Annotated in this window: 108 protein-coding genes and 3 pseudogenes (2 of these 111 cut by a window edge); 36 read left to right on the top strand and 75 right to left on the bottom strand. The window is 57.6% G+C overall.

Features of this window, described 5'->3' with window-relative positions:
- A protein-coding gene (locus ICA16_RS00775; protein WP_210699687.1) for a DMT family transporter crosses the window boundary here: on the bottom strand, positions 1–485 show its 5' portion. 1 nt of this gene lie to the left of the window's left edge; 485 of the gene's 486 nt are visible here — the first part of the coding sequence; the start codon lies at positions 483–485; its stop codon straddles the left edge of the window (only 2 of its three bases are visible, at positions 1–2).
- Positions 486–597: 112 nt separating this feature from the next.
- Here ICA16_RS00775 and ICA16_RS00770 point away from each other — a divergent pair, with 112 nt between their 5' ends.
- A complete protein-coding gene (locus ICA16_RS00770; protein WP_210699686.1) occupies positions 598–1533 on the top strand; it encodes a LysR family transcriptional regulator in 936 nt (311 codons plus the stop codon).
- A gap of 114 nt (positions 1534–1647) precedes the next feature.
- On the opposite strand, the gene ICA16_RS28585 is transcribed toward ICA16_RS00770, so the two are convergent.
- Together ICA16_RS28585 and ICA16_RS00760 are read right to left on the bottom strand one after the other, a co-directional pair.
- Positions 1648–3330: a methyl-accepting chemotaxis protein gene (locus ICA16_RS28585; protein ID WP_210553135.1), complete on the bottom strand. Its 1683-nt coding sequence runs from the start codon at positions 3328–3330 to the stop codon at positions 1648–1650.
- A gap of 198 nt (positions 3331–3528) precedes the next feature.
- Positions 3529–4845 carry a Na+/H+ antiporter family protein gene (locus tag ICA16_RS00760; RefSeq protein ID WP_210699685.1) on the bottom strand — a complete coding sequence of 439 codons (1317 nt, stop codon included), beginning with the start codon at positions 4843–4845 and terminating at the stop codon, positions 3529–3531.
- A 424-nt stretch (positions 4846–5269) separates the two neighbouring features.
- Between ICA16_RS00760 and ICA16_RS28370 the strand changes: the two are divergent.
- Both ICA16_RS28370 and ICA16_RS28365 read left to right on the top strand, forming a co-directional pair.
- Positions 5270–6559 (top strand): annotated as a pseudogene (locus ICA16_RS28370) (methyl-accepting chemotaxis protein); the annotation flags it as partial.
- A 102-nt stretch (positions 6560–6661) separates the two neighbouring features.
- Positions 6662–7417, top strand: coding sequence for a methyl-accepting chemotaxis protein (locus tag ICA16_RS28365; protein WP_390896377.1), 756 nt, complete (start codon positions 6662–6664; stop codon positions 7415–7417).
- Between the two features lie 172 nt (positions 7418–7589).
- Here the strand turns inward: ICA16_RS28365 and ICA16_RS00750 are convergent, their stop codons facing one another.
- Genes ICA16_RS00750 through ICA16_RS00735 form a run of 4 tightly spaced genes read right to left on the bottom strand, consistent with a single transcriptional unit; the run spans position 7590 to position 10191 of the window.
- Complete coding sequence (locus tag ICA16_RS00750) at positions 7590–8903, bottom strand: sensor histidine kinase (protein ID WP_210699683.1); 1314 nt, start codon at positions 8901–8903, stop codon at positions 7590–7592.
- Positions 8900–9568, bottom strand: a complete 669-nt coding sequence (locus ICA16_RS00745) for a response regulator transcription factor (protein ID WP_210699682.1) — start codon at positions 9566–9568, stop codon at positions 8900–8902. The genes ICA16_RS00750 and ICA16_RS00745 overlap by 4 nt, the downstream gene beginning before the upstream one ends.
- 3 nt (positions 9569–9571) lie before the next feature.
- Positions 9572–9883 (bottom strand): PepSY domain-containing protein, encoded by a 312-nt coding sequence (locus ICA16_RS00740; RefSeq protein ID WP_150605323.1) that lies wholly within the window; start codon positions 9881–9883, stop codon positions 9572–9574.
- On the bottom strand, positions 9883–10191 hold the full coding sequence (locus ICA16_RS00735) for a PepSY domain-containing protein (RefSeq protein WP_150605324.1): 309 nt from the start codon (positions 10189–10191) through the stop codon (positions 9883–9885). Before ICA16_RS00735 ends, ICA16_RS00740 begins: the two co-directional genes overlap by 1 nt.
- A gap of 236 nt (positions 10192–10427) precedes the next feature.
- Here ICA16_RS00735 and ICA16_RS00730 point away from each other — a divergent pair, with 236 nt between their 5' ends.
- The 5 genes from ICA16_RS00730 to codA all read left to right on the top strand — a co-directional run bounded on the left by ICA16_RS00730 (position 10428) and on the right by codA (position 15731).
- Entirely contained in the window at positions 10428–11507 is a 1080-nt protein-coding gene (locus ICA16_RS00730) for a patatin-like phospholipase family protein (protein WP_210699681.1), read from the top strand.
- 85 nt (positions 11508–11592) lie between these two features.
- Positions 11593–11949, top strand: coding sequence for a 6-carboxytetrahydropterin synthase QueD (gene queD, locus ICA16_RS00725; RefSeq protein ID WP_007915588.1), 357 nt, complete (start codon positions 11593–11595; stop codon positions 11947–11949).
- A 199-nt stretch (positions 11950–12148) separates the two neighbouring features.
- Entirely contained in the window at positions 12149–12961 is an 813-nt protein-coding gene (locus ICA16_RS00720) for an alpha/beta fold hydrolase (RefSeq protein ID WP_210699680.1), read from the top strand.
- 236 nt (positions 12962–13197) lie between these two features.
- The gene (gene codB, locus ICA16_RS00715) at positions 13198–14469 is read left to right on the top strand and encodes a cytosine permease (protein WP_150605327.1); all 1272 of its coding nucleotides are present in this window, start codon (positions 13198–13200) and stop codon (positions 14467–14469) included.
- Positions 14470–14483: 14 nt separating this feature from the next.
- A complete protein-coding gene (gene codA, locus ICA16_RS00710; RefSeq protein ID WP_210553141.1) occupies positions 14484–15731 on the top strand; it encodes a cytosine deaminase in 1248 nt (415 codons plus the stop codon).
- Positions 15732–15887: 156 nt separating this feature from the next.
- On the opposite strand, the gene ICA16_RS00705 is transcribed toward codA, so the two are convergent.
- Positions 15888–16868, bottom strand: coding sequence for a diaminopimelate epimerase (locus ICA16_RS00705; RefSeq protein WP_210699679.1), 981 nt, complete (start codon positions 16866–16868; stop codon positions 15888–15890).
- Between the two features lie 295 nt (positions 16869–17163).
- Between ICA16_RS00705 and ICA16_RS00700 the strand changes: the two genes are divergently transcribed.
- Positions 17164–18315 (top strand): MFS transporter, encoded by a 1152-nt coding sequence (locus tag ICA16_RS00700; RefSeq protein ID WP_150605330.1) that lies wholly within the window; start codon positions 17164–17166, stop codon positions 18313–18315.
- A gap of 954 nt (positions 18316–19269) precedes the next feature.
- Here the strand turns inward: ICA16_RS00700 and ICA16_RS00695 are convergent.
- The 6 genes from ICA16_RS00695 to ICA16_RS00670 all read right to left on the bottom strand — a co-directional run bounded on the left by ICA16_RS00695 (position 19270) and on the right by ICA16_RS00670 (position 31042).
- Positions 19270–21696 carry a TonB-dependent siderophore receptor gene (locus ICA16_RS00695; RefSeq protein ID WP_210699678.1) on the bottom strand — a complete coding sequence of 809 codons (2427 nt, stop codon included), beginning with the start codon at positions 21694–21696 and terminating at the stop codon, positions 19270–19272.
- 98 nt (positions 21697–21794) lie between these two features.
- Positions 21795–22778 (bottom strand): FecR family protein, encoded by a 984-nt coding sequence (locus tag ICA16_RS00690; RefSeq protein ID WP_210699677.1) that lies wholly within the window; start codon positions 22776–22778, stop codon positions 21795–21797.
- A gap of 40 nt (positions 22779–22818) precedes the next feature.
- On the bottom strand, positions 22819–23310 hold the full coding sequence (locus ICA16_RS00685; protein WP_210699676.1) for a sigma-70 family RNA polymerase sigma factor: 492 nt from the start codon (positions 23308–23310) through the stop codon (positions 22819–22821).
- Positions 23311–23495: 185 nt separating this feature from the next.
- Entirely contained in the window at positions 23496–27965 is a 4470-nt protein-coding gene (locus tag ICA16_RS00680; RefSeq protein ID WP_210699675.1) for a hemagglutinin repeat-containing protein, read from the bottom strand.
- A gap of 107 nt (positions 27966–28072) precedes the next feature.
- Positions 28073–29800 carry a ShlB/FhaC/HecB family hemolysin secretion/activation protein gene (locus ICA16_RS00675; RefSeq protein ID WP_210699674.1) on the bottom strand — a complete coding sequence of 576 codons (1728 nt, stop codon included), beginning with the start codon at positions 29798–29800 and terminating at the stop codon, positions 28073–28075.
- Between the two features lie 108 nt (positions 29801–29908).
- On the bottom strand, positions 29909–31042 hold the full coding sequence (locus ICA16_RS00670; RefSeq protein ID WP_150617606.1) for an MFS transporter: 1134 nt from the start codon (positions 31040–31042) through the stop codon (positions 29909–29911).
- 98 nt (positions 31043–31140) lie between these two features.
- Here ICA16_RS00670 and ICA16_RS00665 point away from each other — a divergent pair, with 98 nt between their 5' ends.
- On the top strand, positions 31141–31905 hold the full coding sequence (locus ICA16_RS00665; protein ID WP_210699673.1) for an AraC family transcriptional regulator: 765 nt from the start codon (positions 31141–31143) through the stop codon (positions 31903–31905).
- Positions 31906–31951: 46 nt separating this feature from the next.
- Here the strand turns inward: ICA16_RS00665 and ICA16_RS00660 are convergent, their stop codons facing one another.
- On the bottom strand, positions 31952–32392 hold the full coding sequence (locus ICA16_RS00660; RefSeq protein WP_210699672.1) for a carboxymuconolactone decarboxylase family protein: 441 nt from the start codon (positions 32390–32392) through the stop codon (positions 31952–31954).
- A gap of 178 nt (positions 32393–32570) precedes the next feature.
- Here ICA16_RS00660 and ICA16_RS00655 point away from each other — a divergent pair, with 178 nt between their 5' ends.
- The gene (locus tag ICA16_RS00655) at positions 32571–32858 is read left to right on the top strand and encodes a hypothetical protein (RefSeq protein WP_150617603.1); all 288 of its coding nucleotides are present in this window, start codon (positions 32571–32573) and stop codon (positions 32856–32858) included.
- Positions 32859–33050: 192 nt separating this feature from the next.
- Here ICA16_RS00655 and ICA16_RS00650 read toward each other — a convergent pair whose 3' ends face one another.
- Positions 33051–34619, bottom strand: a complete 1569-nt coding sequence (locus ICA16_RS00650) for a sensor domain-containing diguanylate cyclase (protein WP_210699671.1) — start codon at positions 34617–34619, stop codon at positions 33051–33053.
- A 583-nt stretch (positions 34620–35202) separates the two neighbouring features.
- Entirely contained in the window at positions 35203–35868 is a 666-nt protein-coding gene (locus ICA16_RS00645; RefSeq protein WP_115147248.1) for a ribonuclease T2, read from the bottom strand.
- A gap of 164 nt (positions 35869–36032) precedes the next feature.
- On the opposite strand from ICA16_RS00645, the gene ICA16_RS00640 reads away from it, so the two are divergent.
- The 4 genes from ICA16_RS00640 (at position 36033) to ICA16_RS00625 (ending at position 38464) form a co-directional block, all read left to right on the top strand.
- Complete coding sequence (locus ICA16_RS00640; RefSeq protein ID WP_150617599.1) at positions 36033–36515, top strand: hypothetical protein; 483 nt, start codon at positions 36033–36035, stop codon at positions 36513–36515.
- 76 nt (positions 36516–36591) lie between these two features.
- Positions 36592–37377 carry a transporter substrate-binding domain-containing protein gene (locus ICA16_RS00635; protein WP_210699670.1) on the top strand — a complete coding sequence of 262 codons (786 nt, stop codon included), beginning with the start codon at positions 36592–36594 and terminating at the stop codon, positions 37375–37377.
- A 149-nt stretch (positions 37378–37526) separates the two neighbouring features.
- A complete protein-coding gene (pseH, locus tag ICA16_RS00630; protein ID WP_210699669.1) occupies positions 37527–38078 on the top strand; it encodes a UDP-4-amino-4,6-dideoxy-N-acetyl-beta-L-altrosamine N-acetyltransferase in 552 nt (183 codons plus the stop codon).
- A 17-nt stretch (positions 38079–38095) separates the two neighbouring features.
- Positions 38096–38464: a DUF7079 family protein gene (locus ICA16_RS00625; protein ID WP_210699668.1), complete on the top strand. Its 369-nt coding sequence runs from the start codon at positions 38096–38098 to the stop codon at positions 38462–38464.
- Positions 38465–38509: 45 nt separating this feature from the next.
- On the opposite strand, the gene ICA16_RS00620 is transcribed toward ICA16_RS00625, so the two are convergent.
- The gene (locus tag ICA16_RS00620; RefSeq protein WP_210699667.1) at positions 38510–38872 is read right to left on the bottom strand and encodes a DUF6124 family protein; all 363 of its coding nucleotides are present in this window, start codon (positions 38870–38872) and stop codon (positions 38510–38512) included.
- A 580-nt stretch (positions 38873–39452) separates the two neighbouring features.
- Between ICA16_RS00620 and ICA16_RS28560 the strand changes: the two genes are divergently transcribed.
- On the top strand, positions 39453–39803 hold the full coding sequence (locus tag ICA16_RS28560; RefSeq protein WP_228734135.1) for a DUF7079 family protein: 351 nt from the start codon (positions 39453–39455) through the stop codon (positions 39801–39803).
- 1156 nt (positions 39804–40959) lie between these two features.
- The gene (locus tag ICA16_RS00615) at positions 40960–41175 is read left to right on the top strand and encodes a hypothetical protein (protein ID WP_210699666.1); all 216 of its coding nucleotides are present in this window, start codon (positions 40960–40962) and stop codon (positions 41173–41175) included.
- Between the two features lie 462 nt (positions 41176–41637).
- Here ICA16_RS00615 and ICA16_RS00610 read toward each other — a convergent pair whose 3' ends face one another.
- From ICA16_RS00610 to ICA16_RS00600, 3 genes are read right to left on the bottom strand one after another with little or no spacing between them, the layout of a single operon-like run.
- On the bottom strand, positions 41638–42402 hold the full coding sequence (locus ICA16_RS00610; RefSeq protein WP_210699665.1) for a hypothetical protein: 765 nt from the start codon (positions 42400–42402) through the stop codon (positions 41638–41640).
- A 42-nt stretch (positions 42403–42444) separates the two neighbouring features.
- A complete protein-coding gene (locus ICA16_RS00605) occupies positions 42445–43272 on the bottom strand; it encodes a hypothetical protein (RefSeq protein WP_210699664.1) in 828 nt (275 codons plus the stop codon).
- Positions 43269–44975: a zinc ribbon domain-containing protein gene (locus tag ICA16_RS00600; protein WP_210699663.1), complete on the bottom strand. Its 1707-nt coding sequence runs from the start codon at positions 44973–44975 to the stop codon at positions 43269–43271. Before ICA16_RS00600 ends, ICA16_RS00605 begins: the two co-directional genes overlap by 4 nt.
- 70 nt (positions 44976–45045) lie before the next feature.
- Between ICA16_RS00600 and ICA16_RS28360 the strand changes: the two genes are divergently transcribed.
- The gene (locus tag ICA16_RS28360) at positions 45046–46188 is read left to right on the top strand and encodes an N-6 DNA methylase (RefSeq protein WP_210699662.1); all 1143 of its coding nucleotides are present in this window, start codon (positions 45046–45048) and stop codon (positions 46186–46188) included.
- A 72-nt stretch (positions 46189–46260) separates the two neighbouring features.
- Here ICA16_RS28360 and umuC read toward each other — a convergent pair whose 3' ends face one another.
- From umuC to ICA16_RS00425, 35 genes and pseudogenes are all read right to left on the bottom strand, one after another.
- Positions 46261–47538 carry a translesion error-prone DNA polymerase V subunit UmuC gene (gene umuC / locus ICA16_RS00590; RefSeq protein ID WP_210699661.1) on the bottom strand — a complete coding sequence of 426 codons (1278 nt, stop codon included), beginning with the start codon at positions 47536–47538 and terminating at the stop codon, positions 46261–46263.
- Positions 47531–47956 carry a LexA family protein gene (locus ICA16_RS00585; RefSeq protein WP_210699660.1) on the bottom strand — a complete coding sequence of 142 codons (426 nt, stop codon included), beginning with the start codon at positions 47954–47956 and terminating at the stop codon, positions 47531–47533. Before ICA16_RS00585 ends, umuC begins: the two co-directional genes overlap by 8 nt.
- Before the next feature lie 1394 nt (positions 47957–49350).
- Positions 49351–49890 (bottom strand): lysis system i-spanin subunit Rz, encoded by a 540-nt coding sequence (locus ICA16_RS00580; RefSeq protein WP_210699659.1) that lies wholly within the window; start codon positions 49888–49890, stop codon positions 49351–49353.
- Positions 49872–50435 carry a glycoside hydrolase family 19 protein gene (locus ICA16_RS00575; RefSeq protein WP_210699658.1) on the bottom strand — a complete coding sequence of 188 codons (564 nt, stop codon included), beginning with the start codon at positions 50433–50435 and terminating at the stop codon, positions 49872–49874. The genes ICA16_RS00580 and ICA16_RS00575 overlap by 19 nt, the downstream gene beginning before the upstream one ends.
- 49 nt (positions 50436–50484) lie before the next feature.
- Complete coding sequence (locus ICA16_RS00570) at positions 50485–51534, bottom strand: phage late control D family protein (protein WP_210699657.1); 1050 nt, start codon at positions 51532–51534, stop codon at positions 50485–50487.
- Between the two features lie 98 nt (positions 51535–51632).
- On the bottom strand, positions 51633–51839 hold the full coding sequence (locus ICA16_RS00565) for a tail protein X (protein ID WP_210699656.1): 207 nt from the start codon (positions 51837–51839) through the stop codon (positions 51633–51635).
- On the bottom strand, positions 51814–52659 hold the full coding sequence (locus ICA16_RS00560) for a phage tail protein (RefSeq protein WP_210699655.1): 846 nt from the start codon (positions 52657–52659) through the stop codon (positions 51814–51816). The genes ICA16_RS00565 and ICA16_RS00560 overlap by 26 nt, the downstream gene beginning before the upstream one ends.
- A 9-nt stretch (positions 52660–52668) precedes the next feature.
- Positions 52669–55488: a phage tail tape measure protein gene (locus tag ICA16_RS00555; RefSeq protein WP_210699654.1), complete on the bottom strand. Its 2820-nt coding sequence runs from the start codon at positions 55486–55488 to the stop codon at positions 52669–52671.
- A 150-nt stretch (positions 55489–55638) separates the two neighbouring features.
- Entirely contained in the window at positions 55639–55923 is a 285-nt protein-coding gene (locus ICA16_RS28135) for a phage tail assembly protein (RefSeq protein ID WP_228734134.1), read from the bottom strand.
- Positions 55924–55947: 24 nt separating this feature from the next.
- Positions 55948–56238 (bottom strand): annotated as a pseudogene (locus ICA16_RS28130) (phage tail assembly protein); the annotation flags it as partial.
- A gap of 13 nt (positions 56239–56251) precedes the next feature.
- On the bottom strand, positions 56252–56755 hold the full coding sequence (locus ICA16_RS00545; protein ID WP_210699652.1) for a phage major tail tube protein: 504 nt from the start codon (positions 56753–56755) through the stop codon (positions 56252–56254).
- 13 nt (positions 56756–56768) lie between these two features.
- Positions 56769–57935, bottom strand: coding sequence for a phage tail sheath subtilisin-like domain-containing protein (locus tag ICA16_RS00540; RefSeq protein ID WP_210699651.1), 1167 nt, complete (start codon positions 57933–57935; stop codon positions 56769–56771).
- 103 nt (positions 57936–58038) lie between these two features.
- Complete coding sequence (locus ICA16_RS00535) at positions 58039–58482, bottom strand: tail fiber assembly protein (protein WP_210699650.1); 444 nt, start codon at positions 58480–58482, stop codon at positions 58039–58041.
- A gap of 9 nt (positions 58483–58491) precedes the next feature.
- Entirely contained in the window at positions 58492–60453 is a 1962-nt protein-coding gene (locus ICA16_RS00530) for a phage tail protein (protein WP_210699649.1), read from the bottom strand.
- Positions 60454–61056 (bottom strand): phage tail protein I, encoded by a 603-nt coding sequence (locus ICA16_RS00525; protein ID WP_210699648.1) that lies wholly within the window; start codon positions 61054–61056, stop codon positions 60454–60456. It abuts the gene before it with no gap.
- A gap of 1 nt (position 61057) precedes the next feature.
- The gene (locus tag ICA16_RS00520; RefSeq protein WP_210699647.1) at positions 61058–61939 is read right to left on the bottom strand and encodes a baseplate assembly protein; all 882 of its coding nucleotides are present in this window, start codon (positions 61937–61939) and stop codon (positions 61058–61060) included.
- Entirely contained in the window at positions 61936–62262 is a 327-nt protein-coding gene (locus tag ICA16_RS00515; protein ID WP_210699646.1) for a GPW/gp25 family protein, read from the bottom strand. Before ICA16_RS00515 ends, ICA16_RS00520 begins: the two co-directional genes overlap by 4 nt.
- A 5-nt stretch (positions 62263–62267) precedes the next feature.
- Positions 62268–62516, bottom strand: coding sequence for a hypothetical protein (locus ICA16_RS00510; RefSeq protein WP_210699645.1), 249 nt, complete (start codon positions 62514–62516; stop codon positions 62268–62270).
- A gap of 55 nt (positions 62517–62571) precedes the next feature.
- On the bottom strand, positions 62572–63126 hold the full coding sequence (locus ICA16_RS00505; RefSeq protein WP_210700158.1) for a phage baseplate assembly protein V: 555 nt from the start codon (positions 63124–63126) through the stop codon (positions 62572–62574).
- 29 nt (positions 63127–63155) lie between these two features.
- Positions 63156–63671, bottom strand: coding sequence for a hypothetical protein (locus ICA16_RS00500; RefSeq protein ID WP_210699644.1), 516 nt, complete (start codon positions 63669–63671; stop codon positions 63156–63158).
- Positions 63664–64329, bottom strand: coding sequence for a hypothetical protein (locus ICA16_RS00495; RefSeq protein WP_187676668.1), 666 nt, complete (start codon positions 64327–64329; stop codon positions 63664–63666). The genes ICA16_RS00500 and ICA16_RS00495 overlap by 8 nt, the downstream gene beginning before the upstream one ends.
- On the bottom strand, positions 64326–64646 hold the full coding sequence (locus ICA16_RS00490) for a head-tail joining protein (RefSeq protein ID WP_210699643.1): 321 nt from the start codon (positions 64644–64646) through the stop codon (positions 64326–64328). The genes ICA16_RS00495 and ICA16_RS00490 overlap by 4 nt, the downstream gene beginning before the upstream one ends.
- Positions 64647–64648: 2 nt before the next feature.
- Positions 64649–65644 (bottom strand): major capsid protein, encoded by a 996-nt coding sequence (locus ICA16_RS00485; protein WP_210699642.1) that lies wholly within the window; start codon positions 65642–65644, stop codon positions 64649–64651.
- 64 nt (positions 65645–65708) lie between these two features.
- Entirely contained in the window at positions 65709–66053 is a 345-nt protein-coding gene (locus ICA16_RS00480) for a head decoration protein (RefSeq protein WP_210699641.1), read from the bottom strand.
- A complete protein-coding gene (locus ICA16_RS00475; RefSeq protein WP_210699640.1) occupies positions 66050–67204 on the bottom strand; it encodes a head maturation protease, ClpP-related in 1155 nt (384 codons plus the stop codon). The genes ICA16_RS00480 and ICA16_RS00475 overlap by 4 nt, the downstream gene beginning before the upstream one ends.
- Positions 67201–68679 carry a phage portal protein gene (locus tag ICA16_RS00470; RefSeq protein WP_210699639.1) on the bottom strand — a complete coding sequence of 493 codons (1479 nt, stop codon included), beginning with the start codon at positions 68677–68679 and terminating at the stop codon, positions 67201–67203. The genes ICA16_RS00475 and ICA16_RS00470 overlap by 4 nt, the downstream gene beginning before the upstream one ends.
- Positions 68679–68885, bottom strand: coding sequence for a phage head-tail joining protein (locus ICA16_RS00465; RefSeq protein ID WP_210699638.1), 207 nt, complete (start codon positions 68883–68885; stop codon positions 68679–68681). The genes ICA16_RS00470 and ICA16_RS00465 overlap by 1 nt, the downstream gene beginning before the upstream one ends.
- A gap of 1 nt (position 68886) precedes the next feature.
- On the bottom strand, positions 68887–70908 hold the full coding sequence (locus ICA16_RS00460; RefSeq protein ID WP_210699637.1) for a phage terminase large subunit family protein: 2022 nt from the start codon (positions 70906–70908) through the stop codon (positions 68887–68889).
- Between the two features lie 4 nt (positions 70909–70912).
- Positions 70913–71515, bottom strand: coding sequence for a terminase small subunit (locus ICA16_RS00455; protein ID WP_210699636.1), 603 nt, complete (start codon positions 71513–71515; stop codon positions 70913–70915).
- A gap of 145 nt (positions 71516–71660) precedes the next feature.
- The gene (locus tag ICA16_RS00450; RefSeq protein ID WP_210699635.1) at positions 71661–72005 is read right to left on the bottom strand and encodes a phage holin family protein; all 345 of its coding nucleotides are present in this window, start codon (positions 72003–72005) and stop codon (positions 71661–71663) included.
- 525 nt (positions 72006–72530) lie between these two features.
- Positions 72531–72890 (bottom strand): PA0613 family protein, encoded by a 360-nt coding sequence (locus ICA16_RS00445; RefSeq protein WP_210699634.1) that lies wholly within the window; start codon positions 72888–72890, stop codon positions 72531–72533.
- The gene (locus ICA16_RS00440; RefSeq protein WP_210699633.1) at positions 72883–75099 is read right to left on the bottom strand and encodes a VapE domain-containing protein; all 2217 of its coding nucleotides are present in this window, start codon (positions 75097–75099) and stop codon (positions 72883–72885) included. The genes ICA16_RS00445 and ICA16_RS00440 overlap by 8 nt, the downstream gene beginning before the upstream one ends.
- Positions 75089–75316, bottom strand: a complete 228-nt coding sequence (locus ICA16_RS00435; protein ID WP_210699632.1) for a TraR/DksA family transcriptional regulator — start codon at positions 75314–75316, stop codon at positions 75089–75091. The genes ICA16_RS00440 and ICA16_RS00435 overlap by 11 nt, the downstream gene beginning before the upstream one ends.
- A complete protein-coding gene (locus ICA16_RS00430) occupies positions 75309–75827 on the bottom strand; it encodes a phage regulatory CII family protein (RefSeq protein WP_210699631.1) in 519 nt (172 codons plus the stop codon). The genes ICA16_RS00435 and ICA16_RS00430 overlap by 8 nt, the downstream gene beginning before the upstream one ends.
- Positions 75828–76158: 331 nt before the next feature.
- Complete coding sequence (locus ICA16_RS00425) at positions 76159–76419, bottom strand: hypothetical protein (protein WP_210699630.1); 261 nt, start codon at positions 76417–76419, stop codon at positions 76159–76161.
- A gap of 79 nt (positions 76420–76498) precedes the next feature.
- On the opposite strand from ICA16_RS00425, the gene ICA16_RS00420 reads away from it, so the two are divergent.
- Positions 76499–77230 (top strand): LexA family protein, encoded by a 732-nt coding sequence (locus ICA16_RS00420; RefSeq protein WP_210699629.1) that lies wholly within the window; start codon positions 76499–76501, stop codon positions 77228–77230.
- Here the strand turns inward: ICA16_RS00420 and ICA16_RS00415 are convergent.
- A complete protein-coding gene (locus ICA16_RS00415; protein ID WP_210699628.1) occupies positions 77217–79082 on the bottom strand; it encodes a hypothetical protein in 1866 nt (621 codons plus the stop codon). The two genes, ICA16_RS00420 and ICA16_RS00415, sit on opposite strands and share 14 nt — an antisense overlap.
- A 370-nt stretch (positions 79083–79452) precedes the next feature.
- Here ICA16_RS00415 and ICA16_RS00410 point away from each other — a divergent pair, with 370 nt between their 5' ends.
- The 8 genes and pseudogenes from ICA16_RS00410 (at position 79453) to ICA16_RS00380 (ending at position 82694) form a co-directional block, all read left to right on the top strand.
- Positions 79453–80043, top strand: coding sequence for a hypothetical protein (locus ICA16_RS00410; RefSeq protein WP_210699627.1), 591 nt, complete (start codon positions 79453–79455; stop codon positions 80041–80043).
- A gap of 10 nt (positions 80044–80053) precedes the next feature.
- Positions 80054–80338: a phage antirepressor KilAC domain-containing protein gene (locus tag ICA16_RS00405; protein WP_210699626.1), complete on the top strand. Its 285-nt coding sequence runs from the start codon at positions 80054–80056 to the stop codon at positions 80336–80338.
- Between the two features lie 158 nt (positions 80339–80496).
- The gene (locus tag ICA16_RS00400) at positions 80497–80814 is read left to right on the top strand and encodes a pyocin activator PrtN family protein (RefSeq protein WP_163974170.1); all 318 of its coding nucleotides are present in this window, start codon (positions 80497–80499) and stop codon (positions 80812–80814) included.
- Positions 80815–80872: 58 nt separating this feature from the next.
- On the top strand, positions 80873–81304 hold the full coding sequence (locus ICA16_RS00395; protein ID WP_210699625.1) for a hypothetical protein: 432 nt from the start codon (positions 80873–80875) through the stop codon (positions 81302–81304).
- Entirely contained in the window at positions 81301–81660 is a 360-nt protein-coding gene (locus tag ICA16_RS00390; protein WP_228734115.1) for a hypothetical protein, read from the top strand. Before ICA16_RS00395 ends, ICA16_RS00390 begins: the two co-directional genes overlap by 4 nt.
- Positions 81657–82100, top strand: a pseudogene (locus ICA16_RS00385) (DNA cytosine methyltransferase); the annotation flags it as partial. The gene ICA16_RS00390 and the pseudogene ICA16_RS00385, both read left to right, overlap by 4 nt.
- An 82-nt stretch (positions 82101–82182) precedes the next feature.
- Entirely contained in the window at positions 82183–82428 is a 246-nt protein-coding gene (locus ICA16_RS28125; protein ID WP_228734147.1) for a hypothetical protein, read from the top strand.
- The gene (locus ICA16_RS00380) at positions 82425–82694 is read left to right on the top strand and encodes a pyocin activator PrtN family protein (protein ID WP_108225777.1); all 270 of its coding nucleotides are present in this window, start codon (positions 82425–82427) and stop codon (positions 82692–82694) included. The genes ICA16_RS28125 and ICA16_RS00380 overlap by 4 nt, the downstream gene beginning before the upstream one ends.
- Before the next feature lie 32 nt (positions 82695–82726).
- Here ICA16_RS00380 and ICA16_RS00375 read toward each other — a convergent pair whose 3' ends face one another.
- Positions 82727–84334 carry a P-loop ATPase, Sll1717 family gene (locus ICA16_RS00375; protein ID WP_210699623.1) on the bottom strand — a complete coding sequence of 536 codons (1608 nt, stop codon included), beginning with the start codon at positions 84332–84334 and terminating at the stop codon, positions 82727–82729.
- Positions 84331–85446, bottom strand: coding sequence for a site-specific integrase (locus ICA16_RS00370; protein ID WP_210699622.1), 1116 nt, complete (start codon positions 85444–85446; stop codon positions 84331–84333). Before ICA16_RS00370 ends, ICA16_RS00375 begins: the two co-directional genes overlap by 4 nt.
- A 102-nt stretch (positions 85447–85548) precedes the next feature.
- Between ICA16_RS00370 and dusA the strand changes: the two genes are divergently transcribed.
- The gene (dusA, locus tag ICA16_RS00365) at positions 85549–86568 is read left to right on the top strand and encodes a tRNA dihydrouridine(20/20a) synthase DusA (RefSeq protein WP_210699621.1); all 1020 of its coding nucleotides are present in this window, start codon (positions 85549–85551) and stop codon (positions 86566–86568) included.
- A 75-nt stretch (positions 86569–86643) separates the two neighbouring features.
- Complete coding sequence (locus ICA16_RS00360) at positions 86644–87024, top strand: DUF2388 domain-containing protein (RefSeq protein ID WP_191627711.1); 381 nt, start codon at positions 86644–86646, stop codon at positions 87022–87024.
- Here ICA16_RS00360 and ICA16_RS00355 read toward each other — a convergent pair whose 3' ends face one another.
- Positions 87025–87858, bottom strand: coding sequence for an undecaprenyl-diphosphate phosphatase (locus ICA16_RS00355; RefSeq protein ID WP_210699620.1), 834 nt, complete (start codon positions 87856–87858; stop codon positions 87025–87027).
- A gap of 569 nt (positions 87859–88427) precedes the next feature.
- On the opposite strand from ICA16_RS00355, the gene ICA16_RS00350 reads away from it, so the two are divergent.
- From ICA16_RS00350 to ICA16_RS00340, 3 genes are all read left to right on the top strand, one after another.
- Positions 88428–89168 carry a winged helix-turn-helix domain-containing protein gene (locus tag ICA16_RS00350; RefSeq protein WP_150617589.1) on the top strand — a complete coding sequence of 247 codons (741 nt, stop codon included), beginning with the start codon at positions 88428–88430 and terminating at the stop codon, positions 89166–89168.
- A 272-nt stretch (positions 89169–89440) separates the two neighbouring features.
- Positions 89441–90100: a winged helix-turn-helix domain-containing protein gene (locus tag ICA16_RS00345; RefSeq protein WP_210700156.1), complete on the top strand. Its 660-nt coding sequence runs from the start codon at positions 89441–89443 to the stop codon at positions 90098–90100.
- 387 nt (positions 90101–90487) lie between these two features.
- Positions 90488–91882, top strand: coding sequence for an undecaprenyl-phosphate glucose phosphotransferase (locus ICA16_RS00340; RefSeq protein ID WP_150604471.1), 1395 nt, complete (start codon positions 90488–90490; stop codon positions 91880–91882).
- 2933 nt (positions 91883–94815) lie between these two features.
- Here ICA16_RS00340 and ICA16_RS00335 read toward each other — a convergent pair.
- The 6 genes from ICA16_RS00335 to galE form a co-directional block, all read right to left on the bottom strand.
- Complete coding sequence (locus ICA16_RS00335) at positions 94816–96894, bottom strand: YjbH domain-containing protein (RefSeq protein ID WP_210699619.1); 2079 nt, start codon at positions 96892–96894, stop codon at positions 94816–94818.
- Positions 96891–97619 (bottom strand): capsule biosynthesis GfcC family protein, encoded by a 729-nt coding sequence (locus ICA16_RS00330; RefSeq protein WP_210553206.1) that lies wholly within the window; start codon positions 97617–97619, stop codon positions 96891–96893. Before ICA16_RS00330 ends, ICA16_RS00335 begins: the two co-directional genes overlap by 4 nt.
- 29 nt (positions 97620–97648) lie before the next feature.
- Positions 97649–98314, bottom strand: a complete 666-nt coding sequence (locus ICA16_RS00325) for a YjbF family lipoprotein (protein ID WP_210699618.1) — start codon at positions 98312–98314, stop codon at positions 97649–97651.
- A gap of 11 nt (positions 98315–98325) precedes the next feature.
- Complete coding sequence (locus ICA16_RS00320; protein WP_210699617.1) at positions 98326–99441, bottom strand: polysaccharide biosynthesis/export family protein; 1116 nt, start codon at positions 99439–99441, stop codon at positions 98326–98328.
- A gap of 91 nt (positions 99442–99532) precedes the next feature.
- On the bottom strand, positions 99533–99769 hold the full coding sequence (locus tag ICA16_RS00315) for a hypothetical protein (RefSeq protein WP_150604475.1): 237 nt from the start codon (positions 99767–99769) through the stop codon (positions 99533–99535).
- Positions 99770–100000: 231 nt separating this feature from the next.
- Positions 100001–101017, bottom strand: coding sequence for a UDP-glucose 4-epimerase GalE (gene galE, locus ICA16_RS00310; RefSeq protein WP_210699616.1), 1017 nt, complete (start codon positions 101015–101017; stop codon positions 100001–100003).
- 390 nt (positions 101018–101407) lie between these two features.
- Here galE and galU point away from each other — a divergent pair, with 390 nt between their 5' ends.
- Positions 101408–102241, top strand: a complete 834-nt coding sequence (gene galU, locus ICA16_RS00305) for a UTP--glucose-1-phosphate uridylyltransferase GalU (RefSeq protein ID WP_042560129.1) — start codon at positions 101408–101410, stop codon at positions 102239–102241.
- A gap of 47 nt (positions 102242–102288) precedes the next feature.
- Positions 102289–102699, top strand: a complete 411-nt coding sequence (locus ICA16_RS00300) for a phosphohexomutase domain-containing protein (RefSeq protein WP_150617585.1) — start codon at positions 102289–102291, stop codon at positions 102697–102699.
- A gap of 271 nt (positions 102700–102970) precedes the next feature.
- On the opposite strand, the gene ICA16_RS00295 is transcribed toward ICA16_RS00300, so the two are convergent.
- From ICA16_RS00295 to ICA16_RS00260, 8 genes are all read right to left on the bottom strand, one after another.
- Entirely contained in the window at positions 102971–104101 is a 1131-nt protein-coding gene (locus ICA16_RS00295) for an SGNH/GDSL hydrolase family protein (RefSeq protein ID WP_210699615.1), read from the bottom strand.
- Between the two features lie 153 nt (positions 104102–104254).
- Positions 104255–105298, bottom strand: coding sequence for an acyltransferase family protein (locus ICA16_RS00290; protein WP_150617583.1), 1044 nt, complete (start codon positions 105296–105298; stop codon positions 104255–104257).
- A 12-nt stretch (positions 105299–105310) separates the two neighbouring features.
- Entirely contained in the window at positions 105311–106414 is a 1104-nt protein-coding gene (locus ICA16_RS00285) for a hypothetical protein (RefSeq protein WP_150604480.1), read from the bottom strand.
- Positions 106405–107637: an MATE family efflux transporter gene (locus ICA16_RS00280; RefSeq protein WP_210699614.1), complete on the bottom strand. Its 1233-nt coding sequence runs from the start codon at positions 107635–107637 to the stop codon at positions 106405–106407. Before ICA16_RS00280 ends, ICA16_RS00285 begins: the two co-directional genes overlap by 10 nt.
- Positions 107634–108746 (bottom strand): polysaccharide pyruvyl transferase family protein, encoded by a 1113-nt coding sequence (locus tag ICA16_RS00275; RefSeq protein WP_150592508.1) that lies wholly within the window; start codon positions 108744–108746, stop codon positions 107634–107636. The genes ICA16_RS00280 and ICA16_RS00275 overlap by 4 nt, the downstream gene beginning before the upstream one ends.
- 15 nt (positions 108747–108761) lie before the next feature.
- A complete protein-coding gene (locus tag ICA16_RS00270; RefSeq protein WP_210553164.1) occupies positions 108762–109844 on the bottom strand; it encodes a glycosyltransferase in 1083 nt (360 codons plus the stop codon).
- A 27-nt stretch (positions 109845–109871) separates the two neighbouring features.
- Entirely contained in the window at positions 109872–112100 is a 2229-nt protein-coding gene (locus ICA16_RS00265; protein ID WP_150617581.1) for a polysaccharide biosynthesis tyrosine autokinase, read from the bottom strand.
- 39 nt (positions 112101–112139) lie between these two features.
- Positions 112140–112580: a low molecular weight protein-tyrosine-phosphatase gene (locus tag ICA16_RS00260; RefSeq protein WP_150604485.1), complete on the bottom strand. Its 441-nt coding sequence runs from the start codon at positions 112578–112580 to the stop codon at positions 112140–112142.
- 291 nt (positions 112581–112871) lie between these two features.
- On the opposite strand from ICA16_RS00260, the gene ICA16_RS00255 reads away from it, so the two are divergent.
- Both ICA16_RS00255 and tal read left to right on the top strand, forming a co-directional pair.
- Positions 112872–113834 carry a cellulase family glycosylhydrolase gene (locus tag ICA16_RS00255; RefSeq protein WP_150604486.1) on the top strand — a complete coding sequence of 321 codons (963 nt, stop codon included), beginning with the start codon at positions 112872–112874 and terminating at the stop codon, positions 113832–113834.
- 202 nt (positions 113835–114036) lie between these two features.
- Positions 114037–114963, top strand: a complete 927-nt coding sequence (gene tal, locus ICA16_RS00250) for a transaldolase (RefSeq protein ID WP_064392803.1) — start codon at positions 114037–114039, stop codon at positions 114961–114963.
- A 205-nt stretch (positions 114964–115168) separates the two neighbouring features.
- Here the strand turns inward: tal and rssC are convergent, their stop codons facing one another.
- Positions 115169–115343: the 3' portion of an anti-sigma factor antagonist RssC gene (gene rssC / locus ICA16_RS00245; protein ID WP_042560140.1), read on the bottom strand. 308 nt of this gene lie beyond the right edge of the window; 175 of the gene's 483 nt are visible here — the last part of the coding sequence; the start codon falls outside the window, past its right edge; its stop codon occupies positions 115169–115171.

The raw sequence follows: 115343 nt of genomic DNA, 5'->3' as shown, positions 1-115343 counted from the left end.
CACCCCCGCGCAATCAAAACCAGTGCCACCACAATCAACCCCAACGCCAGCCAACGCTCAGCGTTAACCTTCTTGCGCGTCGCCCCGAACCAGCCGAAATGATCGATCAAGACACTCTTGCCGACCTGCCCGGACAGAATCGCGATCATCGTCATCGCAATACCGATATGCGGCGTCGCCAACGTCAAAACCACCACATACATCGGTCCCAGAAACCCGCCGATCAACTGCCAGCGCGGCAGATCGGTGAACGCAGGGCCCTTTTGCGGGCCCGCGAACAACAGCAGCAAAAACAGAATCGCCGAGCCGACGCCAAAGATGCTCAAGGTCGCCCACAAATGTCCGACCTGCACCCCCAACGGCCCGAGCAAGCCCGCCTCCACTGATAAACCCATGCCCGCCAGAATCACCAGCGGCAGCAACAACAATCGCAACAACGGCTTGGCCACTGGCGCGCTAACACTTACCTCATCCAACGTTTGCATAACCAAAACCTGTGCAAGTAAACGATGGCGCGGATTATCGACTGGCTTCGCTGTGCGATAAATGGGAGCATCCGGACAACACTTTTGCGCAACTCGCACAGCAGGATGACCCATGCACGGGCTCAATGAACTCGGTTTCAAGGCACTCAGACTGTTTGTCGCAGTGCTCGACCACGGCAGCTTCTCCGAAGTCGCCCGTCGCGAGGGCGTGGCGCCCTCCTCCATCTCGCGGCAGATCCAGTTGATGGAACAAGCGCTGAACCAGCAATTGCTCTATCGCCACACGCGCGCAGTCACGCCGACCGAAGCCGGGCGCATGCTCGGCCACCATGCGCGCCTGGTATTGGTGCAACTGGAAGAAGCCGAACAAGCCTTGCAGGAACAGCAAAGCGAACCCACCGGCCTTGTACGGATCAACGCCCCGGTGGTGTTTGGTCAACGGCATCTGACGCCGTGGCTCGGTCAGTTGTGCGCGCGTTACCCGAAGCTGCAACTGGACATTCAGCAAACCGACCATTACGTCGACCCGTTGCAGGAGGGTGCAGACCTGCTGTTTCGCATCGGCCCGCTGCACGATTCAAGCATGCAGGCGCGGATAATTGCGCCGCACCGCTTTCAGGTCGCCGCCAGCCCGGCGTATCTGAAACGCCACGGCACGCCGCAGCATCCCGACGAACTCGCGCGACATCAGTGTCTGGCCTACAAAGGCGCGACTGGCCTGCAGCGTTGGTTTTTCCGTCAGGATCAAGGCGACTGGACGCCCTGTTCGGTGAGGGGGCCGATCACCGGCAACCACGCCGACACCCTCACCCAGGCTGCCGAACAGGGGTTGGGGTTGGTGATGTTTCCGTCATGGCTGATTGGCGAAGCGGTGCGCGAAGGCACGCTGGTGCCGGTGCTGGGCGAATATCAGGTGTCGAACAGTCTGGAACCGCAGCAGATCGCGGTGCTGTGGCCAGGGAGCCGGCGGTTGTCGGTGAAGGTACGGACGGTGATTGATTTCTTTGTCGAATGTTTTGGCGAAGTGCCTTACTGGGACAGGCCTTGAGGACTACCCCATCCCTGTAGGAGCTGCCGCAGGCTGCGATCTTTTGATCTTCTGAAAAGCAAAATCAAAAGATCGCAGCCTTCGGCAGCTCCTACAGGGGTTTGTGTACGGCTCCTAGATTCGGAACTGCCCAACCAGTTTGCCCAACCGCTGGCCGAGATCCGCCAGACTGCGCGAAGTCTGCGCCCCCAGTTGCGTTTCATCCGCCACGCTATCCACCGCCACCGCAATCTGATGCACGCTGCGGTTGATCTCTTCGGCCACCGCCGTCTGCTCCTCGGCAGCGCTGGCGATTTGCGCGTTCATCGAGTTGATGGTCGCAATCAATTCCGCCATCGCATCCAGCGAAGCCCCGGCCTGATTGGCTTGCGCCGATGTACCGTCACCCGCCTCGCTGGAACGGCGCATCGCCTCGACCGCCGATTGCGTGCCCGCCTGCAAGCGATCGATCATCGCCTGAATTTCCTGGGTGCTGATCTGCGTACGACTGGCCAGCGCACGAACCTCATCCGCCACCACTGCAAACCCACGCCCGGCCTCACCGGCGCGCGCCGCTTCAATTGCCGCGTTCAGTGCCAGCAGGTTGGTTTGCTCGGCAATCGAACGGATCACCCCGAGCACGCCGACAATCGAACTGACGTCCTGTTGCAGGCTATCGAGCGATACCCCGCTGCTGCGGATGTCATCGACCAGCGCGTGAATCTGTTTGATGCTGCCCGCGACCACGCGTTTGGCGCTCTGGCCTTCTTCGTCGGTTTGCTGGGCGGCGACGGCGGCGTTCTGCGCGCTCTTGGCGACTTCCTGGGCGGCGGCGGACATTTCGTTGATCGCCGTGGCGACCTGATCGGTCTCGTGGCGCTGACGCTCCATCGCCTGATCCGAACGCTGGGCCTGATCGGAGACCTGCGTCACCAACCCGGTCAGTTGCGTGGTCATCTCGGTGATCTGCCGCACCAAGCCATGAATCTTGTCGACGAAGCGATTGAACGAGCCGGCCAGCTCACCCAGTTCGTCCTGGCTGGTGATGTTCAGGCGGCGTGTCAGGTCACCCTCGCCTGCTGCGATGTCATCGAGGTTGGCTTTCATCTGGGTCAGCGGACGCAAAATGGTATTGGCCAGCAGCATCCCCACCGCCGCAATAACGAGCAGCACCACCACCGCCACGCCGACGATGCTCAGCACCACGCCTTGCATGCGTTCCTGCACCTGCGTTTCGACCAACGCCACTTGCGCTTCGATGCCGTCGAGGTTGACCGAGGTACCGACCGCCATGTCCCACTTCGCGAGGTATTCGGTGTAGCCGAGTTTCGGCACCAGCACCTTCGCGTTGCCCGGCAGCGGCGAGCTGTATTGCAGGTAATGCGTGCCGTCCTTCGCCACTTTCACCAGGCCGAGGTTGACGTAGACGCCATTCGGATCGCGGTTGTCCTTGAAGCTTTTGCCCACGCCTTCGGGATCGTTGGCCTTGAACAGGCGCACGGTTTCGGAGTCGTAGCCGAAGAAGTAGCCGTCCTTGCCGTAGCGAATCCCCGAAAGCAGTTTGATCGCCTGCGCGCGCGCCGCTTCATCGCCGGGGGCGGCAGCGTCGTACAGCGGTTTGATCGTGGTCATGGCCACGGCGACGTAACTTTGCAGAGTGGCTTTGGCGTCGCCGAGCAGGCGCTCGCGGGTCTGTTCGACCTCTTCGCGCGCCTGTTCCTGAAGAATGAACAGCGTGGTCAGGCTGATGACCAGCGCAAAGAGCAATACCGGGAGGACGGCGAGGGAGAGGACTTTAGCCTTGAGGCTCAGGCGCATTGGGGGTGCTCACTCTTTTGGTTTTATTGGCGTGGTTAAAGGCTTTAACGGCACGCCAGGTCAAAAGTTGAGCTGAGGAATCACCACATCCCCTGTAGGAGTGAGCCTGCTCGCGATAGCGTCCGACCCGTCAGCACATTTGCCGACTGATACAACGCCATCGCGAGCAGGCTCACTCCTACAGGTGGACTTGTGGTGTTACAGGACCATCGCGGCCACCCAGCCGAACGCCAGCAAAGGCAGGTTGTAGTGCAGGAAAGTTGGCACCACGGTGTCCCAGATATGGTGATGCTGACCGTCGATGTTCAGGCCGGAGGTCGGGCCCAGGGTCGAGTCCGAGGCCGGCGAACCGGCATCGCCCAGCGCACCGGCAGTGCCGACAATGCAGACGATGGCCAACGGGCTGAAACCCAGTTGCACGCACAGCGGGACGAAAATCGCCGCCAGAATCGGCACCGTGGAAAACGACGAACCGATGCCCATGGTCACCAGCAATCCGACCAGCAACATCAACAGCACGCCCACGCCCTTGCTGTGATTGATCAACGACGCCGACGACTCGACCAGGGTCTGTATCTGCCCAGTGGCCTTCATCACCTCGGCGAAGCCTGAGGCGGCGATCATGATGAAGCCGATCATCGCCATCATCTTCATGCCTTCGGTGAACAGATCATCGGTGTCGCGCCATTTGACGATGCCCGACACCGAGAAGATCAGGAAGCCCACCAGCGCCCCGATAATCATAGAGTCGAGCAGCAACTGCACGATGAACGCGGCGGCAATCGCCACGCCGGCAATCATCAGGCTCAGCGGGTTGTACTGCACCGCCACTTGCTCGACCTGCTCGATCTTCGCCAGATCGTAGACGCGCCGCTTGCGGTAGCTGATGAAGGCCATCGCCAGACCGAACACCATGCCCAGCGCCGGAATGCCCATGGCATGGGTGACGTTGATGCCGCTGATGTCGACGCCGCTGCGTGCAACGTTGGCCAGCAGAATTTCATTGAGGAAGATGTTGCCGAAACCCACCGGCAGAAACATGTACGGCGTGATCAGACCGAAAGTCATGACGCAGGCGATCAAGCGGCGGTCGAGTTGCAGCTTGGTCAGTACATAAAGAAGCGGCGGAACCAGCAACGGAATGAACGCAATGTGGATCGGCAGAATGTTCTGCGAGGCAATCGCCACCACCCACAACAGGCCGATCAGCAGCCATTTGACGTTGCCGCCACCGGTACTGTGCTGGCGGTCGACCATCGCCAGCGCCTTGTCGGCCAGCGCATGGGCCAGGCCCGACTTGGCAATCGCCACGGCGAAAGCGCCGAGCAATGCGTAGGACAACGCCACCGTCGCCCCGCCGCCCAAGCCGCTGTTGAACGCCTTGAGCGTGGCATCGATGCCCAGACCACCGGTCAGGCCGCCAACCAGCGCGCCGACGATCAAAGCGATCACCACGTGCACGCGGGACAGGCTGAGAATCAGCATGATGCCAACCGCCGCTATGACTGCATTCATTTCATTACCTCAAAAAACACTGCGGTGGAAAACCGACCGCCAGACAGGATGAGTCCGCCAAAGGTCAACCGGCGGATTGCAAAGAGGGTCTTATTAGAAGGGCGCGCACTGTGCCGCAGAGTGGCGGTGGTGTCAAAGCAAGCGACCGAATCACGACGCAGCACCCGATGAAGAACCGTGTAGGAGCTGCCGAAGGCTGCGATCTTTTGACTTTGTTTTTTCGCATCGAAAGATAGATCGAAAGATCGCAGCCTTCGGCAGCTCCTACAGGGGATAAATCCCCTCGCCACAGAATCAGCCTCATCAACGGGTCGCAGCCATAACCTGCGGCAATCCGCCATATTGTGTTTGCGGGATAAAGAAAGCCGTTTTACGGCCGCTACAGTGCAAAGTCTCAGATACTTATCGAAATAAGGACGTCTCCATGTCGCTCAGACAACTTTCCATCCAATGGAAAATCACCCTGCTCGCCGGGCTTTGCCTGGCCGGTATCGTGACCCTGTTGGTGGGTCTTTCGCTGTATCGCATGGAGCACAGCTCCGCAATGGTGAAAGCCTCCAGCATGGAGATGCTCACCGAATCGGCCCAGGCGCGCATCGAATCCCAGGGCGAGGTGCAAGCCGCCGGCATTCGTCAGCAGTTCATGGACGCTTATCAATACGGCCATGGTTTCTCGCGTCAGGTTTTGTTCCTGCGAGAGCAGGCCGAAAAGCGCTTCCTCGATGCCTTCGACCTACGCGAAGACATGACCCGTCAGGTCAAGTCCGCGCTGCAAGCCAATCCGGACTTGCTCGGCCTGTCGCTGGTGTTCGAAGCCAACGCGCTGGACGGCAAGGATGAACTGTTTGCCGGCCAGGCCGAGCTGGGCAGTAACGACAAGGGCCGCTTCGCCCTGTACTGGTCGCAGCCGACCCCGGGCAAAATCACCTCGATGGCCCTGCCGGAAAGTGACATGGCCGATACCAGCACCGGCCCCAGTGGTCAGGCTGCCAACGCCTGGTTCACCTGCCCGCGCACCACGCTCAAACCCTGCGTGATCGAACCGTACTTCTATGTGATCGATGGCCACAACGTGCTGATGACCAGCATCGTTTTCCCGCTGATGGTCAACGGTAAAGTCATCGCTTCGCTGTCGGTCGACATCAACCTCAACAGCCTGCAAGCGATCAGCCAGAGCGCCAGCAAAAAGCTCTATGACGGCCAGACCGCCGTGAGCATCATCAGCCCTGTCGGCCTGCTTGCCGGCTACAGCCCGGATGCCAGCAAACTCAGCCAGCGTCTGGACGCCGTGGATAAAACCAGCGGCGCCGAACTGCTGCGCCAACTGGCTTCCACTACCAACGTCAGCAGCCTGCACAGCAACGGCCAGTTGAAAGTGCTGTCGCCGTTCCAGCCGATTCCCGGCGGACCGTCGTGGGCGGTGTTGCTGGATGTTCCTGAAAAAGTGCTGGTGGAACGCGCCGAAGCGCTCAAGCAGCAGCTGGATGCGAGCAACAACACCGGCACGCTGATCGAGTTGGGCCTCGGCGTTCTGGCGGCGTTGATTGGCCTGCTGCTGGTGTGGCTGATGGCGCGCAGCGTGACCCGACCGATCCTTGGCGTGGCGCACATGCTCGAAGACATCGCCAGCGGCGAAGGCGATCTGACCCGGCGCCTGGCGTACGACAAGCAGGATGAACTCGGTCAACTGGCCGGTTGGTTCAACAAGTTCCTCGACAAGTTGCAGCCGATCATCGCCGAAGTGAAACGCTCGGTGCAGGACGCGCGCAACACCGCCGACCAGTCCTCGGCCATCGCTACGCAGACCAGCGCCGGCATGGAACAGCAATACCGTCAGGTCGATCAGGTCGCGACTGCGTCCCACGAAATGAGCGCCACCGCGCAGGACGTCGCCCGCAGCGCAGCGCAAGCGGCCGAAGCCGCCAAGGATGCTGATCGTGCCACGCGTCAGGGCCTGACCGTGATCGACCGCACCACCGCCAGCATCGACACCCTCGCCGCCGACATGAGCGCGGCAATGGTGCAAGTCGAAGGCCTGGCCGCCAACAGTGAGAAAATCGGCGCGGTGCTGGAAACCATCCGCGCCATCGCCGAGCAAACCAACCTGCTAGCCCTCAACGCCGCGATCGAAGCGGCTCGTGCCGGTGAAGCCGGACGCGGTTTTGCCGTTGTCGCCGACGAAGTCCGCAACCTCGCCCGCCGCACGCAGGAGTCGGTGGAAGAAACCCGTCAGGTCATCGAACAATTGCAGAGCGGCACACAGGATGTGGTCGGCTCGATGAGTAACAGCCATCGTCAGGCGCAGGGCAGTGTTGAGCAAGTTGGCCAAGCGGTGACGGCGCTGCGGCAGATTGGTGATGCGGTGACAGTGATCAGCGACATGAACCTGCAGATTGCCAGTGCCGCTGAAGAGCAGAGCGCGGTGGCAGAAGAGATCAACAACAACGTGGCGACGATTCGCGATGTGACTGAATCGCTGTCGGGTCAGGCGAACGAGTCGGCGCGGGTGAGCCAGTCGCTGAACAGCCTGGCGAATCAGCAGCAGAGTTTGATGGATCAGTTTCGAGTGTGATTCGAAGAACCTGATGCGGCTTGCTTGTTCGAGCTACAGCGGTTCACCCAGAAACGCACTCCCCCTGTAGGAGCTGCCGAAGGCTGCGATCTTTTGATCTTGATCTCTTAAAAGCAAGATCAAAAGATCGCAGCCTTCGGCAGCTCCTACAGGGTTTGTGCAAGGGTTCAGGTTATCGCCGAGGCAGCTGAATCTCTACCTTCAACCCTCCCCACTCGCTCTCGCCCAACACCAACGTCCCGCCCCACGTATCGACGATATCGCGCACAATCCCCAGTCCCAGGCCATGGCCGTCAGTCTGCTCATCAAGCCGTGTCCCGCGACTGAACACCTGAGCGCGTTGTTCGGCAGGAATCCCCGGGCCATCATCCTCAATGCTCAAGGCGAACCCGTCAGCGCTCTCGACCACGCTCAAACGCACTTCGGCATCCGCCCATTTGCAGGCGTTATCCAGCAGGTTGCCCAGCAGCTCCAGCAAGTCCTCACGATCCCACGGCAATTGCAGCCCCGGCGGCGCCAAGTAGCTCAACGCCAGATGCTCGCCGTGGATCATGTTCAGCGTCGCCAGCAATCCCGGCAGTTCGGCATCGCAATCAAACAGCGCACCCGGCAACGCATCACCGGACAGCCGCGCGCGATTGAGTTCACGATTGAGCCGTTGCTGCACCTGTTCCAGTTGTTCCTTGAGGATCCTGCGCAGCTCGGGATGACCATCGAGTTTTTCACTCGACGCCAGGCTCAGCAGCACCGCCAGCGGCGTTTTCAGCGCATGGCCGAGATTGCCCAGCGCATTGCGCGAACGCTTGAGGCTGTCTTCGGTGTGCGCGAGCAAATGGTTGATCTGCGCCACCAGTGGTTCCAGCTCCACCGGCACCTGATCGTCCAGTTGCGAGCGCTGGCCCTGCTGCAACTGAGCGATTTGCTCACGCGCCTTTTCCAACGGCCGCAGCGCGCGACGTACGGTGAGGCGTTGCAACAACAGAATCAGCAACAAACCGGCCAGACCGAGACCGAGGCCGATCTGGCGCATGCGCTGGAAGCTGTCGTTCACCGGCGTGTAATCCTGCGCGACGCTGATGGAGATCGACTGGCCCAATCGGCGATAGTCCGAACGCAGCACCAGCAATTTCTGGCCGTCCGGGCCCAATTGCAGATTACTGTGCAGCCCCGGATGCTCGAGCAGCGGCAGGTCCTGATCCCACAGCGAGCGCGAGCGCCAGTGGCTGTCGGCAAAATCGATGCGGAAGTAATGCCCGGAAAACGGCCGCTGATAGGCCGGTGACAGGTGGCGTTCATCCAGCTGCAAGCCCTGCGGGCCGCGCACCAGCGCCACCAGCAGGCTCTCGCTGTCGTTGCGCAACCCGGCTTCGAGGTAGCGTTGCAAGCCCATTTCGAACAACCACAGGCTGGTTTGCGCCAACACCAGACCCACCACCACCATCACGCTGATCAAACCCAGGCTCAAGCGGCGCTGGATCGACCTCATGAAGCTTGCCCGCCGAACAGGTAACCCTGACCGCGACGGGTTTCGATGACGCTTTTGCCCAGTTTGCGGCGCAGGTGATTGACGTGGACTTCGAGGACGTTGGAGTCACGCTCGGTCTCGCCGTCATAGAGGTGTTCGGCGAGGTGGCTTTTGGAAAGGATCTGCTCCGGGTGCAGCATGAAATAGCGCAGCAGACGGAATTCTGCGGCGGTCAGCTGGATATCGGCACCGTCGCGCGTCACGCACTGACGGCCCTCGTCCAGATGCAAGCCGGCAGCCTTGAGCGTGGTTTGATTGGCCTGGCCCTTTGAGCGGCGCAACAGCGACTGCACCCGCAGGTGCAGCTCTTCCGGGTGGAACGGTTTGGTCAGGTAATCGTCGGCACCGGCCTTGAGGCCTTCGATGCGTTCAGCCCAGGAGTCGCGCGCGGTGAGGATCAACACCGGGATCGCCAACCCGCCCGCGCGCCACTGCGCCAGCACCTCAAGCCCCGGCACGCCGGGCAAGCCGAGGTCGAGGATGATCAGGTCATAGGGCTCGCTGCTGCCCTGATACAAGGCATCGCGGCCGTCCGCCAGCCAATCCACCGCGTAACCTTGACGTTGCAGACTGGCGATCAACTCGTCGGCCAGCGGTACGTGGTCTTCCACCAGAAGCAAGCGCATCGATCAATCTTCCTTGTCTTTCACGAGTTCACCGGTATCGGCCTTCAGGTGCAGCTCGCGCGCGACACCCTCGGCCGTCAGCAACTCGACTTCATAAATGTAGACGTCGTGTTTCTCTTCCAGCTCGACTTCCAGCAATTTTGCCCCGGGATAGCGATCCATGGCCTGCTGCAACACTTGCTCCAGCGGCAGGATCACCCCGCGCTGACGCAGCTTCAGTGCCTCGTCCTGATCGAGGTCGCGAGCCATCGCCGACGAACAGGAAATCACAAGCGCCAACGCAGCAAGGCTGGTGGCGCGAACATTAACCTTCATTACGTATCCTGATGATCCTTGAGAACCTGCCCACTGACCGCGTCTAATTCCAGATCCCAGTTCAGCCCCTGTGGATCACGCAGTTCGACCTGGTAGATGTACTTGCCGTACTCCTCTTCCAGCTCGGTTTCGGTGATGGTCGAACCCGGGTGTTTGGCCAGTGCCGTGGCATTGAGCTTCTCGAAGGAGACGATAGTACCAGCGTCGCGCAACCGCAGGGCTTCATCAGGGCCCAAATCGCGGGCATGGGCGAGGCTGGCGGTCAGGCCGAGGATCGAGACGAGGGACAGGGCAGTCAGGGTTTTCATGGGTATCTCCGTATTTTTATGTGTTGCCTACTGCCGGCACCTTAACGGGATGAACTTAACTGAAACTGAATGGCCATCATTGTGCCCACCAAACTCGTTTCCCCTGTAGGAGCTGCCGCAGGCTGCGATTTTTTGATCCTGCTTTTTTAAAGTCAAAAGATCGCAGCCTTCGGCAGCTCCTACAGGGATCGCAACATGTGTTTATAATTCTTCGCTTGCTAACGATCGAGACCGGTATGACTGCCATCCACATCAAGTTCCCTGCCCTCACCCTCAAGGCTGGCCCTCGGGCCATGGCGCGGATTCGTGCGCAAGGCCTGAACGCTGCCGACGTCGGCACCCTGCCCGGCGCGGCCGGTGGGCCGAAGGCGCTGGGGATTCAGGGGCTGGATCTGGCGTTGTTCGGTGAGTGGCTGCCGAGCGCGCCGCGCGAGCGTTCGCTGATCGGGGCTTCGGTCGGTTCCTGGCGCTTCGCCAGCGCCTGTCTGCCGGACGCCGCCGAAGGCATCCGTCGCCTCGGCCAGCTCTACGCCGAGCAGAATTTCAACAAAGGCGTGACCATGGCCGAGATCAGCCAGAGTTCACAGCGCATGCTCAATGACCTGCTTGACGGCCGCGATGCGAGCATCCTCAGTAACGCCGATTACCGCTTGAACATAATGGTGGTGAAGAGTCAGGGGCGTCTGGCCGATGATCATCGTGGTCGACTGGGGCTGGCACTGGGCTCGGTAATTGCCGATAACCTGCGAGGCCGCGCACGGCTGTCGCGGCACTTCGAACGGTTGATCATCCACGATCCGCGCCTGGCGCCGCCGGTCAATGCGTTGAACGACTTTCCGTCACGCTTCGTCGCGCTCAATGCCGGCAATCTGCGTCAGGCGCTACTGGCGTCGGGTTCGATCCCGATGGTCATGGAAGGCGTGCGTGATTTGCCGGGTGCCGGTGCCGGAACGTTTCGCGACGGAGGCCTGCTCGACTATCACCTCGACTTGCCCTACAGCGGCGACGGTATCGTGCTCTATCCGCACTTCACCGACCGGGTGATTCCGGGCTGGTTCGACAAGACGTTGCCGTGGCGTCGTGCTTCGGTGGAGCGCTTGCAGGACGTGCTGTTGCTCGCGCCTTCGAAGGAATACCTGGCGCGCCTGCCCTACGGCAAACTGCCCGACCGCAACGACTTCAAACGCTTCATGGGCGATGCGCCGAGCCGGCAGAAATACTGGCACGCGGCGATGGAAGAGAGCCGCCGATTGGGCGACGAGTTTCTCGAACTGGCTGCCAATGGTCGCCTCGCCGAGCGCTTGCTGACCCTTTAGTCAGCACGGCCAAACACAAGCTGATAAACTCCCGGCCTGCCCGAATCGCTGCGGCGAACGCCATCTGAACAGAGCTGAAAACACTGTGGAAATCTTCAAGGAATTTACATTCGAATCCGCCCACCGCCTGCCGCACGTCCCGGACGGCCACAAGTGCGGGCGTCTGCATGGCCACTCGTTCAAAGTGGCGCTTCACCTCAGCGGTGACCTCGATCCGCACACCGGCTGGATCCGCGACTTCTCCGAGATCAAGGCGATTTTCAAGCCTCTGTACGAGCGTCTGGATCACAACTACCTGAACGATATTCCCGGTCTGGAAAACCCGACCAGCGAAGTGTTGGCCAAATTCATCTGGAATGAAATGAAGCCACTGCTGCCGGAACTCAGCGCGATCCGCATCCACGAGACCTGCACCAGCGGTTGCATTTATCGCGGCGAATGATCCAACACAGATCCCCCTGTAGGAGCTGCCGCAGGCTGCGACCTTTTGACTTTGATTGTTAGAACCAGGATCAAAAGATCGCAGCCTGCGGCAGCTCCTACAGGGGATTTGTGTTTATTCAGGGAAATAGGGAACAGCCGCCCCGGCTGTTTTTTTACGCCTATGCTTCTTGGCTCAAACCCGCCAAGAGGACAAGCCCATGACGGACTGGCTGCTCGATCAGGTCTTTGATTTCCATGGCCGACAGGTACGTCATGCCGTGCGCGGCGACGGCCCGCCGCTGGTGTTTGTGCATGGCACGCCCTTCTCTTCCTACGTGTGGCACCGCATTGCGCCGCATTTTTTCGCCACGCACCGGGTGCACTATTTCGATTTGCTCGGCTACGGGCGCTCCGAGCAACCTGATGCGGATGTGTCCCTCGGCATACAAAACCAACTCCTCGCGCAATTGCTTGAGCACTGGAATATCCAACGTCCCGACGTGGTCGCCCATGACTTCGGCGGCGCCACCGCGTTGCGCACGCATCTGCTCGATGGCAAGGACTACCGCAGCCTGACGCTGATCGATCCGGTGGCGCTGACGCCCTGGGGTTCGCCGTTTGTGCAGCATGTGCGCCTGCATGAAGCAGCCTTCAGCGGACTGCCCGATTACATTCAGCGCGCCATCGTCCCGACCTATATTCGCGGGGCGATTCACCGCGAGATTCCCGATGATGAATTGGCGCCCTACGTGCAGCCCTGGCTCGGCGATCCAGGCCAAGCGGCGTTCTATCGGCAGATTGCGCAGATGGATGAGCGCTATACCCGTGAAGCCGAAAATCAGTACCCGAACATCCGTTGCCCGGTGCAGATTCTCTGGGGTGAAGAGGATCAGTGGATTCCCATCGAACGTGGTCGAGCGTTACACAACATGATCCCGGGATCACAATTCCACCCAATCCCCAACGCCGGCCACCTCGTCCAGGAAGACGCTCCGGAAGCCATCGTCGTCGCCCTGCTGCGATTTCTCTGAGCCCAGTAATTCCCCTGTAGGAGCTGCCGAAGGCTGCGATCTTTTGCCCTTGATCCCCAAAAACAAGATCAAAAGATCGCAGCCTTCGGCAGCTCCTACATAGGGCTTCGGTTTCGTCAGGTGCACTGCTTTCGAGCCGAAAATTCCTGACTCGTCTATACATAACCGCGCCAACCGCGATTGGCACGACCACTGCAACCCTCCCCGCGTCTTCCTCTTTCAGCAAGGACCGCCCCATGACGCAAAACGATTCCGGCAACGATTACCCCCTCAGCGAAGTCCCCCTGCATGCGCGCAAAGGCCTGGCCTCCACGGCGATGGTGTTGCTGGGTTTTACCTTCTTCACCGCGACCATGTTTGCCGGCGGCAAGCTCGGTGTGGCGTTCGGTTTCGCCGAATTGATGGCGGTGATCATCGTCGGCAATCTGCTGCTCGGTTTGTATGCGGCAGGCCTGGGTTACATCGCTTTCAAAAGCGGCCTCAACTCGGTATTGATGGGGCGCTTCTGCTTTGGTGAAGTCGGCAGCAAGCTCAGCGACCTGATCCTCGGTTTCACCCAGATCGGCTGGTACGCCTGGGGCACGGCGACGGCGGCGGTGGTGATCGGCAAGTATTTCAACCTCGATGAGGCCACGGTCCTCGGGTTGATGGTGCTGTTCGGTCTGATGTTCTGCGCCACTGCCTACGTCGGTTATCGCGGGCTGGAGATTCTGTCGTACATCGCTGTGCCGGCAATGATGTTGCTGCTGATACTGTCGATGTGGGTGGCGACGGTGAAAGTCGGCGGTTTCGAGGGATTGCTGAGCGTTGTGCCCAGTGGTTCGCTGGACTGGTCGACCGCCATCACCCTGGTGTTCGGCACCTTCGTCAGCGGCGCGACGCAGGCGACCAATTGGACGCGCTTCTCGCGTTCGGCAAAAGTTGCAGTACTGGCGAGCCTGATCGGGTTCTTCATCGGCAACGGCCTGATGGTGCTGATCGGTGCCTACGGCGCCATCGTCTATCAGCAACCGGACGTGGTTGAAGTGTTGCTGTTGCAAGGTTTCGCCATGGCCGCGATGGCGATGTTGCTGCTGAACATCTGGAGCACCCAGGACAACACCATCTACAACTTCGCCGTCGCCGGTTGCAACCTGCTGCGCACCGGGCGGCGCAAGACCGTGACGTTGGCTGGCGCGGTGATCGGTACCCTGCTCGCCCTGCTGGGCATGTACGACATGCTGGTGCCGTACCTGATCCTGCTCGGCACGGTGATCCCACCGATTGGCGGCGTGATCATGGCCGACTTCTTCTACCGCTGGCGCGGGCGCTATCCGCGTCTGGCCGACGCACGGCTGCCGGCCTTCAACTGGCCGGGCCTCGGGGCCTACGGGGTCGGTACCGTCGCGGCGTTCAGCTCGCCATGGGTCGCGCCGCTGGTAGGGATCGCTGCTGCCGCGCTAACGTATGTCATCTTCACCGCAATACTCGGCGCCCGCAGCGCCAGCGCGCCACTTCAAGACTTATAAGAAGGATTTGCCTGATGCACATCATCAACGCCCGACTGCGCAACCAGGAAGGTTTGCACGAATTGCACCTTGAAGACGGGCTGATACGCAGCATCGCCCGCCAGACCGAAGCCCCGACCCTGGGCCCCGAAGACCTTGACGCCGGCGGCAATCTGGTAGTGCCGCCCTTCGTCGAGCCACACATACACCTCGACGCGACCCTCACCGCTGGCGAGCCGCGCTGGAACATGAGCGGCACGCTGTTCGAAGGCATCGAATGCTGGGGCGAACGCAAGGTCACCATCACCGAAGAAGACACCAAGATCCGCGCAAAAAAAACCATTCAGACGCTAGCGGCTCACGGCATCCAGCATGTGCGCACCCACGTCGACGTCACCGACCCGCAGCTCACCGCACTCAAAGCCATGCTCGAAGTGCGCGAAGAAAGTCGACACCTGATCGACCTGCAAATCGTCGCGTTTCCGCAGGAAGGCATCGAGTCGTTCCGCAATGGTCGAGAGCTGATGGAAGAAGCCATCCGCATGGGCGCGGACGTGGTCGGCGGGATCCCGCATTTCGAGTACACCCGCGATCAAGGTGTGAGTTCGGTGAAGTTCCTGATGGACCTGGCCGAGCGCACCGGATGCTTGGTCGACGTACACTGCGACGAAACCGATGACCCGCATTCACGCTTCCTCGAAGTGCTCGCCGAAGAAGCCCGCAGCCGTGACATGGGGTCGTTGGTCACCGCCAGCCACACCACGGCGATGGGCTCTTACGACAACGCCTACTGCGCAAAACTGTTCCGCCTGCTCGGCCATTCCGGGATCAGTTTTGTCTCGTGCCCGACCGAGAGCATTCACCTGCAAGGGCGTTTCGACAACTTCCCGAAACGCCGTGGCGTGACCCGCGTGAATGAGCTGCTCGAAGCCGGAATGAACGTGTGTTTCGGCCAGGATTCGATCGTCGATCCGTGGTATCCACTGGGCAACGGCAACATCCTCCGCGTGCTTGAAGCCGGCTTGCACATCTGCCACATGCTCGGTTACCGCAACCTGCAAAGTGCGCTGGATCTGGTGACGGACAACAGCGCCAAAGCGATGAATCTGGGCGAGCGTTATGGCCTGGAACAGGGGCGACCGGCAAACCTGCTGATCCTCTCGGCGGACAGCGATTACGAAGTCATCCGCAGTCAGGGCTTGCCGCTGTATTCGATTCGCGGCGGTGAGGTGTTGATGAAGCGGCAGATGCCGGTGGTGGAGTTCAGCAGCAATCTGAGCTGACAACGCTCCCTGTAGGAGCTGCCGCAGGCTGCGATCTTTTGACGTTGATTGTAAAAAACAAGATCAAAAGATCGCAGCCTTCGGCAGCTCCTACAGGGGTTTGCGCTGAACGCGCCAATGTGAGGCTCTGGCTTGCCAGCGATGGCAGTTTCGGATTCAGCGTATCAATCGCGCCGTACCAAACAATCTGACGCCGACCAATTCCCCTTGTTCTTCCTCAAGCAAAATCGGCGCCGTGCCACCGGGCATCACCACGTGAACTTGCCCAGCCGCGACCCAACCGACCCGCCACGCTGCACACGCCACCGCACTGGCGCTGGTACCCGAGGAAGCGGTCGGCCCTTCGCCGCGTTCGAACACCCGGGCGACGATCCGCTGCCCGGACTCGCGCACCGCCCATTGCAGATTTACACCCGCCGGGCACGGCTCGCCAGCGCCGGTCGGCATGGCGTAGGCGATTCGGGTCAAGCCTTCGCTCAGCGGTGATTCGCGCATTTGCTCGTTACTCGGCAATGCGCCAGCGTCTGTCAGTAACGTCACACAATGCGGATTGCCGATGCGCACGAACTGGCTGTGGTGCCACGCCGGATCGAGTTGCGCCAAGGGCTGCAGATGGCTTACGGCACATCCATAGAACTCGCTGCTTCCAACGTTCAGCGCCCCAACCGCATCCGCGCCGAATCCGGGTTTGCCCAGATCGAGCCAGAAACCTTGCACACCTTCGACTTCCGCCGGTTTTACCGAAGTCTCCAGCGCATCACCCTTGTCGTGATGGACGCTTAATAGCGCCCCTTGTTCCGGCATCAACCCTTGTTCGGTCAGGGCTTGCGAGAATATCGTCAAGCCATTGCCACTGCGCTCGGCGAGAGTGCCGTCGGTGTTGACGATCAGTACGTCAAACGGCGGCGAGTTCTGGAACGGGCCGATCAGCAAGCCGTCGCTGCGGTGGGATTTACTGTTCGGCGGGCGCTGACCTTCGGGCCAGTCACAGCACAGCGCGATGGCCGCCTCACTCCATGCCTTGCGCGATGACGCACAATCGGTCGCATTCGCTGGCAAATCAATCCCCGCTTCACGCAATACTTCAGGCGCGACCACCCCGTAGATATTGCCCCGCGCATCGTAGAACTGCGTCATCACCTGTCCTTGTATTCCCGTTATCGAGAATCTCACTCTAAACCACGATCTCCTGTAGGAGCATTCGAGTGAAACGAGGCTGCGATCTTTTGATTCTGATCTTCAAAATCAAGATCAGAAGATCGCAGCGTGCCGCAGCTCCTACATGGGTACGGTGCTGGGTCGAACAAATCGCGATGTGTGGTGTTCGGCACAGGTTAGGATGTCGACTAAACGGCTCCGAGTACCTGTGATCGAACCTCGACGCTCAATCACTGTCCCTCGGGGACGCGATGTATTTTTGCCAAGGATCGATATGACCAGCCTCAACCCCCAAGACACGTTCGTCCCCGGACGCTTGCAACAGATGTCCACGCGCATCGCTTTTTTCATCGCCGGCCTCGGTATTGCCGCGTGGGCACCACTGGTGCCGTACGCCAAGGCGCGCGCCGGGCTCAATGAGGGCACGCTGGGATTGTTGCTGTTGTGCCTCGGGGTCGGTTCGATTCTGGCGATGCCATTGGCGGGGATTCTCGCCACGCGGTTCGGTTGCCGACGCGTGGCCACCGGCGGCACGTTGCTGATCTGCGCGGCGTTGCCGTTGCTGGCCACGGTGTCTTCGGTTCCGGCGCTGATCGCCACGCTGTTCATGTTCGGCGCCGGGCTGGGCACGGTGGATTCGACGGTGAACCTGCAAGCGGTGATCGTCGAGCGCGCCAGCGGCAAGAACATGATGTCGGGTTTTCACGGCTTGTTCAGCCTCGGCGGTATTGTCGGCGCGGCGGGCGTCAGCGCCCTGCTCGGCCTCGGTCTGTCGCCGCTGGGTGCGATGCTGGTAGTGGTTGCGGTGCTGATCGGCGCATTGTTCAAATGCGTCCCGCACATGTTGCCGTATGGCAGCGAAAGCTCCGGCCCGGCATTCGCGGTGCCTCACGGCATCGTGCTGTTTATCGGCGGGATGTGCTTCATCGTGTTCCTCACCGAAGGCGCGGCGCTGGACTGGAGTGCAGTGTTCCTCGCTCAGGAACGCGGGATCGACACGGCGTATGCGGGTTTGGGTTACGCGGCATTTGCCCTGACCATGACCGCCGGCCGCTTGATGGGTGACCGGATTGTGCGCAGTGTCGGGGCGACGCGGATCATTCTGTTTGGTGGTTTGTTGGCGGCGGCAGGCTTGTTCCTGGCGACGTTCGCGCCAAGCTGGCAACTCGCTCTGGTCGGTTATGCGCTGGTCGGTGCCGGTTGTTCGAACATTGTGCCGGTGCTGTACACGGCGGTGGGCAAGCAGACGGTGATGCCGGAAAGCATTGCCGTGCCGGCGATCACTACGTTGGGTTATGCGGGGATTCTGGCGGGGCCGGCGGTGATTGGGTTTGTCGCGCATGCCAGCAGTTTGAGTTTTGCGTTTGGGTTGATGGCGGTGTTGTTGGTGGCGGTGGCGATTGGTGGGAAGGTGTTGAAGGTCTGAACCGAGTGCACCTGCCAGATCCCGAACTGTGTGGGGGTTGCTGAAGGCTGCGGTCTTTTGATTTTGTTTTTTGGGGGTTGTGGGGTTTGGGGGCATATCCGTTGCTGCGGGTGCTGCCGCTGGCGGTTTCGCCCTTACGGCGAGTCACCTTTTCCAAACGCCGAAAAGGTAACCCAAAAGGCTTTGCCCCGGCGTACGGCACTTCGCTTAGGCTCAGTGTTCCCTCGCTACGGTGTCCATCCGGGGGCAGTCGCCTGCGGTTTGCTTCGCTGCACCTCCTCTCGATGTATGCGGCTACGCCGCACGGCGCTGCGCGCCTAACCCCCGGATGAACACCTTCGCTCGGCCTGCCGAAGGGGCAGAAGATCAAAAACCCAAGCCAAAGCCAAAGCCAAAGCCAAGCAGATCAAAAGATCGCAGCCTTCGGCAGCTCCTACAGGTGAGTTGATTACATCTGCCTGAGATTGGTCGGCTGTCAGGCCGCCTTCGCGAGCAGGCTCGCTCCCACAATGGGATCGAGTACACCCGCCAGAGCCTGGTCGGCTGGCTGGCCGCTATCGCTGGCAAGCCAGCTCCCACAATTTTGATTTGCGAACACCCCATGCGGCGAAGTCCGCCCCACTCAACACAATGAGCGTTAGCTCGAGTGCAGCTCTTGATCTTGATCTGGAAGCCCGTCGGCAGGCTGAGTGGAGGGATTGATCCGGGGGTGGGAGCGCAGCGACCGTTTGGCGCAGCCAAACACATCGAGAGGAGGTGCAGCGCAGCAAACCGGAGGCGATGCCCCCGGATCAATTCCGCAGCGAAGGAACCCGAGCCACAGCGAGGGCCGAACGTCAGGGCAAAGCCTTTTTGGTTACTTTTTCGGCGTCTGGAAAAAGTGACCCGCCGTAAGGGCGGAACCCTAAGTAGCCATCACCGCAGCAACGGATATTCACCCAATCAACCAATCAATCAAAACCCCAAACTAGCCTGCACAAAAAACGTCCGCGGCGCCCCCACATACATCCCCGAATTGTTATCACTGGAACGCGTGAAATACTGCTTGTCGAAGACGTTCTTCACCCCGGCGCCCAGCTTCAGATTCGACACCTGCGGCCCGAAGTCATAACCACCGCGCACGTTCCAGGTCACATAACCCGGAATATCACCGTACTGCCCATCCGCCGTGCCGTCAGTGATGTAGTTACCGTTAAAACTACCATCGGCATTCACACCAGTACCCGGCGAACGCTGTTTCGACTGGGCAAAACCGTCGAGATTGTAGGTCCAGCGATTAACCTCATAGCGCAAACCAACCGTCGCCACCTGACGCGAATAGAACGGCAGATCACGCCCCTTGAACCCCGGAATCTCACCTTCATAGGTCGCACGGGTATACGTAAAACCGGCATTCGCGGTCAGACCATCAAGGCGCGGGTCCAATGCCGCCATGTCGTAGTGCACCGACGCTTCAATGCCCTGGTGCTTGGTCGCACCGAGGTTGGTCCAGCCCACGTCGTTGCTGATGTATTGCAGTTCGTCGTCGAAGTCGATGTAGAACAGCGTCACTTCCCCGCCCCACACGTCATCGTTGTAACGCGTGCCGATCTCGTAGGTCTTGGCCTTTTCCGGTTGCAGACCGTTGGCGGTGCTATCGCCCGAGCCGCCCTGCCCCAGCTGGAAATATTGCAGGCTGCCGAACGAGGTTTCGTAGTTGGCAAACAGCTTCCACGCATCCGACAGGTGATACATCACGCTCAGTGCCGGCAGCGGTTCATTGCTTTCGATGCTGCGGTTTTTCTCTGGCACCGGTCTGCCGGCCGTGTCGAGCACGGCGCGATCGTGCCAATCCGTGCTGATGTGTTCGAAGCGAATGCCCGGCGTGATGGTCCAGTTGCCGACGTCGATTTTGTTGTCGATGTAAACCGAGTTGGCCTCGGTGCCGCCGGTACGATCCTGGAACACGTGGCCGTCGGAAGTCGGCGTGACGACAGGCTGGTTGTTGACCAGCGCCAGTCGGCTCGACTGCTCGTGCATCGCCTCTTTCAGATAGCGATAACCGACGCTGACTTCCTGGGTGGTCGGGCCGACGTCGAACACGCGCGACACACGCGGTTCGATGCCCAAGGTGTAATAAGAGCGTGGATACGAACTGAGGGTTTTCTGGTCGCGAGCGGCGATGGTGCTGCCACGGAAACTGTCGGTGTAGTAGGTCAGCACTTCAGCCTGGGTGCGCTCGTCGATCTGGCGAATCCACTTGAACGACACGTCCTTGCGCCGACCGCTGAAGCTGTCGTAATCACGCACCGAATCGTAAGGATTGTCGTCGTACTGCTTCTGCGTAAGGCCGCCGGGCATGTCGGCGCTGGCGTCGTAGTAATGGAAATTGAGACTGAAATCGTCCTGATCGGTCGGCGCCCAGTGCGTCTTCAGGATCACGTCGTCAATGTCGTTGCCGTTGTTGCGCTCGCGGTAGCCGTGGCCGTTGACGCCCGAGTACAACAGCGCCACGCCCATGCCGTTGTCGGCGGTGCCGCCGAGGAACGCCGTGTCGATGTGCTTCCAGCCACCATACTGAGTGGTTTCCAGCGTGGTGCCGATCTCGCCAGTGGTTTTTTCCGGGATCGCGCGGGTGACGAAGTTGATTACGCCGCCGACGTTTTGCGGCCCGTAACGCACTGAACCGGCGCCGCGTACCACGTCGATGCTGTCGAGGTTGCCCGAGGAGATCGGCGCCATCGACAGTTGTGGTTGACCGTACGGCGCGAACGCTGCCGGTATGCCGTCGATCAGCACGGTGGAGCGTGGCGACAGACGCGACGTCAGACCGCGCACGCCAACGTTCAGGGCAATGTCGCTGCCGCCGGTGCCGTTGGAGTCTTGCACCTGTACGCCAGGCACGCGTTTGAGCACGTCGCTGACGTTCATTGCGCCCTGCTCGACCATCGCTTCGCGGCGAATCACCGTGCGCGCGCCGGGGTGGTTTTGCACCACGGCCGCATTCGCGTCGCCGAGCCAGTCGCCGACCACTTTAATATCGGTCACGCCCAGTTCCAGCGGGCCGCCAGGGGCAGCGGAAGTCGCGGCGGGCGACAGCGTCACCGAGCCTTCGTTGATCTGATAATCCAGACCGCTGCCCTGCAGCAATTGGCGCAGCGCGTGCTCTGGCGAGAGATCACCGTCGACTGCCGGGGCTTGTTTGCCGGCGACCAGGTCCGGGCTGAAAAACACTTGCAGCGAGGTTTGCTGGCCCAGTTCACTCAAGGCCTGACCCAGCGGCTGCGCGCGAATATGAATAGCTTCAGCCGCGAACGCCAAAGGCACGGCAGCATTGACCGCCAGCGCGAGGGCCAGCGGCAACCAAGGGGATTTTTTGTTATTGGCAATGGTGGTTTTCACGTCGAACGTAGTCCTGTGGATCGCAAGAGTGTGCGGCTGTTAATGCAAACCAGTTGCAGTTGAACAGGAAGACGATGAACTCGAAAAAAACCTGAATGTTATTTTGAAATTATTTCCTGACTGCCATCCGCAAGGGTGCGAATGGCCACCGGCAGAATGTTCGGCAAGGCCTTGAGCAAGGCGTCGGTGTTGTCGGATTTGAACACGCTGGTGAGGCGCAGATTGGCCACGCCGGGGTTGCTGACAGTCAGCGGTTTCTCGCGATAACGCGACACTTCAGCGGCCACTTCGCTGAGGCGGGCGTTGTTGAACACCAGTTTGCCGCCGCGCCACGCCGTCAGCTCCGCTGGATTGACGGCGTAGGCTGCCGCCACTTTGCCTTGCGCATCGACGTGGGTGCCGAGGCCGGCGGTCAGGTTGATAAATTCGTTATCCGGCGCATCGTGTCCCTGCACTTTCACTGTGCCCTGCTCCACCGCCACCCGTGTCTGCGTGACGTCGCGGCGCACATCGAAGCGCGTACCGGTGACCGTGACCTTGCCGCTGCCGGCCTCGACTACGAACGGTCGCGAGGCGTCGTGCTCGACGCTGAACATCGCCTCGCCTTCACTCAACTCGATGAGCCGGCGATCCTTTTCATAATGCACCTGCAAGCGACTGCGGCTGTTGAGGTCGATCACCGAGCCGTCCGGCAATGCCACATGCTTGCGCTCACCGAGCACGGTAGAAAACTCGGCGCTGTAGCTTCCGGGGTGATTGAGGCCGCTGAACAGTCCCAATCCAAGCGCCACCGCCAGCACACTGGCTGCCACCGCATAACGCAGCAGCGGACGTCGCTCACGGCGCGCCGGTGGGGTTTCAGCGAGGGCTTTGAGGCGTGGCGCCGGCAGCAGGTCAGCCGCCGTCCACAGCCCTTGCAGCAGTTGAAATTCATCGCGGTGTTGCGGATGTTGATTCAGCCAGGCGTCGAAGCGCTGCTGCTCGTCGGCACTCACGGCCGGCTCCTGCAAACGCACAAACCAGCGAGCCGCGTCATCGCGCACCGTCGTTTGCCCGCACGCGCAATCACGAGTATCCATCATGGAATGTCCTGTTTGGCCGGGGATGAAAAGCTGCAGCGGCTCATGACTGCAACCCGTCCAGTCGATCACGCAGATGCCGCAGGGTGCGGATCATATACTTTTCGACCATGTTCTTGGACAGCCCCAGGCGTTCTGCGATTTCCGCCTGGGTCAGGCCTTCGATCTTCTGCCAGACAAAAATCTTCCGGCAATTGGCCGGCAGTTCCGCGAGCGCTCGTTCGATGGAGTCAGCCAACTGGATCGCATGCATGTAATGCTCCGGGTCGCCGGATGACGACGCACTGTGATCGATCGCCTCCGACTCCATGGCGCCGCGCCGATCCTCCCGCCGATAGCCATCGACCGCGATATTGCGCGCGGTCTGGTGCAAATACGCCCGGGGTTGCTGCACCTCTGCCGAATCGGACTCAAGCACCCGCACAAAGGTGTCGTGCGCCAGATCCTCGGCCTGCGCGCGATTGCGCAGACGACGAGTCCAGGTGCCGATCAACTCTTCGTAATGCTCGAAAAAGCCGGGTCTGCGGGGACGCATGGGGGTATGGATGTTGTGCTGAGGAAAGGAGCGCGAATAGTAATGGTTACTATTAAGACCGGCAAATCATTCCGATCATAAGCAAATCCCCTGTAGGAGCTGCGGCACGCTGCGATCTTTTGATCCTGGTTTTCCAAGAGCAAAAGATCGCAGCCTGCGGCAGCTCCTACACGGGAGTATGGGGATCAGCCTTTTTCGTCGATTCCGGCCTGCAGGGTTTGGGTATCGAGATGCCCGCTCAGGGTGATCGGGCCGACTTTGAGGTTGCCGTTTTCAAGGGAAACCTTTGGAGCGTTTTCCTCTGTTTTTTGTGGCAGATCGAGGCCAGCCTTGATGCCGTAATCGTGGTTGTTCAGATCGGTGCTGCTGACCTTCGAACCACCCAGCCCCACCGTGCCTTCACTCGCCGAAATCCGAGCGCCGGTCAGTTGTGTCGCGCCGCCCACATTCAGCTTTACACCTTGACTGGCGCTGATGCCGGACGCCTGCGCGACGCTGTCCTTGTGCGCGTATTCTCCCTGCGCTTTCAGCGTCGGTTTGTAGTCGGTGCCGGCGAGTTTCTCCTTGTCGTTCGGTGGGTTCTTCTTGGCGGTCAGGCCCAGATCCACGTCAACCTTGGCGCTTGTCTTCGAGTCTTGACGGCTGTCGACTGCCAGATCACCTGCGACATTCCCGCTGACCGTCTTCGCATCGATTTGCGCACCTGCCAGATGGGCATCACCCGCGCTGTTCAATACCACGCTGTCAGCCTTGATCTGGCTGTTCTGCTGCGTGGTGCCCTGCAGGTAATCCACGCCAACCTTGGCGCCGGCATTGAAACCGTGGTCGCTGCTGGCCTTCTCTTCGGCTGCTGTCGGCTTTTTGCTGCTCAGATTACCGCCGGCATTCAGCGCGACGTTCCAGTTGTTACGGCTTTCAGTGGACTGTGCCGACTCCTGAACGTAGCCGCCCTTCTGTGCATCGACGTTGACGTTTGGTGCACTGACTTGCGTGCCTTGCAGATGAACAGCGTCACCGCTCAGGGCGATCCCGCTCTGGCTGGTGAGTTGGCCACCGGTCAGCGTTTGTGAGTGCTCATTGACCCGACCAATGTTGAAATTGCCACTGAGATTGCCGCCCTGATCGCGGCTCTTCTCGCTGCTGGATTTGCTGCCGCCGCCCTTCAAACCGCCGCCGAGATTGCTGCCGGTGGCAGTGTGAGTGTTGGTCGCCGCTTGCAGATCGAGTTTGCCGTCAGCATGCAGATCGATGGCGCCAGCGCTGTCGATCGTCGTGCCTTGCTGGACCTGATTGCCGCCGCTGCTCAGTTGTACCGGGCCGTTGCCGGTGATGCTTGCGACGTGGGCCTGAGTGTCAGTGGTCTGCTTGGTGCTGTGATCGAGCTGGAAACCGGCGCCAAGATCGACGTTGGTGCCGTCGGTTCCTGGCAAGGTGCCAACCGTCAGCGAACCATTGCCGCGCAGACTGGCGTCACTGCTGTTCTGGCGATCGTTGGCCTGATTCAGCGCAAGATCGCCGCCGGTTTTGACGCTGACGCCGCCCTGCCCGCCGTCGAAACGGCTGCCTTCGAACTGTGCGTCGCCACCGACCTTGATGTTCACACCCTGGCTACCGGCATAAGCGCCGACTACCGCCGTGGAACTGTCCTTGCTCGACTGGCTGCTGCCACCCGCGCCGCTACCGGCGACATTCACGTCTTCGCCGGTTTTGGTGTAGACCCGCACGTCAACCTTGGCATCCACCGAACTGTCGGTGCTGGTGTGGGTATTGCTCGCGGCATCGGCGACCAGTTTGTCGGCGCTGATGTTCACTTGGCCAGCGCTGGCGTTGTACTGCGTGCCTTGGTCGTGCAGGGTTCCAGCGACGTTCACGTTGACAGTGCCGCCGTCAAAACGACTGACTACAGCGTTGCTGTTTTGCTCGGTTTTTTCGCCGCTGCCGTGACCGACCGCGACGTCGATACCGACGTTCGGCTGACCGAGATTGGCCAGTGCATCCTTGTCCGGCACCTTGGCGTTCAGCACATCTTTAACCGCACCAGCGATAGGCCGGGCGATGTCTTTGTACTCGACGTTGGCGCCGATGTCCGCCGACCAGTTGCTCTGGTTGTGAGTGCTGCTTTCGGTGTTGCTGGCCGCGCGGTTATCGACTTCGTTGGCCGCGATGTTCAGACCGTTGCCAGCCTTCACTTGCGCGCCTTCGGTGGCGAGCTTGTCGGCGTTGATCGTCAGGCCGCCGCTGCTCTGCACGCTGGTGGTTTGCGCAGTGGTTTTGCTGCTGGTGTCTTGCGAAGTGCTGTGGGCGAAATCAACGCCGCTACCGGCGCGGTCAAGGCCGCCGGTGTAATAGAAACCGCCGCCGGTGCTGGACGTGTCGGTGGTAGTTTTGTGGCTGTCCTGTTCGGCCAGCAACGACACGTTTTTACCGCTCAACGTCGTATCGCCAGCGGTGGATTTAACGTCCGCGCCCTTGAGAGTCACGTCACCGCCCGCCTTCACTTGTACGCTGCCGCCGCTGAGGCTCGAACTTTGCTGCGTGACGTCGTTGCGGGTCACGGTTTGTTGCTTGTCTTCGTAATGAATGCCGGCGCGATATTGCTCCGGTGTTTGCTCTTTGGCGTAGGCGTCGAAGCCACGGGTTTCAGTCGTGGTGCTGCTGTCGTGGCTGTTCTGCGCAGAATGCACGTTCACATCCCCCGCCGCGTCCGCCGTCAGCGCGCCGCCCGCCTTGACGGTCGAGCCGGCCACTTCGATGTCCTTGGCGCCTTTGAGCTTGAGGTTGCTGTCGGACACCAGTTCGCTGCGCACCGTGGTGCTGTCCTTGGCGTTCTGGCGCGACTCGTCTTTGCTGATGCCGAAGAACTTGCTGTCCTTGTCATGATTGTTGCTGTGCGAGGTGTCCTGCACGCCGTCGACGATCAGCGAACCCTTGTCGCTGATCACGCTCGCGTCGGTGCCGCCACGGACCTGGCTGCCGCTGATACGGACGTCGTCAGCCTTGACGATCAATTTGCCCGCCGCATTGACCTTGCTGCCCTGATGCTGGGTCTGGCCCTTGTCGGCATCACCGGTTTTGCCAAAGAAACCACCGCCAACCAGATCGCCGGAATAGTGATTATCGTTGCTGCGACTGGTTCGTGTGGCCGTGGTGATTTCTACTTGTTTGCCGGCCAGTTGCAGGTCGCCCGAGCTGTTCAACTCGGCGCCTTCGGAACGCAACAGCGCTGCGGTTTGCAGGGCGATGTTGCCAGCCTTCAACTGGCTGGTGACACTGCGCTGCTCTTCGCTGCTGGTGTTCCAGTTGGCTTTCCACAAGTGTTTGCGGTGATTGCCCTGATCGGTCTGGGTGTGGCTTTCGGTGGCGGCGGTCAGACGCAGGTCACCGCCACTTTGCACGCTGAGATTGTTCGCCGCTTCGACTTTTGCAGCGTGCAGTTGAGTGTCTTTGCCGGAGGACAATGTCGCGTCGCGGCTGGCAATGATCTGGCTGCCGTGCTGACGCGACTCGCTGTCGGTTTGGCTACGGTCGTAGGTTTCCCACGTGATGCCGATGGTGCTGTTACTCCAGTTTTCGCGCTTTTCCTGGAGCTTGCGGCTTTCTACCGTGCTCAGGGTCAGGTTGCGCTTGGCATCGACGCTAACGTCACGGCCACTGACATCGGTGGCGGCCAAGGTCAGGTCCTTGCCGCTGTGCAGACCGACATCGCCCTGGCTGCTGCGGATGCCGGCGCGCGTCACCTCGAGACTGTTCGCCACGGCATCGCCGCTGACACTGAGGTCACCGGCAGAACGAATTTGCACGCCATCGCGCCCGGCCACTTGTACAGCGCCCACTCGCACGCCAGCGCCTTCAGCGGTGCTGACGATATTGATGCGTCCGGCTTGCATCGCCCCGAACAGGCTGGCGTCGATGCGTTGATCGGTGGTGTTGCCTGCCGGGTCCACAGCCTTCACCTGGCCGCTGGCGTAATCGACCTGATTGCGGCCGACGGTGAGGTTCAATTGGTCGCGGGCATTGAGCGCGCCCTGGCTGTCGATACGCGGGGCGATCAGGTTGATCGAGCCCTCGCCGTTACGCAGGCCGCCGCTTTGAATCTGCAACTGGCCGCTGGCGTCACGGGTGCTCAGGGCTTGCAGTTTGCCGTCGTTCAACTCCGGGCGACCGACAACCAGGTTGGCGTTCGGCGTGTTGATGAAACTGCCGCCATTCACCGAAATGCCGTTGGGGTTGGCCAGCACATAATCGGCGGCGCGACCGAAGATTTCCTGTGCGCCGTTGATGGCCGACGGGTTGCGGCTGATCACTTCGTTGAGGATCACGCTCGCCGCTTGCCCTTGCAGTTGCGGGTTGGCTGCCAGTTGCCCGGCGAGTTGCGATTGCCCGGCCTGCAAGGCGTTGTTCAGCACCAAACCCTGGCGGTCGACGTTGTAGTCGAGGAACTGGTTGTGCGACAGGCCCGAGCCGTTGGGCGCGACGATATTGACGATGGGCACACCGCCCTGAGTCTGCAATTGCGCCGTGCCGCCCGGTCCGGGAGCGACGACTACACCACCGGCCAAAGCGCTCGGCAGGTGCACGGCGAAGAACAGGCTGGCGATCGCCCAGCGCAATTTGCCCCGTGGGGAAAGATGAAATGCAAAGGTATGTGCTGGCATAAAAACGTCTCCATGTAAGTACGGCATCACGTCGCGCGTTTTGGTGTTGGCCGTGGCTGTCGCGCTCAGATCCGACGGCTGTTTGTTCACTGCATTATTGGTGTGAGTCATATCTGCACCCCGACCCGCATCAGCCAGGTTTCGGGCTCATGTTGCAGACCGTTTGGGGTGTTGAGGGCGCGTTGGTAATCGACGTCCACTTGCAGGTTCTTCCAACCCAGATTCAGGCCGACACTCGCGCCGCTCAGGCGTTGACCCTGGGCGCCGTGATCGGCCTTGATCCAGCCGTGGTCGAGGCCGACACGCGGGGTGATCTGCACCGGCCATTCGCTGCGCAGCGGCAGGCGTAAGGTGTTGCGCCAGATCGCACCGCTGGCACCGGAGGCACTGCTGACGCGATAACCGCGCACCGCCGAATCGTCGGTACCCAACAGTTGCTCGATGGCCGGCAGCGGATCAGGGCTGTACTGCAAATTCAGTTGGCTCTGCCATTGCCAGGCTTGCGCACCGAACTGGCCATTGCGCCATTGACTGAGGCCGGCGCGATACTTGCGAAACTGCGCCTTCGGCAGGTTGTTGATCGCCTGTCGGGAATCGTCATCGGCACCGAACCAGCGCAGACCTTGTGCATAGTTGACGTCGAGATTCCACACCGCGCGGTCGAGCCAGAACAGATTGAGCCCGGCTTCGGCCACGGTCAGGGTCGGGCTCTGGATGCCCAGACGGACGTGTTGCAGGTAGCTGTCGACGTCCTTGTGCGCCAGTTGCAGGTTGGCGCTGAGCTGGCGGCTCTGGTCGCGCCACAACACGCGGTCGGCGCGCAGGCTGACCTGGTCAGTGATGCCGGTGCTGTGAAAGGTCGTGCTCGGCAATTTGAACGGCGCGCGATATTCGGCGTGGCTGGCGAACACGCTGTAGGTCCAGTAGCCGTAGGGGATCGCGTAATACAGGCTGGCGTTGCGGCTGTAGCGGTCGCCCTGATTCAACGTGTCACTGGCGCTGAGGCTCAACAGGTCGTTGAGTTCCAGCGGGCTGTCGAGGCTCAGACTGAGGGTATCGCGGTCGCGCCCGGTGCTGGCGCTGCCGAGGTTGTCGACCCCCGCATTCAAGGCCCAGCGCGAGTGCCCGGTGGTGCGCGAACGCAGGATGATCCGTGAGGCGCCGGGCTGGCTGCCGGGGGCGATATCGGCGGTGAGGTCAACCGAACGCAAGCGGTTCAACTGATCCAGCCCCTGCTCCAGATCGCGCAGGTTCAACGGCCCGCCGAGCATGCCCGGGAAGGCACCACCGAGGGAAACCGGCAGGCTTTGATCGGCCAGTTCGATGGACTCGATGTAGCCTTCGTCGATCCGGATATCCAGCGATTGCCCCGCTGCCGGAGCACTCACCAGGTAGGGACGGCTGGCGATGTAGCCCTTTTCGACGTAAATCGCGGTGATGGTCGCCAGCAGATGATTGATCTGGCCGACGCCCATGCATGGCGCGAGCAGCGGCTTGATGCGGGCATTGAGTTTGTCGCTGTCGATCAGCGTGACGCCGCCGATGCGCGTGCCGCTTAACGGCCAGCAGCGCTCATCGGGCGTAACGGTTTGGGGAATCGCCGGGGTGACCGGCGCCGGGCCGAACGCGCCGCGCTCCAGCTGACGTTTTCTCTGCTCAAGTTGCAGCTGTTGCAAGTCGCGCTGTTGCTGTTGCTGCTGGCGCAGCACTTCCTGGCCCGGCGCGACAGCTTCGGCCGCTTCAAGCGAGGAGGCACTTACGCTCAACACTACGACCGACCACAACGGCCAACGCGTGACATGACGAGGAAAAACAGCGCGAATCGAATACGGCACGCAACTTCCTTGCGATCATTGAATGGCGTAATGCCACATCATCAATAATCGTGATAGTCGGAGCCCTCCTACACAAATGCAAGACGCTTCCTACAGCGCTTACACTTCTTAAACAATTGCTTTTGTTGCTCTTATTGTCAGCAGCAACGCCACGGCACTGCACACTATCAGGGTTTCCCCGAGGGCCTGAGACCACCCGGCGAGCATCATCCCCGCGCCAATCAGCAGGTAATAAATCAGCCCCAATAACGCTCCGGCAGTGCCGAGACGATCCGAATAATCAACCAGCGCCATGCCGAGAATATTGGGAATGGCCATGCCGAACGCCAGCACGATCAGCAACATCGGCAGCACAAACGCGCCACTGTCCTGCAGCCACCAGACGCCAACGCCACCGAGCAAACCGGTGATGGCGGCGAGCCGGATCAACTGCATCGCGGCAAACCCTGCCTGCAATAAACGCTTGTTGGCCCATGCGCCAAAACCTGAGCCCAGCGCGAGGATCACGCCGCTGTAGCCGAACCATGTTGCGTCCAGGTTCAGGCGCTGAAAAATGAACGGGCCAAGGCTGTAATAACTGAACAGCGCCACATTGAACGCAGCAATCCATAACGCCGAGCGCCAGATGCCCAAGTCGCGCAACATGCGTGCGAGGGTTTCCCACAGGTCGACATGGGGTGTTTGCTCAGGACGGGTTTCCGGCAAGGCGTAGCAACTCCAGAGCCACAGCGTCGCGGCCAGCAAAACCAGTGCAGTCAATACGCCGCGATAGCCGAATGCCTCGACCAGGCTAGCGCCGCTGAACAGACCGATTGCAGGACTTGCCGCCAACGCGATGCCCACCAGGGAAAAAACCTGCGCCAGTTCTGCCCCTTTGAAACGGTCGCGCAGCAAAGTCTGCGTGACCACCGAGCCCACCGCCGCACCAAATGCTGCCACCCCCTGCGCCAGCAATAGACCGTTGAAACTGCTGACTCGCAAGGCGATAACCATGGCGACCGCGTAGATCGCCAATCCCATAAGCATGACCGGACGCCGGCCGATGCGATCACACAATCGCCCCCACACCACCACGCCCACGGCAAAGGCCAGGAAGTAAACCGACAAGGTCTGCGCTGCCGCCTCGGGACTGACTTTAAATACCCTGCCGATATCCCCCAGCGCCGGGCTGTACAGGGTCTGCGCAATCTGCGGAAACATCAGCAACGCAATCGCCAGCGGCAACAGATTTTTGTTGTTCATTGTTTATGACTCCTCAAGTAAACCGCCGAGGAGTTTAAGAACTGCTGATTGGCGTATTATCCGAATCCTGCCAATTTATCGCGCAAATCGGACAACCCATGGCTTGGATTGACGCCCACACACTCTTTGATGCGGACTGTTACTCGGCGCCGGTGATCGGCATCGCAGCAATACTGGGTGATCACGATTCCGGCCAACATCAGCACCTGCACGGGCAACTGCTCTACACCCGACAGGGCTGCACGCGCATCACCCTCGCGCAGCAATTGTGTCTGCTGCCACCGTCGCGAGCGGCGTGGATTCCGGCGGGTGTGAGCCATCGGGCACAGATGCAGCAAAGCGTTGATTACCGCTCCATTTACCTGGTCCCTGAATTGTGCCGCGAGCTGCCGCAACAAGTTTGCGTCATCGAGGTCAGCCCTCTGCTGCGCGCCGTGCTGGAGCCCATGGCTACGGCGGATTTCGACACTGATTGGCAACAGGGCAAATTCGCCCATTTACTGGGTTTGTGCCTGAGCGAAATTGTCGAGGCGGCGCAACAACCGATGTTGTTGCCCTTGCCACGGGACAAGCGTTTGCTGCCACTGCTCGCAACCCCGGAACGATTGCCGCCGGAACTGCAGGTGCTGGAACGCCAGATCGGCGCCAGCAGCCGCACCATCGGCCGAATCTTCCAGCGCGAAACCGGCATGAGTTATCAGCAATGGCGCCAGCAATGGCGCTTGATGCGCGCCATGGAGTTGCTCGCCATCGGACGCAGCCTGAGTTATTGCAGCTTCGAATTGGGCTTCGCCAGTGACAGCGCGTTCATCGCGTTCTTCAAAGCCATGACCGGCAGCACACCCGGTCAGTGGCTCAAATAAACATTTGAAGACCGGCTCACGCCTGCACGCAAATTGTGGTGTCGCCTCAGGCCTGAGGAGTTTTACGGAAGCCTACCGCCAAGCGGTTCCAGCTGTTGATGGTATTGATCGCGACGCTAAGATCGACCATTTCCTTCGGCGAAAACTGCGCGGCAACGACGTCGTAGTCTTCGTCCGGCGCGTGCGTCAGGCTCAGTTGGGTCAGCGATTCGGTCCACAGCAGCGCGGCGCGTTCACGGTCGCTGAAGAATGGCGCTTCACGCCATGCCGTTACCGCGAACAGGCGCCGCGGAGTTTCGCCACCCTTGATTGCATCGGCGGTGTGCATGTCGATACAGAAGGCACAGCCGTTGATCTGCGAGGCGCGCAGCTTGACCAGTTCGATCAGGTTTTTTTCCAGCGGCAGCTTGGAGACGGCTGTTTCCAGGGCGAGCATCGCTTTCAGGGCGTCCGGGGAAGCAGTGTAAAAATCGATACGAGGTTGCATGGTGGTTTTCCGGGGCAAGTGAATGTGTGACTACGTTAGTCCCGGTGCAGCGCTCGGCAAATAGCCAATATTCCTGAAGATCAGTAGGCCACTCCATCGACCGCTCGTCACTCGGTCGGCACCAAGCATGGGGCGCATCAGACCAATATCAGGTAAATCCCCTTTTTGGAGACGTACCATGATGACGCGCAAACTTACCTCGTTATTGCTCGCTGGCCTGCTGGCCACGGCATCGGCTGCCAGCTTCGCCGCCAACGACGGCGCCGATGCAACAGGCACAAAATCGGGCTCCACCAGCGGCTCGACCATGCCGCCGGACAACACACCGGGCGCACCATCGGGCGGTAACGGCTCCGACGGCACCGGCACCAACGGCGGCGCCAGCGGATCGGGCTCGGGCGCCGGCGGTGGCACCGGTTCGGCGGGTGGTGGTACTGGCGGTGCGGGCGGTGGCACGGGTGGCTGAACGAACAAGAGCCATCCGTGGTGAAAATCTTCCCACGTGCTCTCTAGGCATTCACACAATCTGTACTCACTGAAAATGCCTGTGGGAGCTGGATTACCAGCGATGGCGTCACTACAGTCAGCATCTTCTCAAGCTGACAGACCGCTATCGCTGGCAAGCCAGCTCCCACAGCTTTTTGAGGTGGTCTTTGGTTCAGCGGTCGTAGCGCATCAGCTCACCTATGCCGTCATCCGTCGACAGCACCGCCGCCCGATTGCGTCCGGCATTTTTGGCCTGATACAACGCCGCATCCGCGCGCTGGATAAACACTTCAATGCTGTCATTGCCGCTGGGGATAAACGAGTAGCAGCCCAGACTGACCGTCAGATAACCGGTGGGTGAACCACTGTGGGTGATGCGCTTGTCGATCACACCGCGCCGAATCTGCCCGGCAATCGCCAATGCGCCATTGATGTCTGTGTCGGGCAATAAAACCGCGAACTCCTCGCCTCCGTACCGCACGACCAGATCGGACTTGCGCTGGCAGCAGTTCTTCAGCGCCTGGGCTACTTGCGTCAGGCAATGATCCCCCGCCACGTGCCCATAAGCGTCGTTGTAACGCTTGAAGAAATCGATATCAAGCATGATCAGGCTGACCGGACTGACCTGCCGCGCGCCACGGGCAAACTCAATCTCCAGCGATCGCTCGAACAGGCGCCGATTGGCCAGCCCGGTGAGGCTGTCGTGAGTGGCGATCTGTTCCAGCGCCCGTTGCGCCTTGCGCAGGTTTTTCTCGATCCGCTCACCGTCGCGCACTTGATGGATAAACACCCAGCCGAACAAACCGACACCCAGGATCACCAGCGCTACAATCACGCTCGACTGAAACGCGCGGTCATACCAACCCTTGAGAATCGTGTCCCGCGAAGTCGCGGCCGACACCACCAGTGGATAAGCCGACAGCTGCCGGTAGCCGTACAAACGGGTGACACCATCGACCACCGATTTGAACATCGCCGTTCCGGCAGCGGCATTGGGCAACAGCGATTGATAAATTTCGCCTTTGGCCAGTGACGTGCCAATCAGAGATTCATCGTACGGCCGGCGGGCGAGCAAAGTGCCGTCAGTCAGGCCGATAAACATGATCCCGTTATCATCGAGGCTGAAGCTTTTAAAGAACTGCTCGAAGTACGACATTTTGATCCCGGCGAGCAACACACCCTGAAAGTTGCCGGCACGATCGTTGACGCGTTTGGAGATCGGGATGATCCATTCGCCGTTCTCGCGGCTGCGAATCGCCGGGCCGATGTGCGCTACCTCCGAGACGTTCTGCTGATGAAACTTGAAATATTCGCGGTCAGCCACGCCGTTGCCACGGGGCAGATCAGGGAATGAGGTAACGACCCACTGTCCGTGGTCGTCGAACAGAAACATACCGTGCAACTGCTCCAGCTGCTGCACGCGTCGGGAGAGCGTTTTCTGCAACCGCGGTCTTAGCGCCGTACCGTAACCGTCGTCCTGAATCCAGTCGACCAGACTGGTCAGCACCAGGTCCGCCGCCAGAAACGTATCCTCTGCCTGCTGCGCCATCGCCCGGGTCAGGTTGCTCGAGGCCATTTGCGCCACCGTCAGATCCTGGCGCCGCGACTGCTCAAGTTGCAGGTACAGCAAACCAAACAGGCACAAACTCACCGCAACGATAAACAGCACCGCCGCTTTGCGCAGCGGCAGACGCTTTAGCGTGCCGGGAGCCTGATGCGGATCGTGAATGGGGATTGGCAAAAGCATGTCCTGGGCAGGTACGACAGGGGCGTTAGCCCGAAACCCTTATGAATTGTGAGCGTAGCCCACCGGGGTGCAAGGGGCAAACGCCCCGCTCCCGCCCCGTTGTATCGGCGTAATGCGCGATTGGATGACAGCTGTGGGTCGAATTATTTTTGCGGCGACTATTGCAGGTAGGGTTGGTGAAGTTTTTGCGCGGGGTGTCGAGGATGGATACTGAGAGATTCGTCTGAGTAAACCGAAACCTCCTGTGGTGAGGGGATTTATCCCCGATGGGCCGCGAAGCGACCCCCAGAAATGGGACTGCTGCGCAGTCCATCGGGGATAAATCCCCTCGCCACAGGTTCAGTGCTCAGTGCTTATTGCAGGTAGGGTTGGTGGAGTTTTTGCGCGGGATGTCGGGGATGGATATGGAGAGATTCGTCTGACCAGACCGAAACCTCCTGTGGTGAGGGGATTTATCCCCGATGGGTCGCGAAGAGGCCCCCAGAAATGGGACTGCTGCGCAGTCCATCGGGGATAAATCCCCTCGCCACAGGTTCAGTGCTCAGTGCTCAGTGCTCAGTGCTCAAACCAGATCACATCACCGCGCCGGAGGCACCCGAATATCCCCCGCCCGGCACTGAGTTTTCACACCCTTGCCACACGCGCCAAACTGCAGATCCTTGCCCATGCACACACGCACTTCCGACAACTCCGGACCACTGCAAATCACCGCGATGCCATCAGCCGGAATCCCCGGATTGGCCTTGCGAAACAAATCGGAAATTTCCTGCGCCTCGAAGTAATACGACGTGCTGAACGGCTGCAACTCCTGGGGAATTTTCACCGTGCCAACCGCTTTATCCGCCGCATCCAGATACCCCATCGCACCGAGGCCGCTGCAAGTGCCGTGCTTAGACCATTCGTGATCGAGCAGTTTTTTGGTCGGGAACAGCGTCATGCCTTTGTTGCTTTCCGCGGCCGACAGTGTGGTCAGCGGTGGACAGGATTGCGGCCAGCCGCCCTTGGCGTATTGCGGCCACAAGCCGTGTAGGACAAAGCCATAACCCTTGCCGGAACACTGCACGTCGTCCTTGTGTGTCAAACAGAAGGTCGGCGACCAGGACAGCGTCAGCAGGTAATAATCGAACACCCCCGCTACCGACTCCGCTTGCGCTTTGCTCGACTGCGATTGGCGCGCCGAACTCAGGCCGATGCTACCGGCCGTCAGCGCAATCACTGCCAAAATTGTAAACAGCTTTTTCATGTACCCGCTCCTTGGGACGCCTGCGTCCGTGGTTTTCGATCCTGACCAGACTGGTCAGCGCAGATTTCGACACGCTTGTGTTGCAAGCGCATGACGCACGGCAACGTTGTACCCCGTTGAAAGGTCTACGATTAATAAGCAGACACCACAAACAGGGAACCGAAATGAGTAAAGCAGACGAACTCGCCGCGAAGCTCAAGCAAACCCGGCACAGCCACGCGGACGACATCACCTGCGCCGAACTGGAGATCGATTGCTGGCCCGCTCAGGTGTACGACCTGTACCACCGCATCGAAACCTGGCTGCAACCGGTGACCGAAGTCGGACTGAAAATTCGGCGCAATCCTACGCACATCTGCGAAACCTCTCCGGATGGCGAATCCCACGATTACGCCATCGATCAATTGGTGATCGAAGCAAATAATCAAAGCCTGACTTTTGATCCCATCGCACGGTTTACCGAAGACGGCGCCGGACGCGTGCAAATCACCCTGCCGGACAGAAACACCTACCTGCTGCGCACCGTCGATGAACATCACGAAAGCCACTGGTGGATGCAAACCGTGGAAACCGGGCAGGAACTGGATGCCATCGCGCTGACGGAAAACAATCTGTTGTCGGTGGTTCAGGAAGGATTGGGGCTGTAGGCGCACTCTGCCGATAGGGATCAGCGCCCAGAACGTGGTTAACTTCTGGCTCCGATCCCTTTGAAGCCCGACAGCCATGATAAAAACCAAAATCTTGCTCGGTACCTTACTGGCCCTGCCCCTGACCTTCAGCGCTCAGGCAGCGGAACAACCGTCGCACCTGGACACCATCCAGCAACAAGGCCAACTGCGCGTCTGCACCACCGGCGACTACAAGCCTTACACCTTCAAACGCACCGACGGCGATTTCGAGGGCATCGACATCACCATGGCGCGCTCGCTGGCCGACAGCCTCGGGGTCAAGGTCGAGTGGGTGCAAACCACCTGGAAAACCCTGATGCCGGACATGCAGGCCGGCAAATGCGACATCGGCATGGGCGGCATCTCGGTGACGCTGGAGCGGCAGAAAAAGGCCTTTTTCAGCAACACCCTCGACGTCGACGGCAAGATCCCGCTGGTACGCTGCGCCGATCAATCCAAATACCAGACTGTCGAGCAGATCAACCAGCCCAACGTGCGCCTGGTCGAACCGGCCGGCGGCACCAACGAAGCCTTCGTCCACGCCTTCCTGCCCAAAGCGCAACTGGCCCTGCACGACAACGTGACGATCTTCCAGCAACTGCTGGACAACAAGGCCGACGTGATGATCACCGACGCCTCGGAAGCGCTGTACCAGCAGAAACTCAAACCGGGGTTGTGCGCGGTGAATCCGCAGCAGTTCATGCAGTACGGGGAAAAGGCCTACCTGCTGCCGCGCGATGACATCAGCTGGAAGCTGTACGTTGATCAGTGGCTGCACTTGAGCAAAGTAACCGGCAAATATCAGAAAGTACTGAGCGAATGGATCGCCGTGCCGCAATAAGTATCCAGACCTGATACTGCCCCTGTGGCGAGGGAATTACTCCCTCGCCACACATTCAAACTAGGCCCTCGCCGAACACCACATCATGCAACTTTCCTGATCGACAGCGCCGGTGCAGAATCGCTTATCCGCCAGACAAGGACATCCCCATGCAATTCCTCCCCCTCACCGACGCCAGTCCCGCCATACAGGCCAGCGTCCGCACCCTGCGCAACCAGGAAGATGTGTGCAAATTCATGTACACCTCCCACGAAATCACCGAACAGGAACATAACAACTGGCTGGCCTCTTTGCAGGGCAATCCACGCCAGCAAGTGTTTGTGGTGATCAAGGATGAACAGGCGGTCGGGGTTGTTTCGCTGAATGCGATTAACCAACTGCACAAGACGGCGGATTGGGCGTTTTATCTGGACGTCGGCTTGCAGGGTAAGGGGTTGGGCAGCGTGGTCGAGTTCTGGATGCTTGATTACGCGTTTGATGTGGCGGGGTTGGAGAAGCTGAATTGCGAAGTGCTGGCGATGAACTCGGCGGTGGTGAAGATGCACCAGAAGTTTGGGTTTGAGGTTGAGGGTGTAAGGCGGCAGAACGTGGTGAAGGATGGGGTTCGGATTGATGTGGTGTTGTTGGGGATTACCAAGGAAGAATGGCAAAACAAGCGCCCAGCACTCGCTCCTGTTATCGAACGTATCAGCGCCGCTTGACGCCGGGAGGTCTGCGTTTGAGACGTGAATTAAGCCCAGCCGAGTTATACAAAATCCGGGATGCATTATCCTGGATCTTCGTCGACACCGCAGTGGACTTCCCCTACATCGCCAGACAAGTCGAAGGCTACGACCCGGATCAGATCAAGGACATCCTGTACTCGGAAGTCGCCGTCGTCTGCGCCTGGAACCTGGCAGGTCCACTGCCGCCGATCTGGACAGGATTCGACGCCGATGAGTTAAACCGCGATATCGAGGCAATGCTGGCGGCGAAGAAAAACAGCTGGTTGCGGCGGCAGCTCCACAGGCTGCACACGGCTTGGTTACGCTTTAACTACGGCGACGCCTGGAAAGAGCTCTCAGCTCACCTCGAAGAACCGAACTGATCCCGTCCGCGGCAACGGTAACCCGTCGCCACAGAGGGACACGACTTACGCCTTCACCTCAACGTTATCCAACGCCTGATTCACCGCCAACTCCCCCAACATCACCACCTGCGCAATCCCCAGCGCGGTTTTGCGGTGCGAGGGATCCAGCATCGCGGCGAAGTTGTTGAGCATCTCGGAGGCGGAACTCAGCGTTTCGCTGGCATTGGCCAACAGGGATTCCGAGTCGTACTTTGGATTGGCGAAATACATGCGTTCGGGCTCGTTGGCGCTGGCCATGATCTGGCTGGCGGGTAGCAGATAATGATCGAGCGCACGCTCGGCGGCTTCGTGGAGTTTTTTGGAGCTGGGGGATTCGTAGGGGGAGGCGGGATCGGTTTCTGGCGGATTGGGTGTTGGTTTGAACATGGTGTAACTCCTGACGGATTAACGAAAAGGAGCCATCACTCTCGCTACCAAACGAAGGGTGGAGGCCATACGCAGGTTGGTAGACCGGTCGTCAGGAACCCCGGCGCATCCGAAGACGCCCCGCGCATGACCACCATAAAACGAAGACGAGAAACGCCCTCGCAAGACAGTAGTCTTGTGCTTCTGACGGAGACGGGCTACCAAACCCGATCACTGGTTTTCAGTGACGTAGGGACGATAGAACCCGCAGGCTAGAGGCACAAGCCGGCGGATTCTGTCTTAGGTGTAGGGTGTGGCGCAAGGTGGTGTAGGGCTCGGGTTGTGCCAGCGTGATTCATTTAAACAAGCGAAAGCATTGCTGTTTAAATTGACGAAAAATGACGAGCGCTTTGTCGCGCGTCACTGACCAACGCAAGTCTGATACAGTCGGCAGCGGTTAATTCGATGACAGGGAGTCAAACATGGCAAAGCCAGCCGCGCGTATCACATTGAAACCCCGGCCCCTCATGTACGACGAGAAGTCAAAGTCGCTGACGGCCTTTTCGCGATGAAAACGAACAACGCTAATTTGAATCGCACAATGACTGCAAAAGATCGATATGACATCTACTGGGCATTGTCCGATGCCTTCGTCGACAATGAGGTGGACTACGAATCTATCGCCCGACAGACCGAAGATTACGACCCGCTAGAAATAAAACGGATGCTCTACGAGGAAGTCGCACCTGTCTGCCACACGAATCTTGAGACCGTGATTCCAACCATCTGGTCTGCATTTAACCGAGAGCAATTAAATTCTGACATCGCGCAAATGTTGGAAGCCCGAGCGAGTAGTCGCTTTCGACGTCAGAGAGACAAACTGTTAATCCGTTGGCTTGAGTTCCGATACAAATACATTTGGAGAGAGATCTCCGCTCACTATCGAAAGTGAATTCTTTTAGGAACGATCTGGTACAGACCACGATACTCAGCCGACCAGCGTCGGCGTGTCATCACCAAGCATGGCCACATCGATCAAAGTGCGTGAGGCTCTGCCTACCCCATTCCTGATAAACTTCCGCCACTCCGTCTCTCTGATCCAGATTCCCAATGACTCTACAACCCGCCCCACTCTCCCGACGCTTCTCAGTTGCCCCGATGATGGATTGGGTGTAGCAACCCACCTGCTCCCCGCGCTGATTGGCTAAAACATCACAGCAGCGTTGCGTTGTAGCAATTTCTAAGCATCAATATGCGGGTCCCATGAAGCCGCCCGGATGAGGCACCGCACCTGGTTTACTTCCCTGACGTCCTGTCACTGCGTATGTTCCTCGGTCAGAAGTCGCCGGATGCATTTCCATTCACGAGATCAATTCTATTTCTACGATAATGTAGCCATGAGCTTTAATGAAGTTACCAAGCGCGGATAGCTAGGCACAGATGGCTTCCTTATAAACTCTCGCAACTGGGAGGCTTTGTGGACGAGATAATCAAATTTTCGCTACCCGTAGTTTTGGCTATCCTCGCGTGGTGGCTCAAGCTTGCACGGGAGCACAGCACCGTTGGCCGAGCCATTTATTCCGAAATCAGAGCGCTGCAGGAGATAGCTACGCATCGTCACTTCTTGCAAGATTTTAGAACTCGCGCTGAGTTCTATCGCACCAATCCATCGAAGCCGGCCGCTCCCTATAAGATATCGGTGGCTGATCATTACTGTAGAGTTTATGCCGGCAACATCCAAAATATCGGATGCCTAGACGCGGAACAAGCAGCCCTCATCGTTAGGTTCTACCAGCTTGCGGACAGTGTTGTGAGAGACGTCTCGGAGGGTGGGCAACTGTATGAAGGCACTAATGATCCGAATGCGTACGAGGAGAACGCTTCGCTTTTAGAGCGAGCCATGCAGGTTGCAGATGATCTCAAAATCTTGCGAGAGAGACAGCGGGACGAGCCCTGCTATCGACGTTTTTTGAGATCAATTAAGTGAATCCTTTAAGCAATAGCGGTGACGCAGCGTCTGGTTATCCAGCCGAAAAAGTACGCCTCTGGCTGGACTGACCACCGTCCGCTGAGCGGTATTTCCGGATCAATTTTCAAGGAAGATTTCTATGCCCGATAACTCCCGATCAAACATCATCACTGCCGATGCTCTAACGTTGCTGCTGCATAACCAGCATGCCCTTGGTGCGGCGATCGAAGAGATTACCCACTGGATCTCAGGAACTGGCGCAGACGCTGTAGCCGATAACGCCGTTGTGGCCCTGGAAACACTGGACAAAAACGCGAAAGCGATTACAGATGCAATCATGCAATTACGGCAGTGATAGCGCCGGCATGGCTGGCAGCAAACGTGCGAGTTTGACCCGGTGTGGAGCTTTTTATGTTTTTACGGAGATCCCACCAGGGCCTGGCCTACCAATACCTGATCTCGCTCTCCTTTCGATCAATTGCTGCTACTGACTATTTGGATAGGGATTCGAACCCCTTCTCGCATTCTAGTAGACCGCCCTAGGCCGAAGAAATTGGGGCTTTCGCCTACCATCGCTGGCATCGAGCGGCCCAAAGCGGACTCCCATGTGCCCTAATTTTGCCCTAAACGTTTCACTCTAGATTCTTAAAGCCTCATGGCGACAGCTGGACCCCCATGCCTCCTAAAAATCCGAGTATTCCGTGCAATGTCCATCCTCGATGTCTCTGCTTCTACTGCACTCCGCCTCTCGCGCATGTCTCCAAAGCGACCTGAGTACCTGATCACGAATGTCTACGGCCTCCAAGACACAGAAATATTAAGAATCTAAGCTTAGTAGCTTTTCCGAAATTAGATTCAAATAACTTTTCAGATAGAAGCAGAGCTGAAGAGGATATTCCATACTCACCTTAACTTTATCAGAATATAAATACATTTCTATCAACACATAATTACACTTGCTCTGCCCCTCTCTTTCTTCAGGCGTTACGAAAATTTGGCCTTCAACTATCCTACGTAACTCACTTTCATCTTTTGCCAGCTGCAAATCACCGCCAGCGTGAGTCAAGCAATTCCTTATTTTTTGAGCGGCCTTTATCTGCTCGTAGTATTTAATCGAATCAGGTGATATGCCTAATGATCTAAAGTAGCGAAAGAGCTTTTCTGATCCGCTACCTTTAGTCGTGCTCAACCCCCCGTATACCTTGTCGACAATCACTGCCAAGGACAATAAGTACGACTCGAATATCGAAAGAACGCTAAAAAGCCCACCAGACCCGATCATAAAAGGGTAAGTGTAGTTCCACCGCTTATTATGTATACACGCACGATGCTCTATGAGCTCTCTAACTGATGCTAACGAAGTATCAGAAGCTTGGATTTTACGTTCTTCAAGCTTTTTCTCATGCCATATTAGACTTGCACTTTTCCATACATAGTCAGATATATCGTGCCACTCCCTGTGCATTTCCTGAATCAGAAGTTCAAGATCATAGATTAATCTATCTTTAGGCGCGAGGGAGGCACGAGCCATGACACCTTTGACTAAATCATCCAGGAAATCATCTTTTGAATCCGAAGCCATATCCCCACCGCATCACTACTATTCGATTAGTATTCACAGCAGTCAAAGACCATAATGATCACGAAAATCCACATATGAGGATTTAAGATAGTTCAAATCCTCAGGATTAGAGGAAAATATCTGGTAGAGTTTTAAATACTCCCGCTTATCTTTGCGCAGATCACCGGACCACCCGCCTTTTTCGACAGATTGAGTCAGCATTGCTTCGAAAAGAAAATCATTGAACTCGAAGACAAGATTCTGGCAGATATTAAAAACATTGTTCACCGCATCAAGAGTGGGCGAGATAGGTTTTTCCAAGTAAGCTGAAAACTGGTCAAGCCCCAGTTCAATAGCATTTTTTGACCCAAGGTGCCCAGCGCGATGCGCAACGCAATGGCGAAGATGACAAACTTTGTCAAACTCATCTAACGCCGAGCCAAGCGCAGCATGTTGTTGAAGGTTTACCTTAATACCAAGAAAAGTACTTACATGATCAATTATATGTTTTTTTGATGAAAAAACACTTTCTTCCAGCAATGCTTCCGGCAGCAACTCTGGCGCGTGAAACAACACCGCACCATACGTAAGCTTATTTCTATAACTTTCCTTCCTTATATCCGCAACAGTCAAAAGAATATTTCTGATCATTGATCTAAAATACGACTCCGTACTAGAAACAATTCCAATTATGGAGAGGTTTGACTTCATATTCCATGCGCCGTTATCTTCCTCTGCACCCAAGATGGTAGTGAGCAACTCCCTATGATAAATAAATCTTTGCAAGGGGGAGCGACGCTGCTCCTCAACATCTTTAAAATACACAGAAGAATCAAAAGTGGACGAAGTGCGAGATCCGGATATCTGACTTTTAAACTTAGGCTTCTTCATACCAAAAACTCATCTACCCAGCGATTAACTCGCGTATAAATATCGTACGCACGTGCCGCCTTCACCCGATGTGCCTTTTGTAATTCATTTGCAGGATCTTGACTCTTTATCACATCACCAACGGTTTTGAAATTTGTATAATCGCTTATCGATTTCTTCTGAAAGGCTGTTAATGGCAGCTGATTCAACTCAGTCTCCATGCAGCGTTTGAATGCTGATTCGTCAACTAGAGTCTTGCCACAGTTATGACAGAACTTTTGTTTTTCCGCCATTCGGCTGGCACCACAATTTGTACAAGGAGGAAGATCAAGTTCAAGAAGGGCCAAGTCACTTGTTGGTAAAAGCCTCTCCAACGATGGTCTTGCGGGGTGCTTGGAAGACTTACTTTTAATTCGGCTAAGCAAAACACTAGCATTGAACCCACGACTCTTAGTGAGAACTCGAGCTTCAAAGAGCATAACTGCATGCGGAATGAATCGCCGTAGTTTTCTTTCAGGTCCGTGTGAGACCGGATCCGCCTCATACAGTAATCCTGCTTCAATCAAGAAGCGGATCATTCGCTCTGCCTTTACAGGTAAATTCGCAAGCCCGACAGTAATTGTTTTCTCAAACGCATCTGAGTCGCCTGCATCAAGCTTTTCGTAATTGAGTATTTTAAGCAACGAAATTATTCGATTAATAAATTCGCGCCCCGTAGAAATTATACCTCCATATTGGGGAAGTTTTTGACTGAGGGACATATACTCATCAATGATAAATCCTTTTCGCTCAGAGATAACCTTGTTAAATCCGCTTTGAGCAGTTGTTGACCCACTTTGTTCATAATCACGCACCATCATGATATATGATCTAGGATTTCCAAATGCCGCATATTTGAGAAGATCAAGCACTTCCACTGGAATATTTAGATCTGATTCAAAACGATTGTCGGTCAGTGCAGTCATGAAGCTTAGATACTTGGGGTTCTCAACACTGAGCCAGACATTGACAGGCTCCGCATCATGCCCCAAGTGAAATCTCGGACCGTATTGTGTGCTACCTGGATACACTGATGCTTTAGGTGAAATGTGCGCTGTCTTGAGACTTCGAAAAACCTCAAAAAACTCAATCATGTAAGCAGGAGTAAGCGTGAGCGCTGCGTCATCTAATAACAAAACTGCTCGCTTTCTTCCTTTAGCGGCTGTCGCCTTTTCAACGTAAAATATTGTCTTTTCGATGGATATTGCGTACACCAACTCATCATGCGCCGAGTTGTACTGCTGCTTCTCAACCGCTTCAATAAAGGATTGAAGGCTTTCGAGCGACAACTCAGGGTGCTCACTAGGTTGATCTAATACTTTAAGACATTCACGCAATATTTTACTTAACACCCAAGCATGAAAAACACTGACTGCGTTTGATGACTCTGTTAAATATGTCTCAAGGCGGAGATAATGATTAAAGGAAATATAAAGGGCCAGCGGTTTTTTGATATCTTCTTCACACACTAAATACGCCAAGCGCATATGATGGGTTTTACCAGTACCGCGAGGTCCAATAAGTAATTTCGCCCCAACTTGAAATATCTTGCTCTGGATGCTGGAAAAGTGCTCATCCTTTGCCGTTTTCCCGATAATGAAATCATCAGGAAGGTAGTCTGCCCGCTCTTCGAAGTCATGCGACTCGATGTCATTTCCATCTTTAGAACTTATGTCCTGCGGCATACTATGATTCCTTTACAGAGCCACCATTTTTTGTTAGCTTATCAAAATCAGCGATAGGTGTCGAAAAAAGATGTACGAGCAGTATTACACTGAACAAACAATTGGCAAGCAGCTTATAAAAATGCTACCTCGGTTCAATGTAGAACGATGTGTAGAGTTAAGCGCCGGACAAGGAGCATTACTTGAGCCAGTTGTAAGGAGATGGCCGCTTGCCCAACTCACCACATGCGAACTAGATCCTGCAAACGTTGAAATATTGAAAGAACACTTCGAAGGCGCTCATTACAACATAGACGTCCTAGACGGTGCGTTCGAGAATTTGCTTTCTAAATTTGGAGATTCGTTCGATTTAGCGATTAGTAACCCACCATATCGCTGGAGAACTCCCACCTCGTATGATCGCGAACTAATTACGAGTTTTGGCCTTCAAGATATATTTAAACACAAACGACTTCGAACAGAAGTACTTTTCATACTACAAAACATCAGACTTCTGCGCGACGAGGGCTTCGCTGCCTTTATTCTTCCCGAGCTAGTAATAAAATCCGACTACCTAAAAAGTTTTCGTTCCAGCATACTTAATTTTTGTAGCGTAGTAGCTCTAGCAGAAATAGTTGACGGAAAATTTAAAGGCACAGAGGCGCGCACTTACATTTTGGTTATCCAAAAGACTACTCCGAAGCAAAAATTCACTTACTCTTCATTGACCGGAATCAAAGAGAAACGTCCAGTGTCCGACTTTGTCAACGGACTTAGAAACATGAGTCTGCAGGACGTAAGACCAAGCATTTTGTTCGACATCAAAAGAGGCAACCTATCGGGTAAAGAGTGCAAACAATTAGGGACTCCCTACTACCATACCAGTGGCTTTTTCGATCCCCCCATGATGTCAACATGCGTACCTGCAGGCTTATCACGCCCCCCTATATTGGCAGAGCACGGTGACATCCTTATTAGTCGCGTCGGCACTAGGGTCCTTGGAAACATCACAATAGTCGAATGCAAAAGCTATATAATTTCCGATTGCGTATTTCGGCTAAGGTTTACAGATAACACACTACCCACTAGTTTTATTCAATATTGGAATAGCCAATTAGATTCATTGCGAGCGAATGCACGAGGCACATGCGCGAAGTACATTACTAAGCACGACTTATCCGCAAAAGTTTATGACTTCCTCAAAAACAACCACTACCACATGTGCGCTATTTAACTTTTCTTACTATCCGCCCCTAAGGAGCAATAAGAATCTACATAGCGCGCGGTCGCCAAAACCCGCCGGTCGTTACCTACAGCTAACTATCCACAATTGATCTAAGCGCGTTGTATAGCTATGGCTCTTCATCTCCCGCCGCATACCCCAATCTGGATTGCTCGGCACACTTGCGGCCCGAAGCGTCCCCCTACCCCACCGTCCATTGATTTCATCCAACACCGCCATCACCTTGGTCGCCTCAGCAGGCTGAGAAATGGCGAACAGGTCATCCGTGTATTGGCCCGGTTGGCATAGATTCAGCAGCATGACTTCAGCTTTGCTGTAACTGAAACCAGGACGGAACAGGCGGTCAAGCGCGTCGATTGCTGCCGTTGTCAGGAGCCGGACGTCATCCGTTGGGTAAGGCAGATCCACCACGACACCATTCGCATATTTAGCCTCATTGGGGTTAAACATTCCGGTGCGGATGCTGACCCGGATCTTCTTGCAAAGCGACTTTTGCGCTCGGAGCTTTTCCGATGCCCGCATCATATAGGTTGCCACAGCCTCTTTTATCGGCGGCAGCTCCTTCAGCCTTTTACCGAACATCCGGCTGCAGCAGATCTCCTGCTTTGGCGGATCCGGCTCATCCAGCTCCAGGCACGGCGTGCCGGCCAATTCCCGGGCAGTTTTCTCGATCACCACGCTGAAGTTTTTTCTCAACGTCCACGGATCGGCCTTGGCCAGATCCATTGCGGTCTTGATCCCCATGCCATCCAAGTGCATTTTCATGCGCCGGCCTACTCCCCACACCTCCGCTACGTCCGTATTACGCAGCACCCAGTCGCGCTTGATTGGGTCGCAGATGTTCACAACGCCACCGGTTTGCGCCTGCAAGCGTTTGGCGGTGTGGTTGGCCAGCTTGGCCAGGGTCTTGGTATGCGCGATGCCGACACCGACCGGGATGCCCGTGCAGCGCAGCACCTGGCTGCGGATCTTGCGGCCGAGGGCGTCCAGGTCATTAATGCCGGTGAGGTCGACGAAGGCTTCGTCGATGCTGTAGACCTCAACGGCCGGTACCATCGACTCGATCAGTGTCATGACACGCTCACTCATGTCACCGTAAAGCGCATAGTTCGAGGAAAACGGGACGATGCCATGCTGCTTGAGCTTGTGCTTGATCTGGAAGTACGGCTCGCCCATTTTCACGTAGGGCTTTGCGTCGTAGCTGCGGGCGATGACGCAGCCGTCGTTGTTCGACAGCACTAAGATAGGCACCTTGGCGAGGTCAGGGCGAAACACGCGCTCGCAGCTGGCATAGAAACTGTTGCAATCGATCAGGCCGAATACCGGCGGCACGTTAGACATGGCTGCGCACGCTGCTGGTGATCACACCCCAAATCGACAGCTCGTCACCCTCAAGGACGTACCGTGGCGGGTACTTGGGGTTTTCCGACATCAGGATGACCTCCCTACCGCGAAGGCATAGGCGCTTGCATACGGGCTCATTGTTCAACAGCGCAATGACGATGTGGCCGTGGGCGGGCTCAATTGATCGATCGACAATGGCCAAGTCTCCCTCATAGATCCCCGCGCCCTGCATGCTTTCACCGGCGAGTGACACCAAGTAGACGTGTGGCGCACGAATGTTCAGCATCTCATCTAGCGATATCTGCGCTTCAATATGATCCGCAGCCGGCGAGGGAAAGCCGGCCGGGACTCGGAAGAGACATAGCGGCACCTTCGAACCGCCCTCACTGATCGGACCTAGAATTGAGTAACTCATGACGCACGACTTCCAATACTGTACGAATATACAGTTAACTTTTTGAAAGCCGTCCGGTCAATTCTTGCCGGAAATATCAGACCAGCGGGGCACCCAAACGTAAGCATCACCACTTCAGGTAAGCGCTCCCCTCCTCCACCTCGCGCTTTGAACCCGCGACCTGGAGACTGTCCGGCAAACGATGCGCACCCTTCAGACGAGCAATTCGCCCCCCACTCCGGTCAGCAGAGCTCATCGTCCAACGCTGGAGGACGCGGAGACGAAGCAAAAAATCGATTCAGAGCGGTTTTTTTTCAAAAAAAATTATTTTTTTTACGAAGAGGAGGGACTTGAAGAATCTGGATACGAGGAGTGTATTAGAAAATAAACGCTTTGGACAAAGCTAGCGCTAGGGGTCCCAAGAACGTGGGATTGCGTATGGTATAGAAAATGACCAAAGGTTGGTCTTTGAGGCGATTTTGGTCTAAAAAATGCATTTGTGCAAGCTTTTTAATTTTTTGGATGATTGAGAATGTCTTAGGGGTATATCTAGCGAAAGCCAATTACGCTACAAGCCACGGATGACGTGGGCTGCAGCGGATTACGAAATTTCAACATCGACATAAAAAACAAACTAAGCTGTATAGACAAACATTCCGCCTTATTTAAAACACCAGATCAACACAAATACCCCAATAATAAATCCGACAACCCGCCATCCCGCCTTTTAGATATCAAACTCAGTAGTGTAAGCACAAACACAACCAGTGGTTAAAGGCGGTTCTACAATATTAAATTAGGGTTTGAACAAGCCGTTCTAAAACAGCAAGAAAAAACAACGATGAAAACCTTCAAACCCCTTATAAATCAAGGCCTCCATCCATTTCAGAGAGAAACAAAAACATATAAAAAAACGTTTTTCTTAGTGTCTCAGTTTTTCCACCACAGGTCCGTGGTCGCGATTGACGAGTTTTAAAGCCCGCTCTAAGATCACTCCCATCAGCCACACAGAACCAAAACGCCACGTCTCATTTGAGATTCCGGCGAGGGCCCCTGTCGGTTTGATGAAAGGAAAAAACGAAAGTAAGAAAAAAAAGCAAAAAAAAAGCTGAAGGGCGGCAACCCTCCAGCCTGCTGCAAAACCACGGATCGTTAACGCTTAGGCCGATCCGGCACCGAAATGATGCTGGCTTCACAGATTCTCGCGAATCAAAAGTAGCATAGATCATGGATGGTGAGCCATGGCCCTTGGTCGCTTGCGACTAAGGACTTGGTGACTGAGCATCACGAAGAGGATGCAAAATGTCCATTAGCCATTTGATGTTGATCTTGGCAATTGAGGTGGTTCGTCTGCTTCAAGACGTACTGCCACTGTTGCTTGCCTGATAAAAGAAGCCGGGGAAACCCGGCTTTTTTCATTGGAAAGTGATCGCTTTGACATAACCTTGGCACGCAGCCAATGCTATCAGTCCCCGGTCGCCGTCATCGGTGACGCGGATAATTCGTTGAGCATGCGCTGGGTCAAGTTCGGCTCTTGTGGGGCCATGAACCACGCCGCCGGTGGCGGTGGTGGATGACACCGATCGGTTGTCGGCGCCGGTGGTGGCGTCGAGTAGGACTGACAGGCGCAGATCAGCAGTGGCAAGGCGGTCGCGCAGGCGACCTTGATCACGTTGGGCATCACTCAAGGCTCGATAGTGGGTTTGTTCACTGGTTGCCAGGCGCTGCTCGAGTGCGAGACGTTTGTCCTGTTCGGCACGCTGCAGCGCGACCGAGTCTAGGGCCTGTTGATTCAGGGTTTCGGTGTGGAGTTGGGCCTGCTCTGCGAGCTGCTTGCCGTAGCGCCAATCCTGGACTTGCCAAGTAATGGCCGCGGAACCACCGACTAAAACGACCAGCAACACTCCTTTTGCCAGCAGCCGATACGACGCCGGGATCAGTTTGCCGAGACGCATAGCACCGCCCTCGCCCGCCCCCACAACTCCAGCCGATCCTGCAGGCCATTGAGGCCGCCGTTGATCATGCGGGTGATCGTGTTGAATTCGTTTTGATCGGCCAGCGCGTTCAGCCCATTCACGGACCAGAACCATGCGGCCGACTCAGCGGCCCACTGCGGCAGCTCCAGAAGTTCAGGCGTGCGCAGCAATCGCTCGTCACCGAACAGCGCCAAGCTGCAGCGCAGGTAGTTGTCATGACCGGTGACCTGGATCAGGCCACGACCGCGATAGCGCTGGCCATCGCCATCCGCTGCCGGCGTGTTGCCCAGTTTCGCAGCCAGGTTGCCGGTGTCGTATTTGCTCAAGTACTGGTCGCCGCCTAGCTCCCGGACGTACTGCAGCTGGCCCGACTCGTGACCGACTTGCGCCAGAAAAGCGGCTTGCCGTTTCGGCGTGTTGATCTGCCTATGGGCCATGGCTGCATTGAGGGCGGATACAAAAACGCCCGCTTGGCGGCGGGCGTTGGGCATGATGCTTTGCAGCTGTTGTTCAGTGATGGACATACAAACTCCAGACGTAAAAAAACCGCACTCAGGCGGCAATGGGATGCGGCTATTGCTTCTCGATGTTCACCACCTTGAGAGGTGGTTTCGGCCCTTTCTTTTTCTTGCCCTTGGATTTACCGGCTTTGCCGGCATTGCATTCGACCGTGGTCGACCAGCCGGACTGGGTGAACACCTGCTCGACCGAGTCCGCCAGATACTCGCCATCAAGCCCGACCTTGAAACCCTGAGCGATGATGGGACGCTCGGCAAAGATGTCCGTCCGGCCGGGCATTTCAAGCCGCACATCGGCGGTCGAGCGGTTGAACGCTGACAATCGGGCCTTGGCCGCCGCTTCAGCAGCGCCCCTGTCTGGGTAGATATGACGGTCGGTATGTACTGCCGGCAGCCCGTCCGGAGCGTCATCATTGTCGATGGTGACCACCGCCAGCTTGCCGTTCTTTTTGTCCTGGTGCTTGGTGGCCACCGCCTTTTGTGAGTTGCGATCACCGAGACTGAATTGCCAACGGCTGAGGTCGCGTCGGGTCAGGGTAATGGCGCCAAACGCCTTACCGCTGGCCGTCTGGCCACCTTGGCGCGGCATCACCAATAGTTTGCCGTCGGCGACCTTGGCCGTGCAGTCGTAATGCTTGGCCAGTCGGGTGATGAAATTAAAATCGGACTCGTTGAGCTGGTCGACCCGGGCGACCTTGGTCGACACCGGACACACCGGCGTCCAGCCATTGCGCGCGGCTACGTCAGCCACGATCTTCGACAACGGCACACCTTCCCAGCTTCCGCTACGGATGGTTTTGCCACTGCCACGCACGTCGCTGGCCTTGCCCTTGATCACGATGGTGTCGGGCGGGCCTGACACCTCAATCGTGTCCACGGTGTAGCTGCCCATACGCGCCAAGGTCGTCTCGGCATAGCCCAGGTAAATCTCGATTGAGCTGCCGCGCCTTGGCAATTGAACTTGCCCGTCACGGTCGTCGATACGCAACTCAAACTCGTCGGACTCCATGCCCGGCTTGTCAGAGGTACGGAGCTGCAACAACCGATCATTGATCTTGGCCGTGACATCAGCCCCATCAGCGACGATTCGAAACATCGGTGTCATGGATTTTTTCCAATAAAAAACCCGCACAAGGCGGGCCAGAAAAACAAGGTGTCGTTACGCGTAACGCGACGCGGCGCCGGCGAAGGCATCGCCCCGGGTCAATCCCACAAGCTGACGCCTTCACTGGTCGGGCTTGGCAGATCCGGCAGGACGATAATCACGCCCGACCGGAACGGCTGAGGTTCATCAGCCAGCCCCTGATTGACATCGAGCACAGCCTCGACGCTGCCATTCAGATGGCCGTAAACGTTGTGGCAAATGACATCGAGCATGTCGCCATCAGACGTCCTGCATGTCGTCGCCATAGCGCTCAAACTCCAAAGTGAAGCCCTGTTTTCGAGCAATCCCGCCGTGGAGCAGCGCGGACTGTTCCTCGTTGATGTTTTTCAGGCACCACGTTCCGATCACCTCGCCATAACCCGTGGTCAGAGTCAGCTGTTGCAGCCTGGCCCCGATGGAACGCAGCGTGTCGAGCTGCTTCAAGCCGCCTTTGAAGCCCGGGTAGATCGTGCCCTTGAGCGTCAACTTTTCATCGCCCATACCGATGGCCTGCTTCGCCGGTCGACGCGTCAAGCGCTCCTGCGAGGCCCAGCGGAATTCAGTCGAACGGCTCAGCTCATCAAAGGCCGCCGTGTCCAGGTTGAAGTAATACGGCTCAATTTTCGGATCGCGCGGCTGAATGATCATCAGGTGCGGGAACGGCTTTACCGCCTCCGGCGCCGGCGCGGCATCCACGGCAAAGGAACTGGTGGGCACGATGTTGGCCAGCGCCGGGCTGACTTTGCCGGCGACGTTGTTGATCGCCGTGGCCGCCTTGCCCGCCTGTTCCTTCAACGTCCCTAACCGCTCCTGCACCTCGGCGGCCGCCCGAGTGGCACGGCCGTAAACCGCCGCCACCTGACCGACCTTGGCTTGAGCCGCATCGACGCCGCGCATTACCCGCTGAAGTTTGGCGCCGATGGCCGGCCCGACAAACGGGATGTTCTCCAGCTCGGACGCGGCACCGGTCAGTTCGCGGATAGCACCGTTGACCGGGCTCAGCATGCCATCCGCGCTACGCCGCCCGGTTTCCGCCGCCTCCACCAGATACTTCAGAGTTGATTGCATCTGTTCCATGTAAGCCATGAAACCTCCTTACACATGGGGTTCGTCGTACAGCTTGGCAGCGTTACTCTTCGCCGCGTCCGCCATCATTCGCTGCATGTGCGGCATCAGATCCTGCGCCAAGGCCTGCGGGTCTTTGACATCACCCTGCACGGTCACCGGCATGCTCAGCGAGTATTGAAACTGCTGATCGACCTTGGCCGGTACCGGCTTTTCTGGCTCTTTGGGTTGGATCGCCAGCGCTGCCGACTTGAGTGGCGCCGTCACCGCCATCGAGCGCGCGACATCCCCCAGCACCGGGCCTTGCTGCGCCGCTGACGCCATCATGAGCGGCGTGGTGGGCACGGGCGCCTTTGGCTTTTCCTCGGGCTTTTCATCCTCGCCACCGAACAGCGATTTACCCAAGGATCCGCCCAGCGCCGCACCGCCCTGACTGCCCAGATAGGCGCCGATCAAGCCGCCGATAGCCGTGCCGATGATCGGCACCACCGAACCAATGGCCGCACCCGCCGCTGCACCGGCCATGGTGCCTGCCAGATTGCCAGCCGCTGCACCATAACCCTCGGCCTTTTCATCCTTGGTCTTGGCGTTTTGAAAGGTTTCAAGCGCCATCGCGCCGGACTCCAGCAGCGTGCCGCCAGGAATGACCTTGGCCACCTTGCCGACCTTGCCGACGGCTTGCACAACCCCGCCCAGCTTGGCCATCGTCCCGGCCGGGACAGGTGGCACCGGTGGAATCGGCGGCCGTGGCACGGGAACGGGCGGGCGCGGTACGGGTACGGGCGGCCGTGGCCCCGGCTGTCGTGGTGGCCTAGGGGGAGACAACGACCGGCGCCGCGAAGCACCGCGCCGCGAACCGCGACCACGCCGGCGAGATTCACCCGGAGCATCTGCACCACCGGCGCCGCCCAAGGCGCTGGCATTGACGACGAACACCTTCTTGACCGCATCGTCACCGCCGCCCGCCTCGTCCTCACCATCGCCGCCCGAGACGGCTTCCTGGGCCAGCGACACGACTTTGAGGCCGGTGGAAACCAGGTCGAGTTTCCCGGGCTTCTTGTCGCCGCCTTCCCCGGCATCGTCGGCGCCATCTGCCGGCGTGCCCTTGAACGCAGCCACTGCCTTGAGGCCGGTTTCAACCAGCGACAGCGCTTTACCGGCCTTGCCTTTCGGTTCGGCATTACCGCCGCCGTCGCCATCCTCGGCGTTGGTCACAAAGACCTTTTGCACTTCACCTGACTTGCCTTTACCCAAGGCACCGCGCGCCAGGTTGAGCATCCCTTTGCCCATCTTGAAAGAGCTATACAGACCGGACAGTCCAACGAGCGCGGCACCCACCAATCCGATTCCCGTCACGACGCTGGGCGAGCTATCCGACAGCGAAGTGATGCCCTTCGCGACCTTGGTCAACGACTCCGCGACGACGTCCGTCACCGGTCGCAGGGCATCACCAATGCTGCGCATGGAGTCATCCATCGACTGGGCCATTTCTGCCCACTTCTGCGACGACGACTCACGTCGCTCGGCGAGGTTTTTGTCGAGGATCCCGGTCGCCTCGCGCGAATCGTTTTTAAGCTGGCTGTACAGCGCCTTGTTCTGCATGTAGGCCGACAGCGCCGCCTTAACCTGCATGTCAGCGAACAGGTCGCCGGTGCGCAGGGATTCTTCCAGCGAGGCCATCATGGCCTTGGCCTTTTCTGGGTCGGCTTCCTTGCTGATTTTTGAAGTCGCTTCGGCCATGGCCGCCGCGCGCTTCGGATCGGTCGCCTGAATGTATTTCTGAGCCAGCGCCATACTGGTTTCGAGCGTCGACATGCCGTTTTGCAAGCCGGTCTGCATCGATCCCTTGTAATCAATCCCGGCTTTTTCGTAGGCCTTGACCGTGTCGGTCGAGCCGATTTTGCCCATCCAGTTTTTCAGGTTGTTGGCCGCTTCGTCCGAACTGCCGGCCTGCTTCATCTGCACCTGCAGCATGGCGCCCAATTGCGTCACCGCGTCCATGCCGGTGATGCCGTTGCTGGCCATGTTGGCCAGCAACTCCGGAAACCACTTGGCCATGTCGGCCGCTTCAAAGCTGCCCGCCTGCCCTTGGTACGCAATCGCCTCCAGCGCCTGCTGCATCTGCTTGGGATCGGTGATCTTGGCGTTCTGCCCCAGGGCATTGATCATCTTCGCCGTGTCGACGCCGCTGGATCCCTGCCCCACGACAAACTTGGCCGCGACAGGCGCGTACTCCAGCGCCTTGCTCAGGTCCATACCGGCGCCGACCAACTGATTGACCACGTCGGCCACGTCGTTGCGCGCCATGCCGGTGTCGCGCGAAGTGTCGATGATCTTGCGCGACATCTCCTGCTCTTGCGGCTTGTTGGCAATGCCGGCCTTGATCGCGATATCCCGCACAATGGCGCCAAAATCCGCGCTGACCTTGGTCGGTACCGCCATGGCACCGACACCGACCACCGCTGCACCGACGGCGCCTTTCATGCCCTTTACGCCGGAATCAATCTGCTGATGCCCCTTGGCTTTCAGCTCGGCTTTGTTGGCCGTCTGCCCCATCGAGCGATAGGCTTTTTCCAGCCGGCCGACCTCGACCCCCTGCTTTTTCAGGCTGTCGAGGTTTGAGTTCAAACGGTTGAGTAATTTGGACGCACCGGCCGCGCCGGTGTCGTGAGCCTTCTTCCATTCTTCGCGCAGGCGGATGGTGTCGCCAATCGTGCGCTGCAGCACACGCGCTTTGTTGCCTTCTGCCTCGAGGCGCTTGATGCGCCCGGTCACATCCTTGAACGCGGCGCCGACCGTCGAACTGACGGCGCCGCCGATCACCAGCCCGAGGGCGATTTTGTTTGCCATGTGACGGCCCCCATGTGCCCAGCACTACCTAAAGCGGCTCAATCCGTGAGCCACCACACCATATCCGCGAACGGCATCGACTGGATCTCAGCGGCGGAAAATCCGGTTTCCGCCGCCAGACGTTTCGCCGCCGACTTGATCACGCTGGGGTTAAAGCCCGTCGTCGTTGTCCATGCGAAAATAGCCGGCCTGCAAGCGGTTAAAATCCACCAGCTTCAGCCCCTCCAGATCCGCCACCGACGCCCCGGACAGCGCCGCAAACAACACCAGCTCGCGCTGTTCATCGTCGCCACTGACTTCACGGTTGGCCGCACGCACGTCGCCCACAGTAGGGGAGCGCAAGGCCAGCTTGTCGACCGTCACGCCGTTGATTTCGCTCGGACACCAGAACGTCACCACCACCTGATCGGTCGTCAGCGACAACCATGCCGGCATCGAGTCCGAATAATCGGTTTTCGGCACCAGGTGCGTATACGCCGCCTGCACGCGGCGATAGTCGGCCATCTTGAGGCCTTCAAGATCCTTCAGCCCGACTTCAGCCAGACCGGCGAACAACATCAGCTCGCGCTGTTCGTCGTCACCATTGGCGGCGCGGTCGGCCGCGCGCACCGCACGCACGGTCGGGGCTCGCAGGGTCAACGCCTCAACGTCGACGCTGTTTGCTTGACTGGGACGGGTCAGCGTTACGACGGCACCGATTGCACTGAGCGACAGCCAGGCCGGCAGGTTTCTAGCGATTGCTTGAGTCATCTAGATCTATTCCTTACAGGCCGAGCGCGTTGCGCACTTCGAGCAGTTGGTCTGTGCCGTCGATCACCTGAATGCCGGCGACCATGTCGATTTCGTACATCAGGCGCCCGTCGATTTCGAGCTTGTAGTACGTGACCGAAACTGCGTGTTTGATCTCGGCCGCATCACCGGCTTTCCAGTCACCGAGATCGACCTCTTTGAGGCGACCGCGCAGGGTGGCAACGACCGCTGTCACCGCGCCCTTGTGACCTCTGAAGGCACCTCGGAACGTGGCGTTGAACGCCGTGCCGTCGGCCAAACCGAAGTACTTCAGCGACTCGCGGCGCACGCCCTTGGTGACAAACGAGGCTTCCATTTTTTCCAGCCCCTGATCCATATCGATGGGGCCGGCCATGCCGCCGCCACGATATTCGTCGGTCTTGGTGGTCAGTTTGGGCAGCGTCATGCTCGGCACGTCGCCGGAGAAGTTCACGCCGTCGACGAACAGGTTGGTGTTGTACAAAGTCTGAGGAATCATTTGCTACGCCCCCTTAGGCTGCTTCAAGCACTTCGGTCATCCACTGATCGGTGACTTCGAAAAGGAAATTCGGGTTTTCTGCCGGCGGCACGTCGGTGAAACGGATGCGCCAATACACCTTGCCTTGGGCGATCTGGCTGGCCGTGTTCAGTTCGGTGTCGGGGAATACTTCAAAGTTGATGATCGCGCCCTGGGCTTTCAGGTCGCGCATGAACGCATCCAGACCGTTGGTGACATCGGCCACGTAGGTCTTGGTGATCGAGCGGTCGACCGCCCATTTGTGCCCGGCCTGCACCGCATCCATGAGGATGAACAGCGTGCGAACGCGAGTAACGAAGGCCCACTTCGGATCGCTCGACAGCGTGCGGTTGCCCCACAGGCGGTAACCGTCATCGCGAATGATCGTGGTGATATTGGCGTTGTTGGGCAGGTTGGCCCGGCACGTCTCGTCGCCGTCCAGGTACTCGACCGCGCGGCCGGTACCGGTGATACCGGTCAATTCCTTGTTCGATGGCGAGGCCCAGAAACCGTATTCAGCATCGGTCCACGCAAACAGGCCTGCTGCCCAAGCCGAGCCGGGCGCATCGACCGTCGAACTGGTAACGGTGTCCCAATACTTGACGCCCGGGTCGACCATGAACAGGTTGCGACTGCCGAAGTTCTCGGCGTAGGCAATCGCGGCCTCGTCGGTCGTACCCGGGCCGTCGATGATGCCGATAGCGCGCAGCTTCTGCGCCACGCTGTCGAGCGCAGTGGCCACCGCCTGAGTCGCCGTATGGCCCGGCGCGATCAACAGCCGCGGCTGCGCGTTGAACAGGCTCTTACCATCGAGCAGCGCCTGCAAGCCAGTACGCTGACCCGACTCCAGAACACCGCCGATGATCGCCGAGGTCTGCAGCGCGGCGTCTTCCAGCTTGGCCACACCGATAGCGACAATCACGGCCTTGGCTTTGACGAAGATCGCCTGACAGGCCTTGGTGATAGCCGAATCGGCGCCGAAGGCGGCAATGGATTCGCGCTCGGTGGTGATCAACTTCAGTTCGCCGGCCTTGGCCGTACCGCCGCCGAGAATGCCCGGTGTGAAGGTGTCGCACAGGCCGATAATCGACGAAGACGGCAGCGAGATGGTGCGCGCTCCCGTCTTGACATCAGTGGTCGTGACGCCGTGAAAGAAACTCATAAAGTCCAATCTCCAGAAACGAAAAAGCCCCGCTTAAGCGAGGCTGTGAGGGTGTTGGTGTTACGCGTAACGAAATGAAAAACGCCCCGTCGGTGCGGGGCGTTTAGTCGGGTTGTGCTGACAGCCAGGTCGGCGCCGGCGGCCGGTGTTCGGCGAGCGGGAATTGCGAGCCTTGCGGCCAGTCGCGCAACTGACGGCGGTAGGCTTGCAGCTCGGTATATTGCTCGGCCGTGATCGAGGTTGCGCCGCCTTCCTCGACCTCGTCGCGGTGCCGGGACACCAGCGGATCGGACAGCGCCAATTGCGCATCACGCCAAGCCCGCTCTAGACCCGCCAGCTCGTCAGAATCGAGCGGCGGCGGATCAATCAGCACCGGCTGACCATCGGGCCGGGACGACATTTTTTTTGGACTGGTCGACAACTCATCGAGCAATGACTGCCAAACACTTGCCGCCACTTCGACAACGTCCGTTGGCATGTCCGCGCCATGAATTCCAGGAATATAAGCCCCGCATGTAGATGGACTGAAAAATACGATCTTGCTCATCTTTATCCCCTATTGCCCTATTGCCCGCCACCAAACTGTCCAATTCGGATCAGACGCTCCTGCCGCGTTTTGCACACGCAACGTGCAACCTGTCGACCTCAGATTCGCCCCCATAAGCGCGTGCATCAAACTCATCGATCCGACATGCGTCATCGTGATGTTTCGCGGCGCATAGGGGAACGGAATAGGAAAGGTGACGTAAACATATCCGTTCGCATCAGTCACGCCCTGTCCCCACTGCTCAATAAGGCCGTCGGGGCGTTTGAACCAACCACTCCCGCCGATGCTGGAGGCAAACAATGGCGAATATTTCAGCGCCGAATCACCATCCTCAAGCACCCAGCCCGTGCCGTCGTTCAGCCGCCTCAAAACCGACATGCTCGACGGCAGCACCGCAAACGGGCCTGACACACTGGAAAGGCTGAGCAGCGACTGGCCGGCTTTGGCCTGAATCGTCAGACCCGCCGTCGTACTCGCCAGCACGGTGATCACCGCTCCCAGCGGCACGGGGCCGGCATCGGGCAAGGTGACCGTGGCAGACGTTCCACCGATGGCAACCAAACGCCCGACATCTGCCGCAGTCAGCGTCGTGCTGCCGTTGTACGCGACCGAATCGGCATAACTACCCTGCGACCGCTGTGCAAACTCCGTCGTAGCGAGGCGCAGGCTGTTATCGAACTTCGGCGGCGTGACGAAGTGCGGCCCACTCATGGTTCCAGCAAAGCGCAGGGCCACCGTACCCCCGACCAACCGCCATTGATCCTGCAAGCGGACGAATTCAGCGGTGTCCCCCAGAGCCAACACCAGCGGCCCAGAAACGCCGCTCGATGTGTAGACCAGGTCGGTACCCGAAGCCACGATTTTCAAACCACCCGGCCCGGCGCAGGCCAGCGTGATAGTGGCCGCATAGGAAACACCTGCAGTTGGTGGCAAGGTCGCCGTGAGCTGTGCCGCGTCGGAGAAGCTGTGAAGGCCGCCGACATGGGTCGCGGTCATGACCAGATTCGCGGAGTTCGTGGTGAAGCCTGAGAACTCAATGCCGCGCTGCTTCACAAACTCAGTCGTCGCTACCGACTTGCTGTTGTCGAACCGCGCCGGTGTCGGGGCCGTCGGATTGCCCGCAAAACTCGGCGAGAACAAACGGGCAAGGCCGTCAGTAATGTCCTTGAAGGTCAGCGCGGTGGTACCCACAACAATCGGGCCATCGGTCACCAGTTGCCAGATCGTGTCGGCCTGCGTTGCGCCAACCTCGACCGCTACCGTCAGGTTCGGCGTGACCTTCGCGTTGTTGTCGGCATCCTTGGCGCGCGCCCAGGCACCGACAGCCACCACATAGGGGCCGTTGTCCTTGGCGGCTGCCTGATTCTTCACCAGCACGCGATCGCCGGTATTCAGCGAAACACCGTCCACCACCTGCAAACCGACCAGCGCGATGTTGGCCGTGGTGGCAGCGCGCACCGACTGCTTAATGTCGAGTTTGCTCAGCTCTTCCAGAATGCGCGAATCGACATACTCACGCGTCGCCAGCACCACTGACGGGTCAATCTTGAGGCTGATTTGCGCCGTGCTGGAAACAATCAGGTTCATCCGCACCACCTGAGTACGGCCCGAACCCTGCGACAGCACCGGCTTGAAGCTCGGCGCGCAGTTGGCCACCGCCACCAGATCGCCGTCAGCGTCATACAGCCCGACCTCACGAATCCAGTGCCCGCCTTCGTCGGCCGGGATGACCTGTTCGGCAATGATCACCGCCGGGTTGACCGGGTCGATGCGCAGTTGATTCAGCGGACGGCGCCGCCATTCGTTGATCAGTTTGGTTTGCTTGGCGCTGGGCTGCGGCTCGGTATCGTTGGCATCGCCCAAGCCCATTTCCGTGATGTTCCAGGGTACGCCCAGCACATTGGCATTCGCCAGCTTGGCCGCCCCCACGTCCGTCAGGATCGCGAAAAACTTTGAGTTCGCATCAATCATTTAATAAATATCCATGATGTCTATGGAGTGTTCACGGCCGACCACGCCGAAGCTGCCGGTTATGTTGATGTCCTGCATTTCCGGCGGGTAGATATCGAGTTCGTCGCCGTCGTAAAGGGTCACGCCGACATTCAAATTGCCCTGTGTTTCCAGGCTGATCGCCAGCCCGATCATGTGCCGGGTAACGGGCTTGGCGTCGTCAATCAGGCGCTCAAGCTCCTGATACATTTCTTCGGTGATGCCGGTATCGAGTACGCCAATCTTTAGTGCGAAGGTGCCCGGCACGCCCTCGGGCACGGTCTTGAACCACTCGACAATCTCGATCAGATAGCCCAGCGGCTCGACCACACGACGGATCGCGCCGATCGTGCCCTTGTGCTTGTGGATGTAAAACGACGCCTTGATGGCCGCGCGCTTGGTCGCCTCAGACCATCGGTAATCCCATCGATCCACTGACCACGCCCACGCCAGATGCGGCAGCAGATGCACGGGACAGGTGTCGGGGTTGTAGAGGTCACGCAGTGGGACAATCGTCTTTTCGAAAAACGCGGCCTCCATGGCCCGTTCCAATTGCGTGCTGTTGAGCGGCAGTAGACTTTTCATATCAGCCCGCCAGCCTCACGTTGTAGCGCGTGCAGAACGCCGCCTGAGCCTTGGTCGGGGCCAGGTCCTGCCACCCGACCAACTCAACCCGAGCAACGCCGGCAACGTGCAACTGAGCGTCAACAGCGGAGCGTGCGACCTCGACGCCCAGCCGCTTGCGTGGATTGATCCAGCCGGCCAATCGGCTTTTCGCTTCGGCCAAACTGGCATCCGCTTCGGGGCCGGCGCCGGCCATATGCAAGATGGCGTCAATCTCGTAGCGGATCACCTGCGCGCTCTGCACGGTCACCCGATCACCGACCGGCCGCACGTCTTCGTCATTCAACGCAGTGGCCACAGTCGCCAGCAGATCCGCCGGCGCTTCGCCTTCCCCGTCCAGCCCCAGCACCGTTACCGTAACGTAACAAGGCGCCGGGCTTTCAGCCGTGGCATCTGCCACCAGCCCCGAGGCATTACGCGCGTGCAGGATGTAGCTGTTACGCGGACCGGCCGTGGTCAAGCCCTCATAGGCCAACTGGATGCGCTCGCGAAACGGGTCGTCGTCTTCCATGACCTCGGGCACCGGTGGCACCGCTTGCAGATCCGCCACCTGAATCACCAGGCGCTTCAGATTGACGTTAGCCCCCAACTGATCGAGGTCGCCGCGAATGGCGTGCGCGAGCAGTAGCGCCTTGCCGGCGTCATTGACCCGGGCGCGGTTGCCGACCTTGTTGTAAGCCCCAACCTCAAGCACTTTGACCACCGGATCGCTTTCCAGCGCGGCCGTCCAGTTGCCGCCCATGTACCCGCGAAACACGCCCAGCCCGTCCTGATAAACCTCTTCAAAGTCCAAAGGCTCCAACACGGTCGGTGCCGGCAACGACGACAGATCAACGGTACTCATGCGGCCACCTCCAACGTGACGCTGTCGCCCAGGTACTTCCCGACGATTTGCATATTGATTTGCCCGCCAATGACGGAAATGACTCGCACCTGATCCAGCTTCAAACGCGGCTCCCAGCGCCCTAGAGCGCGGGCTACTTCAGCCTGTACGGCGCTTTTCCAGCCCTCGTTAACGGGCAAATCGACAAACCGGCGCAGCTTGCTGCCGTACTCCATACGGTGCCGGCGACTGCCCAGCGGCGTGCCCAAGATATCTGGGATGGATTGGCGCAGGTGCTCGATGCCGGAAATGGGTTGGCCGGTGTGGCGATCCATTCCGATCATCTACGTCACTCCTTGAACGGCTCGTATTCTTCGCTGGCTTTCAGGAATTTGACCGCTTCGATGTCGGAGGCCGGCACTACGACCGTCGCCTTGTCGACCGGATAGGAACGGTCAGTACCGGGCACGATCAACAGTCGCGAGGTGTAAACCTTGTCGCGGAATTTCAAGAACTCCGGCGATGAGAACATTGAGGATGCAATTACTGGTTCAGAGGACGCTTGCGCCTCAGTGACGGTCGTATCGATCTTGGCCATGTGTTTCTCCAGGCATGAAAAAGCCCGCACGCGGCGGGCTGGATGAATGTTTGGGTTAATGCTTGTGGTGGTTGTCGCTGTTGCCGGCGGCCATGATGTTGCCAGCGCCGTCGATGTTGCCCGTTACGGATAACGGGCCGTCGATATTGACAGGCCCTTTGATATTCACGGTCGCTTCAAGATCGATCGTTCCCGACTTCACCGTTACCGCGTTATCCGTAACGACGACGTCCGTGCCGCCAACCTTGATCGCCACCGTGCCACTCGGCAGGGTGATGGTGTAAGACTTCGCCTGCCAGTCGTAGATCAGCGAGCCGCCATCATCGAAACGCCAGACCTCGACGTGGTCGCGGTTGTCCGGCGGCGGTCCGGCATTCCCGTACAGGCCCGGGACAAACGTGCCTTGTGACACGTCACCGCTGGGACTGATCAAACTGCCCTGCTCGCCCAAAGACGGCGCCCGCCAGTGCCTGGCCTTGCCCGCGGCGATGCTGTGCCACCGCACCCAAGCGCTAACCCATTCACTACCATCGGACACCCGACACACCGGCGGCGATGCGGACAGATCCACCGCGACCACATAGCAAGCCTTGACCGCTCCCGCAATCATCCGGTCGTGCTGGGCACTCGCGTAGCTACTCACACATCCTCCGCAGGGACAAAGTCCTCTTTGGCGTCGTTGTTGAATCCAATGAGCAACATGCCCGGCGGCTCGTCAGGCCAGAGCCATTCCTCCGAGCCGAGATAGACTTGCTGAGTCCACTCCACCAGCCACACGGTGTACCCATCCAGATGCGGCTGGGTCCAGTCCTGCAGCGATTGCACAAACTCGGCGGGTTCAACTGCCAACCCCCACGTCTGCGCACGCAGCAGCACCGCCAACTGGGTCGCCAATTGCACGGCCTGTTGATGATGGTGCGGCTTGATCGGGTCAACAATGATCCGAGCCTCGAACTTGCAGACCAGCGAGGTTTCGCCGGTGCCGATATCGGTACCCGGCTCGATCTCGGCCACCTCCAGAAACACCGCCGGCAGCAACACGCGATCCTTAATGTCTGGCCAGGCTGTGACGGCCTGCACGCCAGGCAAGTGGGTACGCAGATGCTGTTCTACCGCCCGATAAAGCTGGTCCAGGCTGAACGGTTCGTCAGACATTGCCGATCCTCTTAAGGTACTTCTGCAGCTCAAAGTTGAGTTCCTGCTTGAGAATCTCCAGCAGACGCTCATCTGCCTTTTTGACCCAGCTGTCGAAATGCGGCCGAGCTTGCTCCAGCGACACCTTGGCTTTGGCCAGCGGGAAACGACTGCCGTGTTCGGCGACCCAGCCCGAACTCGGCCCGCGACCGGGGGACACCGTGCTGTCCGGGTAATCGTCCCCGTTGAAATGCTTGCTGGCTGTGCGGATCCAGATGTCGGGTTTGTTGCCGTAGACCTTCTTGAGGAAAGCCCCTTGGTAACGCCGCCCCGCCACCGACACACCGCTGCCGGTTTGCCGCGCCCGGCCGATCCGGCTGGATTCGATGGCGTTCAAACCGAACCACAGTTTGCCGCTCGCGGCACCGCCGGAAACCGGATAGCTGCGCAACCGCTGACGCACCGCTGCAACAGCAATGCGCTCTGACCGGCTGACGGCTCGGGCAATGTGCGTGCGCAACCAGCCCAACGTCTTGTTGATTGCGCGCCGATGCGCCGCAGCAGCCGCTTTTGGCACCACCTTGGCAAAGTCCTGGAACGCCTGAAAATCTGCGGCCGAGGACTGGATAGAGATCATCCCGCCCCCGGCCGAGGGTTTGAAATAGCTGCCGACGCTCATGGCCGCAACCTCAGAATCAGGGCGACCAGGCCGTCGCCGCTCGGCTCGAGCTGGATCAAGTCGTAGTCACCGCCGCCATCCAAGGCGGGCAAATCCACGCTGACCAGCATGCCCTGCTGCAGACCTTGCGAATCGCTGACGCGAATCTCGAAGCGCGGCTCGCGCAATCCGGTGTTGAGCTTGCCGAATTTGGGCTGCAGCCAGGGCGCGGCGAACATGCCGAACACTGGCTCTTCGCGACCCTCAATCCGCGCGGTATCGCCCAGCGTTTCGAAAACCACCGCGTCGACCTCGGAGATCAGATCGCGAAAGGCCACGGTCAGAGTTCCAGCAAGATCTGGGTGAGCGGTCGGGTGCACAGGTGAAGCGGGTTGGACTGGGCTTCACCGGCCATGCCCTTGTTGAACGGCATCGGCTCGATTTTGCTGTAGTACGGCACACCTTCGGTATTGACCGTTTCCATGTAATCGGCCGGCGCGAACACAGAGATGTACAGGTCTGGCACACCCTCTGCAATCAGCAGCGCCTTGTCGTCATGGATGAAAGTCACACCCGCTATCTTGCCGCGATAGCGTTCCCAGATGATGCCGCCGAACTCGAAGCTCTCCCGAGCATCACCGCGCAGCGCCGCTGCCTGCTGACTGTTGAGGAATGTCTCTTTGACCGACTTGTGGACGATCATCTTGTTCCAGAAGTTCTTGCCGCAGAGTGCTCGCGCGCCGCTGCTTGTCACGCTACCCAGTGCATCCTCTTGCATGTCGAGCGCTTCGCCACACTTCACACGCAGCTCAGTGTCAGGATTGTTCATCTCCATGGACATTTTCTTGCGCGACACGCCAAACGTTTTGTAGATGTCGAGCAATACGGTTTTGCCATCCGCGTCCAAGATCTGGCCGTTGAGGGCACCCATGCGCTGGAACTCGTGCGTGGCATCAAGCTGACGGCGAGCTTTGGCTAGGCGCTTGTTGACGACGTCCTGCACGGCCTGCAGTTCGGAGCGAGTACCGAAGGCACGGATGCCTTGAATCTCATCAGACTTGATCGCAAAGCGCTGAGGCAAGTGGACGGTGTTGAAAGGAATCAGATTACGTTTGGTGCCGCTCACCACGAGACCGGAGGTGCCACGCTCACCCGCTGGCACCAAAGCCAGCGTGTCGCCATCCTTTTCCACCTGCACTGTGAGGGTCGTGATCCCCTCTTCCTGAAACAGGCCGAGGCTGCTGATCCGCCCCGGCAGATACTCCTGTTCGTTGATGGCGGCGGTCAGCGAAGAGACCGAAAAAGCATCGTCGTTAAAGATTTCAATGTCAGCCATGAAGCTATCTCCAGAAAACAAAAAACCCGCACAGGGCGGGCTGGATAATTGGTGGCGATCGCCTTCAGCGGACGATCAGGAAGTGGGTGGCCAGCGCTTTCTCGGCTGCCGGATCCAGGCCGGTCAGGTGCGATTCGCTGACTTCAGCCAGCCGCACCACAGCCCGTCCGCGTCGAACCACATCCGACTCACCTAGTGGACCGTAGAGAATGGCGATAGCGTTTTCACTGCCGTCCTCAGCGGTTGGGTTGTAGGGGGCGAATTCGCCGGTCAGGCTGACTAAACCGAGGATCTGCCCCGGCTCTAACGCAGGGCCGGCAGCGACATTAATTGCCTCGCGGGAAATAGTGCCAGCCGCTTCGGACAGGAGAAATTCGCCTGCATGCATCGGCTCTCGTTGGATCGTCATCGTCTTGCTCCTGTATCGGAATGAGATTTACCTATATGGGCAGCTTGGCGAGCCGACCAGATAGATGGCTGATCAATTTTCTTGGCTTGCACCTTAGGTGCCGGGTCATCGTCCAGTGGTAGGCTGTTGTCAATTTCAAAGCCCTTGCCGCTGGTGACGATCTTGTCGAACAAACGCGCCCGCACCGCCGCCGCATCCAGGCCCGCCGCGACATACTCGGCGCTGAATTCTGGCAAACGCGCGGCGACGCAGAGGTCGTTCACAGCTTTAGCGCGTGCCAGACCGGCGAGCACGATTTCCTCGCTTTCGAGCTTGGTCGAACTGAGCAGCGACTCGACCAGGTTGCTGATACCCGCCGCCGTGCAGCGCTGAGTGATCATCAATGCCAAATTGGCAGAGTCGACTACGGGCGGTACCAGCGGCGGTTCTACACGTTCCAGTTCAGGATCCGGTTCAGGTGGTTCGTCGAGTTGCGCCACCAACTCAACCGGAGCGTGCTGGAACCGTTGCAACACCGCGCCTTGACCGAGGCATGCTTTGACCTTCATGCCGTCGCCGACTTCGTCTGCAAGACCATGAGCCACCGCTTCGTTAGCAGTCAGCCACGTTTCAGCATCAACCATTCGCCGCAGCTCGGCGTCATCGATGTCGGGCGCCTTGGCCTTATAGGCCGCGATGATCGCCTCCAAGGTTTGATCCAATACATCAGCGACCCGGCGGAAGTCCTCGGCGCCCCCGCCTGCATAGGTGTAGGGGTTATGAATCATCAGCATGGCGTTCGCCGCGATGACTACGCGGTGTGCACCGCACACGGCCACACTAGCCGCGCTCGCTGCTAACGCGTCAATCCGACCGGTGCAGCGTTCGCCCAAACGCGAAAGCGCGTTGTGCATGGCCAGTCCGTCGAACAGATCACCGCCAATGCTGTTGAACGCGGCCACCACCGGAGACACACCGTCATCCATAGCGCGCAGATCCTGCACGAACTGATTAGCCGTAATGCCCCAGCCGCCGATCTCGCCATAAACGAAAACTTCGATCACTCGCTCGGTGGCCTCGCCGCTGGCCTGCACCGCGTACCAGGTCCTGTCCTGCACTTCGACACGCTTGCCTGCGCGGTTGTAAATGCGCGGTCGCGCTTTCTTGCTCATGGTTGCTCCTTATCGTCGTTGTCTTCGACGGCATCCAGGGTGTTGTAGTTGAGGCCCAGTTTTGTGGCCCGCGCCAGATCAGCAGCGTTTTCCAGATCGACCGTTTCGGCGTCGTAGCCGGTACGCAGGACCATCTCGCTGCGAGAAGAAAACCCGGCCTGCACTTCCATCCGACGCGCCTGAACATCCTGAACCGGCTGGATGTAGGCCCAGCCTTGTGGCACCCATCGAGTGCGCAGGTACTGCCGGCGTTTCTGTGCGTAATCGTCCAGCACCAGGACACCCGACAGCACCGCCATGTCCATCCACGCGGCACGTACCGGGCGGCAGAGTTGGTGGACGTACACGCTGAATTGCAGTTGTTCCAAGCGGCGCCGAAACTCGTTGAGCACCACCCGCAGTGCACGGTCGTTGATCCCGCGCATGTCGCCGGTGAGGATCTCGTAAGGCGTACCGCTACCCGCCGCTGCAGCCATCAATTGCTGCCGCATGAAGTCCGGGTAGTTGTTGCCCGCGTCTGGTGGTTTGGAGAACTCAACCTCCTCTCCTGCCCCCAGTTCCTGCATCGTGCCGGGTTCGAGCGCGACCATCGGGGTGAAGCCGTCGCGATCCAGATCCAGCAACGCGCCGGTGACTGGATCGCGGGGCGTCTGCCCCGAATCCGGCGCTGGCCGCTTGATGAAACCAGCGAACAGGTTGGCCACTTCCTGCCGGAACAACACCGCGTCGTCGTAGTTGTCGAGACTGCGCAGGCGCTTGAGCACCGGCGACAATCGCGGCACACCACGCAGTTGTCCTGGCTCCACAGGCTCGAAGATGTGCAGCACCTGAGTCGACGGCACGCGAACCAGCTGGTTGTACCCGGCGTTTAGCGAGGCCGCATCACGCGGATGTGACAGGTACATCCAGTACGCCACCCGCTTGCCACCGGGAGTGAACTCGATACCGGCGCGGATGACGTTGCCGTTTTTGGTGCTCTCGAATTTGTCGTGCGGCACGAATTCCGGCGCCAGGATTTGCAGCTGCAGCGGAACCGCCAAACCTTCAATCAGACTGCGAGGACGCAACCGGACGAAGCACTCGCCCGATGTTTCCACCGTGCGCGCCACCAGCGCCTGCTGGCCGTAGAAGTCAGTGCGATCATCCGCGTCCGACTCGTCGACCCAATCGCACCAGAGTTCCTGCAACAGCTTGCGCAAAGCATCATCGTCGGTTGTCGGCCGAGGGGTGATGCCCGTGCCGATCAGGTTGCTGACACGCTTGTCGATGACGTTGAAGGCATAGGGATCATTGCGGACCGCTGCCCGGGAGCGCGACCGAAGGTTGCGCAGTGCCGGGGTGTTGATGCTGTTGATCCCGTTATCGGGAGCGTCCCAGCCAGTGGAGCGGCGCCCTTCTCCAGCGCCTTCGTAACTGGCTTTGATGTTGGACGGCAACACGAATCCGTTACGGGTCAGCGTTGGATAGCGAGCCATTAGAGTCCTTTGCCTCCGTGGTACAGCCGGACCACGCGCGAACGTGGCCCGGCCGCGCTGATCAGCGACGAACGAATTTCTTCGCGAGCCTTAAGCAGTTCATCGACGGTGCGGTATTCCACGGTGCGGTCCGTGTAGCGCACAGTTTTTTCACCGCGAGCAATGGCCGCCTCAACCGCGTCGAGGTGCTTCTGGGTAAATGACATATCAGCGTCTCTTCAGGTAGCCGCTGGTGGAGCTGCGGCGTTGAGGTGGTGTTGCTGCTGGACGCGGTGACACGACCGGAACAACGGGTAGTGAAGCCGGGGGCCGAACAGGGGTAGCCGGGCCAAGGCTATCGATCCGTTCACCTTGAACGGGCTTGATACCCGGCGCTTCGTCAAACAGTCCGGACTGCGCCAAGGAGTGACGCACGCGCTCCCAGTCGTGTTCCTTATATCGGTGGAGGCCCAGGTAATGCGCCATGGCCAGGCAATACACCATCAGATCGAGCGCTTCGTTGCGCTCGGCCTTGCCCTTCACCCACTCGATGCGCTTGTGGCCACGCACATAACGGGCGACCTTGCGTTCTGCTACGCACTGGTCGAAGAAGTCGTCTGGCAGGTCATTCGCGAAGTGCAACGCGCCCGGCCCGGACTCAAACGGGTAGCGGTTGTAGATCCAGTCCTTCGCCGTATCAGTACCGACGAACCAAAGCTCGGCACCGTTGCGTTCAGTCTGACCTTTCCACGTCACGTCGACCATGGACGGGCGTTGAGCAATGACCGGTTTGCCGGGTTTGCTCGCCCCCTTGATGGCGAAGACGTTCCGCCAGCGACGAACACGGCAGAATTGGTAGACCTCATCGGTGTGGTGACCGCCGGAGTCAACGGCCACCGCAAGAATGCCAATTCCGACACCGCACGGATGGCGATATTTGGCCTTGAGCAATTCGTCGAGCGCCGCCCAGGTGCGGTCGTCTGCGGGATCGCCGGAGACCACTTGGTAGTCGACGACCCAACGCTCCATACCGACGCCCCAGCCCATGGCCATGAATTCTAGCCGGTTGGCTTGAACGTCAACGGCGCCGGTGATCATCATCACCGCCGCCGGCAGAGAGCCAAGGGTGTAGCCTTCCAACCGCGCGCGCTGCCTCAGAACGTCGGCTTTGGTCTGCTCTTGAGCCGCGTCCCAAACCTTCGCCAGACGGGTGTTGTAGAACACCTGCATGGGCTCGAGATCGCCTTTGGCCTGGGCCTTTTTCGCCTTCTCGAATTGCTTGGCCAGCGACTTCCAGTCCATCCAACCGAGCGGTGAATACAGCGCGTTAAGGTGGAAACCCACCGTCTCGCCGTCCCCCTCGGCATGAGCGCGCCACTCGCCCTTGGCGAGCATTTCACCCTTGTGGTACTCATCGATCAGTACGTCACAGTTCATCCCGGACGCCGCGCATTTGTAATGCACTACGCTGAAGTCTGCCGAGTAGAGAAGGTTCTCCCACTCGAGCACCTGCATATGCCCACAGTACGGGCACGGCACGTAGTAATGACGCTGGTCACTGCCGTCGAATAGGTCGGAGATTCGCGAGGCGCCTTTGATCGTCGGCGAGCTGGAGAAGTAGAACTTGGCGTTACGGCCAAACGTACTGCCCCGGGTTTCCGCCAGTTCAATGGGGTCGCCCTCCTCGCCGATATCGACTTCCCAGCGGTCGATTTCATCGCCGTAAACATAGCGAGCCGACAGCTCCGACAAGTTGGCGGCCGATCCGGCGGTGGTGACGTACAACGTGCCACCCTCGAACTCTTTGGTGTCCATCGTGTTGCGCGAATCCCGCGAGCGGTTGGCCGCCACGCGTTCGCGTAGCACCGGCGTTGCCTTGATCGTTTTGCCGATGCGCGAGGACACCCGTTTGGCCAGGCCGAGGCTTGGCAGCAACGCCAGGATATTCGACGGTGCCATGTGCATCAGGCCGCCAATCCAATTCAGGCCGATCTGAGTTTTCATTAGCTGCGACGCGACCATGGTAATCACGCGCTTGCAGGGGTGAGCCGGCGATAGGCACCGCATGGGCTCGCGGGCATACGGTGTACGCGAGGTGTGGTACTGGCCCGGCTCAGCGGCGCCGGTGTCACGCGGGATTCGCATGTACTCATCGGCCCACTGATCGATCCAGACATCCGGGTCGGGCCGTAGCCCACGGAAATACGCCTCGCGGTACACCTCTGCACCGTCAGGGATTTCTGTGGGCATAGGATTAACTCGTGGTCAGTGCGTGTTCAAGGTCCGCTGAAGACATGCGCTCTGCGTCTTCCAGCGAGCGGCGGATCGCCGCCGTGAGGTGCTTTTCGATTTCCCAGGGGTCAGTCATAGATGCCAGTTCCGGAGCCAGTTGCGGAGGCATTCCCAGCAGTTGATCGCGCAGCATGCGACCGGCGTTGTAGGCGCCGGACTGCACCGCCGACAGGGCAACCAGCGCCCCCTTGGCCTTGTGCAACTCGATCTCGGCGAGCTGTGCCAGGTTGTGCTCGCGCAGTGCCCGGGCCTTCTGGAAGTCGGGGAGCTGCCCCGCAGGTGTGATCGTGAGCGGCGGCGCAGCCGTTGAAGTCGGCTCGGCATGGCTGGATAGTTGGCTGTAAACGTCGCGCTGAATCCGGTCCTGTTGGTGTCGTTCGGCAACAGCGGCCTTGCTCGGGTCTGCGGTGTCGCGAATCAGCGCTTCGGTGGCATTCACATCAACCTGTTTGCCGTTGGGCGAAAGCACCAGACGGTTGTTATCTTTCAGCCAGGTGATGTAACTCGGCGACCTGCCGAGCCGGGCCGCGAAGGCGCTCTTCGACAGGTAGGTTGGTTCTGTCATGAGCCCTCCTTTTCAACGTATTTCAATGAATCCTTTCAAGATTTCAATGATTGAAATTTCAGTAAGCTGGCAACCCTGCCGCTAACAGTTTCCCGCGGGTTTCCGACCCCGTACCACCCGAATAACCCCAGGGTCCCCGGCGGTTTCAGGCTGTCCCGCCGCCATTCGGCGGGACATCACACACACCAAGCCGCTTGGCAGCCCAGCGTTCGTACAACCCGATGGCCACATCGGCACCGGCCATTGCCGTCAGGCAACCCAAGGCGCCCGCCGTCCAGATCGACATGCCGGCGGCGATCATCAGCATCATCGCCGACACCCCGCAGACAATGCAGGCACCAGACCGAAGCGCCAGCCTTCGCAACAACGCCCAGCCTCGCGCCCCATCCTTGTCGGCCCGCCACATCTCTCCCGATACGCCGCCGACCAGGGCCAGGACGATCACTAACCAGATCGGCATCTCTGCCAGCGCTTGTTGCTCGTTTGTCATCGCCAACCCCTAAACGCAAAAACCCGGCGCAATGGCCGGGTTTGGTGGTGTGGTGCCTGCCGCTCTCTGCGGTCGCACCTATCGAAGATGACTACTTTTTACAGGTCGATTCCGGTGGCAGCAACCCCGATTTAATGCCACCCGGCGAATAAGTGGGTAACACCGGGTGAATGCCTAGCGAATGTCGGTGAATATCCCACCCCGGCATTCTGCTGTTTCGGCGGCGTCCCATCTGTCCCACTATTCAGCATCGAAGTGGGACGCCTGAGAGCGCCTAAATTCGGGGCTTCGCCCCACTGTCCTACTTATCTTTCTCCCTTCTCGTGTAAAGGAAGAATTTAAAGAACACGCATGCGCGTGAAACGCACGTACTGCTCCCGCTACGCTTACACGGGCGGGAGGCACTTTGTAGCGGGACGGTGGGACAGTCCAACAACGACAAGGCCCGCACCTGTCCCACTGCATCAAAACGCAGCGGGACAAGACGGGCCAGTGGGACAACAACAGCCGGACGAATGCCTGGGGTCACGCAGCCATCCCCATCATCATGCCGAAGATCTGCAGGTGTGCCTCATGCAGGCGCTGGTAGTACGTGTCACGACCACAACCGCAGTGCGCGTACCGCAAGCGCATATCAACATCGAGCGTGCAGTAATGCTCCCGCACAACCATCACCAACTCGGGCGCGAGATGCTTGTTCACGATCAGCTCGATGTCGAGAGAACTCTCCAGCGGTGCACGAAAGGCCCGCCGTCCACGAATCAGTTGCCCATTGCTCTCCATCATCATGGCAACCATATTCCCCCCAGCAAGCCCCCCTTTCGAATGTTCGGAATGCAGCTCCTGCGCCCACAACCGAAGCAGCGAATCGATACCCTTAATCAAAGCAAGGCTCCTCAATCGGTTCCCGCTTCAACGCCGAAGCACCACCCCACCCTGTAGGCTTCTTGTAAGCCCACGGCCGCTGACCACTCTTCACCAACGGAGGCAACCGAACACGCCGCCATCCCAACCGATGCATGATCGCCCCGACGCGCATCTGCTCCGGTTTACCCCAATGCCCGAAATCCAACTTCAAAGCACTGGTCAGCACGTCGCTGCCGGTGGTGGTCTCACCAATCTGCGACTCTTCCAACCAGGTCAGAATCGGCCCTTCCCACTCGTCCACCACAAAGCGCTCGTCCTGCTCTTCGCCGAACATCGCCGCTTCATCCAGCGTCACCCACCAAAGGTCACCCGCGTCGTAGCAAAACACCGCTTCAGCCCAAAGCTGCTCGCGAATCGAGCGCAACAACTCCAGATCCACCTTGGTACACGCCACCGGCCAATAACGGCGGTTACCGGTCGCGTCCTTGAGGTATTCGTCCTGGTTCGTTGTACCCACGAACACGCACTGACGTGGCACATCCATCGTGCGGCGACCATAGCTCTCGCGGTAGGTATCCGTCGACGCAGAGAAAAACTGCTTGGCCTTGGTACTCTCAGCCTTGTTGAAGCTGTCCAACTCGCCCAGCTCGACGATCCACTTGCCTCGGATCGCTTGAAAGCCGTCCTTGTCGCCCAGGGCGAACGGCGTATCCATGAACCACTCGCCGCCGAGGATGCTCATCGCGGTCGACTTACCAGCACCCTGCGCGCCCTCCAGAATCATCACCGAATCGGCCTTGCAGCCGGGCTTCATCACCCGCGCTACTGCCGATAACATCCAGCGCTTGCCGACCTTTGCCGAGTAATCTGTCGCCTTCACGCCCATGACATCGGTCAGCCAACTTTCAAGCCGGGGCACCTGATCCCACTGCAGCTTGCGCAGGTACTGGCGCACCGGATGAAACGCATGGTCATGCGCAACCACACTCACCGCCTCGATCACATGCGACGCCTTCACCCGCAAGTTGTACTGCTGCGCGAGCCACTTCATCACTCTCACATCATCAATGTCCGCCCAATCGCCCGTGCCGCCGCCATATGGCGCCGCACGCAGCTTCACGATCTTCGAACTGAAAGCGCTGTAACTGACCACCCCGGCCCAGCGCTCATCGTTGGCCAGGATCAACTCGACGTTCTGCATGTGCGCAATTAACGCCCCGCTCTCGCTTCGAGCCAGCATGTCCTTCCAGCCACCAGCGGCCGGCGGCTTGACCACCGCCAGCACCTGGCGGCGCACGGCCTCTAAACCTTCGGCGACATGCAGGTCATTGAAGTCGGTCCACTTGATCTCCCGCTCACCGGAAAAGATCGGCGCGACCACCTGGCCACCGACGATCAGCGCCGCGTTGTTGGCCTTCTCCTCACCGGGGTTCCAGGCATCGCCGTTCGGCTTCGTGGTCTTCCAGTCATCGTCCCGGCAAATGATCAGCGGGCAGCCGGCAAAGCGCTCACGCATCGCCTTGCACACCACCAGCAAATTGCCCGCATCAAACGCGATAGCAACGGTCAGCGAAGTCGCCATATGCAGGCTTGCGCCCGTGGCATAGCCCTCACACACCAGTACGGGTTCACCCGGATCCGGATGCGGCCCGATCAGGTGAAAGGCGCCCTCCTTCGACATCCCATAGGGCCAATACGACTTGTCCCGACCGGTGTCTTGCTGCTTGGTTGGAAACACCACCTGCAGGCCGACAATCTCATCGCGCACGTTGCACATCGGCACCAGGAACGCACCAGTGCGCGGTGCATACCGGACACCCATACCGACGATCTGCTTACGATCCAGATAGTCGCTCCTGCCCTTCTCCGGCATGCGCTTGAACATCCCCGCCGCACGCTTCGCTGCACGACGCGCCGCACTGGCTGCGATCTCCGCAGCCCGGCGCTTCGCCTCCTCCTGCCGAGCGCGCATAACCTCACGCTCTTCCGGCGACATCCGCCCGGCCTTCACCTTGATCTTCTGTGACTCACCCGAGCGCCAGTCACCGAACGCGCCGAAAATCAGCGTCTCGCCCTTCTCCGTGCGATGCTCATGGACGACGTACCAGCCGTTCTTTTCCTTGCCCTTGTCCTGCGCTGTCTCGCACCGTGTCAGCTTACCGAACACCAGCGGCTGCGCTGGCTTAAGCCCGTAATCGGCGAATTGCCCCAGTACCTCATCCAGCATGGCGAGCCCCCCTCAGTTCAGCGAAAGAAAGGCATCCCACACATTGCGTGCAGCCAGCCTGCGCCAACCGACGGGCCTTCGGGATCGGGTCATCACACGTTTCACAGAACAGAAACGAATGCGCCGCCAAAGCGGGCTTGGCGGCGTTACGTGCAGCGAGCGCCTGATCAATACGCTCTTGCACCAGGTCATTAGCGAAGTCAGCAATATCAGCCACGATCAACACCCCGCGTCGTCTGGTTGACATACGTGGCACGGTTAAACATCCCCAACAACCCCTGAATCCCACGAAATACCTGCAGGCGAATCGCGGCCAGTTCCTCATCAGTGACGACACCGTCACCAATGCTCTTGGCCCAGGTGTCCGCCAGATCCGCCACCTTGCGAAAGTACTCCGCAATACCGGTGGTCAACGTCTCGGGCATGTCGTTGGTGTACGCCTCAGCCAGCTCCTGCCAGGTCGTGTCACCGACCAACGCATGCACCGCATCCAAAATGCGACGATCCTTGGTCAGCTCCAGAATCTCGCCGAACTCTTGAATGTTCACCGTGTGGCTTGGGTGGGTTGGGGAAAGCTTGTGCTGCAGCGTGGTCGCATTTCGGCCGGTGGTGGCGGCGATAGCAGCGGCGCCGCCGGGGTAATCCCGTGCGGAATGATAAAGCGCGAGATCGAGCGGCAGAACTTCCCGCTGCGCCCGGTCTAGAGAGCTCAGAATGATACGGCTCATGGCATTAATCCTTGTAAGTTGCCAGTGCCGCGCGACATGCAGTGGTGATACATTTGCCGCGTGGCTTGAAAGGGCCCAAACGCCGGCTAGATCTTAGGGATCGACACCGGCACCGTGCCGGGGCGAGCAATCCGTTGCTCACCCCTGGCGCAACAGCTGCCCAATCTGTGGTGGAAAAGGCAGCAACACCAAGGCTTCCGAGCCTTGGAAAAGCGCGATAAAAGGGGGTGGTTGCATGTGGTGTGCCCGCCTATCTTTATCGCGACCCGACAGCGCTGTGGTGGTGCGTGTTGGGAGAAACTGGGCGACCTTTGGGTCGCCTTTTTTCTTGCTACGCTGCGGCTTTATGAGGGGCCGATGCGTTCAACAGCCAAGCTGCTTGGAAGGCATTGCCTTTCTGCTTAGCCGCAGTCGCTAAGAGCTCGGCATATTTGGTTTCACCTGTGTAATCCGTGCGCGGTAAGCACGCAGCCTGACGCCATTTGTTCAACGCCTGATAGCTTCTGTTGCATACCTTCGCGGCGGCCCCGATGCCGCCTACGGCTTCAAACGCGAATGCGATCGCGCTCGGAAAATCTGCGGGGTCCAACATGACAACCTCCATTTATCAACTTGCGGTTGATGTTATAGATCAACTGACTATTGCGCAACCTTTGTGAGACTCTCAACTAATGGTTGATAAAAATACTCTCCGCGCAGCCTTCAGCGAGCGCCTACACGAAGCACTTGACGACGCCGGCGTACGCAGCCGAGGTCGTGGAGTGGATATTCATCGTCAATTGAAAAGCGTGGGCGTTGATAAAACGACCCAGGCCATCAGCAAATGGCTGAATGGCGAGGCAATGGCAGAGGCAGACAGCATGTCTGCCATCTGCTCCTGGCTAGGGGTTAGGCGGGAATGGCTTGAATACGGTGTGCTGCCGAAAGAACGAACTGGTGATAGTAACGTTAGCAAAATAGGCGCTGGTGATGTTAGTAACATTCGTGAGATCAATCAGCGTTTTGGTAAGGTGCCATTGATTTCTTGGGTACAGGCTGGAGCATGGTGCGAAGCAATCTCGAATTTTGAGTCTTACGATGCTGATTCTTGGCTATCGTGCCCTGTTCAGATTAGCCAGCACGGTTACGCGCTGAAAGTCCTTGGAGATTCAATGACCAATCAAGGACCCGGCCGGAGCTACCCCACTGGGTGCATCATCTTCGTGGATCCTGAAGCCGAAACCAAAACGGGTGATCGCGTCATTGCAAGACTTCCTAGAACAAACGAAGCAACCTTCAAAATTCTAGTGGAAGACGCAGGCCGACAATACCTACGGCCTATAAACCCTCAATATCCTATTATTGAAATCACTGAAGAAACCCATATTTGCGGAAAAGTCGTAGGCTCATTTATTCCGGAGTAACCGTTTCAACTAATTTCTCTATAAAAATCTCTGACCTTGACTTGATCGCTTTATCGAGACAAATGCCAACCTCACCGTCGCTGGCCGACTGTACTTCTACATCGTCACACTTAATGGTCAGAATTTCGCGAAGGGAGTAATCCCCACCCTTACGTGCATAAACCTTCATTCCAACCTTGAGCTCTACACCACTAAGCTCCAAAATAGCAACAGTTCCATTTCGAATGATTGTAGAGACCTTCAGAGCCAATAGATTTGATGGTAAAAAACTCACAACGCCATAATCAAACAGTCTCTCCCTCACATATTCTTTTTCGAGAACGCCATCCTCAATCAAAAAATAAACTTTATATAAATCATAAGTTGTAAGCAATCCACGCCTATCCAACTTCGCATCACCGATTTGCTCTTTAGTAAACGGAGGGTTCTGTCTTTTTTCAGGCGCCAAAAATCGTTGGTGATTTACAATATATAGCCCAAAAACATCAAAACGCCTTCTCTGCTCACTTCTACGATGTTTAATTTTGCTTATTTGAGAGCAAGCCTTATCTGTGGAAGTTCCACCAATACCTTTAACCTCAATAACCAAAATCCTTTCGCCACAATCAACCTGAATATCTTCTTCAAGGAGATCGGTCGACTCATCATCCATACTTTTTACATCTGCAAAACCTAACCACAATAAATAACGCTGTATAGCTTTTACTAAAGCCTCGCCAGTACCTGTCATCATATCCCTTAAAAAGGAATAATCGACCTTCAATTGTTGGATAGCGTTGTCGTTCGAGGCCATATCTGCAAGGTAGCGTTTTTCAATTTCGGCCCTTCTTTGTTTTAGGGCGAGCTCTCCTGGGAGATTAATACTTCCGTCATCAAGCCAACCAAACTGGCCATTCATGGGGAATATTTCAGGAATTATTTCCGGAAAACAGGTATTGAACAATTCAAGCAAAAAATCTGCCTTATTCACAACTTGAGGAAAGACACAAACAAAGGACTCGCCCTGCTTTTGAAGATAAGAAACAACCTCATCATTATCATTAAAAGCAAGCGGCATAAAGTCCGCGTCAGGCACCCTACAATTTTCAGCCCAAACCGTCGGACGCTCAAAAAAAACTTGATACTCAGCTCCAGCTATATATTTAAAAAGCAGCGCAACCAAGCCTGACTCTGGAGCTGGGGCCTTAAATTTCCTACCAAATTTACTCGTCCGTCTTGGGGTATCAAACAAATCCATATTACAACAATGTTCTCGACGAACTATATAATTCCCCTTCGACGAGATCTCCACAATCTCATAATTTACATAAACCTCCTTTGCAGCAAACACGACCCTTATAGACTTCTTATTCGAAAAACCATTTAACCGTTGAGATAGAACACCCACCCCAAAAGGTTTTGTATTGAAAACCTGTTGTGGATACTTACTTACCAGCGCATACGTGACACCTTCATGCACCCCTTGCAAACTTGCTTTATCTGAATCATACGACGAAGTATTTTCGGCTCCAGCATCCATTACCAGAACATCATACTCATGCAAATCCTTGGGTATATTATGATTCTGACGCACAAAGTGCTCGTCATTCCTATTATACTTAGGAACAGACACTAAAGAACCCACCGACGCTTCAACACAGTTGAAAGCGTTCCGCCTCAACAATTCATTTACGTCACTACCCAGATCGACTAGGCAAATCTGCGGAGTAGGATTTACTTCAGCTTCCGGTTCTACTTCAAAAAAAATATCGCTGTCATCATCTTGAATATAAGGTTGACTTTCGACACTGATATATGACTTCTCACTGAATGTTCTTTGTACCTTTTTACTTCCTCGTAACCAACTAAACATAGATCCCATCCCTTGACCAAAAAAACGCCTGAAAGTATAGATTGCCGCACATAGCGACAAACTTTACAAGATTACTCAGACGCCTAACAGCTAAGGGTTGCGTGAATCGATGCGAATTATCAACCACCAGTTGTTGACCAATTGAAACTTTTAGTTGATATTTGTCTCACTCTTCCACCACAGAGCGAGGCAAAACCATGCACACCACAGCAACCCTGCACGTCCACCCGGCCGCTACTGATCCGTTTCGAATCTTCGAAATCCGCCGCTTAGCCCGAGAGAGCGGCTGCTCGTTTGTCACCAGCAAACCGAAGCAGCTCGCACGTCCCGCCCCCACCCCATTCGATCCGAACGGCGGAGGGCATGCAGCATGATAAAGTTCAAAATCGACAACCGCACCCTGCAGCTGCTCAACGCCCAGGTCAACCTGACCGAGACCTTCAACCACGTCCTCCGGACAGCGCCCAAGCGTGAGTGCCTGGCGTTCCGCCTCAAGGTCGAACGAGGCGCAACCGAAAGTACCTTCGTCGTCGATCTGGGCAGCGAACGCCACACCCTGACCCTGCAGAACGACAAGAAAACGCACCTCAAACTGGCCGACTTCATTGAAGAAATCGCCAACGGTCCATTCGACGCGAGCAACACCAGCGACCTGGTGCATCGCCCGCATGCCTCTCGCAAATATGGCCGCTTCGAAGTCTCGGACAAGCAACGCGTGTTCGAGCTGGTACGCACCGGCGGCGTGCTGAGCTTGGACATGGGCTTCGACTACCCCCTGCAAGTTGCGGTGCACCGCACGCAATCGCGCTCAGGTATCACCACCATCCTGAGCATCGGCAACACAAGCCCGCACACCCGGTGCTTCACCGCGTACGGCACCGATGTCGAGATCTACGGCAAGGTCACCGAGTCCATCAACCACCTCGCTGTAGCGGCCACCCCAGCCGCGCACGCGGCATGAGGGGAACGCTATGGAACGCAACCTCGCCCAAGCCGCAACCCAACTCGGCCTCACCCGGCCAAAGCTCATCGCTTGCATGCGGGAAAAAGGCCTGCTGAACGAGAGGAACCTACCGGCCTACCCCAACCGCGACCGCGATTACCTGCGCATCAAAGACGGCCAGTGGTACCACGACCAACTCGGTATGCAGTACAGCCAGTCGACCAGGGTGAAACAACCCGGCATCCGCTGGCTGGCCGAACAGCTGGGCATCGACCTGCCTGCCATTCCGGCAGACAACCGTGACGTGGCCTAGGGAATACGCCCGCCAGATCATCGCCATGCGGACACGAGAGGAGCGCAACGCCGCGCTCCTCGAAGTGCCCGAACATCTGCGCGAGCTGACCAAACGGCACTGCCTGAATACCTGGAATCACCCGGCCAGAAAACAACGCAAGGAGGCCCAACAAAACCATGAGTAACACAGCCCAAAACCCGCTGCGCCTGCACCCGGCACCGGAGTCAGCCACCGTCGAATTGCTCTACCGCATCTTCGGCGACGTCCTGATCCCGCTGGAGAAAGTGCGCGAGCAGTACTTCCGCAACCTCAACGAGCAGTCCTTCGTCGCCGAGATCAGCAGCGGCCGCATCCAGCTCCCCATCACCACGCTGGACACCAGCCGCAAGGCACCGAAGTACGCCCACATCAGGCACGTCGCCTCACTGATCGACATCCGCGCCTACAAGGCCGACGAAGACATGCAGCGACAGCAGGACGACACCAACGAGTAACAACCACAAACCAAGCGGCTGACACCACCGGCCGATGACATCACCAGGAGCACACCACATGACTGCAATTCAAATCTGCGCGCTGATAGCAATCGTCCTTATGACCGCCGGCATTTACTGGCTCGCCTACCGGAACGGATTCAACAACGGCCTCACCGAGGGCCATACAGAAGGCTACAGCGAAGGCATAGCCGTTCAGAGCGCTGACAAATCTGAAGAGGTCCGTAACCTCACGCTATCGCTCAAGCAGGTTCAAAACAAACACGAACAACTCTACGACTTTTACAAACGCGCCGTAGAGGCCTCGCAACTTGGAGAACCTGCACGCACCACCCTGCTGGAGATTGCCGAGAAACTGCGGATCGCAGCCGATACGTTCGCCGCCTTCCGCACGGGCAAAAAACTCGAACGCGAAACCCGCGTCCTGCGCGACCAGGCTCTCGCCATCGCTGCACTGCTGGAGTCGGCTGATCAGGAGAGCGCCGCATGAACCAGGCCTATTCCCAATCCCAAACACACCGCAACCCGGCTCATGCCTCACCAGCGGCTGAAGAACCAACGCGCAATCGAACCTCGGAGGAAAGCGGCATGCAAAGGGACCAGCACAACACCCAATCCCCGACCGCTTTGCTCCGCGAGGAAGCCAGCGTCGACACACTAGAAACAAACAGCCTCTGCTGTGCAGCAGCAGGCATTATTGCTTCTACCAGCAGCACCACCGAGGCGCTCAGACCCCACGAAAAGCTGAGCGAGGCAGCCACACCCAATGCAACGCTAACCGCTCAGAATCGCCCGCCCGCGCAGCTTGTTCAGGGGTATAAGCGCTCTTTATTGGAGGCCGCGTGAATGAGCTGGCTCTTTTCGCAGGCGCTGGTGGCGGAATACTCGGCGGACACCTCCTCGGCTGGCGCACCGTCTGCGCCGTTGAGCGTGATGCCTACGCCGCACAGATACTGGCGCAACGACAAGCCGATGGACTGCTCCCGCCTTTCCCGATTTGGTCTGACGTGTGCAGTTTTGACGGACGACCATGGAGAGGCCTTGTTGACGTGGTTTCGGGAGGATTTCCTTGTCAGGACATCTCGGTTGCAGGCAACGGCCTTGGTATCGCCGGCGCCCGCTCTGGACTGTGGCAGCAGATGGCACGAATTACCGATGAGGTACGACCGCGCTACGTCGAACTGGAGAACTCACCATTGCTTGTGGGAAGAGGACTTGCCGTGGTGCTCGGTGACCTTGCCGAAATCGGGTATGACGCGCGATGGGGTGTTATCGGAGCGGCTGACCTCGGCGCCCCTCATCAGCGGGACAGGATCTGGCTCATCGCAGAAGACACCCGTCAGACGATGGCCAACACCGGTGGCGAGCATGGCCAAAGGATCCTCCCCTGCCGCACTGACTCGCCGTTCCGGGGCAGACCGCTCGAACGATCGCCTGGATCACGCCGTGATGGCACTGGATGGTGGTCATCTGAACCCGGAATGGGCCGAGTGGCTGATGGGGTGGCCCATCGGGTGGACCGACTTAAAGCCATTGGCAACGGACAGGTTCCAGTCGTGGCTGCAAGCGCATTCGAATCGCTTTCCCGCAATCATTAATCAGGAGGTTGTATGAACACCCTTTTCCTTTTGATGGCCCAGTACAACGGGCAAGCGGTCATCCCCCTGGATCGAGTCTGTGCAGACTACATGAATTTAACTGTCGAAAAATTTAAGGCAAAACAGCTTACCGGCGAGATCGACATACCAATTGTTCGGCTAGGTCCAAACAGCCAGAAAGCCGGGCTCGGCATCCACCTCAGGGATCTCGCAGATTACATAGACTGCCAACGAAAAAAGGCATTATCTGAACAAAGTAAGCTCATGAGGGGCGCCAGATAATAAAAAGGGGCTGATCAGCCCCTCCTCTAATATTACTTATAATCGCGACTGATCGAGAGATGCGCACAGAGCGCATTGTGTATAAAAATATTCTGATCAAAAAGAATTTCATCATCTCCTCGAAATGAAAATCTCATATGGGAGCCACCGGGAGCTATATTACCTATAACGCCGATTCGAAATAGATCCTTAACAATTTCTCTAACAGAATATTTTACGATCAGCGCATGAGTTTCTTTATGCTCAGTTGCAACGGCATCAGCACGAGTTATGAGATCGCTCAAGCTACTAATCTGTTTAAACCCATAAAAAATATATTTAATTCCTTCGATTTCCGCCGTACTATATTTTGTTCTGAGCTCCTCCGTGAGCTCGACCCATGACGCAGTAGAATATGCCTTTCTTACTGCTTCCAGTCCTTGAAGAATAAAGCTTTTTTCATGTGGATATTGATCCTGTACGGTTATCAACAACCTGACAATATCTCTCGGACGGTACCACGAATTGTGAAGAATATAGATCTGCGGAGAGCGACCATTAATTTCTCGAGGAAAATAACTTTGCCATAAATCATTTGTACTCAAAGGATCGAGCCCGGCTTCAACTCTCGCATTATTAATTCTCTGCTCAACTATATTTAACAATGGTTGTTGAGCCGCACTCAATCCCGGACGATTCCAGTGAATAAGCGAGCCAAAATCAGCTATGGACTTATTAATCTCCTTACCAAGAGCATCAACCGAAACTACCACCTCAGAACGAATAGCCGCATATAAACACAGCGGATATCCGAGCCTCTTTGAATTAGCATTTAACTTTTCAATAGAGACAATCAAATCTCTCACTAAACGTGAGTCTCGCTGATATTGCTTGGTTGTTCCGTAGTTCAACTCAAGCTCATCGAAAAAAATGTTTAGCCGTTGACCGCTAGGTTCGAGAGCGTTAAAAGCGGCGTCGGCTTGCCGAACAAGCGAGTTAAAATTTATCTTGGCCTTTCCACTTTCATCCCAATCAAACTCAAGTCCTAATTTAGGACTCTTACTAATTTCTATATTACCCTTACGAATATTCGGAACCAACCTCATCAAGCCAGCTCTCTCAGGTTGAGTTAACGCCTCAGAACTGACAACCGCTATAAATTTATCTAAATTTATATTATCCTGAAATACATCAACATTTTTTTCCTGAATTGCCGCTGCTATTTTTCTATATATAAACCAACGCCATACTGTTTCGAGATCGTCACCTTCAAATGCATCGCTATTCTCAGTAACAACTTGAACTCGTGCTGCTTTGGAAAAATCCTTCCGGAGATCTTCATCGATTTCAGATTTGAAGAGTACAAACGTTGAAATCGACCCAAGCTCCTCTTCTAGCTTGATAGAAATATACCGTAATAATGCAGTTTTTCCTGTACCCTTTAAACCCACCACATAATATTTTTCTTTTTTTGTAAACTTTGTGATATCAAGCGCCGGAGGTACAACAAACGAATCGACAAATCTTTTAAATTCTTCAGGACTATTACTGAGCATTTCATTTTTCGCATCAGTACTACCAAGATAGATATTTTTTAGCTTCAACATCAATGAGTCCTTTTTCCTTGATGGCTTTTTGCCAAAGCTACTGGCAACGCTCATGATTGTCCATTCATGTTTATTCCATTTGAAAACACCTGAAGCCACGACCATTGACGGTAACGGTCACCTCTCCCACGGAGGTGTGTGTAGCGCCGTAAAGAATTCCAATCCCTATGACCGGACACGCTCGACACCCTCGGAATGTCCCAGTCCATCTCAAACAGACGGCTCACACCTTCGTGCCTCAGATCATGGAAGTGCAGATCCTCAATCCCCAGCAACGGACACGCCCGCGTGAACGATGCGGAAACGGATCTGGAGTTGTACGGAAATATCTCCCGCTCAGTCCTGGGCATGCTCTGCAGGATTGCCCAGGCCTCATCGGGCAGATGGCACCACACGTCGTTGCCGATCTTCTGTCCGGGGTTCTTCATATCACGCACCAGGACCGCCTGCCGGGAATCGTCAAGGTCATCCCAGCGAATCCGCGTGATCTCCTCCTGACGGCGCGTCGAGAAGAGAGCAAACGCAATCATCTTCGGCATGTTGATCGACTCAGGTCGACGTACCTGCATCTCGAAAAAATGCACCATCAACCTATCCAACTCGTCGAGCGTCGGCCGACGGTTACGCTCCTTGCTCTTGCTCACCATACCCAGCTTTCGCAACACCTTGCGTGCGTCAGGCATGGCAAGCGGATCCACCTCGTAGCCCCATGCCGGCCTCGCCACGGATAGGACAGCCCCTAGGTGCGAGAGATCATTGCCAACCGTCTGCGCCTGTACGCCGCCGCCCTCCATCCCCATCCGCCACTTTGCAAACTCCACCAGCTTCTGACTGGTCAGAGCAGAGTCCTCAAGGTCGCCCAGCCAGGTATCTTTGATCGCTTTCAAGGTGGCGTTCTTGGTCTTTCCCAGCGGCCGGATCTTCTCGTACTCGTCCAAGTACTGCTCGATCATCTTCCTGATCGTCACACCCTTACGGTTAGCGCGCTCAATCGCACCAGGCTCGGCCAGCTCCGTCTCCCGCCGTTTGATCCAGGCCTGGGCAACCTGCTTGCGGTCGAAGGTTTGGCTTTCCTGATAAACTGTGCGCCCGTCCCGATTGATCCGTATCTGCGCCGTGTAGGCCGTCGAGTTGTCCTTGCGCTTGCGTGATGTGATCGTGCCCATTTCCAGTTGCTACATTGCCGATTTCGCTTGCTACAATGTAGCAACCGACTTCAGAAAACAAGGAAAAATGGGTAAAAACCGCTGTATAAAAGATCAGTATCAATGAATTTCGAAAAACCCGAAGCGCCCGTAAACACTAACCACCCCCGTTCCGAGCCGTCTCGCCGCTTCAGTGTGGCCCCGATGATGGATTGGACTGACAGGCATTGCAGATACTTCCTACGCATCCTGTCGAAGAACGCCCTCCTCTACACCGAAATGGTCACCACCGGCGCGCTCCTAAACGGCGATCACGAACGCTTCCTCCGTCACAACGAAGCCGAGCACCCCTTGGCGTTGCAGTTAGGCGGTAGCGTCCCACTCGATCTGGCCGCCTGCGCCCGCATGGCCCAGGAGCACGGTTACGACGAGGTGAATCTTAACGTCGGTTGCCCGAGCGATCGTGTGCAGAACAACATGATCGGCGCGTGCCTGATGGGTCATCCGCAGTTGGTGGCGGATTGTGTGAAGGCGATGCGCGATGCGGTGTCGATTCCGGTGACGGTGAAGCATCGGATCGGGATTAATGGGCGGGACAGTTACGAGGAGCTGTGTGATTTCGTCGGGACGGTGCGGGATGCAGGGTGTACGAGTTTTACCGTGCATGCGCGGATTGCGATTCTGGAGGGGTTGTCGCCGAAGGAGAATCGCGATATTCCGCCGTTGCGTTATGACGTGGCGGCGCGGTTGAAGGCGGATTTTCCGGAGTTGGAGATTGTGCTGAACGGCGGGATCAAGACGATGGAGGCCTGCCATGAGCATTTGCAGACCTTTGACGGGGTGATGCTGGGGCGTGAGGCTTATCACAATCCGTATCTGCTGGCGGAGGTGGATCAGCAGTTGTTCGGCAGTTCGGCGCCGGTGATCAGCCGCGCGGAAGCGTTGGCGCAGTTGCGACCTTATATAGCCGAGCATTTGCTGGCCGGTGGGTCGATGCATCACATCACGCGGCATGTGTTGGGCTTGGGCACCGGATTCCCGGGGGCGCGCAAGTTTCGGCAGTTGTTGTCGGTGGATATCCACAAGGCCAAGGATCCGTTGGCGTTGCTGGATCAGGCCGCGGAGTTGTTGGCGGGTCGTTGATCGACGCGTTGAATGTGCGGGCAACGAATGAGCGTTGCCCGAAGTTTTGTTGTACTGACAGGATGTCTTTTGTTTATGCCCGCGTTTAGCCGTGTTTTATTCAAGCGATTCACCCTCCTCGCTTTACTCCTTACCGTCCCTGCCACCGCCTGCGCCAGTTGCGATTTTTTGAAAGGGTGCGGTGATGGGGAAGATGGCCCTTTTGAATCAACCCAAATGTCTGGCTTTCTGGTTTTCACGACGACGATGATCACGGTCGATGGGATGTCGGACATGTCCGGACTGAAAAAACGTGTTTATTCGGTAGAGGAAGTTGAAGCGTCGCGCTATTACCTCGCCAGCGACGGCATGCTGCAAGCCGCGTATTTCACCTCCGCCTTGCAGCGTTTTCGTCAGGAATCCCCCGACAGCGAGTTAAACGACCTCGCCGTCGCCGCGCTGATCAGCAGCCAGTAATCAGCTCGCCGCAGCCGCCGTCCAGTTCACCCAGCCAAACACCCACGTGGCCAGAATCAACAAGCCAAACGCGATCCGATACCAGGCGAACGCGGCATAGCTGTGGTTAGCGATGAACTTGAGCAAGCCGCGCACGGCGATCATGGCGAAGATGAATGCGGTGACGAAGCCCAAGGCGAAGACCGGCAGGTCGCTTTGCTGGAACAGGTCGCGGTATTTGTAGCCTGAGTACACCGCAGCGCCGACCATGGTCGGCATGGCCAGAAAGAAGGAGAACTCTGTGGCTGCTTTGCGCGACAGGCCGAACAGCAGGCCACCGATGATGGTAGATCCGGAACGCGATGTGCCGGGAATCATCGCCAGGCACTGTACGAAACCTACCTTAAGCGCGTCAGACCAGCGCATGTCATCGACATGCTCGACGCGAATCACGTGGCTGCGCTGTTCGGCCCACAACATCACGATACCGCCGACAACCAAAGCGACGGCGACTGTGATCGGGTTAAACAGGTAGTGATGAATGATGTCAGCGAAAAGCACACCCAGAACCACGGCCGGCAGAAAGGCGATCAACAGGTTGAGGGTGAAACGCTGAGCGTTGCGCTCGGTCGGCAGGCCTTTGACGATTTCGAAGATCTTCGGCCGGAATTCCCAGACGACGGCAAGAATGGCACCCAGTTGAATAATGATGTTGAACGCCATGGCGCGTTCACCACCGAACTCCAACAAGTCGGCAACGATAATCTGGTGACCAGTACTAGAGATCGGCAAGAACTCGGTGAGGCCTTCTACTGCACCCAAAATCAACACCTGGAAAAAGGTCCAGAAATCCATTAATCCTCCGTCAGAGCGCTCTTGGTGAGCGAATGGTCGATAACACTCAGGGATTGAGTATCTGAAATAATACAAAGATCAAAAGATCGCAGCCTTCGGCAGCGCCTACATTTGGAAAGCATTAACCTGTAGGAGCTGCCGAAGGCTGCGATCTTTTGCTCTTGTCAGCAAAGGAGATTACGTCTTATCAAAAGACACACTCAAGCCATGTTAATAAACGTCCGTGTACGAACTAATGTGAAATTATTTAGGCACTTAGTAGGAAAAATTTCATTGCGTCAATAAAATGTGATCTACCTCACATTATCAGCGGGTGGCCATACAGTGGCCAATGGACATAAACAAAGATGTCGCCATGAGTTCAAAATAGTGGCACAATTTCATATTGCCACCACTAACTCACTAGTTCACGATCCCGAGAAAATCAACTAAAAGCTTGAAAAGCTTATTTATTGTTAGAAAACTCGGGAGCCACGTCTAAAAACGGCGTAAATGTTACCAATTGTCAGTCACAGATGAGAACCGGTGCTTTAACATCCCGATGTCAGCACCTAATTTCGAGTCAATGCATGATGCTCTCAGGGAACTTGGCGACTAGAAGTCCGCGCCCGACAATCGACGTACCAGGTGTACTCACTCTGGGTCGAACCCGTGGCGTGGCGGAACATTTTAGTGCGCTACTCACAAAGCTTGTGCGAACCGATATGGCGCTTGAAGCCAACTCGTACACTGATGCCTATATGCAGAATGAAGATTCTGCCTTGTATCGAGCAATCTTCATTGTCATCGACAGCCCACAAGCACTCGAAGACAATCTTGCGCTGGTCGAAAACCTGCGCAACGACAACTTGAAACCGCTCATTTGTGCAGTAATCACAGGTCGCGGCGCTTTCAACAAGATCAAATACTTCCTTGCCGGTGCCGACTTCTGTATCAAACTCAATACCCTCTCCGATGACGGCGCCGAGTCGCTGGGAGAGTTCTTCAGCAGTGAAGAATGGCAAAGAGACATCAATCTGACTCTTGATCCGACTCGGATCTGTCTGCTGAGCACTAACAAAAGGCTGGACATCTCGTTTGCCGAGATGAAAATCCTTGAAGCGTTTGCGCAAAGCAATAATCACATTCTCAGCCATGATGAAATCGCCAACATCATGGGGCTCAATCCCAATTTCTACGATCCTCGTGCGCTGGAGAAGTCCATCAGTCGCTTGCGTGGAAAAATCAAGGACGTGTATGGTACAAACGCGATTCAGAGCATCCGCGGCTATGGCTATCGCCTGATGCGGGGCCTGATATCGACTGCCTGAGTCTCGGGCAGCCATCCCTTTTGCATACTCACGAAGGATCGTCTGATGCAACGATATATCTCTTGTTTCACTTCACGCCAACCTATAAAAAAGCGATCGAATGAGCGCAACAATATAACAATAAACTCAACAACATAGCAGCAGAACGAGTGGAACTTATCGAGGGCCAATTTCGGGCCCAGACCCTGCCTGTCGATTACTTCCAAGGAAGTCATTGCTCGCCTGCCGATTTACCTTTTAACCAATTTTGGTGCGCAGTTAAGGAGAGAGACATGGAAACTAGTACAACCCTCCCCAGAAAATATTTTGTTGTCGTGACCAACAGTACAGCGTCGCAACGTGAACTCGAGAACATCCTGTCCAGCGAGCGCTTCAATTCACTGGGCACGTCTCAGGCACAAATGTTTATTGAAGGTGCTACTTCGCCCTCTTCCGCTCCCATGTTGATGGAGTTCACTTACCCAAGCGGCACCCGAAAGCACGTTGCCCGCACGATTGAACATGACACCCAGCGTATATTGGCGACACTCGAATCCGAGTGGCGGGCAGCACAATCAAGCAATCCCTTTCGCAGCGCCCCGGCCATAACCGGCGAATCCGGCAAACTGTCTGCTGGTGTAGAAGACGTCACGCCGTGTACCGAAACCTGGCATCTGGATAATGATCAAGGCGCATTGGTCAAAAACGATGTCGAGATCAGTCTTACCGGGCTGGAAACTGCACTGGTTAGAAAAATGCTCAATCACGAAGAGCGGGTTGTCAGTAGAGATGACTTGATCCTGAGCATCGGCCGAGAGCCGGAGCAGTATCGCGGACTGGAAATGTGCCTGAGTCGTCTGCAAGACAAATTCAAAAGCGCCAGCCAAGGTGAGCGACTGTTCCGTGCCGTAAGAAATCGCGGTTATTGCCTCATCCAGGACATCGTCGCGTAAACACAGGCGATATCTGCGAACACACAAACAGATAACAGTGCGATTACAAAAACAACAAGAGCACTCTGTTTGGTTCCATCTCCCTGATTAAAAAAATCCCTGCCTCCACCGTCTAACAGTAACAAATACAACAACCACTATTCACCCCCTCCTCTGCGACCTTTTCTAACAACCGACTATTTAATTATTAAAAAGTTGGCATTGTGCCATCTTGTTAGAACTCGTCAGACACCATTCCCGACAATAAATTAGTCTATTGACTGACGACAGTTCGGCCTATCGACGTTGTTACTTTCAGAACACTCAATAGAACAAAAACAATAAATCTGACTAACAACTCGGCTTTCAACTGTTGAAACCTGAATGGACGTCTTTTGGGGATATCGTATGGATCTTTCTCTTAGTATCAATCGAAGCACGGGCCTCAAGGGACTTACCTTCTGGGGACAATGGGCGCTGGCGCAGGGCTTTATCGTAGCCCTGCTGTTTGTATTGGCGGAACAGCACACGGGCACGGTCGCGTTCTACTACCGGATGTGTGCAACGCTGGCGGTACTGGCATCAGTGCCGGCTTACACGTTCAGTGGCGTTTATCGTAAACGGGATAATTATCTGACGGGGCTGGGACGCTTGTTCATGGGCTGGTCCATGACCATGGCGGCGTTGGCTTTCATCGCGTTTGTGTGCAAGGCCGATGAGTTGTTTTCCCGACAGGTGATCCTCAGTTGGGCGGTGTACGGCTTCCTTGGCCAGGCATTGTTGTACGCGCCGTTACATGCGTTTTCGAAGTTCTACCAGCGTTCGCGTAAAAGCGAGCACAAGACCCTGATCGTCGGTACAGGTGAGCTGGCGCTGGGGCTGGCGAAGAAGCTGAGCCAAATTGAAAACCTGCCGCTGGTAGGGTTGATCAGTAACGGCGTGGTGCCTTCGCTTACGTCGGATGCACCTCGCGTGGTCGGCGCCCAGGAAGATCTGCTGGCGTTGATCGAAGCCCACGATATCCGCCGTTTGTACATCACCCTGCCGCTGTCGGAAGCGGCGAAAATCGAAGCCATGTATGTCGACTTGCTCGGCGCCAACGTCGATGTGGTCTGGGTGCCGGATCTGAACAGCCTGACGCTGCTCAATCATTCGGTGAAAGTCGTGGACGGCCTGCCGGCGATCTACCTGAACGAGAGCCCGCTGACCAGCCGCCCGACCGCTGCACTGAGCAAAAGCCTGATGGAGAAAAGCGTCGCGCTGCTGGCGATCATCCTGTTGAGTCCGGTGCTGGCGATCATTGCCTTGGCCGTGAAGATCAACTCGCCGGGCCCGGTGTTCTTCAAGCAGGATCGCCACGGCTGGAATGGCAAGGTGATCAAGGTCTGGAAGTTCCGCTCGATGAGCGTGCACGATGACAAAGAGGTCAAACAGGCCAGCCGCAACGATTCGCGCATCACTGCTGTCGGACGCTTCATCCGCCGCACTTCGCTGGATGAATTGCCGCAATTGTTCAACGTGCTGCAAGGGCACATGGCGCTGGTCGGCCCACGTCCACATGCGGTTGCGCACAACAATTTCTACTCGGGAAAAATCCTCGCTTACATGGCGCGTCACCGGATTAAACCGGGTATTACCGGCCTCGCCCAAATCAGCGGCTGCCGGGGTGAGACCGATACCATCGACAAGATGCAGCGACGTGTCGAGATTGACCTGCAGTACATCAATAGCTGGTCGCTGTGGCTGGACCTGAAGATCCTGGTGAAGACACCGTTTACGTTGTTGTCGAAGGATATTTACTGAAGGTTGGCGTTACGCAGTGCATGACCGCAGGGGGACGAAAGTCCCCTTTTTTGTGCCTGGAATTTTGGAGTCAGCCAACATTGCCGTTGAATGTGCCGCCGCCATCGCTGGCAAGCCAGCTCCCACAAAATCTCGGTGTGCCTGAGGTTTCGTGGTCGGGCACAGAACCCATGTAGGAGTGAGCCTGCTCGCGATAGCGGTGGGTCAGGCGACTGATATCGGCTGGTCTGACGCTATTGCGAGCAGGCTCACTCCTACAGGGGAAATAGGGTGGACGGGATTTGGTGGGTGACATATGACCCCGTAGGAGCTGTCGAGTGAAACGAGGCTGCGATCTTTTGATCGTAAAGATCAGGATCAAAAGATCGCAGCGTTCCGCAGCTCCTACAGGGGATTTGTGGTGGATCCGAATCTGGGGCTGCGGCGAATGACCCTGTGGGGATGGCTTGCCAGCGATTGCGGTAGGTCAGTCAACATCAGTGCTGAATGTGCCGCTGTCATCGCTGGCAAGCCAGCTCCCACAAAATCTCGGTGTGCCTGAGGTTTCGTGGTCGGGCACAGAACCCATGTAGGAGTGAGCCTGCTCGCGATGGCGGTGGGTCGTCGGCTGATCTGACGCTATCGCGAGCAGGCTCACTCCTACAGGGGAAATAGGTGGGACGGGATTTGGTGGGGGACATCTGATCCTGTAGGAGCTGTCGAGTGAAACGAGGCTGCGATCTTTTGATCGTAAAGATCAGGATCAAAAGATCGCAGCGTTCCGCAGCTCCTACAGGGGATTTGTGGTGGATCCGAATCTGGGGCTGCGGCGAATGACCCTGTGGGGATGGCTTGCCAGCGATTGCGGTAGGTCAGTCAACATCAGTGCTGAATGTGCCGCCGCCATCGCTGGCAAGCCAGCCCCCACAAAATCTCGGTGTGCCTGAGGTTTCGTGGTCGGGCACAGAACCCATGTAGGAGTGAGCCTGCTCGCGATAGCGGTGGGTCAGGCGACTGATATCGGCTGGTCTGACGCTATTGCGAGCAGGCTCACTCCTACAGGGGAAATATGGCGGGACGGGATTTGGTGGGTGACATCTGATCCTGTAGGAGCTGTCGAGTGAAACGAGGCTGCGATCTTTTGATCGTAAAGATCAGGATCAAAAGATCGCAGCGTTCCGCAGCTCCTACAGGGGATTTGTGGTGGATCCGAATTTGGGGCTGCGGCGAATGACCCTGTGGGGATGGCTTGCCAGCGATTGCGGTAGGTCAGTCAACATCAGTGCTGAATGTGCCGCCGCCATCGCTGGCAAGCCAGCTCCCACAAAATCTCGGTGTGCCTGAGGTTTCGTGGTCGGGCACAGAACCCATGTAGGAGTGAGCCTGCTCGCGATGGCGGTGGGTCGTCGGCTGATCTGACGCTATCGCGAGCAGGCTCACTCCTACAGGGGAAATAGGTGGGACGGGATTTGGTGGGGGACATCTGATCCTGTAGGAGCTGTCGAGTGAAACGAGGCTGCGATCTTTTGATCGTAAAGATCAGGATCAAAAGATCGTAGCGTTCCGCAGCTCCTACAGGGGATTTGTGGTGGATCCGAATCTGGGGCTGCGGCGAATGACCCTGTGGGGATGGCTTGCCAGCGATTGCGGTAGGTCAGTCAACATCAGTGCTGAATGTGCCGCCGCCATCGCTGGCAAGCCAGCCCCCACAAAATCTCGGTGTGCCTGAGGTTTCGTGGTCGGGCACAGAACCCATGTAGGAGTGAGCCTGCTCGCGATAGCGGTGGGTCAGGCGACTGATATCGGCTGGTCTGACGCTATTGCGAGCAGGCTCACTCCTACAGGGGAAATATGGCGGGACGGGATTTGGTGGGTGACATCTGATCCTGTAGGAGCTGTCGAGTAAAACGAGGCTGCGATCTTTTGATCGTAAAGATCAGGATCAAAAGATCGCAGCGTTCCGCAGCTCCTACAGGGATTTGTGGTGGATCCGAATTTGGGGCTGCGGCGAATGACCCTGTGGGGATGGCTTGCCAGATTGCGGTAGGTCAGTCAGTCAACATCAGTGCTGAATGTGCCGCCGCCATCGCTGGCAAGCCAGCTCCCACAAAATCTCGGTGTGCCTGAGGTTTCGTGGTCGGGCACAGAACCCATGTAGGAGTGAGCCTGCTCGCGATGGCGGTGGGTCAGGCGACTGATGTCGGCTGATCTGACGCTATCGCGAGCAGGCTCACTCCTACAGGGGAAATAGGGTGGGAAGGGATTTGGTGGGTGACATCTGACCCTGTAGGAGCTGTCGAGTGAAACGAGGCTGCGATCTTTTGATCGTAAAGATCAGGATCAAAAGATCGCAGCGTTCCGCAGCTCCTACAGGGATTTGTGGTGGATCCGAGTTTGGGGCCGCGGCGAGACCCTGTGGGGATGGATTGCCAGATTGCGGTAGGTCAGTCAGTCAACATCAGTGCTGAATGTGCCGCCGCCATCGCTGGCAAGCTCCCACAAAAAAGCCCCCCACCGCCCTCGCTTCTAACCACTCAACACAATGAGCGTTAGCTCGAGTGCAGCTCTTGATCTTGAAAGCCCGTCGGGAGGCTGAGTGGAGGGATTCATCCGGGGAGTACATCGAAAGGAGGTGCAGCGAAGCAAACCGGAATCGATGCCCCGGATGGATTCCGGAGCGAAGGAACCCCGAGCTTTAGCGAGCGGGCCGGACGTCAGGGCAAAGCCTTTCGGGTTACCTTTTCGGCGTTTGGAAAAGGTGACCCGCCGTAAGGGCGGAACCCTGAGAAGCCGTTACCGCAGCAACGGATATGTACCCCAACCAACAAAAACATCATCAACCAAGCGGACGCCTTCGCGAGCAAGCTCGCTCCCATAGTTGAACTGAGCACACCTGCAAAAACTGGTCGGCTGGCAAGCCAGCCACACAGATTGAGTCCTCGCAAGACCAGTGATTACTCAGTGATCTTCTCAAAGTTGCGATAGAACATATCGTCATCGCGACTATCGGTCATCGAGTGCAGTTGATAACCGCGATTGAGCCGCGCGCCGCCGTCTCGGGTCAGCGGTGCCCAGACCAGGTTGGCGCGACGCATGGTCGACATGCTCATCATTTCGTCGAACGGAATCGACAGATAGAGGCCTTTGTCGAAGCTACCTTCACCGTACTCGGCGCTGCTGGCCGTGGTAATGGTCGCCCAGCCTCCGAAGCGTACGCCATTGGAAAACTCGCGAGAGATGTCCAGCGTGCCGCCCCAGTCACCGGCCAGGTAACGGCCAACGCTGACAGCCGCCAGCATGTCGTACGGCAAGTCGGTATAACCGGTGACATGCCCGGTCACCACCGAGTAATCACGCAGGCCAAAACCCTGGTCGTATTCACGTTGGCGCACGTAGTTGAGGTCCGCGCCCACCGACCAACGCTCGCCAGTCGGGCGGAACAGCACCTCGCCCCCTACGCCGGCAAACATCGACTCCAGATAACCGCCATAAACCATGCCATACAAGTCTTTATCCAACTGCTCGGCATGGCTCACCTGGAACATCGGCATGGTCACTTCGGACTCGGTCAGGTACTGACGCATATCCGTGCGCACACGCGGCAAACCGCTGGGTGCGTCGTAGGTGAATTTGTCGAAGTTGTTGATCAGGTTGGCGCTGAGCAAACCGTTCCACCAGGTGTTGCGGTTGAAGCGGTACTCGGCGTCCGCGTCGGCACTGATTTGATAGAGAAAACCATCCGGGCCGCCGACGTTTTGCTTGAAGCCCAGACCCACGCCGTAACTGAAGTGCTGCGGCGCTTCGCTGTAGAGGGTTTTCTCGTTGTGTGGCATCGCCGGATTGATTTCGGTGGTGCGGTGCAACGACAGCAGCGGCTCCTCGTTGTTGATCACTTCACGAAAGGTATCGCGGGGCACGCTGGTTTCTTCCAGCGGCAAGTCGTAGCGCTTGTTGACCACGGTGAACCAGTTGATGTCGTCGTTGACGCTGTTGTCGAGAATCCGGCTCGCACGACCGACCGCTTTGGACGAATGAAAATAACGCTGCTGCTCGCCATACACGATCAGCTCGGAATCGCGCTGGGTGATGCGCTCGACCTTGTAGCCGGCGTTTTGCTGCAAACGTTGCGAGACGTTGGCCCAATCGACCTGCTCCATCGACGTGGTCGGCATCTTCGCCGGCAGCGGTTCCGGGGTTGGGTCGTAGGTCTTGGCCGGCGCCTTGCGGCTGACGAAATTGGTGTGAAACGTCACGCCGAACATCGCCGTGTTGCCGCGCTCCCACGCCGCACTGATGTCGACCGAATCGGCGACCTTGAACACCGCGCCGAAGTTGATCGGCGAGTCCTGTTTGATCACGTTGTCCTTCGGCTCGTGCTTGTAGTCGTTGCCTTCGTATTCGAGTTTCAGGCTCAGGCGATCCCATGGCGTCTGATAACTCACACCGCCGAAAAACGAAGGCTTGCCGCGAAAGTACGAACCTGAGTTGACGTCACCGGTGCCTTCGAGCGCAGGCCTTGTATCGAAGCGATCACTGACATAGCCCAACGGGTTGTCGATGTCGCCGCGATTGCCCAGGTAACCCCAGGCAATGCCGGCGCTGAAATCGAAATTGTCGTAGCGCTTGTTGGCGACGAAATATTCACTGGAGAACAAACCGGTACCGCCGATATCTCGGAAGCCCAGCGCCACATCGGGCAGCCAATGGCTTTCCTGCCACAGCCGGACTTTGGCGTCGACCGCCTTATCCTTATAGCTCTGGCTGCCGCTGAGGGCCTCGGAGCCGTACGGCCGGTTGGTGATCGCGGTGTAGCGAAACGAGCCTTCGAGCCAATCCAGTGGCTGCAACGAAACGCTGTAACGGCTGTAAGGCTCGGTGCGGTTGGCGTTGACGCTCAACTCGCCGGCCGGGGCCATGCGCGCCGTCGGCGTCTGCAACAGGCCTGTGCCACCGAAGTCACTTTGAGTAATACGCGGCTCGGCATGAGCCAGACCAACGGGCAATAACAACACAGCTGCAAAACGAAAATTCAACGAACCACCTCAGCCAATTGCGTGGCAATCAATTCGGCCAACTGCTGATTCAGTTCAGGAAGAGGCGGATCAAGATCATCATTTTTGACCGGCACCAGAATCTTGCTACCGGCGACGGGAATGTGCCCGCTCTCGCGATTCCAGTGAGCGATACCGACGCGCCGCGTAACGCCGTTGGGCTGGATCAGCCACAGGTAATCGGCCTCGGCATCGCTCAGGATCGAGCAGCCTTGCAGGTAATCGCGGGCTTCCTGCAACGGCTGATAGGGCAAGTGGCACGGCTCGGCGACAGCACCGAGCACTTCAACTTCGTCGACGCGCTTGGGGTAGATCAGGCGATCACCATCGTCCAGACGAATGTTGCGCGCGAAGCCGACTTCGATCGCGACCGGATCAAGATCGGCAATCTGCCGGCCAGTCACCGGCATCTGCCGGACTTGCTCGGTCAGCCGCTGCGCCAGCGCCCCACGGCTCGGCATATCAAAGAGCAACGCCATGCGCTGCAAGACATCCAGATCGAACAGCACGCCAGCCTTGAGCCGCGCCTGCTCCTCCAGCAACGACTGGCGCAGCAACACGCCCGCCAACCAATAACCTTCAGCATTGGGCACGGCTTCGCTGATCACATCGAACAAGCGCCCGCCCGCCGGCAATTCAATCGGCCCGGGATTGGCGACATCCCCCGTCACCGTGACAGCGGCCTGGCTCACACCGGCAATCAACATCAGGCACGCTGAAAAAAAGCCCAAACGCTTCACGGCAGATGCCTGCGATCAGGTGTCAGTTGCACGATTCTGACGCGCAGTTGCGAGGTCAGTTGCTGCTCACTCTTGAAGATGAAACCGTCACGCGGATCAACCCAATAACGATTGGTCGCACTCAGGCCGATGGCCGGGGCGTCAATCTGCTCATCGACACGTAGCACGGTGTATTCCTTGTCAAGAATGTCGAGGGTTTCCGTCGAGCGGCGGGTGAAACGACTGTTGACGATCACCCCGACTTCCTGGCCCTTGTAGAGGTCGATCCAGCGCCGAGAGGTAAAGCCATCGACGACTTGATGCAGGCCTGACTTGAACGGCGAATCATCCGCCAGACGCGTGCCGTCGAGATCGCCCTCAAGGCCCAGGCCAATGCTGCGCACAGCGAGACCATCGCGCAGCAGCAGCACTTGCTTGCCGGAGGCGACCCAGAACTGCAGGTCTTCACGCTCGCGCACCAACGCCAGCACCCCGGAGCCGGACGGCGTGGTCAATTTGAGTTGCGGGTAGTTGACCTCGGCCACCTGAGCCGGCGTCACGTCCACTTCGTCAGGGCCGATCACCGCCGATTTCAGGTTGTTCAGCGACGCGCTCATCAAAGGGTTACAGCCACACAACAACAGGGTCGCCATCAGGCAGACACCCACTTTCAACGTGTTCACAGTCGGCGGCCTTATTTGCTGTTGTTACTGTATTCGCTCCAGTTCTTCGCAGCGGAAGCCCCGGTCCCGACAATCGACGCCGACGGCACCAACTGGCTGATGAAGCGGTTCCAGCGCGTCACGTTCGCAGGCCCGACATACACGACGTCCTGCGGCTGCACTTGAAAGTGCGTGGCCAGCGCCATGGCTGTCGGCGACTCGGCGTTCAACTGGTAGATTTTCGCCGGCTCGACGTCGAGATTTTCCACGCCGCGAATGACGTAAACCGCGTTGCCGTTGGAGGTGGTCTGGCTCAAGCCGCCGACCGAACCGAGCACATCGGAGAGGTTCATCGTCGCCGTCTTGAAGCTCAATGCGCGCGGCTGGTTGACTTCACCCATGACGTAAATTCGCTTGTTGTCGTTGTACGGCAGGTACAACTGATCGCCGCCCTTGAGGTACACGCCTTGCAACTCGGAATCCTGTTGATTGAGCGAGTCGAGATTGAGCGGATACATCCGCCCGTTACGCGTCAGCAGCAGGCCGGACAAATCCGCGTTGTTGGTATCGATGCCGGCCGAACCCAGCGCTTCGACCACGCTCAACGGGTTGGTCGAAATCGCTTGCGGGCCGGCCTTCGCCACCGCGCCGGTGACCACAACTTTCTGACTGGCGAAACGCAATACGGCGACGTCCACCTGCGGCTCGGCGATGAACGCCGACAGCCGTTGTTCGATGTCTGCGCGCAGTTGCTGGATGGTCCGGCCGGCGGCCTGGACTTCCTTGATGAACGGGTAATACAGCGTGCCATCCGAGCGCACCAGACGGCCGTTGGCATCGATCTGTTGCTGCGCACCTGACGGCGCTGTCAGCTCGGGGTGATCCCAGACCGTGATGTACAAGACATCGTTATTGCCGATGCGGTACTCGGCCGGGGTCGTCAACAACTCCGGCGGCAGCGACGTGCGCTTTTGCGTGGCGCGGGTTGTAGAGATCAGCTTGGGCGTGATCGGAATCAGCTCGACCCGGCTACTTTCACTGGCACCCTGGCGGGTGATGTCGCTGGTGCTCAGGTATTGGCCCGGAGAAAACATGCAACCTTGTAAAGCGAGACTTGCCAACATTAAAAGAGAAAAACTACGAGTCATAATGGCACTACGCTATTCAAGGGCGGATCTAAAAAAAGAAGTCACCCGACTTGCGTCGGGCGACCCTGTACTGCACTAACAAAAACTACTGTTAGTTATGCGTGCCGGTTGTACCGGTGGTACCCGTCGTACCGGTGGTACCGCCGTTGGCACTGCCACCGCTGTTGGACGCCGCTACTGCACTGGCGACCATTGCAGTACTGGCTGCAGGGGCTTGCGAAGCCGCTACACTACCGCCTACATTGGTCGCCGCAGTAAGCGGCGCTTCAGCTGCGGCAGCCCAGTTGCTCAACATCGTCAACAGGGCAACTGCCATCACTTTCTTCATATCAACTCCTTTCTAACATTCGACCTGTTAAAAACCGGCCGGTGCTAGAGGTGGTAGAGTTCAAGTCCGCGAAAAATGCGAACAAGATCCGTTGTTCTTTCACAGTCCTACGCAACTGATAAAAGTCGAACGGCAGGTTTATATCTACGGACTTGCAAAAGGCATTTCCAGCGTATTTTCCCGACGATATCTAACACCTGACCGAAACTAACATTGGGCATCAAAACGACATTATCGGAGATAGCCCTTCGGATGGTTCGATTGCCAGCGCCATGTATCGGTGACCATGTCCTGCAAGTTGCGCGTGGCTTTCCAGCCCAGCTCTTGCGCAGCTTTGGATGCGTCGGCCCAACTCTCGGCGATATCCCCCGAACGTCGCGGCATCACCCGATACGGCACGGGTTGTCCGCAGGCCTTTTCGAATGCGTGCAACACCTGCAACACGCTGTAGCCATCGCCGGTGCCGAGGTTCCAGGTATGAATGCCGCTGCGTCCGGAAATCGACTGCAAGGCTTTCAAATGCCCGTCCGCCAGGTCGACCACGTGGATGTAATCACGCACACCGGTGCCGTCGACCGTGGGGTAATCGTCGCCAAAAATCGACAACTCTCGCAGGCTACCCACCGCGACCTGGCTGATATAAGGCAGCAGGTTGTTGGGAATGCCGTTCGGGTCTTCACCCATCTGGCCGCTGTGATGCGCGCCGATCGGGTTGAAGTAACGCAGCAAGGCGATGCTCCAGCGCGGCTCGGACTGGCACAGATCGCGCAGGACGTTTTCGACGATCAGCTTGGACTGGCCGTAGGGATTTGTCGGAGTACCGGTCGGAAAGTCTTCGCGGATCGGCATCTGCGCCGGCTCGCCGTAGACCGTGGCCGATGAGCTGAACACCAGGCGAAACACCCCCGCCGCCGCCATCGCCTGACACAACGTGATGCTGCCGCTGACGTTGGTCTCGTAATACTCAAGCGGCTTGCGCACGCTCTCGCCGACCGCTTTGAGACCGGCGAAATGCAGCACGCCGTCGATGGCATGCTCGTTGAATATCCGGTCAAGCAGCGCCCGGTCGCAGACATCACCGCGAATCATCTGCGCACTTTTACCGCAGATGGCCTCCACCGCATGCAGTGCCGCATCGCTGCTGTTGCAAAGATTATCCAGCACGACAACTTCATAACCTGCTTCAAGCAGCGCAAGTGTGGTGTGCGAGCCGATATAGCCGGCGCCACCGGTTACCAGAATCTTCATAGCGCGGTCCGTGATTGGAGAAGTAACAAGTAGCGTGTCAAGCCTGTTGTTGTGGAGATGTGTCGCAATCCACACAAACCAGGCGACAACAACCGAAAACAAAACTAGTTCAATGACTGGCAATAAATATTTTTGCAGGTCACACTGTATTGCCCGGTACTTATTAGCACTGCAAGTGCGCTCATCACTATCAACAGATACCGACTAAAAATAACTAATAACGTGCCATCCGACATCTCATAACATTGTCGCGATTTACCGGCGCATTCAATTGCTATTAATAACCTGACTCAGGTATTAAAGCAGTCGTTCAATAACTATTGAAACTTGCACTCCTTCGTTAGTGCGCGCACCCGTTGGCTGTGTTCCATGACTGTCCAGGATACTTTTATGATTCGTAAATGTTTGTTCCCCGCTGCCGGATATGGCACGCGTTTCTTGCCAGCCACCAAAGCCATGCCGAAAGAGATGCTGCCGATCGTCAACAAGCCGTTGATCGAATACGCCGTCGAAGAAGCACGCGATGCCGGCCTGCAACACATGGCCATCGTCACCGGCCGGGGCAAGCGTGCGCTGGAAGATCATTTCGACATCAGCTACGAACTCGAACACCAGATCCGCGGCACCGAGAAAGAGAAATTCCTTGCCGGCACCCGCGAGCTGATTGACACCTGCACCTTCTCCTACACGCGCCAGGTGGAAATGAAGGGCCTGGGCCACGCGATTCTCAGCGGTCGTCCGTTGATCGGCGACGAGCCTTTCGCCGTGGTCCTGGCCGATGACCTGTGTCTGAACCTGGAAGGTGATGGCGTGCTCACGCAGATGATCCAGCTCTACAAGAAATTCCGCTGCTCGATCGTTGCGATCCAGGAAGTCCCTGCCGATCAAACGCACAAGTACGGCGTGATCGCCGGCGAGCTGATTTCCGATGGCATTTATCGGGTCAACAACATGGTCGAAAAACCGGCGCCGCAGGATGCGCCTTCGAACCTGGCGATCATCGGTCGTTACATCCTGACGCCAGACATTTTCGACCTGATCGCCGACACCCAACCGGGCAAGGGCGGCGAGATCCAGATCACCGACGCCTTGATGAAACAGGCGCAAAACGGTTGCGTGCTGGCCTACAAGTTCAAGGGCCTGCGCTTCGATTGCGGCGATGCCGAGGGTTACCTGCAAGCAACCAACTTCTGCTACGAAAACGTCTACCTCAAGGGCCGCTGAGACGGCTCCCACATCCACCGCCCACTTTTCACTTCAGGCAGGCCTCTATGAACATTGCACAACATTCGGCAGACATTGAACGTGAGGTGGGCAACCTCGGGGTAGTCAGTTGGTTGTCGCGCCATCAGCCGTTGCCCAGCGCCAACGAGTCCTGGCTGGGCAGCATTTTGCTGGTGGAGCGCATTGGCATGTTTCCGTCCTCCGGCGATATTCGCCGGCCACTGGCGGATCCCTATCCCCTGCTCGCTCACCTGAAAAAGCTCTATGGCGAGCAGGCGCTGGAAATCGATGACCGCGACGGCCTGAAAGTGATTTTCAGCGACTGGCGCTTCCGCGTGCGCATCTGCTGCAACGACCCGGCGATCATCATCAACGTGGAGACGCGTTGTGATACGCGGTTGATGCCGCAGAAGCTTGCGGAGTTGTTGAGTCAACTGGACGGCTTCGAAAAAGCGTAAGCCCCAACGCTCACCTGTTGATTTTATATCCCCGCTATCCCCGCTATCCCGGTTATCCCGGTTATCCCGGTTATCCCGGTTGCCCCGGTTTGCTCGGTTGGCTCGGTTGCCCCTGTAGGAGCTGCCGAAGGCTGCGATCTTTTGATCTTGGAAAACAAAGTCAAAAGATCGCAGCCTTCGGCAGCTCCTACAGAGGTATGCGTTTTCATGCCTTCACACGCGGGACAGAGGTATGCGTTTTCCTGCCTTCACACGCGGGACAGGGGAACGATCACAGTGGGGAAGCGGCGCAACCGTCCTTGGCGCCAGTGATCCAGCCGTAGAAATAATCGGCAATCACCTTTCCACCCGTAGCCGGCACTGGATGAATCTTGTCCGGGCCGATCATCGCGGCCGCATAACGTTTGACGTCGCTGCCGAACGCGCATTGCAGATTGGCGTACCCCAGATGTTGGGACTGAGCCCAAGGCTGCAGAACCTGCGCATACGCCGACATCGGATAAGCACTGGAGCGCGTGGTGTCCTGACGCATGATCAGGTTGATGCTCGCCGCTGGCTGAATCTCGCGGATCATTGCCACCAGACCCTGCACGTTGTGCAAATACGTCTCGGGCTTCACGCCAAAGCCCTGATCGTTGCCACCGAGCATGATCAAATAAACGTCGGCAGGAATCTTCGACACGGCCGCTTTCCACTGTGTCTGCCACGTCGGATCGCTGTGATAGAAGTCAGCGGATGCCGCGCCTGACGCCGCCAGTTTGGACACCCGCACGCCACCCTGATCGTTGCTCATCCACAGGCCGAACAGGGTTGGCGCCCCTTTCACCACCTCCAGCCGAAACGCCCAATCCGCCGCAGTCGGCGTGTCCGGCAATGGCACCTCTTGTACGCCGGAACCGGCGAGCTTCAAGGGTTTCCAGTCTTGCGCTGGCGTCCAGCGATAGCGGACCTCACTGGACTCACCGTTGCCCAGATAAAGTAATTTCGCGTGAGTGACGGCGGTGTTGATCGCTGGAGTCGGGCTGGCATCGACCTGCAACCATGCACCCGGCCGGCCCGTCACTGTGCGGCTATCGGGGCTGGCCTGGCCGAGGCCGGAGACCTTCCAGTCGCCGCCAAAATACTTCTCGCTGCTGCGGGTGTATTTGAAGTGTGTGCCGCCCAGCGCTGCGCCGTGGTTGAAACCGACGTAGCCAGGCCCGGCGAAACCCACCTCCCCGGCCACCCGCTGCACCAGTTTGTTCAGATAGAAATCCTGCCCGGCGCTGTAGCTGTCGCCGATCACCGAAACCGCCAGCACCTTGCCAGCCTTGCCTTCACGCCATTGCGCAAAACGCTCACGCGCATCCCCCACCTCAACCACCGACGCTGCAACGGGCTGAGCGTCATCAACTGCCAACATGCATAAATTCCTTCATTCAATAATGCCCCCTGTAGGAGCATTCGAGTGAAACGAGGCTGCGATCTTTTGATCTTGCTTTTGAAGATCAAGATCAAAAGATCGCAGCGTGCCGCAGCTCCTACAGGGATACCGCTCAGTGTGCTCACGAAGCTTTCAGCTATTGATTGGCGCCACCGGAGTGATGATCGCTGGCGGTTTCTTCTTCGCCGCCCGCTCCCCCAGAAACAGCACCGAGGTGAAGTTGAACCGACTGAAAATCATCGACAACACCACTGGTCCAAGCAACCCGCACGCCACGCCGCCGAACACCAGCAAGCTCTCATCCTTAACGCCCAGACGTCCCAGCACAAACCGCGAAGTGGCGGCGAACAAAACATGGAACAGGAAAATCGCATAGGAATACCCGCCCAGCCACGTCAGCCCCTTCGAGCGCATATCGCTCGACAGCAGCGCGAAGCAGGACACGCACCCCACCGTCAGACCAATCACACTACGGCGATCAACAATCAGCTCGCGATCCACTGCCGCGACATACAACAGCGTCAGCGAGATCAACACAAACACCAACGGCCCGATCATCTTGAAGCGCTGCCTCAATGCGTCGACGTTCTCCTGGCCGATCATCCCCGCCACGAAAAACGGCAGCAGGTAGATCGCGCCGTTGATGCCGAACGCATCGAAGGTGAACGGCGGCAGCAGAAAAATCGCCGCAGCAAAGGCAAACAGCAGATACAAGCGCGTTGGCGAACGCAGCAGACCCCGCCACTCCAGCAAGCCGACGAACATGAAAATGATGAACACGGCCTGCAAGAACCAGAAGTGGTTGATCGGCACCCAGAACGACAACAACGCGTCGATCACACCGACATCCTTGTTCACCCCCGGGCCTACCGCCTGCAACACCGAGAACGGCACACCCACGCAAAACAGCGGCACGATCAGGCGCCGAACTTTGCCGGTGAAGAACGTAGAAAAGTCATTTCCGCGGATTTTGTAAATCGAGTAGATGTAGCCGGAAATGAAGGTGAACAGCGGCATGCGCACATACACCATCGAGTCGGCGAGCACTCGAAACGGTGAGCCCAGATCGATCTTCAAACCACCGCCCAGCGGGCCGATGACGTGATAGAGCACCAGCAGCAGGCACGCCAGGCCGCGCAGGGTTTCGATCTCCAGGGACTTTTTCTTGCTCGACATAAAGCACCTGCCTCAATTCAGAATTCTTGATTCAACCTGCACCGGTTTGTTCGCGCGCAGCATCAGGCCCAGGCCCACAAACAGCACTGGCACGACCATCGAGAAGTGCCGGGCGAAGGAGCCGAAGTCCGGTTCGAACAAACCCTGCACCAGCAAAAACGCCAGCGGAATCGCGATCAGTTCCTTGGGTTTGGTCTGGATCGGTGTGCCCTTGTAATCGGTTGACGTGATGACTTTGAACAGCAGCAGCGTGGTCATGATCATCAAGGCGACGAAGATCGCCTGGCCCGGACCGGACAGCAGAATCAGCTCCACGGGGAACGACAGCCGGAAGAAGATGATCATCGAGTCCAGCGCTTGCGAGACGAAGTCACTGCCGCTGAGCCACGACACGATCAACGATTTCGAGCCCTCCTCCCCCGCCGTGCGCAACTCGTTGTTGCTCGCACGAATCGACGACACCGGAAACCCGAGCGCCAACTGAATCGCCGTGGCGACCGCCAGGTAGAACAGGAACAGCATGAGGAAAAAGGTCGTTCGCGAGACGTACTTTTTCATCACGCAGACGCCGACCCAGGACAGCGAAAACAGAATCCAGTACGGCCGGATCAATACGCCGTAGATCACCGCCGACAGGAAAAACCCGCCGCGATATTTGCGCGTCAACGAGCTGAGCAAAATGCTCAGCACCGCCACCGAGACGATGATCTCCTTGGTCAGGTTTTCCAGAAAAAACGAGCGGACGATGCCCCACAGACACAAGGTGCCGAAGATCGCCAGCGGCATGCGCCGGAACACTACGACCGGAATGGCCGTGAGGAAAAAATTGCAGAACATGCCGTAGGCCCAGGCGTTGGTCAGATCGATCCCGGTGGGCCGCAGCAGGAACGCCGAACACTCGTAGGACGAGCGATCCGGCGAGAACGGATTCCAGAAATTGCAGTTGTCGGCGCGTGCATAGGACGACCATAACGTCATGGCATCCGGCCCGGGCGCGCGAGGGACCAGCAGCGGCATGGCCACCGACAGAAACAGACCGGTGAAGAGGATCAGGAACGAGACGTACGAATCGAGTTTCTTGCCACGGAACTCGATGCACGGCAGCTTCAGGCCCATGACACAGCGGCCTTCTTCGCACCGGTCACACGGGTCAACACGGCAATCACGCCAAGCTGCACGATGATCGCAAAGACGTTGCCCCACGCCGCGCCATAGATCGAATAGTGCTTGATCAGCAGGTAGCTGACCGGCACCGAAACCAGCAAACAGATCGCCGCGCTGGCGAGTGACACGCGACTGTTTTTCGAGGCAATCAAACCGCCCCAGACGATGTCGCCAATCGCGCGCAAGGCGAAGGAAAAGATCAGCACTGCGAGGATCGCGTTGTCCGGACGTGGCACGCTGGTCGCGACGTAATCGAGCACCACGTTGAAGAACAGATAAATCGCCACCGCTACCACAGCGGACACCACCAGCGAGCGCATGACCCATTTGTTGACGAATAATTGCCTGACCGTAAACGCTTGCTGATCGGCCTGAAAACGCTTGGCCAGCACCGGAATGCCGACCACCGCCACCACCGCGTAGGATAACGCTTGCAGGGTGTTGGCCGCCGACCACGCGTACACGTATTTACCTAGGCTGGCGTAGGGTTCGAGGTCGATGATCAGAAAGCGTTCGGCGTACTGACTCAACGCGATCAGACCGGTGCCGAGGTAGAACGGCAATCCGGCCTTCCACACAGTCGCGGTGGCCAGCGTTCCGGCTTCTCGCCCGCGATGAACGTTCACCACAATCAGGTAGCCGGCGATGATCACCAGCACGTTGGCGACCACCCACAGCCACAACACACTGGCAATGCCCGACACCCAGCCGAGCATCATCCCGCCCACCGCCAACAACGCCCACAGGCCGGTCTTGATGAAGAACAGCAGCGCGCCCGCCGTGGCTTTCTGCGCGGAAAACACGAACGAGTTGATTTCGAACGACAGGTGTTCGGTGAGCAACACCAGAGTCACGCAGAGAATCAGCGCCATCGGCGCCTCGACTGCCTGGAACACCGAATAAATCAGCACTGTCACCACCGACAACACCAGCCCCACCGCCAGATACAGCAGCAAAACCTTGTCGACGACCCGGCGCGAACTGCCGCCGACACTGATCAGCCGATTGATTTCCGAACTGAAGCCGACGCTGTAGAACTTCGAGGCAATCAACGATGCCGCGACCACCACGCCGTAAAAGCCCAACGCCTCATAACCGAGGTAATGAGTGATCGCCAACACCAGCAAAAACTTCGCGCCCAAGGCTCCGCCGCGAAGCAGTAGCCGAAATATCATCGAACGATCCCTTTGATGATCTCGTCCATGGCCACGGTTTTTGCCTCGATCTCGCGGCAGGTGTCGGTCAGGCGCTTGCCGAAATTCGACAGCGCGTTCGGCGCGTAAACCGTGTTGATGATGGTATCGACATTGATGTCGCCGCCGTTGATCACCCAGTCCTCGACGCCCATGTCCTGATAAGCGCCGAAGCCCTTGCGCTCGTAGCTGATGTGGTACGCCGGAACACCCGAGAGCAGCGATTCGATCGCGCCGTGCAAGCGCACGGAAATCACCAGATCCGGCTGATACTTGGCAATTGTCGCCTTCAGTGACAGCAAGTCTTCGCTGATGCCCAGTTCGCGATAGAACGCGCCGTCATCGTTGCCGCGCACGGCACTTTGCACGGCGCAGACCACTTTGCTTTTGTTCTTCAGGCGTTGCAGCAACACCTTCAGATTGGCGACGTAGGCGACCTTCTTTTCCTTGCTCCACTCTGGAGGCTTGCGCAGCACGACGCACACCGTGGCCGGCGACGCGGCGCAACGGGTGAACTTGGGTTGCTGCAGAATTTTGCTGGCCAACGATTGCACCGCCAGATCCGGCGCGCGGTAGACGTTTTCACAGGCATCGAAGATCGCCGACGAACGATTGTCACGCACGAACACCGCATCGGCACTGGCGTAATGCTCGACGATTTTGCTGCTCTCGCCATGGAACGGGCCGATGCTTTGCGGCAGGTACACCGACGGCACTTTGCTGAGGATCGCGGTTTCCAGTTGCTTGGCGTGGCCGAGTTTCAACTTGATGTGCTCGAAAGCACTTTTCGAGCGCATGTAACCGCCGCCGACGCCGACGATCAGGTCGGTTTTGCGCAACAGATCGGCGAGCCCCGCGTAGGACTGATTGAGAAACACCGCTTGTTTGACCCGCCCGAGCCCTTTGGCTGCCATCACCGGCGCGTCAAAACGTGGGTGCGGCAGGTAGCTGAAGGATTGCGGATCGGAGGCCACAACGCTGATCGCGGTGTCGTCACCAAAGTTGCGCTGCACCAGGGCAATGGCCAGATCGACAAGAAGACCGTCACCGGAGTTGGACGCACTGTAGCCATGCAAAATCGTTACGTTCATAAGCTTGAGTTCTACTTAATAAGTGGGAGCGCGATACAGATCGTAGGTCTGGCGGATCATCAACGCGGCGCTGAAACGCTCGCGGACAATGCTGCGGCCCTCGTTGCCGAGGTCGAGCAAGCGCGGCTTCTGGATTTTCGCCAGCACATCGGCCAGCGCCTGGTGATCACCGGTCGGGAAGACGTAACCGGACACCTCGTTGCTGACCAACTCGGGCAGCGACGTGCAGTCACTGGCGATCACCGGCAGCCCCATGGCCATGCCTTCCAGCGGCACCATGGCAAAACCTTCCCAGCGACTCGGGACGATCAGCGCATCGGCTTGCTGATACAACGCGTGTACTTCGCTCGGTGTCACCCACGGCAGGTATTCCACCGAATCCATCGGCGGGCACTCGACCGAGTCTTCGTTGACCGCACTGCCGACCACGGTCAGTTTCAGATCGCTGCGCTGCACCTTGGCGTAGGCCTTGAGCAACACGTCGAAGCCTTTCTGGTAGTCGAGGCGACCGACAAACAACAAATGAATCGGCTCGGGATTGGCGATTTTTGCCGCCTCGTCCCGGCGATGAATGCCGTTGTAGATAAGGCGCATGCGCTTGCGCTCGATGCCGAAACGCGCGGCTTTGTCGAGTTCGTACTGACTGACGCAAATGATCACGTCGGTGACCTTCTGCAAGACGCGCTCGATCCACGCATAGACTTTCTGCTTGATCGGCGAGCTTTCCATCAGGAACGAAAACGCATGCGGGCAGTAGACGATCTTTGGCTTGCGCCAAGGTCGCAGCAGCACGCAAACGCAACGGCCGATCACCCCGGAAAAGGTGCTGTGCAGATGCACCACATCGGGTTTTTCCTTGAGCATCACCTGCGCCAGGCGCCAGGCGAAACGCAGCAGCGACGGCACGTTGCGCCCGGTCCGGGCGAAGGTGCGGATCTGCTGCGCAGCAATGCCGTGCAGCTCTTTTTCCTGATCCTGCGGGACCAGATAAACCAGCTCGTAATTGGCAACGTCGTCTTCGGGCGACGTCGAAATCGTGCGAATGACCGTCGCGACTCCACCTTTGATTGTCTCAGCTACATGCAGTATTTTTTTCACAACTCACCCACCTCATGTATGGACAATTCAGGATTTGTCGGACGCGTATTCGTAGTTGTAATAGCCGTAGCCGCCGTTGCCGTAGTAACTGGCCGCGCGCTTCTCGACACCGTTGAACACCGCACCTTTCAACTCGATGCCGTTCTGCGCGAAGCGGCGAATGGTCAGTTCGATTTCTTTGGCAGGGTTCACCCCGAAGCGCGTGACGATCAGGCTGATGCCAGCCTCACGACCAACAATCGCCGCATCGGTTACCGCCAGCAGCGGCGGCGTGTCGATGATCACCACGTCGTACAGCTCACTGAGCTCAGCCAGCAGCTCGCGGAAGTTGGCGTGCATCAACAGCTCGGAAGGATTGGGCGGCACCTGGCCGCGACTGATGAAGTGCAGGTCAGCGCCTTCGATTTTCTTGATTGACTGCTCAAGGCTGCAGCGCTTGACCAGCAGATCCGACAAACCATTGGCGATCGGTACGTCGAGGGTTTTGTGCAGATGCCCTTTGCGCATGTCGGCGTCGATCAGCACCACACGCTGACCGCTTTGCGCCATGACGGCAGCAAGGTTGGAAGAGACGAAAGTCTTGCCGACCTGCGGGCTCGGCCCGGAAATCATGATGCGGTTGTTGGTCGAGTCCAGGCCGGCAAAGTGCAGGCAGGTACGCAGGCTGCGGATCGACTCGATGGACAGATCCGTCGGGTTGCGCAACGCCAACAGATACGCCGGTTTGTCCACGCCATCGCGAGCGCGACCTTTTTTGCCATCCTCTTCCTGTTGCAGCGCGCTGTAAGGAATCGACGCGTACACCGGCAAGCCAAGTTGCTCGATGGCTTCCGGCCCTTCCAGACCCCGGCTGAGGGATTTGCGCAGCAGCACCAACGCCACACCGACGAAGGCGCCGAGGAAGGTTGCGATCAGCACGATCAGGGCTTTCTTCGGTTTGACCGGGCTGGTCAGGTCGACGTCGGCAGTGTCGACCAGGCGCACGTTGCCGACGGCGCCGGCGCGGACGATGTCCAGTTCCTGGGATTTGTTCAGCAGTTGCGTGTAGATCTGCGAGGCCACTTCGACATCGCGGGTCAGGTTCAACAGCTCCTGTTGCGTGGCCGGCAAATCCTGAACCTTGCCTTCAAGCGACTTCTGCTGTTGCGTCAGTTCGCCGATCTGGCTCATCAGTGCGCGATAGGCCGGATGCTGTTTGGTGAACTTGCGATCCATCTCCGCCTGCTGCATTTTCAGCTCGGAGATACGCGTCTCGAGTGCCACTGTCTGACCGAGCACAGACTGGGTTTCCAACGAGATGTTCACGGTCTTGCCGTGCGTCTGGTAGGCGTTGAGCGCATCACTGGCCTTGGCCAGATCGCGTTTGACCTGCGGTAGCTGGCTTTGCAGGAAAGCCAGGCTCTGCGCCGCTTCGGCAGACGTGCGACGCACATTCTGCTCGACGTACAGCGCGGCGATCTTGTTGAGGATCTTCACTGCCTCAGGCGCATCGGCGCTGGCCAGCGCGAGGCGGATGATGCCCGACTCTTTGCCCTGCTCGGAAATATCCAGCGCATCCTGGTAGCTCTGGATAGTCACGATCCGTGGATTGCGCACCACCTGGAACTGCGTGCCAGGGTTGGCCGACAGATGAGCGATCAGCCCTTCTACGTCATCCTGGGCGAAGGCTTCGCCCACAACACCTTCTACCAGCAAGTTGTCGTTTTCATCGAACAGCTTGAAATGCTGCTGCTCGCCGGCAATCAGCGTGAGCTTTTTGCCCAGCAGTTCTTTGGGCAGGTTGAGCTTGGCGATCTCGACACGCTCGCCGCCCCACGCATAGCTGTTCATGCCGAACTTTGGCGGCGCGACGCTGAACTCGGTTTCGCCGCGATAACGGCGAGCGAGAAAACCGCCAATCAGCGGGAACGTATTAGGCGTGACATCGATATCCAGACGCAGGTCATCGACGGTTTTGCCGATCACCGCGCGGGACTTGATGATGCCGATTTCGGTCACCGACGGCGATTGCCCACCGAGCATGCTGTTGAGGTCGGAGAAACCGAGCATGTCGTTCTTTTTCGGTTCGACCTGCACCAGCGCGTTCGCCAGGTAAACAGGCGTGGCCAATACCGCATAGGCAACGCCGGCGGCCATGAAGGCACCGGTGAGTGCGCCGATCAACCATTTCTGGTCAATCAAACTGCCGAATATGCCGAGCAGATCAATACTGTCTTGATCATTGTCACGGTTGGCGATTACTGACGGTAACTGCATAAGTCTGTTCTTACCATTCACTGATCTGAAGAATATTCATCAACGTACAAGACGTTGTGCCCATGCGCTGACAGCATCTTCAATCAATGCATGGGCATGAATAAAAGCGGCCTTGCCTTGACGGTACGGATCTTGTACTTCTCGTTCGCTCTGCCACTTGCCGAGCAGAAAAACTTTGCCTCGCGCGTGGGAGGCAATTTTCAATACTTGATTAACGTGTTGTTTTTCCATGACCAGAATCAGGTCTGATTCATTGACGATGTCCGGGGTCAGTTGGCGCGCCTTGAACGGTTCGGCGTCGTGCCCCTGCTCTTCAAGAATCTGCCGGGCTGTGGCTTCCATCGATTCGCCGACCCGAGCGGACAGCCCTGCGGAGGACACCGAGATCGCCGAGGGCGCCAGCGCGTTACGCAGCAACAGTTCTGCGGTCGGACTTCGGCATATATTGCCGACGCAGACGACAAGGATCTTTTTAAACAAGGTTTACTTTCCTGTGTAATATCAAACTGCCAACATCTAGAGCGAACTTTAATGAACCCGCTAGATCTTCCTGCACTCAGAAAATAGATTCACCCTGTTAGCACCAGAACACTAAGTACCACAGCGCTTAAAAGCCCCCCAACCAGAATTAGCGGACTAAAAATAACTGTGATTTTCACGCGAATGATTTCCGACAAAAAATAACATTCGCGCACTTCGCGGGTTTGTTAGTTTCAAACAACAGACGTCCAGAGAACTATTCGCCGTTGTCATTCTCATTGGAGAGCAGACATGAAATCAGCCCATCTCAAACGACTCAGTGCCTCGCTGTTATTGGCGCTCAGTGCCGTACCCCAAGTTCATGCCAGTGAACTGTTTCCCAACCTCCCCGCCAAGACCGTCGGCATCCAGGTCAAGATCCAGAACTTCTCCGCCGAGGACGCCGCCCACATCAAAGCCGCAGGCTTCAGTTTTGTGCGCTTGGGCGTATGGAGCGACAGCCTCAGCGCCAAGGCTTATCAGAAGCAGGTCAGCGATGCCTTTGCAGCCGCGCAATCCGCCGGCCTGCCGGTGTTGCTGACGGTGCGCGCGATCAAGCCGTTGACCCCGACACCCGACAACGCCGGTGAACTGACAAAGGCTGGCGAATCGTTCGCCACCGCACTGACAGGTCTGGAGAAAACCTACAGTTCACAACTGGTGGCGATCGAGATCTGGAACGAGCCCGACCTTGAAACCTACTGGCCAACACGCAATTTCGCTACGACGTTCGTGCCGTTCATGAGCGCCGTGTGCAAATCGCTACAGGCCACAGCGCAAACCACGCCAGTGGTCGGCTTCGGTTTTGCCCGGGCACCGACCGCAGGCTCTGCGTCAACGGTGGCGCTTAACAGGATCGTCAGTGAGTACCCGAAATGCCTCGACGCGATTTCCTATCACCCGTACGGCATGACGGCCACACAAATCAGCACCGCACAGTCGTTTATCCAGCAAAACTTTCATCTGCCCGGGGTCATCAGTGAATGGGGCATCTCGGCGCTCAGCTCCAACGGCGGGATCGACGGGCAGGCGAGCAAAGTCAGCGCGTTTATTGCCGATGTGAAAAAACTCAACATCCCGCTGACCTCCATCTACGAATGGCGCAACAGTGACTCGGGCAGTAACGAGCGCGAGAAGAACTTCGGCCTGGTGACCTCGGGCGGGCAACCGAAGCCGGCGAAAATGGCCGCCGCCACCCAGCTGAATACGCAGTAGGCCGCGTGCGACTGATCTGTACGCAGGTCAGTTGCTTTGAACCTGTCAGGGGTTTTGACGTCGTATTCATCGACACCGCGCCCCTCCTTTCAAACAATCGTTTTCAGGTTGTTGCCTCAGGGGCCATCGATCCACGTACGCGCCCTTGAGTGGCTGTCAGCGCTCGGGTAATGTCGTCAGACCCACAGGACAGAGCACACCCATGACTTCCAAGCTGGAACAACTCAAACAATTCACCACCGTCGTTGCCGATACCGGCGACTTCGAAGCGATCTCCCGGGTCAAACCGGTAGACGCCACCACCAACCCTTCCCTGCTGCTCAAAGCGGCGGCCATCCCTGCATACGCCGAGCTGCTGAACGCGTGTGTCAGCGACTGCAAGGGCGATGTTGGCCTGGCCAGCGATCGTTTCGGCGTTGCGGTGGGTCAGGAAATTCTCAAGGTGATCCCGGGCCGTATCTCCACTGAAGTGGATGCGCGCCTGTCGTTCGACAAGGATGCCGTACTCAAGCGTGCGCATCGCCTGATCGAGCTTTACGACAAGGCCGGCATTGGCCGCGACCGCGTGCTGATCAAGATTGCATCGACCTGGGAAGGCATCCGTGCCGCCGAAGTACTGGAGAAGGAAGGCATTCAGACCAACCTGACCTTGCTGTTCTCCTTCGCCCAAGCGGCCGCCTGCGCCGATGCCGGTGTGTTCCTGATCTCGCCGTTCGTGGGCCGCATCTACGACTGGTACAAGAAGGCCAACGGCAACGACTACACCGGCGCCGATGATCCGGGCGTGCAGTCCGTTACGCGCATCTACAACTACTACAAGGCCAATGACTACAAGACCGTGGTCATGGGTGCGAGCTTCCGTAACCTCAACCAGATCGAGCAACTGGCTGGCTGCGACCGCCTGACCATCAGCCCGGACCTGATCGACAAACTGGCGGCCGACACTGGCAAGCTGGAGCGCAAACTGGCGCCAGGACACGCGGGTGAAGCGCGCCTGAGCCTCAACGAAGCGCAGTTCCGCTGGTTGTCCAACGAAGACGCGATGGCCACCGAGAAACTGGCTGAAGGCATTCGTCAGTTTGCCCGTGACCAGGAAAAGCTCGAGGCGTTGCTGCAGGCCAAGCTGTAATCTAGTTCGGCAAATGCAAAAAGGGCGAACCCTGGTGGGTTCGCCCTTTTTTGTGGCTGCTGGATATTAGCGGCGTTCTTGCGAACGCTATCGCGAGCAGGCTCACTCCTACAGGGGATCTGCGGAGTGATCGCGATAGTGAGTTGAAATGAGGACTCTGTAGAAGTGAGCCTGCTCGCGATGGGGCCGGTCCGGCCCCCACCACTCAATGGCGCTCGAGAGCATTCACCAGATCGTGAAACGCTTCACGATTGGAATCATTCAGCCCCATGAGGATCTTGTGCGCTTCCAGCACCTTGATTCGCACCACTTCTTCCGACTGATCCTGATCCGGCAGGTCATCGAGGCACTCCGGGCACGGCACCGGGTGGTTGACGATG

The organism is Pseudomonas anatoliensis (assembly GCF_017976235.1).
Classification (GTDB): Bacteria; Pseudomonadota; Gammaproteobacteria; order Pseudomonadales; family Pseudomonadaceae; genus Aquipseudomonas; species Aquipseudomonas anatoliensis.
This window is presented reverse-complemented; position numbering and strand designations above follow the sequence as displayed.

What these genes read in the sequence shown, in the direction of transcription:
- ICA16_RS00665 (WP_210699673.1), top strand. Translation starts at nt 31,141, where the DNA reads ATGGCTTGGATTGACGCCCACACACTCTTTGATGCGGACTGTTACTCG.
- ICA16_RS00565 (WP_210699656.1), bottom strand. Translation starts at nt 51,839, where the DNA reads ATGGCGACGACATGCAGGACGTCTGATGGCGACATGCTCGATGTCATT.
- dusA (WP_210699621.1), top strand. Translation starts at nt 85,549, where the DNA reads ATGAATTTCGAAAAACCCGAAGCGCCCGTAAACACTAACCACCCCCGT.
- ICA16_RS00505 (WP_210700158.1), bottom strand. Translation starts at nt 63,126, where the DNA reads ATGATTGCGGGAGCGGTCAAGGCTTGCTATGTGGTCGCGGTGGATCTG.
- ICA16_RS28365 (WP_390896377.1), top strand. Translation starts at nt 6,662, where the DNA reads ATGGAACAGCAATACCGTCAGGTCGATCAGGTCGCGACTGCGTCCCAC.
- ICA16_RS00545 (WP_210699652.1), bottom strand. Translation starts at nt 56,755, where the DNA reads ATGATTCCTCAGACTTTGTACAACACCAACCTGTTCGTCGACGGCGTG.
- ICA16_RS00380 (WP_108225777.1), top strand. Translation starts at nt 82,425, where the DNA reads ATGAACACCCTTTTCCTTTTGATGGCCCAGTACAACGGGCAAGCGGTC.
- ICA16_RS00315 (WP_150604475.1), bottom strand. Translation starts at nt 99,769, where the DNA reads ATGAAGAAAGTGATGGCAGTTGCCCTGTTGACGATGTTGAGCAACTGG.
- ICA16_RS00645 (WP_115147248.1), bottom strand. Translation starts at nt 35,868, where the DNA reads ATGAAAAAGCTGTTTACAATTTTGGCAGTGATTGCGCTGACGGCCGGT.
- ICA16_RS00465 (WP_210699638.1), bottom strand. Translation starts at nt 68,885, where the DNA reads ATGTCATTTACCCAGAAGCACCTCGACGCGGTTGAGGCGGCCATTGCT.
- ICA16_RS00760 (WP_210699685.1), bottom strand. Translation starts at nt 4,845, where the DNA reads ATGAATGCAGTCATAGCGGCGGTTGGCATCATGCTGATTCTCAGCCTG.
- ICA16_RS00535 (WP_210699650.1), bottom strand. Translation starts at nt 58,482, where the DNA reads ATGAGCAAGATCGTATTTTTCAGTCCATCTACATGCGGGGCTTATATT.
- ICA16_RS00400 (WP_163974170.1), top strand. Translation starts at nt 80,497, where the DNA reads ATGAGTAACACAGCCCAAAACCCGCTGCGCCTGCACCCGGCACCGGAG.
- ICA16_RS00345 (WP_210700156.1), top strand. Translation starts at nt 89,441, where the DNA reads ATGGAAACTAGTACAACCCTCCCCAGAAAATATTTTGTTGTCGTGACC.
- ICA16_RS00330 (WP_210553206.1), bottom strand. Translation starts at nt 97,619, where the DNA reads ATGTTGATTGCCGGTGTGAGCCAGGCCGCTGTCACGGTGACGGGGGAT.
- ICA16_RS00485 (WP_210699642.1), bottom strand. Translation starts at nt 65,644, where the DNA reads ATGGCTGACATTGAAATCTTTAACGACGATGCTTTTTCGGTCTCTTCG.
- ICA16_RS00655 (WP_150617603.1), top strand. Translation starts at nt 32,571, where the DNA reads ATGATGACGCGCAAACTTACCTCGTTATTGCTCGCTGGCCTGCTGGCC.
- ICA16_RS00605 (WP_210699664.1), bottom strand. Translation starts at nt 43,272, where the DNA reads ATGAAGAAGCCTAAGTTTAAAAGTCAGATATCCGGATCTCGCACTTCG.
- ICA16_RS00300 (WP_150617585.1), top strand. Translation starts at nt 102,289, where the DNA reads ATGAACATTGCACAACATTCGGCAGACATTGAACGTGAGGTGGGCAAC.
- ICA16_RS00500 (WP_210699644.1), bottom strand. Translation starts at nt 63,671, where the DNA reads ATGTCTGACGAACCGTTCAGCCTGGACCAGCTTTATCGGGCGGTAGAA.
- ICA16_RS00460 (WP_210699637.1), bottom strand. Translation starts at nt 70,908, where the DNA reads ATGCCCACAGAAATCCCTGACGGTGCAGAGGTGTACCGCGAGGCGTAT.
- ICA16_RS00390 (WP_228734115.1), top strand. Translation starts at nt 81,301, where the DNA reads ATGAACCAGGCCTATTCCCAATCCCAAACACACCGCAACCCGGCTCAT.
- ICA16_RS00750 (WP_210699683.1), bottom strand. Translation starts at nt 8,903, where the DNA reads ATGAGGTCGATCCAGCGCCGCTTGAGCCTGGGTTTGATCAGCGTGATG.
- ICA16_RS00375 (WP_210699623.1), bottom strand. Translation starts at nt 84,334, where the DNA reads ATGAGCGTTGCCAGTAGCTTTGGCAAAAAGCCATCAAGGAAAAAGGAC.
- umuC (WP_210699661.1), bottom strand. Translation starts at nt 47,538, where the DNA reads ATGTCTAACGTGCCGCCGGTATTCGGCCTGATCGATTGCAACAGTTTC.
- ICA16_RS00320 (WP_210699617.1), bottom strand. Translation starts at nt 99,441, where the DNA reads ATGACTCGTAGTTTTTCTCTTTTAATGTTGGCAAGTCTCGCTTTACAA.
- ICA16_RS00450 (WP_210699635.1), bottom strand. Translation starts at nt 72,005, where the DNA reads ATGACAAACGAGCAACAAGCGCTGGCAGAGATGCCGATCTGGTTAGTG.
- ICA16_RS00495 (WP_187676668.1), bottom strand. Translation starts at nt 64,329, where the DNA reads ATGAGCGTCGGCAGCTATTTCAAACCCTCGGCCGGGGGCGGGATGATC.
- ICA16_RS00515 (WP_210699646.1), bottom strand. Translation starts at nt 62,262, where the DNA reads ATGATCGGAATGGATCGCCACACCGGCCAACCCATTTCCGGCATCGAG.
- ICA16_RS00480 (WP_210699641.1), bottom strand. Translation starts at nt 66,053, where the DNA reads ATGACGATCCAACGAGAGCCGATGCATGCAGGCGAATTTCTCCTGTCC.
- ICA16_RS00265 (WP_150617581.1), bottom strand. Translation starts at nt 112,100, where the DNA reads ATGCAGTTACCGTCAGTAATCGCCAACCGTGACAATGATCAAGACAGT.
- ICA16_RS00705 (WP_210699679.1), bottom strand. Translation starts at nt 16,868, where the DNA reads ATGACGCAGTTCTACGATGCGCGGGGCAATATCTACGGGGTGGTCGCG.
- ICA16_RS28135 (WP_228734134.1), bottom strand. Translation starts at nt 55,923, where the DNA reads ATGCCGGCATGGTTGTCGCTGACGACCGATCAGGTGGTGGTGACGTTC.
- ICA16_RS00525 (WP_210699648.1), bottom strand. Translation starts at nt 61,056, where the DNA reads ATGAAAAGTCTACTGCCGCTCAACAGCACGCAATTGGAACGGGCCATG.
- ICA16_RS00740 (WP_150605323.1), bottom strand. Translation starts at nt 9,883, where the DNA reads ATGAAGGTTAATGTTCGCGCCACCAGCCTTGCTGCGTTGGCGCTTGTG.
- ICA16_RS00275 (WP_150592508.1), bottom strand. Translation starts at nt 108,746, where the DNA reads ATGAACGTAACGATTTTGCATGGCTACAGTGCGTCCAACTCCGGTGAC.
- ICA16_RS00280 (WP_210699614.1), bottom strand. Translation starts at nt 107,637, where the DNA reads ATGATATTTCGGCTACTGCTTCGCGGCGGAGCCTTGGGCGCGAAGTTT.
- ICA16_RS00440 (WP_210699633.1), bottom strand. Translation starts at nt 75,099, where the DNA reads ATGCTGGATGAGGTACTGGGGCAATTCGCCGATTACGGGCTTAAGCCA.
- ICA16_RS00540 (WP_210699651.1), bottom strand. Translation starts at nt 57,935, where the DNA reads ATGAGTTTCTTTCACGGCGTCACGACCACTGATGTCAAGACGGGAGCG.
- ICA16_RS00770 (WP_210699686.1), top strand. Translation starts at nt 598, where the DNA reads ATGCACGGGCTCAATGAACTCGGTTTCAAGGCACTCAGACTGTTTGTC.
- ICA16_RS00415 (WP_210699628.1), bottom strand. Translation starts at nt 79,082, where the DNA reads ATGTTTAGTTGGTTACGAGGAAGTAAAAAGGTACAAAGAACATTCAGT.
- ICA16_RS00735 (WP_150605324.1), bottom strand. Translation starts at nt 10,191, where the DNA reads ATGAAAACCCTGACTGCCCTGTCCCTCGTCTCGATCCTCGGCCTGACC.
- ICA16_RS00520 (WP_210699647.1), bottom strand. Translation starts at nt 61,939, where the DNA reads ATGAGTACCGTTGATCTGTCGTCGTTGCCGGCACCGACCGTGTTGGAG.
- ICA16_RS00530 (WP_210699649.1), bottom strand. Translation starts at nt 60,453, where the DNA reads ATGATTGATGCGAACTCAAAGTTTTTCGCGATCCTGACGGACGTGGGG.
- ICA16_RS00615 (WP_210699666.1), top strand. Translation starts at nt 40,960, where the DNA reads ATGCCCGATAACTCCCGATCAAACATCATCACTGCCGATGCTCTAACG.
- ICA16_RS00690 (WP_210699677.1), bottom strand. Translation starts at nt 22,778, where the DNA reads ATGATGGATACTCGTGATTGCGCGTGCGGGCAAACGACGGTGCGCGAT.
- ICA16_RS00425 (WP_210699630.1), bottom strand. Translation starts at nt 76,419, where the DNA reads ATGTTGGACCCCGCAGATTTTCCGAGCGCGATCGCATTCGCGTTTGAA.
- ICA16_RS00560 (WP_210699655.1), bottom strand. Translation starts at nt 52,659, where the DNA reads ATGGCTTACATGGAACAGATGCAATCAACTCTGAAGTATCTGGTGGAG.
- galU (WP_042560129.1), top strand. Translation starts at nt 101,408, where the DNA reads ATGATTCGTAAATGTTTGTTCCCCGCTGCCGGATATGGCACGCGTTTC.
- ICA16_RS00285 (WP_150604480.1), bottom strand. Translation starts at nt 106,414, where the DNA reads ATGGGCCTGAAGCTGCCGTGCATCGAGTTCCGTGGCAAGAAACTCGAT.
- ICA16_RS28585 (WP_210553135.1), bottom strand. Translation starts at nt 3,330, where the DNA reads ATGCGCCTGAGCCTCAAGGCTAAAGTCCTCTCCCTCGCCGTCCTCCCG.
- ICA16_RS00580 (WP_210699659.1), bottom strand. Translation starts at nt 49,890, where the DNA reads ATGCGTCTCGGCAAACTGATCCCGGCGTCGTATCGGCTGCTGGCAAAA.
- ICA16_RS00730 (WP_210699681.1), top strand. Translation starts at nt 10,428, where the DNA reads ATGACTGCCATCCACATCAAGTTCCCTGCCCTCACCCTCAAGGCTGGC.
- ICA16_RS00555 (WP_210699654.1), bottom strand. Translation starts at nt 55,488, where the DNA reads ATGGCAAACAAAATCGCCCTCGGGCTGGTGATCGGCGGCGCCGTCAGT.
- ICA16_RS00295 (WP_210699615.1), bottom strand. Translation starts at nt 104,101, where the DNA reads ATGTTGGCAGTTGATGACGCTCAGCCCGTTGCAGCGTCGGTGGTTGAG.
- ICA16_RS28125 (WP_228734147.1), top strand. Translation starts at nt 82,183, where the DNA reads ATGGCCAAAGGATCCTCCCCTGCCGCACTGACTCGCCGTTCCGGGGCA.
- ICA16_RS00685 (WP_210699676.1), bottom strand. Translation starts at nt 23,310, where the DNA reads ATGCGTCCCCGCAGACCCGGCTTTTTCGAGCATTACGAAGAGTTGATC.
- ICA16_RS00395 (WP_210699625.1), top strand. Translation starts at nt 80,873, where the DNA reads ATGACTGCAATTCAAATCTGCGCGCTGATAGCAATCGTCCTTATGACC.
- ICA16_RS00600 (WP_210699663.1), bottom strand. Translation starts at nt 44,975, where the DNA reads ATGCCGCAGGACATAAGTTCTAAAGATGGAAATGACATCGAGTCGCAT.
- ICA16_RS00660 (WP_210699672.1), bottom strand. Translation starts at nt 32,392, where the DNA reads ATGCAACCTCGTATCGATTTTTACACTGCTTCCCCGGACGCCCTGAAA.
- galE (WP_210699616.1), bottom strand. Translation starts at nt 101,017, where the DNA reads ATGAAGATTCTGGTAACCGGTGGCGCCGGCTATATCGGCTCGCACACC.
- ICA16_RS00360 (WP_191627711.1), top strand. Translation starts at nt 86,644, where the DNA reads ATGCCCGCGTTTAGCCGTGTTTTATTCAAGCGATTCACCCTCCTCGCT.
- ICA16_RS00670 (WP_150617606.1), bottom strand. Translation starts at nt 31,042, where the DNA reads ATGAACAACAAAAATCTGTTGCCGCTGGCGATTGCGTTGCTGATGTTT.
- ICA16_RS00570 (WP_210699657.1), bottom strand. Translation starts at nt 51,534, where the DNA reads ATGACACCGATGTTTCGAATCGTCGCTGATGGGGCTGATGTCACGGCC.
- ICA16_RS00410 (WP_210699627.1), top strand. Translation starts at nt 79,453, where the DNA reads ATGATAAAGTTCAAAATCGACAACCGCACCCTGCAGCTGCTCAACGCC.
- ICA16_RS28360 (WP_210699662.1), top strand. Translation starts at nt 45,046, where the DNA reads ATGTACGAGCAGTATTACACTGAACAAACAATTGGCAAGCAGCTTATA.
- ICA16_RS00610 (WP_210699665.1), bottom strand. Translation starts at nt 42,402, where the DNA reads ATGGCTTCGGATTCAAAAGATGATTTCCTGGATGATTTAGTCAAAGGT.
- ICA16_RS00720 (WP_210699680.1), top strand. Translation starts at nt 12,149, where the DNA reads ATGACGGACTGGCTGCTCGATCAGGTCTTTGATTTCCATGGCCGACAG.
- ICA16_RS00585 (WP_210699660.1), bottom strand. Translation starts at nt 47,956, where the DNA reads ATGAGTTACTCAATTCTAGGTCCGATCAGTGAGGGCGGTTCGAAGGTG.
- ICA16_RS00340 (WP_150604471.1), top strand. Translation starts at nt 90,488, where the DNA reads ATGGATCTTTCTCTTAGTATCAATCGAAGCACGGGCCTCAAGGGACTT.
- codA (WP_210553141.1), top strand. Translation starts at nt 14,484, where the DNA reads ATGCACATCATCAACGCCCGACTGCGCAACCAGGAAGGTTTGCACGAA.
- ICA16_RS00430 (WP_210699631.1), bottom strand. Translation starts at nt 75,827, where the DNA reads ATGAGCCGTATCATTCTGAGCTCTCTAGACCGGGCGCAGCGGGAAGTT.
- ICA16_RS28560 (WP_228734135.1), top strand. Translation starts at nt 39,453, where the DNA reads ATGACTGCAAAAGATCGATATGACATCTACTGGGCATTGTCCGATGCC.
- ICA16_RS00290 (WP_150617583.1), bottom strand. Translation starts at nt 105,298, where the DNA reads ATGTCGAGCAAGAAAAAGTCCCTGGAGATCGAAACCCTGCGCGGCCTG.
- ICA16_RS00455 (WP_210699636.1), bottom strand. Translation starts at nt 71,515, where the DNA reads ATGACAGAACCAACCTACCTGTCGAAGAGCGCCTTCGCGGCCCGGCTC.
- ICA16_RS00420 (WP_210699629.1), top strand. Translation starts at nt 76,499, where the DNA reads ATGGTTGATAAAAATACTCTCCGCGCAGCCTTCAGCGAGCGCCTACAC.
- ICA16_RS00700 (WP_150605330.1), top strand. Translation starts at nt 17,164, where the DNA reads ATGACCAGCCTCAACCCCCAAGACACGTTCGTCCCCGGACGCTTGCAA.
- codB (WP_150605327.1), top strand. Translation starts at nt 13,198, where the DNA reads ATGACGCAAAACGATTCCGGCAACGATTACCCCCTCAGCGAAGTCCCC.
- pseH (WP_210699669.1), top strand. Translation starts at nt 37,527, where the DNA reads ATGCAATTCCTCCCCCTCACCGACGCCAGTCCCGCCATACAGGCCAGC.
- ICA16_RS00470 (WP_210699639.1), bottom strand. Translation starts at nt 68,679, where the DNA reads ATGGCTCGCTATCCAACGCTGACCCGTAACGGATTCGTGTTGCCGTCC.
- ICA16_RS00620 (WP_210699667.1), bottom strand. Translation starts at nt 38,872, where the DNA reads ATGTTCAAACCAACACCCAATCCGCCAGAAACCGATCCCGCCTCCCCC.
- ICA16_RS00350 (WP_150617589.1), top strand. Translation starts at nt 88,428, where the DNA reads ATGATGCTCTCAGGGAACTTGGCGACTAGAAGTCCGCGCCCGACAATC.
- tal (WP_064392803.1), top strand. Translation starts at nt 114,037, where the DNA reads ATGACTTCCAAGCTGGAACAACTCAAACAATTCACCACCGTCGTTGCC.
- ICA16_RS00510 (WP_210699645.1), bottom strand. Translation starts at nt 62,516, where the DNA reads ATGGCCAAGATCGATACGACCGTCACTGAGGCGCAAGCGTCCTCTGAA.
- ICA16_RS00640 (WP_150617599.1), top strand. Translation starts at nt 36,033, where the DNA reads ATGAGTAAAGCAGACGAACTCGCCGCGAAGCTCAAGCAAACCCGGCAC.
- ICA16_RS00405 (WP_210699626.1), top strand. Translation starts at nt 80,054, where the DNA reads ATGGAACGCAACCTCGCCCAAGCCGCAACCCAACTCGGCCTCACCCGG.
- ICA16_RS00680 (WP_210699675.1), bottom strand. Translation starts at nt 27,965, where the DNA reads ATGCCAGCACATACCTTTGCATTTCATCTTTCCCCACGGGGCAAATTG.
- ICA16_RS00475 (WP_210699640.1), bottom strand. Translation starts at nt 67,204, where the DNA reads ATGAGCAAGAAAGCGCGACCGCGCATTTACAACCGCGCAGGCAAGCGT.
- ICA16_RS00575 (WP_210699658.1), bottom strand. Translation starts at nt 50,435, where the DNA reads ATGTCCATCACTGAACAACAGCTGCAAAGCATCATGCCCAACGCCCGC.
- ICA16_RS00355 (WP_210699620.1), bottom strand. Translation starts at nt 87,858, where the DNA reads ATGGATTTCTGGACCTTTTTCCAGGTGTTGATTTTGGGTGCAGTAGAA.
- ICA16_RS00635 (WP_210699670.1), top strand. Translation starts at nt 36,592, where the DNA reads ATGATAAAAACCAAAATCTTGCTCGGTACCTTACTGGCCCTGCCCCTG.
- ICA16_RS00745 (WP_210699682.1), bottom strand. Translation starts at nt 9,568, where the DNA reads ATGCGCTTGCTTCTGGTGGAAGACCACGTACCGCTGGCCGACGAGTTG.
- ICA16_RS00370 (WP_210699622.1), bottom strand. Translation starts at nt 85,446, where the DNA reads ATGGGCACGATCACATCACGCAAGCGCAAGGACAACTCGACGGCCTAC.
- ICA16_RS00255 (WP_150604486.1), top strand. Translation starts at nt 112,872, where the DNA reads ATGAAATCAGCCCATCTCAAACGACTCAGTGCCTCGCTGTTATTGGCG.